Source organism: Chitinophaga barathri (assembly GCF_003807585.1).
GTDB lineage: Bacteria > Bacteroidota > Bacteroidia > Chitinophagales > Chitinophagaceae > Chitinophaga > Chitinophaga barathri.
Map to the genome: position 1 here is coordinate 173,014 of NZ_RMBX01000010.1, position 115,343 is coordinate 288,356.

Below are 115,343 nucleotides of genomic sequence, written 5' to 3' on the forward strand. Positions count from 1 at the left end.
CACATAAATGTGTAGACGAAAAAGGGAAGAATAGCGAAGGGATTTGCCTGGTGGGTATTTCCGCCGCATGGATACCCGTTGTGCGGAGTACCCATGGGGTGTAAAATCCAGGCCTCTGCACTGAAAGTACAGAGGCCTGGAATCCGGACTAAAGCCCTGCTTCTGTGCTGATCCTCCATATGAGTGCCCCAGGCTGGCGCAAAACCCGTCATTGCGAGGAGCAGCAGCGCTAAAGTGGGGGGCGACGAAGCAATCTCCTGCATTGAAGGGATGTACTCCAATACCTGGAGATTGCTTCGTCGCGGCTCCTGCACAAATCCCCGCTGCTCCTCGCAATGACGACCTTTTCACAACGACGCACCAAACAAGGCCGGTTCCGTGGTGGATTTTCCCGCGTTACTAAAGCCCTGCAATAAAGTGCATAGTTTTAACTAACGCCTGGGACGAATAAAAAGGAATTGTAGTTGTCAGCATGATTTGCAATGATCAGAACAACTCGGGCTGCTCCGGGGAAGCCTCTTCGCCGGCCACTTTCCAGCCGCTGTTCTTCTTTTCTGTGATCATCTTTTCTTTTTCCTTTTCGGCATCCTCCGCATCGATGCAGGTCTTTACCTGTATCTGGCCTTTGGTGCCGGTTTTGCCCTGCCTGATAAATAGTTTGGAGCCGCTTACGGCCGCTTCCCAGAACTTAGCGGATTTCCCTTCTCCCTGCAGCAGGCGGGTGGTGCCCGCGGGTACGGCGTCCTGCGGAATAAGGGAATCGAGGGGCGCGGCCTGCTGTGGTTTGCCGAGGCGGCGGAGGATATCTTCTATTACTTTCTGCGGCTGTTGCAGCCAGTCTTTCGCATACACCGTCAGCACCTGCCAGCCGAAACTTTCCAGTACGGCAGGGCGCTGATAATACTGCTCCAGTACGTTTTTATGCTGGTACCAGGCTTCATCATCCACCTGTATGCCGAGGGTGTAGGATTTGTCTTTTGCATCGGCCTTCACGGCCAGTGAACAGCGGAACCCGCTCTGGCCCACCTGTTCGGATACTTCCAGCCCGTGCTGTTCCAGTTGCTCTTTGATCTCTCTTAATATAACGGTATCGCCTGCACGGTAGCGTTGGGACGGTTTGCCGGAAGCAAGCCCGTCCAGGATGTTGCGGGCGGCGGCCATATTGCCGGTGCTTACGTTTTCCGCGTATTGCAGGAAACGGCGCAGATAGTTGGCGCCCGCATTGTATACGTTCGTGATCTGGTGATGGCGGATGCTGCTCACGATGGCCATGTGTTGCCGCGCGCGGCTGAAGATCACATTCAGGCGTTTTTCCCCGCCTTTTTTATTGATGGGGCCAAAGTGCATGCTCATCTTCCCGCGGTGGTCGGGGGCGTAACATACGCTCATGATGATGATGTCACGTTGGTCTCCCTGTACATTTTCGAGGTTTTTGACGAACAGGCCGGTGAACTGGCCTTCGTCAGTACGTTCAGTTGCATCTTCCAGCAGCTCGTCAAAACGTTTATCGTTCACGCAAAGTGCTTCCAGCGCCCGCTCTATGGAGTGCTGTTGCTCCTGGCTGAAGGCTACGATGCCGATGCTTTCTTTGGTGTTCCTGAACAGCAGCTCGCGCACGAGATGTGCGATGTAAGCGGCCTCCGCGCTGTTGCCGCGTTTGGCGTAGGTGCCATTCGGGATGTGATGATAACTGATGCTGCGGTCGAACAGGGCGTTGATGTTGAACAGGGCGTCTGAAGGCTGCTGTACGCTGATGGCGGTCTTCTCGGCCGTGTGGATGCTCCTGTCCGGTATCGTGAGCAGGTTTGCGCCGTAAAACGCGTGGTTGCTGTAACTGATCAGTGTTTCGGAATGGCTGCGATAGTGCCAGCCGAGCATCACGCTGTTCATCTTGCGTGCGCCCTGGGTGAGCAGGCTGTCCGCATCGGCGCTGAGTATTTCGTCTTCTTCTTCGTTGCGCTCCAGGTCGTCCGGGTCGCCGGCTTTGGCGGAAAAGAAGTCCGTGGGCGGCATCTGCCGGTCGTCTCCCACGATGATGGTCTGCGGTGCGCGGTAAAGCGCGGGCACGCCTTCTTCAAGGGTGATCTGGCTGGCTTCGTCAAATATCACGGCGTCAAAGAAAGGCTGATCCAGCGGGAAGGAGTCGCTGACGCTGAGGGGGCTCATGAGCCATACGGGCTTCAGGTCTCTCAGCACCAGGCCGCTGCCGCGTGAGCAAAGCTCCCGGATGCTTTTGTAGCGCATGCTTTTGGAAAATTCGTTCTCCAGTATTTTGCGGCCTTCGGCATATTGCCTGGCGAATTCCTGTTGTTCTTCTTCCACCTGTGAAGCGGCGCGGTTGCTGAGCTGCACGTGCTCCTGGAAACGCCGGCCGATATTGGCGCGGATGTAAGCGGCGTTCAGCTTCAGCAGTTCGTGGTAACAATGGCGGATGGCTTCCACGGTTTGCTCCATAGCCTGGCTACCGGTATTGGCAAAAGGTTTATTGAACTGGTAAAGCTGGCGCAGCGTTTTGTGGGCCATGCCTGCTTCCATTTCAGCGGGGGTGAAGGGAAGCGAGCGGAGAGCCTGCTTCAGTACATCCGGCATATCGAGGTAATTGCCAAGAGCAGGCAGTAGCTCTTCCAGCGCGGGTGCGTTTAGCTGGATGCTTTCCAGCAGGTCGCGCAGCTCGCGGAAGTTTTGCGGCGGCGGGTCCTGGAGGGTTTGCTGCAGCTGGAGGTCCAGCCGGTGCAGGGTATCCTGTAAGCCGGCCAGTTGTATCACCAGTTGCTGTGCATTCGGGTGTTGCAGCAGGTATTGCAAAGTGGGTTCCTGCAATTTCAGCCGCAGCCGTTCGATAGACAGCCAGGTAAGCTCTATGTTATCGATGCGGTATTGCTGCTGCACGGCTTTTCTCGCCTGGGAGAGATTACGCGCCGCGTTGTATTCTTCCTGTAATTGTTGCAGTACGGCGCTGAAAGCCGGAGGCACGGCGTGCGCGGCGAGGTTGTAGCTCTCCTGCATCCGTTTCTTCAGCCTGCGCCAGGCGCCGGAAAGGAAACGCCAGAAAGACGGCTCATAGCGGGCCGCAATGGCGATAGCCTGCGCCGTGTCCTGCTCGCTGAATTTATTCAGCCAGTTGGTATTCTGCGCGGCGGCGCGGTCCACTTCCTGTTGCAGCACGCGCAGTTGTGCCAGCTCTTTTTCAAAAGCAATGGCTTCCACGTTGCGCCCGTCCACCAGCTGGAGATTGTTGCCTTCAGCCAGGGGCAGCAGGAGCGTGGATTGCAGTACGAGTTGTTTCAGTTCGTCCAGCGTTTCGGCAAAGCCGGTTGCTTTCTCCAGCATGGCCAGGCTTTGTTCCGTTTGCTGCTGCAGCTGCGTGATGGGCTGCTCCGCCGCGAATATCTTTTCATTTACACGGCTCAGCGGATGCTCCGCAAAGACGGGTTCCGCGCCGCTCTCTTCCAGGGCTTCACCCAGTTGCTCCACCATGGCGCCGGATTGCAGCCATTGTTTGTAATGCGGCACGGCTTCTTCTTCCGCCGGGCTGAGCTGTTTCACCAGGTCTTTCAGCGCCAGCAGCCTTTCTATCAAAGCGCGCACGGCAATGCCGGCCTGCTCTTCTTCGCGGGCATGTGTATCATGAAATTCCTGTAGGCGGTCCAGCTGCGTGCGGAGCGTATGCAGCAGCGCATTCCTTTTTACGTTGATAGTATGCTCGTCCGCGCCGGGGCGCAGATTGGATTCGTAAGTGAGTTTCAGGTCGCGGATAAAGGAACGTTTGTCCCCCTGGCTATCGTGGATGTAGGAGCAGAGCTCGTCCAGCCCTTGTTGTTTCAGGCGGTGATATACCACGTCCAGCGCAGCGCGTTTTTCGCAGACGAACAATACCTGTTTGCCGCGCGCCACAAAGTCCGCGATCAGGTTCGTGATCGTCTGGCTTTTACCGGTGCCGGGAGGGCCCTGAATAATATAACTTTCGCCGTTGCGTGCCTGCAGGATGGCGCGTGCCTGCGTAGGGTCCGCCTGTATCACGTGATACCATTCCTCCGGCAGGGCAGGAGCGGGCGTTTCGTTGTTGACGGGCCTGGGCTGCGCACTGAACAGCTGGTCGAATACGCCATGCTGCTGCGGCTGATCGATGGCGGAATTGTAGTCCCGCACCAGGCTCATTTTTTTATAATTAAAATTGCCCAGCACCACATGGCAGCTGTCAAACTCCCAACGGTAGGGATTGTTCTCCGCTTCGGCAAGCTGGAACAGTTCATGGTCTTCGGCTACGGAGGTGGATGCGCGCTGTTTTCCCGCGGCGGGTGCGGATGTTGTTCCGGTTGGCAGCTCATCCGCAGTGGTGGCGGCTTCCGGAGTTTGTTCCTCAGTGGTAATTTCAGGAGGCGCTTCCTCTGTCGTTATTATGTCTCCGGGCGATTGTTCAAACTCTGATGTAATGGCTTCCTGCTCTTGTCCGCCCGTATGTTCTTCGAAGGGTTGTTCCTCCCCGTCAATAATGGTTTCAGGTTCCTGCGTGTCTATCCCTTCATCAGGTGATCCTTCGCTGGCAGGTATCGGCGTTTCATTTTCCTGCGTGCCGGTGAGGGCATTATCAAAAGGCGGAACATCATCTCCTTCAATGAACAGTTTGGCAGTGTTTGTTTGTTCTTCATTCGCGGGTATCCCTTTTTGTTCAGGCACCGGTACGGGTGCGCCCGCCTGTTTTCTTGCAACAGGCGCGGGTGTTTCCGCTTTTTTATCAGCGTTGTCGGGTTGTTTTTTCTGGTATTGCTGAAGGGTATCTTTTGCTTCCTTATAGATCAGTTTGATGCGCGGCTTCTGCATGTGTTGCAATACAATGCCGCGGTTGGCGCCTTCCACCTGCATTTGCAGCAACTGGTAAAATTGCTCCAGGCTCATCTCTTCAAGGTCCACGAGGTCAGGCAGTTCTATGCCGTAGAGCTCGCGCAGCTGGTTCGCCAATACTGGATTGACTTCCGCATTGTTATCCGTAATGCTCAGCACGTACTGGTCTCCGCCTACCTGTTTTTTCTTTTTCAGCTCCACGGGTATGAGCAGCAGCGGGCTGAGGATATCTTCTTCCGGCTCTTCCGGGAGATTGTACCATTTGAGGAAAGCGATGACCAGCCTCAGCTGGCTGAAACCGTATTCCTGTACGTCTTTCCGCGCTTCCAGCCGGATCTTGTTCAGGATGCCGGGCAGGTAAGGATGGTCTTCAAAACGCAGGTACCTGTTCAGCGACAGGTCTTTCATTCCTGTGATCTTTTCCGCTATTTCGGGGTTCCAGGTGAAGAGCAGTTCCGGCCGGATGCTTTGATGATGCAGCACCATGGGCACGCTGCTGATGGTCAGGTTCGCGAAGCGGGTGTTCGGTTTATAATAGAGCAGGCGGTTCCGGCGGCTGATGTCGAAAAGGCGGTTGCGGAGTTTATTGAGGATGAAGTTTTGTCTTTCCGAACGGTCGTGTGTAACCCAGCCGGCCACCTGTGCGAGATCCAGTTGTTTTTCCGGGTCAAAGTCGCGGTAATGTTCCAGGCGGTGAATAGCTTCCTGGAGGTCGCGGGTGCGGTGCGCGCGGTTCAGTTCCGTCATTTCGGTAATGAGGGTACCGATGGCGGGATGCAATTGTTTGAAGCGGAGCGGGTGCTGCCGTTGTGCCACGAGTTTATCCAGGCCTTCAGGCTCATACAGATCGATGCCGAGGGCAATGCTGGTGAGTACGAGGCCCAGGCAGAAGATGTCCGTTTGTTGGTCGTGATGGCCCAGCAGCATTTCATAGCTCTGGTAGCCGGGTACATAGGCGGCATGATGCAGTGGCTGATGGGTATCCCGGTGAATGCGGAGGTTCAGGGTCTCCGGCTGGTCTGCCAGCAGTTTTACTTTATCCACTACTTCAAAATGCGGGTTGTAACCGTTGAAGAGGGTTGTTATGCGGTCCGCGGCATCCAGTTCGGGATGGGCGGCGGCGGTATCGATGGTGATAGTGCGGGTTTGGACCTGCAGGGCGTTTTCATCGCCGAAGGGGGCTACGAGTGCTGCGTCGTGCAGGGCCTGCACGGTGCGGAACAGCGGCAGCACGGCTGCAATTACATCGTCTGTTGAATAGGCGCCATGCTGAAAAGCGGTTTGCAGGAACTGCCGGAAAGAGATTGTCGTCAAGATATTCGTTTATGCTGAACAGTGATTCGGGTAAACCCGTCAAAAGTACCGATTTTCGCCGCCCGGGTCAACGGGAAGAAATCCACATTTCCCGCGATGGGGAAGGCGGATTTCCATCTGCCTGAGTTTCAATGTATCCGGCGGCTTTAATAAAACGTTAAGCTGCAACCGTCCCGCAAGGATTGCTCCGGCGGCGCGATTGCAGCTCTTTATAACGGAATTTCAGGGGGAAATATTGGGGATGGTGGTGGGCCTTTTTATCAAGTGGAGGATATCTGCGAAGGCAAGCAACGGGGTTTTATAATTTTTCTTGTTGCTAATGGCAGGCAGCCGGTTTTAAAGTGAGTGGGTTGATGCAGGAAGTATAAACTAACCTCTTGAAGTGAGAAACTCGAGGTAAATAAGGAGAACTTTCTCGTTCCAAGCGAGAAACTCGAGGTAAAAAGGGAGAACTTTCTCGTTCCGAGTGAGAAACTCGAGGTAAAAAGGGAGAACTTTCTCGTTCCGAGTGAGAAACTCGAGGTAAAAAGGGAGAACTTTCTCGTTCGAAGTGAGAAACTCGAGGTAAAAAGGGAGAACTTTCTCGTTCGAAGTGAGAAACTCGAGGTAAAAAGGGAGAACTTTCTCCCTTTGGGTCTTAAATAACGGCTTCAATTTGAGAAATTTCTCACTTCGAAGCCGTTACTTAGGTAAAATAGTATTAAATATTCCTGGTGTAACGATGATCTCCCCGGATGGAGGCCTTAAATTGATTTTTTGTTGAGCGCCGTGGTTCTAATCAGATAAATTCTCATTGAGAATATTTACTCATTAGTCGCTCATTTTCCTGCTGGAATGAATTTTTCTATCCAGTTTGGGAAGGTTCGATGAAGAGAAGCCATAAGCCTGATAAATGAGATAAGTTGCCTGGCGTAATCGTTCGGCGTAAGAAACGTCCTTGCCAAATAAATTGGCTTCTTCAGCTTCCTTGAGCGTCATTTTTGTGAAGGTGGTTTTATCAAACCTGTAATATCCCATATTCCGTCTGATTTAACCTTCTGTCTACACCGTAAACTGCAACTCACTCAACCCCTTATACAACCCCTCAGCCCTTTCCATCAGCTCTTCATGCGTGCCTTCTTCCACGATCCGGCCTTTGTCCATCACAAGTATAAGGTCTGCACGGCGCACCGTGCTCAGCCTGTGTGCGATCACGATGGAAGTTCTCCCCAGCATCAGTTTATCCAGCGCATCCTGTACCAGGCGCTCGGATTCGGAATCGAGGGCGGAGGTGGCTTCGTCCAGGATCAGGATGCGCGGGTTACGAAGCACGGCGCGGGCAATAGCAATACGCTGGCGCTGGCCGCCGGAAAGCTGCACGCCCCTTTCACCCACGATCGTGTTCATCCCTTCAGGGAAACGGCTGATGAACTCCCAGGCGTTGGCCTGCTTCGCCGCCGCTGCAATGGCCTCGTCAGAGGCGGCAGGATCGCCGTAGGCAATATTTTCCCGGATGGTGCCGCCAAACAGGAATACATCCTGCGGCACTACCGCCATCTGGCTGCGGAGTTCTGAAAGTGAATAGGATGCGGCGTCCCGGCCGTCAAAGGATATCTTGCCGGAAGCGGGGTCGTAAAAGCGCAGCAGGAGGCTCACCACGGTGGATTTGCCAGCCCCGCTGGGGCCAACCAGGGCCACCTGCCAGCCGGGCTGCACGTCAAAACTCACGTCGCGCAGTACGGGAATGTCTTTGCGGGAAGGGTAGTGGAAACTCACATTCCTGAAACTGATCTCGCCCGAAATAGGAACCGCGGGATGAGTAACGGCCTGCAGCCGGATATCTTCCACCGGCTCGTCGTGTATCTCCAGGAGGTTTTCCGAGGCGCCCAGCGCACGCTGGATGCGGGTGTATATTTCCGCCAGCCCGCTGATGGAGCCGCCGATAAATGCAGTGTAAAGGATGAACGAGAAAAGCGCGCCCACTTCAATCGCGCCTGTTTCCATCAGCATCACGCCTTTCCAGATCACGGCCACCATGGCGCCAAAAAGACCGAGGATCAGGAACGATACAAACGCCGCCTGGTAACTGCCGGCTTTCACGCCCGTCCTGGCGGCTTCGTCGGTTTTGGTCTTGTAACGGCCTATTTCGAAATATTCGTTGGCAAAAGCTTTTACATTAAAGATCCCTTGCAGTGTTTCTTCCACGATGGTATTCGAATCTGCGATCTGCCCCTGCACCTGTTTGCTGTATTTGCGGATAAATTTCCCGAATACCACGGCCAGCACACAGATACCCGGCACAATGGCCAGCATGAACAGCGTCAGTTTCCAGGAAGTGATCCACAGCAGCACGATGCCGCCCATAATGGTGATCACCTGGCGCAGGAACTCGGCCAGGGTGGTGGTGAACAGGTCCTGCAACTGGCTGATGTCCGACGAAATGCGGCTGTTCAGCTCTCCCACGCGCCTTTCCGCGAAAAATTTCATGGGCAGGCGTACCAGGTGGCTGTAAGTGGCCTGGCGAAGGGAAGCCAGCGTTTTTTCGGTCACGCTCACAAATATCCGGACGCGCAGGTAGGAGAAAACGGATTGTAATACCAGCACGGCGGCCAGCATCAGGCCTACGCGGTCTATCTCGGCCAGCAGCCGCCCTTTATTGCCAAGGTCTATCAGGTCGCCCAGCAGCTTCGGGAAAGCCAGGCTGGCGCTGCTGGACAGCAGCAGCATGACGAGGCCGATGGCAAACTGCCAGCGGTAAGGTTTGGCGTATTCATATAATCTTAAGGCCTTGCGGATACCGGTAAAGGTGATCTTTGCGCGCTTCTTCTCTTTCTCCATAGGTTGAAATTAATGTATTCCTGATGGAGAAGACGAATGGCGCGGGGAAATATTGTATCACTTCACTTTTTGCAGGAGCCATACCGCCAGCGCGGTTTCGGCCAGGAGGGCCATGGCATACGGCACTGTGGCCTGTTCGAAGTCCCCGGTCATCCAGAAGTAAAATGCTACGGGCAGCGTGACGCCCAGGCCGGCGTAACAGAGTATGAACTTAGTATAAACAAAAAAACTATACGTGCCGAATTGTTTGCCAGGCTCCGGTTTGCGGAGTTTGCGCAGCAGGTAGATATTTTCAAGGATGTCGCAGCCCCAGGCCACGCCCTGCAAAGCGGCCATCATCGAATAAAAATAAGCGCCGATCCCGGTTTTGTACCCGATTATCAGGCAGAGCATGGCGGTAAAAGGATAAAAACCCAGCATAAACAGGAAATCCACCCACAGGTGCAGCCGCACCGCCTTCCTCACGCCGGGCAGCATGTTTTGTATCATGCCCGCCAGCTCCGCGTCGGACACGGGGAATTCCAGGTCCAGGATATTAAAGATGCGGCGCAGGCCGTCCCTGTCACGGAAAAAGAACCGCCGGGCGATCTTCGTCATCCAGATGGCCGTGATTAGCAGGATAGTGTATGTGATCAGTAAATAAAGCATGGTTAAATATTTCTTGCCCGGGTATTGAGCTGCTCCCTCGCATCTTTGTCCGAAGTGTTCACCGCTTCATGTACAATGATGCGCGCCTGTTTGTATTCTTCCCATTTGAATTGCAGCAGGAAGTCCCGCGCGGCTTCCGCGCCGCGGATGAAGAGTTCTTTTTGTTTATCGTCTGAAATGTTGAAGTCCAGCCAGTTGAAATCCGCCACTTTGATCACACCGATGCCTTTACGGAAAAGGTTGTTTTTGAGCAGGAAATCCTTGTCGTAATAATACCGCACGGTATTAAAAAGTTTACCGAGATAACTGCCCAGGCTCAGCTGATCCGCCCGGTTCTGCGAAATGTCTTCCGGCGTGGCATCGTCCAGTTCAATGCCGAAGGTGGGCAGGCGCGGCACGATGATCTCCGGGTTGTACAGGATATTGATGGGGAAGTTCGACAATACGCCGCCGTCCACAAAACGTACGGAACTGGGAATGTCCTTTGGTTCCATCAGCAGGTGTTTGGCCCAGCTGGCTTTGATGTCCGGGTGGTCGCGCGGTATGTCGCGGATGATGTGCGATTCAAAAAAGATGGGGATGCTCATGGATGCGCGCACGAACTCCGCCGGGTGCAGGGAATCTTTGGTGACCCTGAACAGGTCCCACATGCGCGGGAATTCTATTTTGTTCTGCGTGATGATGTCCGAAGTGATGAGCGTAATATCAGGGAGTAAACCTTTGGTAGGGTCGTGGCGGATATTCGGATCGGTGAACGTGCTGCGGATGTGCAGCCCGTCCGGCACCTGGCCGGAAACGCGCTCCAGGTCTCCGATACTTTTTACGCCATTTTCTTCCAGTATCATGCTGATCCAGTCGGTAAAGTTTTTACCCGGGTTGATGCCAAACCCCCGGTTCTTCAGCCGCAGGAACAGGTATGCGCCATACCCGCCTGCCAGGCCCAGGGCCATCAGCATGATGCCGGTAAGGATGTAGGAAGTAATGGCAATGCCATGGAACACGGGATATTTTGTGCGCAGGCCCGTAGCCACAATATCCAGCAGGAGCAGTATGCCCAGTGTGATACCGATGCCGGTGAGGGCCTTGCGCAGGCGCGCGCCGAAATTGGTGGTTTTGATGATCGTTTTGATCAGCCATTTGGCAAACGGGTGCCCGTCCACAAAATCGAAGAAAGGTTTGTCGCAGAGGTATTGAAGGATACGTTCGGAGCTGGTGATATGGTTGGTTTTGTCTTCTTTTACGACAGACATCAGCATGGTATTGATCGCGCCCGCGCTGGTGCCGGCCAGGCGCATGAAGCGGATGCCCGCTTTTTCCAGGATGTACGTATAACCCACCAGCGCCACGCCCAGCACGCCGCCGCCTTCCTGCACGAGGTTCACGTACTGGCGCCCTTCGGCATCAAACGTATCGGAAACAATAAGGTCTTTGAAATTATAACGGGGCTCGCCGGGCCGGTCTTTTTCGTTGGCCAGCTGCTCCAGCACGGCAGTTACGCGTGGATGGCCGGTGAAGTCTCCCGGCGTAAGGGTTTTTCGTACAGGCATTGCAGTTGATTTGGGAGGTAGCAGTGCCTGAAAATACTCAATTTTTTATTCAAATGCACGAAATCCCTTATGCTGTGCCAGCGCCAGCATTTCTTTGTCGCCGCTGCTGTCTCCGTATGCGTAGATGGTTTCGTAAGTGGTGAGGTGCATGGCTTCGCGGATGCGGCATACTTTTTCATTGCCGTTGCAGTTGGGGCCGGTGAGAAAACCGGTGACCCTACCATTTTTTATTTCCAGGCGCGAGCCCAGGCAGGGGATGCCGAGCGTTTCGCTCCAGGGGGCCACCCAGTTTTCCGCCGAGGCGGTCACGATGTATACTTTATGCCCTTCCGCCTGGTGCCATGCGATGGCGTTGATGGCTTTGGGCCGCAGCAACCCGGGGAGGCGCAGCCTGCAGAAGTCGTTGCATTGCTGCTGGAACACATCCAGCGGGGTATTGCGGAAGAAAAAACGCAATACGATCTCTTTCATCCGGTGATTGCTGATCAGCTTCATTTTGAACATCACCAGCAGGGGAGAGAGCACCGCCATGCCTGCGTATAAAACAACGGCGCCCTTTTGAAACCGGATGATCTCAAAAAGTGTGTCTTTGCGGGTAATGGTGCCGTCGAAGTCAAAAAAGGCAATAACGTTCTTCAAAGCTTCAGCTTTTTAAACATGAATTCAGGGATGCTTTTGATGATGAGCATGATATACCGCCAGAACCATTTGGTGTAGATCGCGTTCTTCTTTTTGCCGGCAGCTTTGAAAATATCGTTGGCAACTTCCGCCGGTTTTGCCGTGAGCAAGGGAGGAAGGGTAAGGTGCTGTGTCATTTGCGTGTCCACAAAACCGGGCTGTACCGTCATGACGTGCACGCCGGCGTGGAACAGGCGGTTGCGCAGGCCGGAGAGGTAAGCGGTGAAGCCTGCTTTGGCGCTGCCGTACAGGTAATTGCTCATCCTGCCGCGATCGCCCGCCACGGAGCTGATGCCGATGATCATGCCGTTCTTACGGGCTGCCATAGCCTCGGCGGCTACGTTCAGGATGGATACCGCACCGGTATAGTTCGTGTGCAGGATGCGGGATGCTTCCTGCCAGTCGGACTGGCCTTTCTCCTGGTCTCCAAGATACCCGAACACGCAGATTACTAGGTCTGGCTGCGCGGGGAGGGATTGGTAAAAGGAAAGATGTGAATCAAAATTGAGCGCGTCAAAGGCATGGGAGGTAGCCGCTACCTGGTGGCGGATCCTGAGATCCTGCTCCAGTGCGTGCAATTGCGCGGGGTTGCGGGCCGCCAGCTGGAGCGTATAACCAGCGGAGGCGTACCTGCGGGCAATGGCCACAGCCATGTCTGAACCTGCGCCTAAAATCAGTACAGTAGGCATATAAGGAATAACGTATTTATGTGGTGGTTAAGAATTGGAGTTATTGGAGCCATAATTAAACTGCAGGCGGTCGCTCTGGATGGAACGGAACTTCCCGCCGGGATTGTAAGCCTGCACAATGCGCTCGAATTTACGGGCATTGGGATAACTGTTCCAGAACACTTCCTGCTGCATCCGGGCGTCTTTGCTCAGGTACAGACGGCCGCCGTATTCCAGCACCAGCGCGTCCAGCTCGTCCAGGAAGGGGAACAGCCCTTTGCGCACCGGGAAGTCCAGCGCGAGGGTATAACCTTCCATGGGGAAAGAGATCAGGTCGTCCTGGTGGCCGAACACTTTCAGTACCGCCAGGAAAGAGCCCCAGCCTTTTTCGCCGATGCGGTGCAGGATGGCGGCGAGGCCGTCCTTATGCTCCAGCGGCAGCACGAACTGGTACTGTACAAAGCCGTCTTTGCCATAGCCGCGGTTCCAGTGGTGGATAGCGTCCAGCGGGTAAAAGAAAGGTTCGTAAGGCACCACGTTTTCAATCACTCTTTTATAGTTCTTCGCGTAATACAACGCGTTGAATGTTTTAACGGTAAAGTTGTTCAGCACAAACCCCGGGAGATTGAACGGTACCGTGAGTTTGCCTTTGGCGGGCAGCGTAAGCGGCGCCTGGCGCTGTTTATCGTTCAGTTCGTTTTCTTTCGCATGCTCACCCACGATCAGGATGCTGCGGCCGAAGCTGTCGCCTTTCTGGAGACAGTCGATCCAGGCCATGCTGTAGGTGTAGTGTTTATGTTCGTCAAAAAGGCGGATAACCTCGTCCAGGTTTTTGGCTTTGATCTGTTTTTGTTTGATGTAGGCGGTTTCGATCTTTTTCAGCCTGAACTTCACCGTGGTGATCACGCCGGTGAGGCCCATACCGCCGCAGGTAGCCCAGAAGAGGTCTGTTTCCTGCGTGGGGGAGCAGGTGAGGAGGCCTTTGCCCGTGAGCACCTGCATGCTGATGATATGATTGGAAAAACTGCCTTCGGCGTGGTGGTTTTTGCCGTGCACGTCAGACGCTACGGCGCCGCCTATGGTAATGAACTTGGTGCCGGGGGTAACGGGAAGGAACCAGCCTTTGGGCACGGTGATGTCCAGCACCTGGTCCAGCGTGATGCCGCTCTGGCATTCAAACTCACCGGTGGCCTCGTCAAATGCAAGTACTTTATCGTAACGGAGGGTGGAAATACTGTGTTCGCCAAGAGAGGCATCGCCGTAACAACGGCCGTTGCCCCGGGCAATGATATGCTCGTGGGAGTCAACATACTGCTGCAGCTGCTCATCTACGGAGAAGGCGGCTTCCTCGCAGTCCAATGCGGGGTAGTTACCCCAGTTTGATAGTTGTTTTCGCATTATTCAAAAAAACTTTTATTCGTCGGTAAATAAATGATCACATAAAAGCTGAGGATCCACAGGAGGATGGTTATTTGAATAAAGCGGTCTTTGTATAGGATTTTTGTGGGAGAACCTGTATCGTTGTCCACGTAGGTTATTTGCAAATATCGCATTAATCCGGCAATTACAAAAATACTTGTATAGTACAGCCGGTAGGTTTTGAAGTGCAGCATGGTCACCGGCGCCATGGTATACATGATGTAAGCGACGATGATCACGGCGGATACCAGTGCGAGGGAAACGTTGAGGAAGTCCATGTTATACCCCTTCGAGGCTTTGCGCATATCCTTGCCCGTTGTGCCTTTTAACACGATATCGTCCCTGCGTTTGGCAATGGCCATAAACAGCGCGAGGAGGAACACCATCAGCATCAGCCATTCCGATACGGCCACGTTCGTGAGCACCCCGCCGGACTTTACGCGCAGTACAAAACCGCTGGCCACGATGAAGATATCCAGGATGGAAATGTTTTTCAGGCCGAAGGAGTAGGCCATATTTAACACAAAATAAATACTGAGTACAAAAGCGAACTTGTCATTCAGCAGCATGGCGCTTGTAAAGCCTGCAATGACCAGGGAAAAAAAGATCGCCAGGCCGGCGGTGCGCGATACTGCCCCGGAGGCAAGCGGGCGTTTGCTTTTGGTAGGATGGACGCGGTCTGCCTCAATGTCCCGGTAATCATTAATAATGTAAATGCTGCTCGCAATCATGCTGAAACAAATGAATCCAAGACCGGTTGTAAATATCTTGTGGATATTCCATATCTCACCTGCGAAAAAGAGCGGGATAAACAAGAAGAGGTTCTTAGCCCAATGTTTCGGCCGTAATAATTTTATATATTGCACGGGGATTACACATTAATGCGCCGCAAAATACTACGAATCTGAGGATTTGTCACTATTTTTAACCCCTTAATTATTAAAGTATTGTTATTTAGTAAATTATCCCCAGCATGAAATTGCCAGCTTTAACGCCTCGGAACGCGCTGATCATTGAAAGTTTGCTGATCATAGTTCTTGCGATCGTTCCATTGTTTGTCACGTTTCCCTATCGTGTGAATATCTTCCTCTCCTGGGAAGGCGCATACCGCCTCTCCGAAGGCCAGTTGCCTTACAAAGATTTCGGCTTGCCGCTTGGTTATGGCTACTGGCTGGTGCCGGCGCTGTTTATGAAACTTTTCGGGCCGCAGCTTATTTCACTGGTCAAAGCACAGGTATTCCTGAACATTGCAGGAGGCTTTGCCTTCCGCGGCATCCTGAAAAATGTGGGCGTAGCCCCCGGCGTAAGGGTATTGTCCGTGTTGTTATTTGTCATTTCCTATTCCTTTTTTAATTTCTGGCCCTGGTACAACAATACCGTCATCATTTACCAGTTCATCGGTCTCGCCTTTTTGCTCTGTGCCGTGAACAAGCCCCGTGGCCGCTGGAAGTGGCCGGCACTGTTCGTTGCCGCCCTGTTCACTTTCCTGAGCTTTTTTACGAAACAGGACGGTGGCGGTCTTGCTTTGCTGCTGGCGCTCGCACTGCTGGGATATCACAGCCTGGCGGAGAAACGCTGGCAGGAACTGGCCGGGTTTATCGGCCTGTATATCCTGGTGGCCTGCGCTTTTATACTGCCGTTTGTTCCTTACCATTTCGGTTACTGGTTCAACCACGGTCAGCCGCCTCACAGCTCCAGGCTCGCGCTGAAGGACTTTGTGGATGAATTCCTGTATGGCTCCCAATGGCTGAAATTTTATTTCGTCATGACGCTGCTGGTAACCATCCCCGCCTTGCGCAACTGGAAAGGGCTCTGGCAGGATAAACAAAAAATGCTCTTCCTGCTGCTGACGCTCGGCATCCTGGTGGAAGCCACCCTGTTCCAGGTGACCAGCTACACCCCGCCGGATAACAATATTTTCTTTCACAGTTTTGCCTTTGCATACATTTTCAGCAATCTCGCCCAGCTGCTGCAGCTGCGTACCGAACAGTGGAAAACCTTTCTGCTCAGCGCCGTCATGGTGCTGTTATGGTGGTCAGGCGCGTATTACCGGTACGTAAGCCGCATCCTGGACAGGCTGATAGCGCCCGCGCCGGTGGCCGTAGTGTCGGGAGGCGAAAATGTGATCAACCGGAACAATTACCAGTTCACCGAGACGCCGGGGGATGTACCGGTATCCGAATGGACGTTCTCTTCGCTGCCTGAATTTGATAAGATATACATGCCGCCTTCCACCGTACAGGGTATAGACCGCGTGATGGCGCTGCCCGAGGCGAAAAAAGGCAAAGCCGCCAAAGTGCTGAACCTCACCGAGCTTACCCCGCTGGATCATGCCCTCGGCTACCAGCTGGAGACCGGGAACAATATACCCCTCTGGCATCACCTGGGCGTAGGGATGTTCAACAGCCAGCTGCACGATTACGTGGAGAAGGTCAGGAATAAACATTACGACCTGGTGCTGTACGAGCACGCCCCCATGCTGAACAACTTCTTCCCCTGGGCCCTGCGGGAGGAGCTGAAGCAACACTACCGGCAGGTGGACAGCTTCCTGGCGCCACGGAGGCCTACGAACGCTATCATTGAGGTGTTTGTAAAATAAACCCGTAAGTTTGCGCCCATTATCCCCGGCGGTAACATCCGCCGGGGAACTATGGAAATCATGAACACCAGCTCCAATAAACCTAAACTCATCCTGGCCCTTGGCCTGGTATACGTACTCTGGGGTTCCACCTACCTTGGCGTGAAGATCGTAACGGAAGTATTACCCCCGTTTTTCCTTTCCGTGGTCCGTTTCATTTTTGCCGGCAGCATTATGCTGGCGATAGGTTTTGCCGTGGAAAAAGAAAATCCCACCCGTAAACAGTGGAAAAATGCGGGGCTGATCGGCATATTGCTGATCGGGATGGGGAACAGCAGCGTGGCCCTTTCGCTGGCGCATATGCCTTCGGGGCTGGTGGCGCTGTTCATCGCCGCATTGCCGGCATGGTTCATCGGGCTGGACTGGCTGTTCTTTTCCAAAGAACGCCCCAAAGCGCTCACCCTCTGGGGGCTGGTGCTGGGTTTTGTCGGCCTCTTTTTCATCTTCGACCCTTTTTATATCATTCATCCCTATAATGCAGCGCGTACCTATCCGCTGTGGCCCATCCTCGTGCTCACGGCGGGCTCCATTGCCTGGGCCTTCGGCTCTTTACTGTCGCCGCGCCTGGACACACCGAAGCAGCTGACGTCTTCGGGCATCCAGATGTTGTCCGGGGTGATCTGTTCCATTATCCTGAGCGCCTGCCTTGAAAGCAACCAGTGGGAAGCACTCAACGCCATGACCACCCGCACCTGGCTGGCCGTGGGTTACCTGGTGATATTCGGTTCGCTGGTGGGGTATACAGCCTTCAGCTGGCTGGTGAACAATGCGCCCACGCAGGTATCCGCCACGTATGCGTACGTGAACCCCGTGGTGGCGCTTATCCTGGGCTGGATATTTTTAGGGGAAACCTTAAGCACACATGCTTTCATCGGCTCCGTGATCGTGATCGCGGGTGTGGTACTGATGACGCTTAAAAAGAAGTGAGGATTATTTTGCCAGTTCTACATCAAACTGCACCACCTCCGGGTGCTGGAGCAGGCGGTCGTTCATTTCGCTGATGAGCCTGTTCGGCCCGCGCATCTCGTATTTACCTTCAAAGATAATATCACCGGTTTTTTCTTCCGTGTATTTGCTGGTGGTAAGCCGGGTATATTTCAGGCCGTGGTCGCGGAAGATGGCTTCCAGGGTTTCCTGCGTGAGGGTTTTGTGCCGGTACCGGATGGCGTAATATTTCCGTTCCCGCCTGTTCACGATCATATTTTCCGCATAAGAGAACATCCAGAGGGCCAGCAGCGTGATAACCACGGCCGCGCCCGCGGTGATGTATTGCCCGGTGCCGATAGCCATGCCGATGGCGGCGGATATCCAGATCACGGCGGCGGTAGTGATGCCGTCTATCGTAAAACCACCCCTGAAGATCACCCCCGCGCCGATAAAACCTACGCCGGTGAGGATGTTGGAGGCAATGCGGTCCGAGGACTGCCCGGCGCCGATCTGCTGGCTGAGCATGGTGAACAGGGCGGAACTGACGCAGATGAGCGCAATCGTGCGCACCCCGGCGGCCTTACGGTGTATTTCCCTTTCCAGGCCCAACAGGAAGCCGGCCAGCGTGGCAACGGCCAGGCGGATGATCATTTCAACAGCAATGTCGTGGGATATTTCCATCATCATAATTAACAGCTTTGGGGGACCGGGATATTGTTGACGGCTATCAGCCTGTCCAGCCTGATCACCAGCCCGTTATCCGCCAGCAAATACTCTGCCTTATTCAGCGCGTAGAGGTCTTTGATGCGGGTAGACACCTCATGTTCCCCGCCTTCCTCGTCGTAAAACCGCAGCAGGCAGATGGTATGCATGGTGGCCCAGGCTTCCAGGCGGTCGTAATAGTCGCAATTGATGGGCGTATAAACGGGTTCCTGGGTGGTCATAAAATTTGCTTTGTAAAATTAAACCGGACTGGAGTATTTTTGCAGCACTGAAAAAGGTAATCTATTAAAAAAAACCGGCATGTTAGAGTCTACATTTAAATTTCCTGACCAGACGGCCTTTTATAAAGGTAAGGTAAGGGACGTATACACCATTGAAGATAAATGGATGGTGATGTTTGTAAGCGACCGTATTTCCGCTTTTGATGTGGTGCTGCCACGCCCTATCCCTTACAAGGGCCAGGTGCTGAACCAGATCGCGGCCATTATGCTGGACGCCACGAAGGACATTGTACCCAACTGGGTGAAGTCCGTACCCCTGCCCAACGCTACCGTGGGCCTGAAGTGCGAAACCTTCCCCGTTGAAATGGTGGTGCGCGGCAACCTCACCGGTCACGCCTGGCGTACGTACAAAAGCGGCAAACGCGAGCTGTGCGGCGTTACCATGCCAGACGGCCTGAAGGAAAACGATTATTTCGCTTCTCCCATCATTACCCCCACCACCAAGGCGCACGAGGGGCACGACGAGGATATCTCCCGTGAAGAGATCATTTCCAGCGGTCTTGTAAACAAAGAAGATTACGAGCAACTGGAAAAATACACCCTCGCCCTGTTCCAGCGCGGCCGCGAACTGGCTGCCAAACGCGGACTGATACTCGTGGATACGAAATACGAGTTCGGTAAGATCGGCGATACCATCTACCTGATCGACGAGATCCATACGCCTGATTCTTCCCGTTTCTTTTATGCTGAAGGCTACGAGGAAAAACAGAAAGCCGGTGAGGCGCAGAAGCAGCTGAGCAAGGAGTTTGTACGTGAGTGGCTGATGGAAAACGGTTTCCAGGGCAAAGAAGGCCAGCAGGTACCGGAAATGACGGATGCGTTCGTGGAAAGCGTGACCAACCGCTACATCGAGCTGTTCGAGAACATCACCGGCCAGCCTTTCAAAAAGGAAGACGTGAGCAAAGAAGACTCCGAGAAAAAGATCATCGAAGTACTGAAAGGCCTGTAATGACCTTTTAAACATAACAGGAAAGGGGCGGGAGACCGCCCCTTTTTTATTGGTCCCAAAGGCGCTAATACTTTTTTAACCCGGATCATCTGCGCATCAAGTCCGCCTCAACTCCACGTCATCTTCGCTGATCCTATAGTAACCATATAGGTTTCCTTCGAATACGCCGTATTGATACTGCAATGTTAAAATAGTGTAAGTGGAAATATAAGTGCCTCGTTATTATAGTTTTACGAACGGTGCCGTATACACTTTCTGATCATCTTCATACACCAGGCACCAGTAATTCCCGGCGGGCAATCCGTCCAAAGCCACGGCCTGCAATAACCCCGTAATTTTCGCTTGTCTTACGATCCGGCCCTGTGTGTTCAGGATGTAAAGGTCCCGGCCCCGGATGTCGCGGCTGAGCAGTTGCAGCGTGTGGGCGGCGGGGTTCGGGAAAAGCAGGAAGTTGTTTTTCCGCAGCACATGCACCGGTACGGGATCGGTGTAAATGACGCTGTTGTTGAGGGTTTCAAGGGCGGCCCGGTACCAGACGATACCTTCGGGCGGCTGTTCGTCCAGGGCGTTGTAGAAAGTGAGGGCGGAAACGGTCTGCCGGCCGATGTTTTGCCAGTCCTGCTTTTGAAGGCGTTCCCAACTGATCGTTTCCAGGTTCCAGGTAGTGCCGGTTTGTAATTGCAGCATCACCTGGCCGTTTTCCAGCAGGTCCGCGGTGAATTGCCGGGTGTAACAGTCCAGGCCCTGCTCCGCATATCGGAGCGTATTGCTGGTAAGGCCCGCTGACGCCGCTACCGGCTGCACGGCAAAATAAGCGGGTAACGCGGCGTTTTTCTGCAAAACAAGGAAAGTGTCCGCCGTCTGTGCGAAAGCCGTTAATTCAGCTCCCAGGAGGCCATAAACGATATAATACGAAGCGCCATTGAGTTGATTCCAGAAGATCATTGCGGAATCCGCGCAATCGAAACCGGTTTGCAGGCGCAGCAGCGGGGAGATCGTAAAAGGAGGGCTGATAAAAGTATGGCCCGGTGTTTCCATTTTCAGCAAAGCAGGGGAGAAGCGGTTGGGCACCGGCCAGGAGAGGCCGTCCTGCTCCAGGCTCACACTGTCCCCGATCACCTGCCAGCTGGCGCCATTGTCCAGGCTGTAGGAGGCAAGGCCTTTCCCTGCGAGGGTGCTTTTCCAGCGCAGGGCCGTCTCTTCGCCGCCGGGGATCGTTTCATTTCCGACGGGCCGCTGCCATTCAAAGTGATCCTGCGGCGCCAGCTGCCAGCTTACCGCAAATCGTTGTTCGCCTGTGTGAATGCGGGTGCCGTTCACATGGATCGTATAGGTGCCCGCCGCGGGAAATCGGATCATTACCTGCTCGGTGTTATTGATACTGTCCCGCCCGCGCTGTGCCGGCGCCTGTAATGCAGCGGCATCCGGTGTGGAAAGTAATACCCAGGGTTGATATACATTTCCCGAGGCATCGGTCAGGTAAAGATCAAGGTCGTTGATCAGCGCCTGCGGACTGTTCACTGTCGCGGGCGGATCGGTATAACAAAGCGTCACTTTACAGGAAGCAGAGCCTGCCGGTATTTCCAGGGATTGTGTGTATGCCGCGCCTTGCTGTACCCTGTTCAAAAAGAAACGCCTGGAACGGACGGTCTGCACTGCTTCCCAGGCGTTCATTGCGCCGAACCCGCTACTGTGGTCCGGCCCAGGCTGCGCGATATCGTCCGCGCTGTTGACCAGGATTGCTTTCAGCAATGCGGCAGGCGGGAGAGAGGCGGCCTGCGCCCGGTAGCTCTGCTGTAACAGCAGGCTGACGCCGGAAACAAGCGCCGCCGCGCCGGAGGTGCCGTCTTTGCCATAGGCAACGATTTCCGGCTTGATGCGCCCGTCGTACGCGGGGCCTTTGGAACTGGGCGCGGGCACCGTGTTGTTGTTTTCCGTGCCGCCCACTACCAGCACATTTTTCGCCTGTTTAAATGTGCCGCTCAGGTTCGCCCAGCCGGCGATACCGCTGTAAAGACCGTCCGTGGAGGTTTCCCGGCCGCTGTTGCCGGATGAAAATACATGCAGCAGCGTATCGGTTTCATATACCTGTTCATCATACGCCACGGCTTCCAGCCCGTAATAGTTTTCAATACCGGTGCCGTATGAATGATTTTGCAGGGCGATGCGATGGGTTGTAAAATATGCCGTTTCATCGGCGGACAAACGCGTAAAAGAAGAGGAAGCAATTTTCACCTTTGGCGCCACACCTTTGCCTGCCATGCCGGAGTTGCCCGCGCCGGCGATAAATGTTGCCATGATGGTGGCATGGGGTTCTGTTTGTTCAGGCGCCAGGGGAGTGGGGAGGTAACGTTGCAGCAGATCGATATCCGTGGTGTCAAACAATGTTTCTTTCAGGGAGATGATCAGGCCATCGCCCTGTAAGTCCGGGAGCTGCTGCCATACCGCCGTGATCCTGTTCAGCCCCGGGTCGGCGGAGCTGATTAGTATTTCAGCCTTTGGTGTACGGAGTATGTCCGCGAACTGTATGGCGGTGTCGCCGATGAATTGTTCCCAATCCTGTCGTGCCACTTTCATTAGCGCGGTGCGGTCTTTTGTTTCCCATCGCACAAAACGCGCGTGAGCGGAAATATTTGCAAGCACTTGTATGCTGTCTTTCTCTTTTGTTTTTTCCACCACGCGGAGCAATGCATCGGAAGCCTTCCAGTTGCCGTTGGCCGGCCACCAGGCCGTGGTACTGTCTTCCGGTAGTTTTTGTACGATATGGTAAAGTGGTGAGAGTGAACGTTTCAGTTGTAATTGCTGCAATTCTTTCAGGCTCACCGGCTGCTGAAACTGAACGAGGTAATACCGCGTTGTACTGCGGGCTTCTTTACCGCGGCGCATGGTATCTTGTGGGGGAATTGTATACCGGCGGAGGATATCCTGTTGTTGTGCGTATAACTGCAAAGGCAGTATGGTGGCCCAGGCGCAGAGGGTCAGGAACAAACAGGGCCGGGTTAAGAATTTGCGCATACATTAAAACTATCATTTTTTTTTATCATGAAAAAAAATAGTATTATTGAATCCGAAAGACCTTAAGAGAGCACTGAATCTAAACCAAAGAATCTAAACCGCGTTCTATCCGAGTAATCAGAAAAACTATATGTATTAACCCGTAACGCCCTGCAGGAGAGCATTCCAGCAAGCCGTACTTTATTTTTATGCTGTTTACCAAACCGCCGTGATCGCCGTCACGGAGACGGATCTAATTTTCATTGTAATAACCTTGACCGCCGTGATCATTATCACGGATACGGCTATACTTTTTCTTTTTTTTCCTTAACCCAAAATCTGAGTGCTATGAAAAAGCAAACCAGTTCTATCCTTTCCATCCTGTTCCTGGCGGTGTTCGTTACCCTCGCGGCCTGCCAGAAAGAATCCAAACCCGAAGCACCCGCGCAAGGCGAAGTATCGCAGCAGGTGCTGGACCAGATCAAAGCCAAAGGTTTCAGCACGGCCGGCGTGCGCGCTTACAACGGCGGCTACATCGTGGAGAACGACATTTTCCTGGACCAGGAAAACCTCTCCGCGGAATCCACCACACCCAATGTACGCATCGCGGAAGTGGAACAGTACCGCACGAACAATCTCGTGCGCAACCTGCCCCGCGTGATCCGCGTGAAAGTGGTGAATCTCGGCACCGCCTTTGTGCAGGGCACGGACCTGGCCATCCAGCGTTACAATGCACTGGGCCTGTCCATCACCTTTCAGCGCGTTACCAGCGGTACTGCAAACATCACCATCCAGGGCTTTTACGAAGGCCCCAGCGGCGGTTTTATCACACTCGGTTATGCCGGGTTCCCCACCAGCAGCGGCAATCCTTACAACAGCATCAGTATGAACACCCACCCGCAGGCGTATGGTTCCAATCCTAACGTGAACTATGTAGGCTCCGTGATCCAGCATGAGATCGGGCATTGCATCGGTTTCCGTCATACGGATTATATGAATCGCGCGTACAGCTGCGGCAGCGGTGGAAACGAAGGTAGCGCAGGGGTAGGCGCAGTACGCATACCCGGCACGCCCAGCGGCCCCGATGCAGCGTCCTGGATGCTTGCCTGCTCTAATGGCGGCAACAGGACATTTAATGCCAATGACAGGATTGCATTGAATTACCTGTATTGATCCGGTTGATATAAAACAAAAGAGGCTGCCATGACAGGATGGAGCAGCCTCTTTTTTGTTTATGTATATGCCTCAGGCCAGGTCCGGCAGGGATGGCGTGCTGCGTTTGAAAGGTTGTTTTTTCCAGTAGGTAAGGCTGCGCCACACCCATTCGAAAGGCCCGAAGCGGTAGTATTTCAGCCAGATGTTGCTGAAGATGACCTGGAAGATCCATACGCAGCCGGTGACGATGTACAACTCGTATCGCTCCATGGCTCCGTACCAGCGCAGGCCTGCACCGTAGAAAATAAAACCGCAGATGATGCTCTGCATCAGGTAATTGGTAAAAGCCATCTGGCCTACGGACGCCATCAGCTTCAGGAACCCTTTGGCCACGCCGTATTTGTACAACAGCATCAGCAATCCCAGGTGCCCCAGCAGTACCAGTATGCGCCTGATCTCGTACCAGCTGATCAGGTTCTGGTCTGCCATCCGGGTGATATCAAAATCCTTTTGAAAGATGGAGTCCAGCAGCCAGTAGTTGAGCGGCAGGCCCAGGAGGTAACCGGCCAGCATCAGTTTCCAGTAGAACGAGACGGGCTTCAGGCCGGTGAGCACACCCGTCTTGTAGAAGTACATGCCTAAAAAGAAACACACCATCAGGTCCCAGAAAAAGAACCCGTATACACTGAAGCTCTGGTATTCCTCGTTCCTCGGGTAGACATGTTTCAGCGTTTGCACGTAACTGCCCTGGTAGGCTTCTACTTCTTCTTTCGCTTCTTTCAGCTGGCTTTCCCGGCTGTGTTCCTTCTGGAATTTTTCCCAGGCTTCTTTATCGTTTTTCTGTTTTTCCGTCAGTTTTACTTTCTGTTTCTCCAGTTGCAGGGCATATTCGCCTTTCGTCCGTTTGGCTTTTTGTTCGTACAGGCGGGTGGTGCCTTTGAAGGTGCCTATGGCCAGGGCAATGATCGCCACGATCAGCAGCAGCCTGGGTTTCGCATGACGGAAAGGGTAGAGCAGCAGGCCTCCGGCGGCATAAACGTAGAGTACGTCCCCGTTCCAGAGCAGTACGTTTGCGTCCACAAAACCGAAGAGCAGCAGCCACAGCAGGCGGCGGTAATAGATATCGGCGGGGGAGATGTCGCCGGGCGGTCTTTTCTCCAGTCTTTCCAGCAGCAGGATGCAGCCGGCGCCGAACAACATGCTGAAAAATCCGCGCATGGTACCTTCGAAGAAGAGGCGTACGATCCACCAGAGGTAATAGTTAGCACCGGTTTCGTTGCGCAGCCGCAGGTCGAAGTCCATCATATGCGGCATGCCGAAATACGGGATGTTCATGAGTAAAATGCCGCAAAGGGCGATGCCGCGGAGGCTGTCTATGATCTGGAGCCGTTCCGATTGTTGCAGGGGAAGGGCGTACTGGGGAGTTGGCATACGGGGTGGGTTTCTGGGTTCGCAGGTTTTATTAAATATAAGTAAATTCTCCCATGCTGTCTTAAAATGCTGTCGAAATGGGTGGCAATCGCTACATTTGTAAAGCATTATTACGGCCATTGAAAAGACTGATAAGAGATGACACCGAGCATTTTGCGAGGTGCCATTTGGCCAATAAAAAAGACTGACAAGAACAAATGACACCGGGCATTGCCGGTGCCATTCGGTAAATGAAAAGACTAATAAGTACGGATGAAACACCTTTCTGCGCTCAATAAATACTTCGTCAAATATAAATGGCACTTCCTGCTGGGAATGCTTTTCACGTCCGTCTCCATCGTATTCAGCGTGTTCCAGCCCATCCTGGTCCGGCAGATATTCGATCTCCTGGAGCAGAACCTGAAAAACTACGGGATGATCAGCGACTCTTCCCTGAAAGAGCCTTTCCGTGCCGTGTTTTCCGGAACGCTTGCGTTTTACGGCCTCTCCATCCTCGGCATGGCCCTGCTGAGCGGGTTCTTTATGTTCCTGCAAAGGCAGACGCTGATCGTGATGAGCCGCCACATCGAATACGACCTGAAAAACGAGATCTTCCAGCAATACCAGCGGCTGGACCTCAACTTTTTCAAAATGAACCGTACGGGCGATATGATGAGCCGCATCACGGAGGATGTGTCCCGCGTGCGCATGTACGTGGGCCCGGCGCTGATGTATGCCACCCGCACCATCATCATGATGGTGATCATCATCTGGCTGATGTGGTCCGTGAACCCGGTCCTGACCCTGTATACCCTCAGCCCGCTGCCTTTGCTGGCGCTAACCATTTATTTCGTCAACCGCATCATACATACCAAAAGCGAACGCATCCAGTCGCAGCTGAGCAATATCACGTCCGTGGCGCAGGAAAACTATTCCGGCATCCGCGTGATCAAATCCTATGTACAGGAAGAGCCCAGCGCCCTGCATTTCGAAGAAGCCAGCGAAGCCTATAAAAACAGCTCCATCAGCCTGGCCAAAACCGATGCGCTGTACCAGCCGGCCATGATGCTGATGATAGGGCTGAGCGTGATATTCACCATTTTCATCGGTGGTATGCAGGTGATCAGCGGGAATATCACCATCGGTAATCTTGCGGAGTTTGTGTTGTATGTGAACATGCTCACATTCCCGTTCTTTTCCATCGGCTGGGTGGCTTCCATGATCCAGCGCGCGGCCGCTTCCCAGCAGCGCATCAACGAGTTCCTGGACGAAAAGCCCCAGATACACGACAAACCGGACGCCCGCACGGTGACGCTGGAAGGGGAGATCCGTTTTCAGAATGTCTCTTTCACCTACCCGCATACCGGCATACAGGCGCTGAAGAACTTTGACCTGACCATCCAGCGGGGGCAGAAAGTGGCTGTCATCGGCCGTACCGGCTCCGGCAAATCCACCCTGGCGCAGCTCCTGATCCGTATGTACGACCCACAGGAAGGGAAGATACAGATAGACGGGAACGATATCCGGAGCCTGAAACTCTCCGTACTGCGCAACCAGATCAGCTACGTACCGCAGGACGTATTCCTGTTTTCCGATACGATCACGAACAACATCCGTTTCGGCGAGCCCACCGCCGGGGAGGAATCCATACACCTGGCGGCCCGCCAGGCCTCGGTGGAGAAGGACATTCTCAACCTGCCCGAAGGCTTCAGCACGGTGGTGGGAGAGCGGGGCGTAACCCTCAGCGGCGGCCAGAAACAACGCGTGTCCATCGCCCGCGGCCTGATCCGCAACCCGAACATCATGGTGTTCGATGACTGTCTTTCCGCCGTGGACGCCAGGACGGAGAAGGAGATAATAGGCAACCTGTATGCCTATCTGAAGCATAAAACAGCTATTATCATCACCCACCGGATCTTCTCACTTTTCACTTTCGACAAGATCATTGTGCTGGATGAAGGGAGGGTGATCGAGAGCGGAACACATGAAGAATTATTGTCAAGGAATGGGTATTATGCGGAGCTGTATGCCCGTCAGCAATCGGGGGAGGAAGAACGCGTAAACGAGTAACTGTCACTGGGTTGTAAACCGCTACCATCAAGCTTTGCGCGAAATATAAGATGATTTTTCAAAATCATTTAAAATTATTTTGATATTTGTAAAACAATAGTATATTTGTTGATTATTGATCATTCAAACAGGATTTGATTCGTTAACACTTAAATCTATCAACTGTGGCGTACGAAAACAACAATCAACAGGAAAGAAACAACGACAGCATCTTTTCCAAGCGATTGAAAGCGGGCAAAAGAAGAACTTATTTCTTTGATGTAAAAACTACTCGGGGCAACGACTACTTTCTCACTATCACCGAAAGTAAAAAACGTTTCAACGACAACGGTTACGACAGGCATAAAGTATTCCTGTACAAAGAAGACTTTAACAAGTTTCTCAATGCTTTAACCGAAACCATCAATTATGTAAAAACAGAATTGATGCCCGATTTCGACTTTGATGCTTACAACCATGACTATTCCGAATCCCGCGAAGACGAACAGGATGGCGAAGGCGTAGTAGCAGAAGTTTCTGCCCCCGTTCATGTACAACAGCACACCGAAGTGGCCGCCGAAGCAGCAGAAGCTCAGGCTCCCTCCGGAGAGGATGTGGACAAATGGTAATTATTTCTTTCTCCCTGTCAACTAAGATACTTAACCTCCGGAAGCCCGGAGGTTTTTTTATGTAAAGCCGTCATTGCGAGAAGCAGCAGCGCCAAAAGCGGGAGGGGCGACGAAGCAATCTCCCAATACTGGGTGGTCCCGGTTCAATCCAGGAGACTGCTTCGTCGCCCCCGCACAAAAACCTCTGCTGCTCCTCGCAATGACGGCTTATATTCACAATGCCGCTTTTTTAGATCAACCTTGAAATTCTCCCACTCTAAGACCGCCAGTGTTTGTAAGCGTTGATCAACCCGTTGGTGGATGAATCGTGGCTGGTCACCTCTTCATTTCCTTTTAGTTCGGGCAGTATTTTGTTCGCCAGCTGTTTGCCCAATTCCACGCCCCACTGGTCAAAACTGTAAATGTTCCATATCACGCCCTGCACGAATATCTTATGCTCATACATCGCGATGAGCGCGCCCAGGCTGTATGGCGTAATCTCCTGCAAAAGGAATGAATTGGTGGGCCGGTTGCCGCTGAACACCTTGAATGGCACCAGTTCTTCCGGTGTGCCTTCCGCGCGTACTTCTTCCGCCGTTTTCCCGTTCATCAGTGCTTCCGTCTGCGCGAAGAAATTGCTCAGCAGTTTCTGGTGATGGTCGCCGATAGGGTTGTGGCTGATAGCCGGAGCGATGAAGTCGCAGGGGATCATTTTGGTGCCCTGGTGAATGAGCTGGTAAAAAGCGTGCTGGCCGTTGGTACCGGGCTCGCCCCATACCACGGGGCCGGTTTGCCAGTCCACAGGCTTGCCGTTGCGGTCCGTGCTTTTGCCGTTGCTTTCCATATTGCCCTGCTGGAAATAGGCCGCGAAGCGATGCATATACTGGTCGTAAGGAAGGATCGCCTCAGACTCCGCGCCGAAGAAATTGCCATACCAGGTACCCAGCAAAGCCATGATCACGGGGATGTTCCTTTCAAAGGGGGTATCGCGGAAATGAACGTCTGCATGATGCGCGCCTTGTAACAGGGCCGCGAAATACTCATATCCCACGGTGAGCGCAATGGACAGCCCGATGGCGCTCCACAGGCTGTAACGGCCGCCTACCCAGTCCCAGAACGCGAACATGTTCTTTACATCGATGCCGAATGCGGTCACTGCTTTTTCGTTCGTAGACAGTGCCGCGAAGTGTAGTGCAATGTCTTTTTCAGAACCGCCGTTCTCCAGGAACCAGCTGCGCGCGGTATGCGCGTTGGTCATGGTTTCCTGCGTGGTGAAAGTTTTGGAAGCGATGAGGAAAAGCGTTTCATCCGCGTTTACTTTTTTCAGCGTTTCGGCAATATGCGTACCGTCCACATTGGACACGAAATAAGGCTGGATACCTTCCAGCCAGTAGGGTTTCAGTGCCTCGGTCACCATCACCGGTCCCAGGTCGGATCCACCGATGCCGATGTTCACGATATAACGGATACGCTTACCCGAAAATCCTTTCCATTCGCCCGAACGTACACGGCCGCAGAAGTTCTCCATTTGTTTCAGCACGGCCTTTACGTCCGGCATTACATCTTTGCCGTCCAGCACTACCGGGCGGCCGGATTCGTTGCGGAGGGCGGTATGCAGCACGGCGCGGCCTTCGGTGGCGTTGATCTTTTCCGCGGCAAACATGGCTTTTACGGCTTCGTCCACTTTACATTCACGCGCCAGCGCCAGCAGGTGCTGCATGGTTTCGGCGGTGATGATGTTTTTGGAATAATCGAACAGGATATTGCCGAACTGGAGTGAAAAAGCTTTGAAGCGGCCGGGATCGGCGGCGAAAAGGGCTTTCATCTGCGTCTGGGCCATGGTGCCGGCGTGCGTCTGTAATTGCTGCCAGGCTTTGGTGGCAGTAGGTTGTACGGATGGAAACATATAATGTCTGTTAAATAAGATGCAATAAGATTCACTCAAAAATACGCAGGGGAACCGAAAGAAGGAAGATATGATTTACAGAAGCGGGCGTTTCCGCAACAATTGCATGAGAACGGACAAGGCCAGCACGGCAATGATCACGGTGCCGGCAGCGATAATAGGAGGGGAGTCCCTGGTAAGCGTGGCTTCCTGCTTCAGGATGATGCCGTAAAAAGCCCAGATGCACACCAGCACGTACGAGGTATTGTTGTGCCGGAAGATCATGAACAATGCGGCCAGCGTGCCGATGATCATGCCCGTGACCGCCCAGGTCACCTGGCTGAGCCCCCAGCCGGTCCAGCCCACGGACACCAGGAATGCAAAAATATTGGCGATGGTGGCAATGCTGATCCAGCCGAGGTATATGCCGAAAGGGAAATGGATGAATATTTTTTCCCGGAGCGGCGCCCCGGGGTGGGCTATACGGAAATTGGAATGGATCTTCCCGAGGGTGAACAGGATCATGAACATAAACAGCAGCGAAAGCCATATCTGGTCGTAATGCCAGGCGAACAGCCAGCAGGCGTTGCCCAGGCAGTTCAGCAGGAACCAGTATTTCATCCGGACGATAAAGGCGCTCAGCTCCGCTTCGTGGCCTTTGGTAAAGGAAAGCCATAACTGGTAGCCGGCAAAGCCCAGCAATCCGAGATAAATGATGCTCCAGATAGAAAAAGTAATGTCCGCCGGGGTAAACAGATTTGGATATTGTTTCGAAATTTCCCCGGTGGTGCGGCCGTTCAACGTGGCGGTATTGGCCATCACATTGACGCCGATCACGACCAATAGGGCGATCAGGTTAAATGAGGTCTGCTGCCTGTAGTGGGGGATGCTCATGCGGGTTTCCATGGATTCCGGGTTTGACGTTAATTCCAGCAAAAATCCTTCCAGTTCTAATTTACGTATTAAAAATGAACTGCTTATGCGGTTTCATAATTCATTAATAAAGATTTATCTTTGCGGACTTATGACAGCAGAGCAACTTAAAGCTATGAGGGACCGCTTGTACGTCCTGGGAGGTTTTCTTTAACGTACAGGACCGCATAGACAAAATAGAAAATGATAAGCAGATGACCCTCGCCCCCGGGTTCTGGGACGACAATGAAAGGGCTACTGCAATTTTGAAAGAGATCAAGGTGCACAAATTCTGGGTAGACCTGTATGACAATGTGCGCACTGCCATAGACGACAGTGCCACCTTGCAGGAATTCCAGAAAGAAGGCGACGCGTCTGAAGAAGAAGTGAACGCAGCATACGACGCCGCCCTCAGGGCGCTGGACGAGCTGGAGTTCAAGAGCACGCTGAACCAGCCCGAGGACGAAATGCCGGCCGTACTGACCATCAACTCAGGCGCGGGCGGCACGGAGAGCCAGGACTGGGCGGAAATGCTTTTGCGCATGTACCGCATGTACGGCGAAAAGCAAGGCTGGAAAGTAAGCGAGATAGACGTGCAGTACGGGGATGGCGCCGGTATCAAATCCGCCACCCTGGAATTTGACGGGGACTTTGCCTACGGCCTTCTCAAGGCCGAAAGCGGCGTTCACCGCCTCGTGCGCATTTCGCCCTTCGACTCCAACGCCCGCAGGCATACTTCCTTCGCTTCCGTTTTCGTGTACCCGCTGGTGGACGACACCATCGAAGTGACCGTGAACCCCGCAGACCTGGAATGGGAATTTTACCGTTCCGGCGGTAAAGGCGGGCAGAACGTGAACAAGGTGGAAACAGCGGTACGTTTGAAGCACATTCCGTCCGGCATCATCATCGAATGCCAGCAGAGCCGTACCCAGGGTGAGAACCGGGAAAAGGCGCTGACCATGCTGAAATCCCGCCTTTACGAGGAGGAGATCCGCAGGAGGGAAGAGCTGAAAAACGCCACCAACGCAAACAAACGCAAAATCGAATGGGGCTCGCAGATCCGCTCCTATGTTTTCCATCCGTACAAGATGATCAAGGACCACCGTACCGACCATGAAGTTGGAAACGTAGGCCCTGTCATGGACGGAGAGCTGGACGGGTTTATCAAGGCATACCTGATGATGCAGAAAGAAGATGAGAAAGGCTGAGCATAGCCGGACCACCATTATTATTCTAAACCGAAACAACAAAATCAAAGCCATGCACAATGCTTATTTTGACTTTGCAGCACCAGGCAATGAACCGGTAATGAGCTTTGCACCGGGCTCCCCGGAAAGAGCAGCACTCAAGCAGCAGCTGGCCGCTTTTAAGGCCGTTGAGCTGGACATCCCCATGTACATCGGCGGCAAAGAAGTACGCACCGGCAAAACGGTGGACATCCGCCCCCCGCATGAGATCAAACACAAGCTGGGCCACTTCCATATGGGAGACGCCAGCCACGTAAAAGACGCCATCGGCGCAGCCCTGGCGGCACGCCAGCAATGGGCGGACACGCCCTGGGAACAACGCGCCGCCGTATTCCTGAAAGCAGCCGAACTGCTCGCCACCAAATACCGCGCGCATACCAATGCCGCCACCATGCTGGGCCAGAGCAAAAATGCCTACCAGGCTGAGATAGACGCCGCCTGTGAACTGATCGACTTCCTGCGCTTCAACGTACACTACCTCACCGAAATCTACCGTCAGCAACCCGTAAGCTCCCCCGGCGTGCACAACCGCCTGGAGTACCGCCCGCTGGAAGGTTTCGTACTGGCGGTAACACCCTTCAACTTTTCCGCTATCGGGGGCAACCTACCCACCTCCGCCGCCATGTGCGGCAACGTGGTGATCTGGAAACCCGCCAATACACAGGTATACCACGCATCTTTTTTTATGAAGGTGCTCATCGAAGCCGGTCTGCCGGACGGGGTAATCAACCTCGTGTATGCGGACGGCCCCACCATCGGGGACGTATGTTTTGCGCACCCTGATTTCGCGGGTATCCACTTCACCGGCTCCACCGGCGTATTCCAGACCATGTGGAAGACCATCGGCAACAATATCGCGAAGTACAAAACGTACCCGCGCATTGTAGGCGAAACCGGCGGTAAAGACTTCGTGATCGCGCACAAATCCGCGAACCCGGACGCAGTGGTGACCGCACTGGCACGTGGTGCTTTCGAGTACCAGGGCCAGAAATGCTCCGCCGCTTCCCGCGCTTACCTCCCCAGCAACATTGCTGACGAGATCAAAACAAAACTCGCCGCTGAGCTGAAGACCATGAAAATGGGCACTACCGAGGATTTCAGCAACTTCATCAACGCAGTGATCGACGAACGTTCTTTCGACAAGATCGCCGCTTATATTGAAGACGCTAAGAAGGATCCCAAAGCGAAGATCATCGCGGGTGGCAACTACAGCAAAACGGAAGGTTACTTCATTGAGCCTACCGTGATAGAAACCACCGATCCCAAATACAGGACCATGTGCGAGGAAATATTCGGCCCCGTGCTCACCGTATATGTTTACGACGCTGAGAAATGGGAAGAAACCCTCGAACTGGTGGACGGTACCAGCGAATACGCCCTCACCGGCGCCGTGCTGGCACAGGACCGTTACGCGCTGGACCAGGCTACGAAGAAACTGGTGAACGCCGCCGGCAACTTCTACCTGAACGACAAACCCACCGGCGCCGTGGTAGGCCAGCAGCCTTTCGGCGGTGCAAGGGCATCCGGTACGAACGACAAGGCCGGCTCCCAGCTGAACCTTTACCGCTGGCTGAGCGCCAGGACCGTGAAGGAAACACTGGTACCGCCTACGGATTACCGTTATCCTTTCCTGAAAGAAGCATAAAAGATCATTCATATAAAAAAGCCGCCTGGTCATCCCGGGCGGCTTTTTTTATGCGTATGTTTTTTTTGCAAAAGCCTGTTTAAAGGCATTTACAGGCACCTTTTCCCCAACCTTGAAGGAATGTTGAATCAATCCTGATGCGTTCAGGGCGGGGCGGTCCTGCCCCTTCAGCGCCGGAACAGGCGCTTTGATACCTGTAAGAAGAGCGGTTTAAGCTTTCAGCTTCTTGATTGCCTCCATGGCTTCTTCCACGTGTTGCGTAGCCTGGTTCATGGAGTTGAACTGGTGCACCACTTTGCCTTTGCTGTCCAGCACATAAGTAACGCGGCCGGGGATCATCATGGTTTTGGGCACACCGAACAGTTTGCGTACATCGCCTTTGGTGTCGCTCAGGAGGGTGAAAGGCAGTTTGTATTTCTCGGCGAATTTCTTGTGGGAAGCCACATCGTCCGAGCTGATGCCTACCACCTGTACGCCCGCGTCCTGGAATTCGGAGAAGGAATCACGGAAAGAGCAGGCTTCCTTGGTGCAGCCCGGGGTATCGTCCTTCGGGTAGAAATACACTACTACGGGGCCTTTGGCCAGGGCGGAAGACAGTTTGAAGGTCTGCCCGTTCTGGTCCTGCAGGGAAAAGTCCGGTACGGTGGCGCCGGTGGCGATCTGCGATTTGGCGTCTGAGCCGAATAAGCCGAAAAGGCCCAAAGTTATCAGCATGGTTTGAAGGAATTTCATGATCAGAATGATTATACGCTCAAAATTACATTAATCCTTATTTTTGACCTTTATTAAATACCCTTTGTTTTGAAATCTATTCTTACAGACCGGCAATTAGCAATAACAATTGAAAGATTAAGCCACCAGCTGATTGAAAATCACCTGGATTTCAGTAATACCGTGATCATCGGGCTACAGCCCCGGGGTATTTACCTGTCGGACAGGATCTATCACAACCTTCAGCAGCTGCTGCCCGGTACGGACATCCCTTATGGTAAAATGGACATTACCTTTTACCGGGACGATTACAAGTCCGGCAAGGGCCTGCAGGTACCCAATGAAACCGATATCGATTTTTCCATAGATAACAAGCGTGTGATACTGATAGACGATGTGCTGTACACGGGAAGGACGATCCGCTCCGCCATGGACGCATTGGTGGATTTCGGCCGCCCCGCCGCCGTGGAGCTGCTGGTGCTGATAGACCGGCGTTTCAGCCGTGAGCTGCCCATACAGCCCGATTACACCGGCCGCACGATAGACGCTATCATTACCGAGCGCGTAAAAGTGCTGTGGAAAGACCGGGATGGTAAAGATGAAGTTGTGTTGATTGCTTAAACCTCTTATATTTGCACCTTAGAATGTCACTGTCTGTTAAACATCTGCTGGGTATACGCGAACTGACGCGTCAGGATATAGAGCTCATCTTTACAACCGCCGATCAATTCAAGGAAGTTTTACAACGTCCGATCAAGAAGGTGCCCACCCTCCGGGATACTACCATCGTCAATGTATTTTTCGAGAACTCCACGCGCACGCGCATCTCCTTTGAGCTGGCTGAAAAGCGGCTGGGGGCCGATGTGGTGAACTTTTCCGCGTCCGGCAGCTCGGTATCCAAAGGCGAAACCCTGATCGATACGGTGAACAACATCCTGTCCATGAAAGTGGATATGGTCGTGATGCGCCACTCCGCCACCGGCGCCCCGCACTTCCTCAGCAAACACATCAATGTGCCCATCGTGAACGCGGGGGATGGTATCAACGAACATCCCACCCAGGCCCTGCTGGATGCCTTTTCTATCCGCGAGCGGCTGGGAAGCGTGGAAGGCAAAAAGATCGCGATTTGCGGGGACATCATGCACTCCCGCGTAGCCCTCTCCAATATTTACTGTCTCAAAAAACTGGGTGCGGAAGTGACCGTGGTAGGCCCCCCGACGCTCATTCCCAAACATATCGCACAGGCGCTGGACGTAAACGTGAGCTACAACATCCGCGAAGCCCTGGAATGGGCGGACGTGGCCAACGTGCTGCGCATACAGCTGGAAAGGCAGAACATGCCGCTGTTTTCCTCCCTGCGCGAATATTCCCTTGCCTACGGCGTGAACCGCAAGCTGCTGGACAGCCTGAAAAAAGACATCGTGATCATGCACCCCGGCCCCATCAACAGGGGCGTGGAGCTGAGCTCCGATGTAGCGGACTCCGGCCAGAGCATCATCCTGGACCAGGTGGAGAACGGCGTAGCCACAAGGATGGCGGTGCTGTACCTGCTGGGCAGGAACGAAAAGGAACCGGCCACTGCCAAATAAACACGAACCAACTCTTCGAGATAAAACAAAAACTCCCGGCGTCAATGCCGGGAGTTTTTTTATGTACACAATTGAAGAAGTTTCTGATCAGTCATTCCGCAAACTATCCGTAGGATCGGCGCTTGCCGCCCGCCAGGTTTGCGAAGCGATCGCCAGCAGGCATATCGCCAGCACCGCCAGGAAACAGGCCATCACGCTACCCCAGCCAAAATTGATCCGGTAAGGGAAGCTGTTCAGGAAAAAGTTGCTTGCCAGCCAGCCCAACGGCAAAGCGATGCAGCCTGCTATCAGGATCATTTTCAGGAACCCGCGTGAAAGCAGCAGCACGAGGCTTTTGACGTCCGCACCCATCACTTTCCGTACACCGATCTCTTTTTTGCGCAGGGCGGTGGAATAGATCACCATCGCCAGCAGGCCCATCACGGCAATGAGCACCGTCATGATGGAGATATAACCGAGGAAAGAAATACTGTCACCCTGCTTCTGGTTGCGGTACAGTTCTTCCGCCAGCCACTCTGCCTGTACGGGTTCACCGGGATAGAGTTTCGCCCATATGGCCGTTACTTTCCGCTGAAACTGGTCATGATCCGCCGTTTTTACTTTCACCTGCAGCAGGCTGTAATCCCCGCCATTGGCCACGATGGCCATAGGGCGGATGGGTTGGCCGAGGTGCTGGTAATTAAAATCCTTCAGCACGCCGGCTACTGTAGCGGATACGGTGTCGTTCACCTGCACCGGTTGCCCGGCCGCGCTGGCAGCGTCTTTGAAGCCGAGGCTGATGGCCGCTTTTTCGTTGATCAGCAACTGGCCGGTTTGGCCCGCGCGAAAGTTTTGCCCGGCAGCGAGCCGCAATCCCATTACATCCAGGAAGTTTTCATCGGCTGAATAATAATCCATGGCAGCAGGCTCTTTGGAGACGCTGCTTTTGACGGACAAACGGCTGCCCAGATACTTTTTGAAGTCGTAAGACGCACCGGATACGGCTTCCACACCGCTCAGTGCGGCTACTTCCTGGCGTACCAGGTGATCCGGGTTGCCCTGCAGTTTTATCGTGAGCACGCCTTCGGGCTGATATCCTTTGTTCGCATCGGCCATATAGGAGAACTGGCGGTAAAACGCAAAGAGGAATACGGTAATAATGAGCGACAACGCCAGTTGAAACACCAGCAGGCTCCGGCGCAGCCCCATCTTCCCGAACACGCGGTGGGAGGGCAGGCGTTTCAGTACTTCCGCCGGGTTGAAGGCGGAGAGTATCCAGGCGGGCAAAGTGCCGGCCAGCAGCCCGGTGAGCACGCTGAAGGTTACAAATGCCAGCAGCATTTTCCATTGCAGCAGTTCGTTTACCACGCCGGTATTGGCGTTGAAGAGGTTCCTATGCTGCGCGGCCGTAAGCATGATGTATCCCAGCCCCAGTGCTAAAAACGTGATGATCACGGCTTCCATGATATACTGCCCGAACACCTGGAACCTGGAAGCTCCGGCTACCTTGCGGATGCCTACTTCTTTGGCCCTTGAAAGGGAACGGGCGATGGAGAGGTTGGTATAATTAAAACAGGCGGATATCAGAATGATCAGCCCCAGCCCGATTTCGGCGAACACTTTGCCCCAGCTCTGGCCGCTGCCGATGTTGTTGTACGTTTCTTCCCAGCTGGGCGTAATGTGGCTGAGCGGCTGTACGGGGAATGATATACTGCCCTGTTTGGGATCGTTAAAAAGCGTTTTGGCGAGCCGGTCCAGCGAGGATTGCAGTTGCGCCTTGCCGGCGGCGGGTTGCAGCAGTACGTATGTATAAGCTTCGGAAACAGTATTCCAGGAGTTTGTTTTTTCCGGCAGCAGTTTGTTTTTCTCCAGCTGCGGCACGGCTATGGCCGGTGCATACGCTTCAAATTCGATATGCGATTTATCTGTCCGCTGCTCCAGCACACCCGTTACCTGGAAAGCGCCCAGCGGGTCTATCTCCAGCGTTTTGCCCATCGCGTCCGCATTACCAAAATAACGCTGCGCCGCTTCATGGGAAAGGATGATGCCGTTGGGCTGCAGCAACGCCGTCGTTTCGTTGCCTTTTGCCAGCCTGAACCCGAATACCTTAAAAAACGAAGGCGTCGTGAATGCGCCATACAAGGGCAGGGAACGGTCGCCTATACGGGCTGTGCCTTTCAGGGCAGGGTAGAGGTTTACTGCGTCCTCCACCAGCGTACTGTCTCCGCGTATGGCGTCTTTCAGCGGTAGCGGCGAACTGGCCAGCAGGAATTCTTTGCCTTCGGGATTGCGCATCTCCGTCAGCAGGCGGTAGATACGGCCGCCATGGGGGTGAAAGCGGTCGTACGAAAGAAAGTCCGCCACATGCAATATCACCATCATACAAAGGCTCATGCTCATCGCCAGGCCAATGAGGTTGATGGCGGTGAACAGTTTGTGCCTGACAATATTCCGGTAGGCAAGCAGAAGGTAATTACGGATCATGCGGTTAATTTAATGATTTCCTGTTCCCAAAGGGAATGCCAGCCGCCGGCTATTTAGGAAAGAGAGGGATACGTATTCTAAAATATTATTGTATGTTCGTTTATGTACATTCGTTGTCCGGGGAAGAACATAGCACAAAAAATATTAGTTTAGTGTATGCGTACGATAATTTTGCTGCTGATCTCCAATGTATTCATGACTTACGCCTGGTATGGCCACCTGAAGAATACGAATATCCCCCTGTGGAAAGTGGTGCTCGTAAGCTGGGGCATCGCTTTTTTTGAATACTGTTTTATGGTGCCGGCCAACCGCCTCGGTTACCTGGAAGGGTTCAACGGCTTTCAGCTTAAAATGATCCAGGAAGTGATCACGCTGACCGTATTTTGTGTGTTTGCCGTGATGTTCCTCAAAGAACCGCTGCGCTGGAATTATCTTATTTCTTTTTCGCTCCTGCTGGGCGCGGTTTACTTTATGTTTAAAAAATGAAAAGACATATCCTGGTTACCCTACTGGCCTTTACGGCCACCTATGCCGCTGCGCATAAATCCACCAACGGTAAACACTTGCCGGGATAAATGACTATTTTTGACAACTTGATATAATTGGTAACTATTCCCATGTTTAAAATACGATCCGTTATCGGGTTGGCCGTTGCTGTATTGGCGGGCCTTTCAGGCCTTCATGCACAAACGGCGCCCGCTATGAATGCCGCAGACATACAGGTTCAGCTCAAGAAACTCAATACGCTGGGAAGCGTGCTTTATGTAGCCGCCCATCCTGACGATGAAAATACGCGCCTGCTGGCATTCCTGGCCCGCGAAAGCTGCTACCGCACCGGTTATCTCTCGCTTACACGCGGCGATGGCGGGCAAAACCTTATCGGCAATGAACAGGCCGAACTACTGGGCCTTATCCGCACACAGGAACTGCTGGCTGCCCGCAGGATAGACGGGGCGGAACAGTTCTTCACCCGCGCGAACGATTTCGGCTTCTCCAAAAATCCTGAAGAGACCTTCACCATCTGGGACCGCAAAAAGATCCTCGGAGACGTGGTATGGGTGATCCGCAAATTCCAGCCCGATGTGATCATCTGCCGCTTCCCGGCGGATAGCCGCGCCGGCCACGGTCACCACACCGCATCCGCCATTCTTGCCGCGGAAGCATTCACCGCCGCCGCCGACCCTGCCCAATACCCGGAGCAGCTCAGCAGCGTAAAACCCTGGCAGGCCAAACGGCTGTTGTGGAATAATTACAACTTCGGGGGCAACAACAACACTTCGGAAGATCAGTTCAAAATAGACGCCGGCTCATACAACCCGCTGCTGGGTAAAGGCTACGGCGAAATAGCCGCGGAAAGCCGTTCCCAGCACAAAAGCCAGGGCTTCGGCGTGCCTTCGTCAAGAGGTACGGCCATCGAGTATTTCAGTACCATCAAAGGCGATGCGCCGCGCAAAGACCTGATGGACGGCGTACAGACCGGCTGGAACCGTGTGAATGGCGGAGCGGCCATCAGCGAACAGATCGTGGCAGCCACGAAAAAATATGACATGCACAATCCCGCCGCCAGCGTACCAACGCTGCTGGCTATACGTTCTTCCATCCTGGCGTTGCCGGATGGGTACTGGAAAACCGTGAAACTTAAAGAAACGGACCAACTGATCCTGGCGTGTTCCGGCATTTGGGCGGAAGCATTTTCCACCGTGGCGGAAGTGGTGCCCGGCGGCCCGATGGGCGGCAATCTCCAGCTTATCAACCGCGGCAATGTACCCGTGACGCTGCAAAAGATCAGCATCAACGGCGTGGAAGACGGTACTGTAAAGCAGGACCTGGTGTTCAATAAATTTGTTTCCCTGCAAAAAGAAGTGACCATACCGGCGCAAACGTCCATCTCGCAACCTTACTGGCTACAGGACCCGCACCCGCTGGGCACTTACAGCATCCGCAACGAAGCGCTGATCGGCAACCCGGAAAATATCCCTTCGCTTACCACCACGTTTTACCTGCAATTCGGTGACCAGACGCTGGCAGTAACAAGGCCTTTTATCTTCAAATTCACCGATCCTGTAAAAGGAGAAGTATTCCGCCCGCTCGTGATCGCCCCGCCGGTGGTGGCGCAGCTGGACAACCAGGTGTTTATCTACACCCAGGCCGCCCCGCAGACCGTACCGGTAAAGATCAGGGCGATGAAAGAAAAAGTGAGCGGCTCCGTGAAACTTCAGCTGCCAGCTGGTTTTAAGGCGGACAAAACTTCCATTCCCTTCAGCCTGAACCGTAAAGGCGATGAAACCGAAGTAAGCTTCCAGGTGACGCCGCTGAAAGTGAACGGCCAGAATATTACGGACACGATGACCGTAGCCATGGAGGTTAACGGACAGGAATACACGAACAGTATCACTACTATCGAATATGACCATATTCCCGCCATCAATATTTTCCCAACCGCCGGCGCAAGGCTGGTGACCGTGAACCTGAAGTACAACGGCCGCAGGCTGGGGTATATTCCGGGCGCGGGGGACAAGGTGGCTGAATCGCTCCGCCAGGTAGGGTACAGCGTTACCCTGCTGTCCGAAAAAGACATCATGAGCGGCAGCCTCAAAGAGTATGACGCCATCATCACCGGCGTACGCGCTTACAATACGCAGGACAGGCTCCGCTACTGGCAGCCGCGCCTGATGGAGTATGTGAAGAACGGCGGCACGCTGGTGGTGCAGTACAACACAAACGGCGGACTGGTAACGGACCAGCTGGGGCCTTATCCTTTCAGGCTTTCGCGGGACAGGGTGACGAACGAGCAGGCGCCCGTGAAGTTCCTTCGCCCGCAGGACCGCCTTTTCACCTACCCGAATACGATCTCCGAAAAAGACTTCGAAGGATGGGTGCAGGAGCGTGGCCTTTATTTCCCCTCGGACCTGAGCGGGGAATACCAGCAGCCCTTTGAAATGAACGATCCCGGCGAAAAGCCGATGGATGGTTCTACCATCGTGGCCGCCTACGGCGAGGGCAGGTACATTTACACCGGCCTGGCGTTTTTCCGCCAGCTGCCGGCGGGTGTGCCCGGCGCTTACCGGTTATTTGTAAACATGCTTTCAAAATAAAAGGACCATGAGAAACGAAAGAGTGACGATATCCGCAGCCATGTGCATCATCATAGGCCTTGTCATCGGTTTTGCGATCAAACGCGTGCATATCGGCCTGATGATAGGGCTGGCATTGGGTTTGCTGGGCGGCGGTTTATTATCAAAAAGAGGTAAATAATGCAGGAAACACCAGAAGAAAAGCCGCCGGTATTTTCCAGCTGGTCAGTATGGTACTGGCTGGTAGCGGGTGTGCTCGCCGCATTGATCGTCTTTTTCTATTTCTTCACTAAAAACTATTCATGAGCTTTTTAGACTGGATAGTTCTATCCTGCACCCTCATCTTTATCATCCTCTATGGCGTCTGGAAGAGCCGCGGTCAGAAAGACCTGGACAGTTACTTCCTGGGCAACCGCTCTATGCCATGGTATATCATCCTGCTATCTATCATCGGTACACAGGCCAGCGCCATTACATTCCTGAGCGCGCCGGGCCAGGCGTACACGGACGGGATGCGTTTCGTGCAATATTATTTCGGGCTGCCGCTGGCCATGATCGTGATCTGTATCTTTTTTGTGCCCATTTTTCACCGGCTGAAGGTGATCACGGCATATGAGTACCTGGAGCAGCGCTTCGACCTGAAAACAAGAACGCTCACCAGTTTCCTGTTCCTGCTGCAGCGTGCGCTCAGCACGGGTATCAGCATTTACGCGCCCAGTATCATCCTCTCGTCTTTACTGGGCTGGAATATTTATTATACAAACCTGTTCATGGGCGGCCTGCTCATCATTTACACGATGTACGGCGGCACCAAGGCAGTGTCTTATACACAAAGCCTGCAACTGGCCATTATCTTCATCGGGATGTTCCTGGCGGGATGGGTGGTGGTGCACCTGCTGCCGGAGGACATCGGGTTTTCAGAAGCCCTGCACGTATCCGGCAAAATGGGCAAGCTGAATGTGATCGTCACGGATTTTGACTGGAATGACCGGTACAATATCTGGAGCGGGGTCATCGGCGGGTTTTTCCTGGCGCTTTCTTACTTCGGTACGGACCAGAGCCAGGTAGGCCGTTATCTCACCGCCAAAACCCTCACAGAAAGCCGTATGGGGCTGCTGATGAACGGGCTGGTGAAAGTGCCTATGCAGTTCCTGATCATGCTGATAGGTGCGCTGGTATTTGTGTTTTACCTGTATTTCCGCGCGCCGATCAACTTCAACCAGGGTTTGCTGAACAAAGTGCACAATTCCGCCTACGCCCCTGAAATGCAGGTGCTGGAGCAACGGTATGATTCCCTTTCCCTGCAGAAGGCCGGGTATGTAAAAGCCATGGCCGCTGCTATGAAATCGGAAGATCAAAACGCCGTGGAATCCACGAAGCTGGCGCTGAAAGACGCAGAAACAGCATCGGACACGGTGCGCGCACACGCGGGAAGGCTCATCCAAAAAGTGGACCCGGCCGCGGAGACCAATGATACCAATTACATCTTCCTGCATTTTGTGGTGGACAACCTGCCGAAAGGCATGGTGGGCCTGCTGATAGCTATTATTTTCCTGGCCTCCTGGGGCAGCATCGCAGCCGCGCTCAATTCGCTGGCCAGCACTACAATGGTGGACATTTACCAGCGCATGATCCGCCCCAACGGCACAGATGCCGAAAACCTCCGCGCTTCCAAAATATGGACGCTCATCTGGGGCATCTTCAGCATCGCCGTGGCCCAGTTTGCCAGCGGCCTGGGCAGTCTCATAGAAGCGGTGAATATCCTCGGGTCCTTGTTTTACGGCACTATTCTTGGGATATTTGTAACAGCGTTTTCTATGAAGTTTGTAAAGGGCAGCGCCATCTTCTGGGGCGCTTTGATTGCGGAAGGGCTGGTGATCTTTATTTACCTGAACGATTATGTTTCTTTCCTCTGGCTGAACCCGATCGGCTGCGGCCTGGTGATGATCTTTGCCGGTCTGTGCCAGCTGCTGATGAATATCCGGGGCGGCAAACCGGGGCTGAAAGGGGCATAAATCACCTGATTTGCCTATTCTAAGTCCAGGGTAAGTCCAGGTAAAGTCCAGGTAAAGTCCAAGTAAAGTCCAAGTATGCCTCGATGGTACCCCGATGATGCAGTTATCTTACTTGCTTCATACTCCGGTGTAACCTGCTTCATACTTCCCTCATACCGGCCTCATACGGCCTCTAATCCCATTATCATCATACTACATACTTCATAAAAATACAGCAGGCTGTCCCGCAAGAGACAGCCTGCTGTATTAAATATACCGGAGTGCTTACAGGGAAGCGATCAGCTTCTCGTTCAGCGCCACGTAATCGGCATTGTTGGCTTCTTTAGCCAGCGCGATGGATTTCTCGGCAGTTGTTTTGGCTGCTGCTTTATCACCTGATTTAGCCTGGATCTTTGCTTTCCAGTGGAGTATCCAGAATGCTTTCGCGTTCTCTGGCTGCTCGCTTGCTTTGGTGATGTAATCCAGGGCGGTCTTCATGTCGCGGTTGGTTTCGTAGTAATACACAGCGGCAGAGAAGTAAGGTTTTTTCTCTGTTTTCATGGCTTCGTCTATAGAAGCCATTACTTTACCGTCAATGTCGGCGGTGATCTCAACGGGGATCAGGATGCGGTCCCAGCTGATCATCATGGTCATGGCGTCAGGGCGCACGTTTTCGAACAGGATCATGAATGACTGGATAGGGAAGGGCAGCTCCTGGGTTTCGGTTTTGAAACGGGCTACGTCTTCCTCTTTTTTGTAACCGTCAATGCCCCAGTTTTTCAGGCCTTTGTTGATCACGATTTCCCAGCCTTCAGGGGAAGGAACGCCATACATTACGTATTCGCCCGCGGGCACGGGTGTACCGTTCAGCTTCACGTCCTCGCCAAATTTGATCTTGGTAGCGGCATTCGCGCCCATACGCCAGAGTTTGCCGTAAGGCACCAGGTCGCCCATGATCACGCGGCCTTTGGCCAGCGGGCGGGAGTAGGTTACTTCAACAGAAGACAGGGCAAAATCCTGCTTGATAGTCTGGGTGGGGCTTGGAGCCGGCATCTTAATGCCCTGCGCCTGCGCAGCGGCGGCCGTCATAACACACAGTGCTACGCCGGAAAGAAACGCGGATAGTTGCTTCATAGTTCGCATATTAATTGGTGGTAGTAAAGAATTTGCACTGCAATTTATGCCGGTTTTGCGGAAGAAAACGGGTTACCGGACATTAAATCTGGATGAAACGTCAGAAATCCAGGCTGACTACTCGATGAGGCCGTTCCGGAAGGCGTATAACACCAGCCCGACGGTATTCTTTACGTTCAGCTTTTCCAGCAGTTTCTGGCGAAGGCCTTCCACGGTGCGGGAGCTGAGGAAGATCTGTTCGGCTATTTCCTGGGTGGTGTATTCGTTGCAGATGAGCTTCAGTACTTCCAGCTCGCGGTCGCTGAGCTGTACTTCGTTTTTGAAGGTGGGCTTGAACTGCTGCTTGTTTTTGTGCAGTACTTTTTTGAGCAGGGCCAGGTTTACGTTTTCGTTAAAATAAAAGCCCTTGTCGTAAGTGGTGCAGATGGCCTCGTATATTTCTTCGGGTTCGCTGTTTTTCAGAAGGTAGGCATTGGCGCCGTTTTCCACGAGATGGACAATGAAGTTGTCGTCTTCATACATGGTGAGGATGATCACCTTCACCTGCGGGTATTTTTCTTTTACCTTGATAGTAGCCTGTATGCCGTCCATTTTGGGCATTTTCAGGTCCATGAGTATCACGTCCGGTTGCTGGTCCTGCATGATCTGCAACAGGTGTTCGCCGTCTTCAGCTTCAAAAACGACATTAATGTTTTCATAAGGGGTCAATGTATTGATCACCCCGCTCCGGAAAATCTTATGGTCGTCCGCAATCGCAACTTTGATGGGCGGCAGCATAAATGGTTATTTATATGGCTTAAATAAGAGGCTGATAGTTCTCCACCGTGATTTCGGCTACTGTACCGGCTGGAGAATTCTTCACAAAGGTGATGTTTCCCCCGATAATATTCAAACGGCTTTCGATATTTTTTAAACCCAGGTGGCCTGTCTTTTTCCGCTGTTCCTCGAATTTGTCGATGAGTTTGCCGTTCCCGTCGTCTTCCACGCGGATGGTGAGCAGGGAAGGGGTGCTCTGGTAAGTGATCTGCACATGGCGTGCTTCGGCGTGTTTCAGGATGTTGTTCATCAGCTCCTGTACTACGCGGTAGATGTTCAATGCCTTCTCCCGGTCCACGTTGTAGCTGGTGCCGTCCGTCCGGAAGGAGATGAGGATCTCGCGGTTTTTGTTCATCAGGCTGGAAAAGGAATCCAGCGCATGGCTGAGCCCGAGATTTTCCAGGGTGGTGGGATGCAGGCTTTGGGAGATGAACCGGAGCTGCTGGATAATGGAATCTGCAAACTCCTTGGTTTCTTTGATCTTTTCCTTTTCCCCGTTCCCGGCCAGCTGCTGGAGGTGGTTGAGCGAAAGTTTCAGCACAGACAGTTGGGCGCCCACTTCGTCGTGCAGGTCTTCCGCGATCCTTTTGCGCTCGGTTTCCTGCCCCTGCAATACCGCCACGAGGCGTTCCTTCTGCAGCTGCAGGTCCTTGTCCTTCAGGATGAGTTTGTACTGGACTACCTGTTTCTGTTGCAACACGACCATGATCACCACAAAAATCCCGAGGCTGAGCATCACGATGGTACCTATCAATATTAACTGCAACGTTCCGTTCATGCCTTGGCCTTTTTTATCTTTTGAAGCCCAATATAAAAAAGAAAGACCTGAATTATGCCTGCAATCCATGTTAAGGCAGCTGTAATGCGGTACATATTTACCAGTACCTCCTGCGGACCGGCCTGCTGGATCATGTTATAGGAGAGGTTGAGCATGAAGGAACAGCACATTTCCACGAATAAACCGGCGTTGAACCAGAAGACGGGGAGGGAGTTGATAAAAATGGACTGTTCTATCAGATTTTCATCCCGCGTCAGCTGGAGGAAAAAGAGGATCGCATACACGATCAGTACAAAGGTGCGTATAGAGATAAATATGGAGTTGAATTTCAGGTACCCCTCCAGTACGGTAATGTCTGCCAGGAATATGACGGTACATGCCACCAGCAATATCCGGATGGCTTTGTGAATTTTTTCGCTTTTAAGGACCCTTAAATAAAAAAAGGAGAGAATGTAGAACTGGATCAACATCATACAGGAAATGAACGCCATGTTGTTGCCATACAGCCGTGCAAACACTTCACACCCTAAACCGTAGAATACGGCGGAGATCAGGTAGATGTATATAAGTCGTTGTTCTTTGTTGAACAGTTTGGAGCTTATTGCAAAGGGGATCAGAAGCAGGGCTTCGATCCCCAACATGCAATACCAAAAAATGTGATGAAGCAGCACTTAGTAGTCTTTATCCGTTATCTGAATTCAATGGATTGGCCTTGGGGCAATCATAAGGGCAATAAGTGTCTGTTCCCAGGATGTCCGAGGCTGGTTCACCATCTTTTTCCAGGTGCGCGGTGGCGGAAGGGATGATGTCATTGCCTTCAGCGTCGCAGGCTACCAGGAGGAATTTTTTGTCGCGCTTGCCGTCACCGTCAATATCCAATCCATAATAAATGCGGATGCCGGAAGCGGTAGGTTTGTTGGCCAGCAGTTCGTGGATCTTGTCGATACCGAAGAAGCCGGACAATAAGGGATCTTTGTGTTTTTTACGATCGATCTGGTCGATCCGGTAGGCTTGCGTTTGTTTGGAGCCTTTTAGCAGGGAGAGAAATTTCCCTGCTTCTTTGGAGAACTTTGACATGTGTTGCTTTTTTTAGAGTTAGTTAGAAAATGTCGGTGGTAAAATTATTACAAAATCCCACTTTTCAAAGAGGAGGCAAACCCTCCGCCCAGCCTGTATTCAGGCCTTGAATGCCAATTACAATCGCGCCCACTGCGGATTCTGAAGGGCTTATACCCAACCTTGGGGATGCCCTTTTGCGTGGTTCTCCCTATAAAATGCGTATAAGTACGCATTCCCATTTTTCGGGTATCAACGCTTGATTCGGTCCTCATTCTTACCAACCTTTGTAATAGTGAACATGAGGACGTAAGGAGGGTTGTAGACCGTGTTAATTCCAATATTTTTTACACGCACTCGGGCCTTTCTACCATCGTTTGTTTCGTTAGTATGCAGAGGGCAGCCGGTGGCCCGGATACCGGCAGATAAAGAAAAAGATCGTTACCCCCAATTTTGTAGAACCAAAAGTGATCGCTATGAGTTACCTGTTAATCGGAAACATCTCTGCGCTGATTTGTGAAGAGTGTATTGAACCTCTCGCCAACGCCCGCATCCGGATCTATCTTCCGGGTACGCCTTACGAGGCGGACGAGCTGGCGCGCGGTATTTTTAAAGACTTAAGGCTGCTGTCCGAAAGAGATGTGCAGTCCAAGGAAGAACGCCTGTTGGCCGAATCCCGGCTGGACGAACGGGGGAATTTCAGCATCAGCTGGGAAGACCTGCACCTGTTCACCGAACCGCTGGAAATGGATATCTGCCTGAACAACGTACCCGGCAGAGATCAAGGCCAACAGGAATGGATCCAGTATCATCTCAGCACCTTCGTGCCGCATTGGAAACGTTCGCGGGACAAGTACCTGGCCGCTTTTGCCTACGTGGTACCGTCGGACAAATGGTCCGCCATCCGCAGGGAATTCGGCGCCTGGGCTATTGCCGGCACCGTCAGGCATTTCGAAACGCATGAAGTGCTGAAAGGAGTGAGGGTGGAAGTGTATAACGCCCTTACGCGGAAGCCCCTGGCTATCGCCTTCACCGGCGAAACAGGCCGCTACAAACTGTATTTTAACCGCCCCGGTGGCAAACCAGGCCCTGATGTTTATTTTAAAGTATTCGGCAACCACGGGCTTATCTGGAGCGAAGACCCGGACAATGCCCTGCAGCCCGAACGGCAGCAGGTGGCCAACTGTACGAAAATTAACCTCGCCGTAGTGCCTGCCGCCGCGGAAAAAAAAGCCGCAAGGCTCACGGGCTGGATCAGTGACTTTATCAGTAACAAAAACACAAAAAGTAATTATAAAGACCGGTACGTAATGTACTAGTCCTCCAATGTTGGAAAGCCCCAATTCTACGAACAGCTGCCTACCCTCAGCCAAGCCTCCCACAGGCAGCTGTTTTTTCTTTCCTTCCGCCCCAGGGCGCTGGAGGTTCTTCAAAATCGTTTTGCTTATAAAATTTACACCCGTATGTCCCGGCTCCCGAAAGGGGGCTGCCCGGCAACGGGCATTTTTGTGACTGGTGCGCATGCACCGGCTGCCCTCCGGAGTGGGTTCCGGCTATGATGGCCACTGCCCGTCAGAACCCGGGGTGATATTGCTGAAGCATGTCCCGCAGGTATTCGCGGTTCAGATGGGTGTATATTTCCGTGGTGGTGATGCTTTCGTGCCCCAGCATTTCCTGCACGGCCACCAGGTCTGCCCCGCCCTCCACGAGATGGGTGGCAAAGGAATGCCGGAAAGTATGCGGTGAAATGGTTTTGTTGATCTGCGCCTTTCCCGCCAGCTCCTTGATCATCAGGAAGATCATGACCCGGCTGAGCGCCGCGCCCCGGCGGTTGAGAAAAAGGATGTCCTCATGCCCCTTTTTTACGGCCATATGCCGGCGGGTGCCTTCGTAATAAAGTTCTATATGTTTTACGGCGGAGCTGCCGATTGGGATCAACCGTTCTTTATTACCCTTGCCGATCACGCGGATAAACCCTTCGTCGAAATACAGGTGCGAGATCTGGAGGCTGACCGCCTCGCTTACCCGCAGGCCGCAGCTGTACATGGTTTCAAGGATAGCCTTGTTCCGGTGGCCTTCCGGTTTGCTGAGGTCTATCTGGCCGATGAGCAGCTCTATCTCTTCAAAACTGAGGAAGTCCGGCAGCTTGCGGCGTACCTTGGGCGCTTCCAGCAGCTGGGTAGGGTCCGCCTTGATCATATCCTGCAGCAGCAGGAACCGGAAGAAGGTTTTGATCCCGGAAATGATCCTGCTCTGCGAGGTGGCCGTCATGCCCAGGGAAGCCACCCACCGCACGCAGCCCTGTAGCTCCTCCAGCGTCACGTCTTCGGGGGCCAGGGGTTTGTTTTCCATCACCAGGTAACGTGTGAGCGCCAGCACATCCCGTTCGTATGCCTCAATGGTATTGGCAGACAGGGAACGTTCCAGCCTGAGGTGTATCTTAAATCCGTTGATCGCTGCTTCCCACATGACCGCAAGATAATACGTTATCTTTTTACAGGGCCACGTTAACCCGTATATCCCAATCGTCACATTAAACAAATCAATCATTCCCCGTACTGCTGTCAACCCCATCTCATAGTGTATCCCAGACACATCTTTCCTTCGTATTAAATAATATTTCTATTAATAGCCGTATTTTTGGACAAATAGCCTCATATCACAGGCATGTTTGAATATATTTTACGAATTGCCTGTAATTTTTAGAAATAAACAAAGAAAAAACCTGATTCTTTTACTACTTTTATGCCCGCTGATTTTTAGCATTAATGTTATATTGACTGCCAAACCACTGTTATGTCGGATTCGCTAAAAAGGATACACAAGCTGTTAGTAGCTAATCGCGGCGAGATCGCCGTGCGGATTTTAAGAGCGGCCTCGGAATTAAGGATCAGGACCGTGGCGATCTTCACATATGAAGACCGTTACTCCCTCCATCGTTACAAGGCGGACGAAGCTTACCAGATAGGAAAAGATGAAGAGCCCCTGAAGCCGTACCTGGACATTGAAGCGATCATTCACCTCGCTAAGACCCAGCAGGTGGACGCTATTCATCCCGGTTACGGTTTCCTCAGCGAAAACGTGCAGTTCGCACGCCGGTGCAAGGAAGAAGGTATCATTTTCATTGGCCCGGACCCCGAGGTAATGGCCCAGCTGGGTGACAAAGTAGCCGCCAAAACGCTGGCGCGCCGCGTGAATGTGCCCCTGATCGAAGACAGCCAGGTGAAACTGGATGATGTGGAGACCGTGAAAAAAGAAGCCAGGCGCATCGGCCTGCCTATTATGCTCAAAGCGGCATCCGGCGGCGGCGGCCGCGGCATGCGCGTGGTGCGTGATGAAAGCCAGCTGGAGAGATCCTTCCTGGAAGCCCGCAGCGAAGCCGGCAAAGCATTCGGCGACGATACCATCTTCATCGAAAAGTTCATCGAAGAGCCCAAACACATCGAAGTGCAGCTCATGGGCGACAACCACGGGAACATCGTGCACCTGTACGAGCGCGACTGCTCCGTGCAGCGCCGTTTCCAGAAAGTGGTGGAGATCGCGCCTTCCCCGAACCTGCCCGTTGAAACACGCAATGAAATTTACGGGTATGCGCTGGCGTTAGCCCGCGAAGTAAGATATAATAACGTTGGTACCGTGGAGTTCCTGGTAGACCGTCAGAACAAGGTCTACTTTATTGAAGTGAACCCGCGCATCCAGGTGGAACATACCGTGACGGAAGAAGTGACCGGCATAGACATCGTGCGTTCACAGATCCTGATCGCCAAAGGCCACCATCTTTCCGATCCCGAGATCTTCCTCAAAAACCAGGACGACGTGCGCCTGAATGGCTTTGCCATCCAGTGCCGCGTAACCACCGAAGACCCGGAAAACAACTTCACCCCGGATTACGGTACCGTCATTGCCTACCGCAACGCGGGCGGCTTCGGGATCAGGCTGGATGAGGGCAGCGCCTATTCCGGCGTAAAGATCTCGCCCTTCTTCGATTCCATGCTGGTGAAAGTGACCGCTTCGGGCCGTACGCTCAGCGGCGCGGCCAGCCGCCTGCTCCGTACCCTGAAAGAGTTTCGGATCAGGGGCGTGAAAACGAACATCCGCTTCCTGGAGAACGTGATCACCCACGATACTTTCCGTAAAGGCAACTGTACCGTAGGCTTTATAGATCAGCATCCCGAACTGTTCAAACTCTCCCAGATACGCGACCGCGCTACCAAAACGCTGATGTACATCGCGGATGTGACCGTGAACGGCCATCCCGACGTAAAAGGCAAACACGACGGCCGCAAGTTCCGTGTCCCGCACGTGCCTTCCTTTGATCCGCTGGCCCCCGTGCCGGAAGGCAGCCGCAACAGGCTGCTCACTATGGGCCGCGAGGACTTCAGCCAGTGGCTGCGCAACGAAAAGCCTGTTTACTTTACAGATACCACTTACCGTGATGCACACCAGAGCCTGCTGGCCACCCGTGTGCGCACCAAGGATATACTGGCCGTAGCGGAAGGATATACGCGGAACAACCCGCAGATATTCTCTATGGAAGTATGGGGCGGCGCCACCTTCGACGTGGCGATGCGTTTCCTGCACGAGTGCCCCTGGCGAAGGCTGCAGCTCATGCGTGAGCATATGCCGAACGTATTGCTCCAGATGCTGTTCCGTGGCTCCAACGCCGTAGGGTATTCCGCTTATCCTGAAAACCTGATCGCGAAGTTCATCGAGAAGGCGTCGGAGAACGGCATAGACATCTTCCGCATCTTCGATTCCCTCAACGATATCGGGGCCATGACGCCCAGCATCGGTTTCGTACGGAACAACACCACGTCGCTGGCGCAGGCTGCCATCAGCTACACGGGAGACATCCTCAGCAAAGACAACAGCAAATACACCCTCAATTATTACCTGGACCTCGCCAAACGCCTTGAAGACGCGGGCGCGCACATGCTCTGCATCAAAGACATGGCGGGCCTCCTCAAGCCGCAGGCCGCCACCGTGCTGATAGGTTCCCTCCGCGAAGCCGTGAAGCTGCCCATCGTGCTGCATACGCACGATACAGCGTCCGTACAGGCGGCCACCTACCTGAAAGCCATCGAGGCCGGTATAAACGTAGTGGACTGCGCGATCGCATCGCTCAGCGGGCTCACCTCGCAGCCGAACCTGAACTCTATGGCCTCCATCCTGGAAGGCCACGAGCGTAGCCAGCCCATGAATCTTGCGTCGCTCAACGAATACAGCAATTATTGGGAAGATGTACGCGAGTACTATTATCCCTTTGAATCGGATATGAAAGCGGGCACCGCACAGGTGTACGAAAACGAGATCCCCGGCGGCCAGTACTCTAACCTGCGCCAGCAGGCTGAATCCCTCGGCCTCGGCGACAAGCTGGAGACCATCAAACACAATTACGCTGTGGTGAACCAACTCTTTGGTGACATCGTGAAAGTAACACCCAGCTCGAAAGTAGTAGGGGACATGGCCCTGTTCATGACCTCGAACAACCTGACTGCTGCCGACGTGATGGACGAATCCCGCAACCTGGCTTTCCCCGCCTCTGTGCAGGGTTTCTTCAAAGGAGAAATAGGCCAGCCTTATGGAGGGTTCCCCGCCAGACTGCAAAAGATCGTACTGAAAGGGCAGGAGCCGCTGAACGGCAAACCGAACGCACACCTCGCGCCGGTGGACTTCGACAGCGACTTTGCGGCCTTCCAGCTGAAGTACCCGCTGGCCGAGTTCCTGGACTATCTCAGCTTCCATATGTTCCCGAAAGTGTTCGAGGAATATTACCAGCACGCGCAGGTATACGGCAACGTGGAAGCCATCCCGACGCCGGCGTTTTTCTACGGCCTGAGACTGGGAGAGGAGATACTGATCACGCTCAGCAAAGGCAAGACCATCATCGTCAAACTCCTGTACGTACTGCCCGCGGACGAAAGCGGCATGCGCACGGTCGTGTTTGAGCTGAACGGTTATACCCGCCGCGTGCAGGTACGCGACCGTTCCGTAAAGAGCGAAGTACCGGTGAATAAAAAGGTGAGCAACCCGGAACTGGAAGTGGGCGCGCCTTTACAGGGCAAGCTGTCCAAGCTGCTGGTGAAATCCGGCGACAGCATCAGCGCAAATACGCCGCTGTTCATCATCGAGGCTATGAAAATGGAAACCACGGTAACGGCCACACGCGATTCAAAAGTAAAAACCATTCACCTGCGCGAAGGCACCATGGTGCAGCAGGACGACCTGGTGGTGGAGCTGGAATAGAAGTAAAACGATGAAAGTATATAAAAATGAAAGCCCGTGCGATTTGCACGGGCTTTCTGCTTTCACAGATTATTATGCTTCCAGCAGTACATAATCGCCATTATCATCTATATCGCTTTCAAGGTAACATTGATAAGTCTCCATCGGAGAGAAACTTGTGATAATGTTACGCTCAATAAAAATGTCGAATTCTTCCACAGTTTTTCTGTTGCAAAGTGGACATTCGTCCAGTTCATTGCTGCCGTAGACCTTGACTTTCTTCAGAGCAGCACTGCCGGCATCGTATCTTCCGTTCCATCTGGAAGTGTCCCATTGAATGGTGTCTCCGGGTTGGTATTCTATCAACCACAACAGACCGTACTTGAACTGGATACGGGTATCGTATTTTACCCCGCAGTGCGCGCATGTTACTTCCGCGATCAACAGATTGTAGGTACCCATATCATCTAAGTTTTTTTTGAAAGCATAAAACTATACAACTTTTGATGCCCATAGAAAAGATATTTCCAAAATACATTGAACCGTTTACCAACTCCCTTCAGCATCTCATCTTGCTTATTCCGCATTTCGCCCTCTCAAATTTCCGTGTGATATGCGCTGCGCCTACTTTTATGTCTGATAACCCCTAAGGTAACTGCCGGAAATCATTACTTAAATAAACCTTTATGAAACGAATTACACTGTTAATAGCGCTGTTCGGTATTTTACTGACTGCCTGCGATAAAAACGACGCCGCGCCTGAAAAGCCGGCACTGCCCGAAGGTAAAGTAACCCAGCCTGGTGTAGCGGACGGCAGCCCCGTAGCGCAAAAAGTGATCGGCGCGGCCGGTGGAGACCTTACCAGCAACGATGGTACCGTAAAAGTGACCATCCCCGCGGGCGCACTCAGCGGCGACCAGACCATGAGCATCCAGCGCATCAGCAACACCAATCCGCTCGGAACGGCCAGCGGATACCGGATAATGCCGCACGGCGTCACCTTTTCCAAACCGGTGAGCATTACATTTAATTACACGGACCATCACCTGCGCGGCACCGTACCGGAAGCGCTGGGCATCGCTTACCAGGACGGCAAAGGCGTGTGGATGTCCATCAGTGCGCGCACGCTGAACAAAACGGGTAAAACGGTGACCGTCAACACAACGCATTTCAGCGACTGGAGTTTCTTTAAATGTTTCGAGTTGGTAGCCAGCGCCACGAGCCTGCCGGTATCCAGGACCTCGGAGCTTACCGTATATGCGGACCTCTTCCTGATCAATGCGGAACATGATGAGATACCTATCGGCGAACGGTCCGGTAATGTAAACAGCTATATCAAGGAATGGAGCCTCGTGGGAGCGGGCCGGCTCGTTGCTGCCGGGCCGGAAGGGACCTATACCGCGCCCGCCACTGTGCCGGCCGCGCCCAACCCGGTAGCGGTAGAAGTAAGGCTGGACTGGGGCGCTAAAGGGGTTTACCTGCTGGTGGCGCATATCGAGATCTACGACCTGTCGATAGAGGTAAGGGTGAACGGCGGGGCCTGGATAAAATTCGCGGCTTCGCCTTCTGTGAGGATGGGGGACCAGTACATGATCTCGAACAGCGACGGCGACGAGAGGGGGCAGTACGTGGCCCTGTCATGGGTGGGAGGCTTAGGCAACCATGGGTATAATATTTTCGATGGCGGGCACAACAATGCGCAATACCTGATCGACGGAGGGAATTCTTACGGATGTTTTTACGTGGATGAAAACGACAACCTGATCATGAGCCCCGGGGGTATAACCGTTACCAGTCTGGGTGAGCAGGATGGCCTGGTGAAAGGCACTTTTATGATGGATCCTTCGGGGTACGGGGTAGGGCATAAGGCCACGGCGAAGATCGAAGGCCGGTTTGTGGTCGCTAAAAGCTGGTGAGCTTACAGATGGGGAACAAAGACAAAAAGCGGTCCGCAGGGACCGCTTTTATTATTTTAACCTCAGCCGGAACTAGAATTTTTCCAGGCCGCTGAAGAAGAAGTTGCCTTCGATAGCAGCGTTCTCGTCGGAGTCGGAACCGTGCACGGCGTTACGGCCGATGGACTCGGCGTAGATCTTGCGGATGGTGCCTTCCTCTGCCTGTGCGGGGTTGGTAGCGCCTATCAGCTTGCGGAAATCTTCCACGGCGTTGTCTTTTTCCAGGATAGCGGCTACAATGTGGCCGCTGCTCATGAACTCAACCAGTTCACCGTAAAAAGGCCTTTCCTTGTGCACTGCATAAAATTCGCCGGCTTTTTCAGCGCTGAGGCGGGTCTGTTTCATCGCTACGATCCGGAAACCTGCTGCGCAGATCTTGTCCAGGATGCCGCCGATATGCCCGTTCTGCACTGCATCGGGCTTGATCATGGTAAATGTTCTGTTGCTCATATTGTGAATTAGTCGTTATCTGGGTGAAAGCGTATTGCGCCGCAAAAGTAAACAGTTTTTGTTTAGCAGTAAAAAATTTTGAAATTCTGGCTCAAATGAAGAACTTCGCACTTCATTTGCGTGACCGGAGGCAGGTGGCTGCACAACACCTTGTACATTAAAATATTACAGTTTAGGAATGAAGCCGATCGAGGAAATTAAGCCGCTGCTGGACAGCCCCAAGAAAGTAGTGGTAACTATGCATCAGAAACCCGATGCCGATGCTATGGGCTCTTCGCTCGCTATGTATCATTACCTGCGCCGTAAAGGGCATGACGTGATCGTCATTTCTCCCACCAATTTCCCGGATTTCCTGAAATGGATGCCGGGCAGTGACAATGTACTGGACTTTGAATCGGCCCAGGAGAAGGCCATAAAGGCCCTGGACGGCGTGGAAATGCTGTTTTGCCTGGACTTCAACACCATGAGCCGCACCAAGAACCTGGAGCCTTACCTGGATAAACTCCAGTGCGTGAAAGTGCTGGTGGACCATCACCTGGAGCCTTCCCCGGAATTCGACTACGGCATTTCTGACACCAGCGCCGCATCCACAGCCCTGCTGGTCTACGAATTCATCTACCGCCTCGGAGACGAACATTACATAGATAACGATATTTCCCAGTGTATATATGCCGGTACCATGACGGATACCGGGTCTTTCCGCTTCGCTTCCACTTCGGCCCGCGTACACCGTATGGTGGCCGATCTGCTGGAAAGAGGGCTGGAGCATGAATATATCCACCAGGCGATCTACGATAATTTCCTCGAAAACCGCCTGCGTTTCATCGGCCACAGCCTGTTGAACCGTATGGAAGTGTTTTATGAGACCAATACCGCCATTATGGCCATCCCTTACAGCGACCTGAAACGGTTCGACCTGCAAACGGGGGATACCGAGGGGCTGGTAAATTTCCTTTTGTCCATACAAGGCATTAAATTAGCAGCGCTGATTATTGACCGGAACAGCGAGGTGAAACTTTCTTTCCGTTCCAAAGGCAACTTTGATGTGAATACCTTTGCCCGCAAATATTTTGAGGGCGGCGGCCACTTCAACGCTTCCGGAGGCCGCAGCACAGACCCGCTGGACAAAACAGTACAGCGTTTCCTGAAAGCAATGCATGAAAATGAGGATTTATTGCAGTAAATCTGTAATATTATATCCGGACACTATTTAAATCACGATACAGTCAGATGGGGCGTAAAGCCCCGTTTACCGTAAAGCCGGAACGAAAATCAAATCAAAAATGCTGAAATGAGACCGTAAGGTCCCATCTGGCCCGTAAATAAAATCAAAAATTACAGATGAGACGCAAGTCCCATCTAGCCAATAAAAATCAAAAAATACAGATGAGACGAAGGTCTCATTTTACTTGAAAATCAAATCAAAAATGCTAAAATGAGACCGTGAGGTCCCATCTGGCCCGTAAATAAAATCAAAAATTACAGATGAAAAAGAACAACCTGTTACTTGCTGCATCACTGGGAGCCCTGGCCCTGGCTAGCTGTGGTAAAAGCGGCCCGAAAAAGACCCCGGGCGGCATTGCCTTTACTATCGAGAAAGCCGGTAAAGGAGAAAAGCTGAAGAAAGGTGACACCGTACTGGTGCATTTTGCTTCCTACCTGAACGATTCCCTGCTGATGAGTTCCCGCCAGCAAGGCAGCGCACTGCCGCTGGTGATCGCCGAATCCCGCGACAAATACGACCTGATGGACGGTTTTGCCATGCTCACCGAAGGTGACAGCGCCGTATTCGTATTGCCCGTGGATTCCATGCCCCAGATGCCTCCCATGGCTAAAAAAGGCGACGTGATGAAAGTGGCTTTCGTAATTGAAAGCAAATATGCAGCCGCTACACAGAACGCAAAAGAAGACAAAGAAATCGCTGAATACATCACCAAAAACAACCTGAAAACCACCAAATCCCCCAAGGGCGTACACATTGCTGTAACCCAGGAAGGTAACGGCGAACAGGCGAAAGCTGGCGATGAAGTGACGGTGAACTATACCGGCAAACTGCTGGACGGCACCAAGTTCGATTCCAACGTGGATTCAACTATCCGCCCCGGTATGCCGCTGGAACCCCTGAAATTCAACGTAGGCGAAGGCCGCGTTATTCCAGGATGGGACGACGCCCTGGCTCAGCTGAAAAAAGGTGCCAAAGCTACTTTGGTGATCCCTTCTTCTCTGGCTTACGGCCTGCAAGGCTCCGGCCCGATCATCAAACCGAACAGCATCCTCGTATTTGACGTGGAACTGCTGGACGTGAAACCCGGCGCCGCTCCCGCTGCTCCCCCGGTTGCACCGCCGCCCCCCACAAAGTAATCTGTGAATGAATCATTATATACAGGCCGGTCCGTCATTGGACCGGCCTTTTTTTGTTAATATTCCATCATAATCCTTCAGTTTCCAACCGGTAATACTTCGACAATCCTTCGGTGATCCTTCGGTCATCCTTCGGTTAAACACCCTCAAACCCGTACTGCGACCGAACACCACCGAAGGATCACCGAAGGATGTCAGTAGCATGATAAGATGGGAAGGGTCAGGGAAAGGGTATTAAGTCGCTTTAAATCAATTGATTAGTATGTTTCCGGTATGGTGCGGGCCGGGTGGCGGCACAGGATATCCAGGTAATGCGGGCTTTATTTGTACCATTTGCCGGGAACCAGGATTGATTGTTTTTTAACCTTGCATAAAAAGGGCCGGCAGATATGCCAGCCCTTTCTTCATTTATAAAAACTTCCGCCGGACGCGTTCGTCCGGCACCATACAAGTTTCTTTTTTACCGAACCACCTATATCGATTCCTGGCGATCAAATCATACGCCGCATCGCGGAGGAAGCGGGGGATGATGATAAATGCATACAGCATATTCACCGGGAAACCCAGTTGTTTTGCCACCCTCAGCGCCGCCGCGCTTTTCGTGTACGCTTTCCCGTTATCGATCAGTACAAATGAACTGAGTGCCGTAGGGTCGAGCTGGTACTGCGCCTGCAAATCCTGTCCTGTGGCGGATTGCAGGGGAGCGAAACGGAAGCGGTCCCGCCGGTCGCGCCTGATCACGAAGTTCACGCTGGCATTGCAGAAGTTGCACACCCCGTCGAACAATATGATGGCGGGCTCCATTAATGGATACCGGTATAGTTATGCGGGCTGATGGCTTTCAGCTCTTTTTTCAGCGCCGCGCTGATCTTCAGCCCGTCAATAAATTTGTGCATGGTTTTTTGCGTGATCTGGTCGCCGCCACGGGTGAGCTCTTTCAGCGCCTCGTAAGGCTGCGGGTAGTTCTCACGGCGCAGTACGGTCTGGATCGCTTCGGCCACCACGGCCCAGTTATTCTCCAGGTCCGCATGCAGTTTTGCGGCGTTGAGGATGAGTTTGTTCAGGCCTTTATCGAGTGATTTAAAAGCAAGCAGGGTATGCGCAAAAGGCACGCCCACATTGCGCAGCACGGTGGAATCCGTGAGGTCGCGCTGGAGGCGGCTGATGGGCAGCTTGGCGCTCAGGTGCTCAAACAGGGCGTTTGCCAGGCCCAGGTTGCCTTCCGCGTTCTCAAAATCGATAGGGTTCACCTTATGCGGCATCGCGGAGGAGCCTACTTCGTTCTTTTTGATCTTCTGTTTGAAATAATCCATGGAAATGTACGTCCACACATCACGCGCAAAGTCCACCAGGATATTGTTCACTCTTTTCAGCGTGTCGAACTGTGCGGCGATGTTGTCGTAATGTTCGATCTGCGTGGTATACTGCATACGTTGCAGGCCCAGCACGTTGTTGACGAACTTGTTGCCAAACTTTTCCCAGTTGACAGCGGGGAAAGCCACATGATGCGCGTTAAAATTGCCCGTAGCGCCGCCGAATTTGGCCGCAAAGGGGATATCGGCCAGCAGCTTCACCTGTCCTTCCAGTCTTTCCACAAACACCTGGATCTCTTTGCCGAGGCGGGTAGGGGAAGCGGGCTGGCCATGTGTGCGGGCCAGCATCGGCACCTCTTTCCACTCTTTGGCGAGCTTTTTCAGGTGCAGCGTAAGGTTGGAAATGGCGGGGAGATATACATGCTCCACGGCTTCTTTCCAGAGCAGGGGCGTGGCGGTATTGTTCACATCCTGGGAAGTGAGGCCGAAGTGGACCCATTCCAGTTTGTCTTCCAGACCGAGGTTCTTCAGTTCGTTTTTGAGGAAATACTCCACGGCTTTTACGTCGTGGTTGGTCACTTTTTCGGTGTCCTTCACCAGTTGCGCGTTTTCCACGGTAAATTCCTGGTAAATTTTACGCAGGGCGGGAATTTTGGCTTTGGAAAGGGTAAAAAGCTTCTGTTCAGACAGGGCAATGAAATATTCCACCTCCACCTGTACACGGTATCGGATCAACGCGAACTCGGAAAAATAGGGCGCCAGTTCTTCCAGTTGACCCCTGTAACGCCCGTCTACCGGGGAAATAGCAGTTAAAGCTTGTAATTGCATCATGTATTGATTATCCTGTCAAATAAAATTCCTGTATTTTAGCAGGCTCAAAATTACAGAAATTGGAACGGAAAGTAAAAGTAGCGGCAGTCAGTTATCTGAATACAAAGCCTTTGTTGTACGGATTTAAGGATCATAAGGTGCTCCGGTCCATGGAACTCACGATGGATTACCCGGCCAGGATCGCGCGGCAGCTGATAGATGGCGAGGTGGACGTGGCGCTGGTGCCGGTTGCCATTATCCCCAAATTAAAAGAATATCATATTATAGCGGATTTCTGCATTGGCGCCGAAGGCCCGGTGGCATCCGTATGTCTTTTCAGTGAAGTGCCCCTCCAGGAGATCAAACGCATTTATCTCGATTACCAGAGCCGCACTTCCGTGGCGCTGCTGAAAGTGCTGGTGCGCGATTACTGGAAGCTGGACGTGGAGCTGGTGGAAACCACCGGCGGGTACGAACACCTCATCAAAGGCACCGATGCGGGCCTGGTGATAGGTGACAGGGCTTTGGCGCAGCGGCATATATCTCCTTATATCTACGACCTGGCGGAAGCCTGGATGCGGTTCACCAGCCTGCCCTTTGTATTTGCGGCATGGATCAGCAACAAACCTTTGCCGGTGGAATTTATCCAGTTGTTCAACGACGCGAACAGTATCGGGCTGAACAGCCTGCCGGCGGTAGTGGCGGAGAACAGCAGCCCGGATTACGACCTTACGGCCTATTATACACAAAATATCAGCTACCGCTTAACCCCCGCCAAACGGCAGGGTATGCAGCGCTTCCTCTCTTACCTGCAATAAATACCGGGGCTTTTGTGTAACTTACCATACTAAATCCTGGTAGTATGAAAATCGCTATCCTTGGATCGGGCGAAGCCGGCCTCACGCTTGCGGCGGGGCTTACGCGCCTGGGGCATTCTGTCATGATAGGCACACGCCACACCGGCAAACCATCGCTGGAAGAGTGGCAAAAGGAAAACGACAAAATAAAGACCGGGCCCTATTCAGAAGCCGCGGCCTTTGGCGACGTGATCTTCCTCTGCACCAGCTGGCAGGGTACCAAAGAAGCCGTGGAAATGGCCGGTATCTGGAACTTCAAGAAAAAAGTCCTCATAGACATTACCAATCCTCTTAATGGTAAAGGCCCTGACAAATCGGGCCGCCTGGAGCTTACCCCGGGCGGGCATGCCGCATCCGGCGGTGAACAGGTGCAGGCCTGGCTGCAGGACACGATGGTGGTAAAGGCGCTGAACAGCATGGGCAGCCAGCTCATGATCGATCCTTCCTTTACACAAGGCGCTCCCGCGATGCTGATAGCCGGAAACGACGATCTGGCCAAGCTGGCCGTGTCCGACCTGCTCAGCCAGATCGGCTGGAAAGATATTGTAGATACAGGCAGCATTGAAATGAGCCGCCACCTGGAATCCTTATACGTGCTGTGGTTCGCCTACGGCTTCAGGAACGGCAGCTGGAACCACGCTTTCGGTCTTTTGCGGAAGTGATTGCCGGAAACTGCGGATCGCCAGTGCGGCGGCCGTCAGCGTCATCAATGCGCTCATATAGAACGGCGCCGCCGGGAAATGGAAAGGCCGGTCCTCTTTGGTGAAATAATGGAACAGGCCTGTCATCAGCAGCGGGCCTACGATATTGGTGAGGCTGATCAGGCTGGTGAGCGCGCCCTGCAATTCCCCCTGTTCATTCGGCGGCACCTGGTTACTGATCACACCCTGCAAACTGGGGCCAAAAATGCCGCCCATGCTGTAAATGAGCAATACCGGGAACATCATCCAGCCTGCTGTGGCCATTCCGAACAAAGTAAAACTTACCCCGTAGATCAGCAGCCCGATATACACCGCACGGTGATACCCCAGCCTGGGCAACACCGCCCTGATAAGCCCGCCCTGTACGATAGCCAGCATCAGGCCGGTAAAGGAAAGGGAATAACCGACCATTGCTTCCGTCCAGCCGAACCGGTACATCGTGAAATACGTCCAGTTGCTCTGGATAGCGTGTGCGGCGGTGAAAATGAGCGCAATAGCGCCCAGGAGGGAATATACCTTTTTGTATTTACGGATCTGGACGAGTGCGCCTACCGGGTTGGCCCGTTTCCATTCAAACGCCCGGCGGTTCTCCTTTTTAAGGGATTCAGGCAGGATAAAATAACCGTACAGCCAGTTGACCAGTGACAAACCCGCGGCCAGCAGGAAAGGCGCGTGTACGCCCCAGGCGCCGGCAACGAGACCGCCGATGGTGGGCCCGAGGATAAAACCGAGGCCCAGCGCCATCCCGATAAGCCCGAAGTTCTGGGCGCGTTTCTCAGGCGTGCTGATATCCGCGATATAGGCCGAAGCAGCCGTCATGCTGGCGCCCGTGACGCCGAGTATAATACGGCCGATGAACAGCCAGAATATAGAGGGTGCAAAGGCCAGGAACAGGTAATCTACCCCCATGCCGAACATGGACATGAGCAGCACCGGCCTGCGGCCATATTTATCGCTGAGGCCGCCAAGGATGGGGGCGAAGAAAAACTGGATAAACGCATAGGCAAATGTGAGCCAGCCGCCATATTGGGAAGCGTCGCTCACGTTTCCGCCGATCAGCTGTTCGATCAGTTTGGGGATGACCGGGCTGATAATGCCGAAGCCAATAAAATCGATGAGTAAGGTGAAGAAAATAAAAGTCAATGGCCCCGCCTGCCTGCGTATCATAAAAATAATTTGGGCAAAATTAACCGTATTTCCCGCCGGCGAAGGGAATAAATGTCCAACTGCATTCGTGGAATGATAATTGCAAAAGGAAGTATATAGCGATATTGTTTAACCTTAAAACCCTTGATTATGTTACGTTGGGCAGTTATTTTCCTGATCATCGCCATCGTTGCGGCTATCTTTGGATTTGGCGGGATCGCCGCCGGCGCTGTGGATATAGCGAGAATTCTCTTCTTTATTTTTGTGGTGCTGTTCCTGATCTCTTTGATAGCAGGCATGTTGCGGAGATAACCCGGTTTATTCTTCCTGCATGGATATCAGCTGGATCACTTCGGGATTGTCTGCAAACGCGGCGCGGAGCCTGTCTCCATGCGTGTCTGTGATGAACACCTGCCCGTAATCCGGCCCCTGCACGAGCGTGATAAGCCTCGAAACCCTTTCCTGGTCCAGCTTTTCGAACACATCGTCCAGCAGCAGGATGGGAGGGAAGTGCTTATGTGCGCGGATCGCCTCGTATTGTGCCAGCTTGAGCGCGAATAAAAAGCTCTTGCGCTGGCCCTGCGAGGCGCTCGTCTTCATGGGATGCTCGTCCAGGAGGAACAGCAGATCGTCCCGGTGAATGCCCTGCGTGGTGCGCTGCATTTGTTTGTCGCGCAGGCGGTTGGCCGCCAGCAGCGCGGCGAATGGCTGCTCCAGCAGCTGGCTCTGGTAGCGGAAGGCCACCGTTTCATGTTTCCCGGCGAGGTAATCGTACCGGTCCTGTACTTTCCCGATAAAGGTTTCCAGGAATTGTTTCCGGGCTTCAAACACGGGCACCCCATGTTGTACCAGTTGTTCATCAAATACGTCCAGCAATGGGTCCGGCGAGTGGGTCATGGTGATCATGGCCTTAAGCAGGCTGTTTCGCTGCTGTAATATCTTATGATAGGCGATGAGATGGTCCAGGTAGCCGGGGATGAGCTGGGCGAGGAGCGCGTCCAGCCATTTGCGGCGGTCTTCGCTGCCCCCGAGGATGATCTCCGCGTCGTCCGGCGCGATCATGACGGCGGGAAACTGCCCGATGTGGCGGGAGAATTTCTCGTACGACTCGTCGTTCAGCGCCACGTCCTTTTTGCCGTCCTTCACGGTACACACGATCTTTTCTTCCTTCTGATGCCTTTGCAGGCTGGCTTCCAGTCTGAACCCGTTCATGGTGTACTGTACGTTCTGGTTCTCGGCGGTGCTGAAGTAACTTTTGGTGAAACAGAGATAATAGATCGCATCCAGCAGGTTGGTCTTGCCGGAGCCGTTGCGCCCGGTGATGCCAACGATCCGGGAAGTGAACCGGAAGCTGCGGTGGGAATAATTCTTGAACTGGGTGAGTGATATTTTAGAGACGGAAAGCAATCTTAGCCGAATAATTAATATAATGAAGTAATATTTTTAATAGATGGAGGAGCAATATCTTGCATCTCCGGAAGCGGGTTTGCGCTTCTCTCTGCAAAATTGCTTGAATTTGCAGATTTTCCTGTTATATTTGCGAACAAATTTAGAAATAGTGCAAACTTTAACAGACGTGAAAACGAAATTCACCAAAGAGACTTATCTATACTGGTACGAATTGATGCTGTTACTGCGCCGCTTTGAAGAAAAAGCAGGGCAACTGTACGGTATGCAAAAAATACGTGGGTTCTGCCATCTTTATATTGGTCAGGAAGCGATTGCGGCGGCTGCTATGACAGCTACCAAACCGGGCGATAAATTTATCACTGCTTACCGCGATCACGCGCTGGCTATCGCAAAGGGCATTTCAGCGAAGGAATGTATGGCGGAACTGTATGGTAAGGCTACTGGTTGTTCAAAAGGCAAGGGTGGTTCCATGCACTTTTTCTCTAAAGAACACGGTTTCTTCGGCGGCCACGGTATCGTGGGCGCGCAGATAGGCACCGGCGCGGGCCTGGCATTTGCCGAGCAATACCTGGGCACGCAGAACGCCGTGCTGTGTTTCTTTGGTGACGGCGCTGCCCGCCAGGGTATGCTGCACGAAACCTTCAACATGGCCATGCTGTGGAAACTTCCCGTAGTATTTATCTGCGAGAACAACCATTATGCAATGGGCACCTCCGTTGAACGTACCTCGAACGTACTCGATATCTACAAACTGGCCGACGCATATGAAATGCCTGCCGACTCCATCGACGGTATGAGCTGCGAAGCCGTACACGAAGGCATCGAAAGGGCTATCAACCGCGCCCGTGAAAACGGCGGCCCGACCCTGCTGGAGATCAAAACTTACCGCTACCGCGGTCACTCCATGAGTGATCCTGCCAAATACCGCACGAAAGAAGAGGTGGAAGAATATAAAGAAAGGGACCCGATCACCCTGGTATTGAATACCCTGGTGAAAAACAAATGGATCAACGACGCTGAGATCGAAGCGATCAATGAAAGAGTAAAAGTGGAAGTGGAAGAATCAGTGAAGTTCGCCGAAGAAAGCCCCTGGCCGTCTGACGATGAACTGCTGAAAGACGTGTACATGCAGCAGGATTATCCTTTTATCGTTGACTAACAGCATCCCTGTCCACCTATCAAATATTAACAACAACAATGGCAGAAAATAAACCACACACCAAACACCCGGCAGCATCTGCCAAAAATGAGGACTTCGACCTGCAGGCCACGGCGGACCGTGCGCAGGATTTTTATACGAGGAACAAAAACGTGATCAACATCGCCGTACTGGCGGTAGTGGTGATCGTAGGCGGATACTTCGGTTACACCCGTTTTGTGAAAGCGCCCAATGAAAAGAAAGCGCAGGAAGCGATCTTCACCGCGCAGAACCTTTTCGCGGTGGATTCGTTTAAGCTCGCACTGAACGGTGACGGCAACAACTACGGATTCCTCCAGGTGATCGACAAATACGGCGGCACTAAAGCAGGCAACCTCGCTAAATACAGCGCGGGCGTTTGTTACGTGAAGCTGGGCGAATACCAGAAAGGCATCGACCTGCTGAAGGAATTTTCTTCCGGCGACCTGGTAGTGAAATCCATGGCAAACGGCCTCATCGGCGACGCTTACATGGAGCTGAACAAAGCTGACGACGCGATATCCTATTACAAAAAGGCCGGCGCGGACGACAACGAACTGCTGAGCCCGATGTACCTGTTCCGTGCAGGCCTGGCACTTGAAAAAAGCAACAAGCCTAAAGATGCGATCGCGATCTACGAACAGATCAAACAAAAATATCCCCTGTCCACCGAAGGCGGCCAGATGGATAAATACCTCGCAAGGCTTGGAGTGGTGAAATAAATAAGAAATGTCGATACATAATCAGACCTTACTCAACAACGCTGGCATTCTCCAACTGGAGGGTGCCAGTGTTGTTATTGTTTATACGGAATGGAATGACTTTATAGTCAACGAACTGGTGGCAGGCGCGGAACGCACGCTGGATGAATACAAGATCAGCCACAAAAAGGTGATCGTGCCCGGCTCTTTCGAACTGCCGTTTGCCTGCAAACAGATATGGGAGCAGTCAAAAGGCACGGGCAGCCAGCCCAGCGCCATCATCGCCTTCGGATGTGTGATCCGCGGCGAAACTCCGCATTTCGACTACGTATGTAAAGCAGCTACAGACGGTATATTGCAGCTGAACCTGGAGCTTCCGGTGCCCGTTATCTTCGGCGTGCTCACTGTGAACACCACCGAGCAGGCTACGGACCGCCTGGGAGGCGCACATGGCCACAAAGGAGAAGAAGGAGCACTTACCGCCCTTAAAATGATCAGCTTCCAGCGGCAACTTTCAAAAAGCTATCTGTAATTAGCAACAAACTATCTGCGTGGTATGTATTAACACGTTATTTTTGATGCTTATTGACCCAAACTGATACTGACTGATGAACGTACACCTTTTCATACCGTGCTTCGTGGACCAGCTTTTCCCGGAAACTGCTTTTAATATGGTAAAAGTACTGGAGAAACTGGGGTGCACCGTAAGTTACAATACGGACCAGACCTGTTGCGGCCAGCCCGCCTTCAACGCCGGTTACCAGGACGAGTGCCGTTCCGTGGCCACGAAATTTCTGAAAGACTTCCATACATACGATTATATTGTTGCGCCCAGCGGTTCCTGCACCGGCTTCGTGCGCAACTACTACGGCAAACTGTTCGACAACTCTGCCGCTCACAACGACGTAAAACTCCTCCGCAAAAATCTCTACGAATTCACCGAGTTCCTGGTAGACGTGCTGCATGTAACGGACATCGGCGCCACGCTGGAAGGCGTAGGCACTTACCACGACGCCTGCGGCGCATTGCGCGAATGCGGCATCAAGGAAGGGCCGCGTAAGCTGCTGGAGAACGTGAAAGGACTGGAGTTGCGCGAGATGAACGACAGCGAAGTGTGCTGCGGTTTTGGCGGAACCTTTGCGGTGAAATACAAACCTATCTCACTGGGCATGGGAGAGCAGAAAGTACACAACGCCAGCGACAGCGGGGCGGATTACCTGATCTCCACGGACCTCAGCTGCCTGATGCACCTGGATGGTTACATCCGCAAACACGGGCAGACGATTAAGATCATGCACATCGCGGACGTGCTGGCCAGCGGCTGGTAATACCGTACGGCAGTGCTGTGTCCCGGGCGGCTCCCGCCGGCTACACGGTATCATGACGTGCGCCGCCGGATGGGCTTTAATACAGCGTGAAAAATACCTCAAGAACAAAAACTTCGGGCAATGCAATACTGGTTAGTGAAATCGGAACCGTTTAAATATTCCTGGGATCAATTTGTGGCGGACGGCAAGACCGTTTGGGATGGCGTGCGCAATTACGCGGCGCGGAACAACCTGCGCTCCATGAAAAAAGGGGACCAGGTGCTCTGGTATCACAGCAATGAAGGGCTGGAGATCGTAGGCATCGCCAAAGTGGTGAAAGAATCCTACCAGGACCCTACCACGCCCGATCCGGCATGGCTGGTGGTGGAGCTTTCGCCGGTAAAAAAACTGAAGAAACCGGTGACGCTCGCGCAGATGAAGGCGGAGAAGAGCCTGGCGAATATGGATCTCATCAGGCTGGGCAGATTGTCTGTAGGCACAGTGAAAGAAGATGAGTTTAAAAAAATAATGGAAATGGCGAACGCCAAATAAATAATTCCTTCAAACCCCGTTCAGCACGGGGTTTTGTTTTTCCCGGGAGAGCCTGTCCCTTGCAGCATGAAAATGACGATCCCGCATCCTGCGCACTTCCTTCTCACGCGTTTTTAAGTCCTCTCTTTTTGCCTTAATATTGTAGAAAGCCAACAACCAATGAAACCAAAGCTTATTGTGCTCACGGGCGCCGGCATCAGCGCCGAAAGCGGCCTCCGCACTTTCAGGGATAGTGACGGGCTGTGGGAGGGATATGATATTTACGAAGTGGCAAGCCCGATGGGATGGGAGAAAAACCCGACCCTTGTCCAGGACTTTTACAACATGCGCCGCAAAGACGTGATGGCGGCCAGTCCCAACAGCGCGCACACGCTGCTGGCCAAACTGGAAGAATGGTACGATGTGCGCATCATTACACAGAACATAGACGATCTGCACGAGCGCGGGGGAAGTACACGCGTGCTGCACCTGCATGGCGAGATACTGAAAAAACGCAGCGTGTTGAACGACACCGAGCTGTACCCTGTACTGGAAGACATACAGATGGGAGAGCTGGCGCCGGATGGCGGGCAGTTCCGCCCGCATGTGGTGTGGTTCGGCGAAGCGGTGACCATGATAGAGCCGGCCGTGCTGGAGATTGTACAGGCGGACATCTTTGTGCTTATCGGCACTTCGCTGAATGTCTATCCCGCCGCCGGCCTGGTGGATTACCTGCGCCCGGGCGTGCCCAGATACATTATCGATAAAAAGATACCGCCGGTGAAGGGAAGTGATTATCACCTGATCGAGAAGCCCGCCACGGAAGGGATGGCGGAGCTGATGGAGTTGTTGAAGAAATAAAAAAAGCCGTCCCGGCGTACTACTGCCGGGACGGCCCGTTCATTCACATGTTCAATCTCATTTCAAGACGGAGTTTACCATAGGAAAAATCTCTTTACTCGAAACTCTCTTCGAACCTGATATCGTATTCTTCCAGTTCCCGCAATACAGGGTTGTATACTTCGGGCATTACCGGAATCTGTAAACCTGTTAATTCTAAAGTACCTGATAAGACAAGTTTGGCCATAATACCCAGCGGTAGCCCGACTGTTTTAGCCATCGCGGTGCGGAGATTATCTTCTCCCTGAACGATCATGTAGCTGTGAAGCTTAGTGCCCATATTCCGGCGTTCGAATTCTATTTCATGCAGCATGACGATCATGTCTTTGTCGGAAGGTTCCATTTTGAGTTTGGTATCCAGTACATGCTGCAGTACGCCCGCGTTGGTTTGTTCTTCTAAGTTAATCAATTCCCCATTCAAAATGCCGAGAAATTTCAGCTGGCGGAGTAATTTGCTTTTGCTGCTCACGCCCAGGAAAGCGGCTACATTTTCTTCATGGCTCAGGTTCGGGTCCACCGGGATGTTCTGGGAGGCCCAGGCAAAGTATTCCATGTGGTTCGTCTGTTGTTTACGGGTATCGTCTGTAAGGCCCAGTTTGATGAGGGCGTTCCAGCCTTCGCAGAAGTCCGGGTACCGGAGGGTGGCGCGCATGAAGGTGGGGATATTGGCGAGGTTGTATACGTCCACATAACTGAGGGAATCCCGGTTCGGATAATAGGCCAGTTTGCCGAGGCCGGGTATCTGCACGGTTTTGTTCTGGTCGAACAGCTGGTGGTATTCCACTTCCTTCACCTTGCCCTTTTCCTTGTAAACGGCGCCGGAGAGGCCTGCCAGCACGATGTTCCGGGAGTTCCAGGAGATCTTGTACTGCCAGGGGTTATCGTTGCTTTCGGGGGATACGAGGCCGCCGCAATAGGATTTAAAACAATAGATCTGCCCGCCTTTTTTCTCGATGGAGTGGATGAGTTTCATGGCGGACATATGATCGATGCCGGGGTCCAGGCCCATTTCGTACATGAAGAGGAGGCCGGCCTTTTTGATGTCTTTTTCGAGTTTGCGTATTTCCGGGTCTATGTAAGACGCGGTGAGGAGGTTTTTGTTGAACTGCAGGCAGTCCCTGGCGATGACGATGTGCAAAGCGGGGGGCAGCAGGGAGATGACGAGGTCGGTTTCCTGGATCAGCTGCTGGCGGACGGCCGGGTCTTTGATGTCAAAAGCGGCGGGGGTGGCGTAGTAAGATTTTCCGATCTTGGATTTGATCAGCATGAGGTCATTGTCAGCCACTGTAATATGCCACTTCTGCCGAGGGGCATTGGCCAGCAAATAGTCGATCAGGACGGTCGCAGACTTACCGGCGCCAAACAATAGAATATTCTTCATAATCACTAGAAAATGGTTAAAAACTACAGGGAGTAAACAATAAAAACCCAGGGAATGTTCAGAAAAAGCTGCTTTCCGTGTGTGTTTTCTTTATTGTGTTCCTCCTACAATAAGGTATGATTTTCATAGGGTTATAAACAAATTGCTTGCCAATTTGTGATCGGCTGGTATATATCATTTTTTAGATATATAGAACATTTACCGGAGATGACGCGAAGGTATGGCAAATAGTTTTAAGCATCAAACCGCGGCAGGGCTGTTTTTTATTCACAAATAGCCCCCAAACCCTCTGAATCCGGGCTGAAAACGTTATATTTGCTCTTCATTTAAAAGGGCTGAAAAACCTGTAAACCAATAACATAATGACAGAAAATACGGACAATCAAGACAATCAAAAGGAAGGTAGAATTGTTCAGATCAACATTGAGGAGCAGATGAAGACCGCGTACATCGACTATTCCATGTCGGTGATCGTGGGAAGGGCATTGCCGGATGTGCGTGACGGCTTCAAACCGGTGCATCGCCGGGTGTTGTTCGGGATGAATGAACTGGGTAATACCCACAACAAACCCTATAAAAAATCAGCCCGTGTGGTGGGGGACGTAATGGGTAAGTACCACCCCCACGGAGACGCTTCTGTATACGACACCATGGTGCGTATGGCCCAGCCCTGGAGCCTCCGCTACATGCTGATAGACGGTCAGGGTAACTTCGGGTCCATAGACGGGGACATGCCGGCGGCCATGCGTTATACCGAGGTGCGCCTCCAGAAGATCGCGGAAGCTATGCTGGAAGACCTGGACAAAGACACTGTAGATTTCACACTCAACTTTGATGATACGCTGGAAGAGCCTGTGGTATTGCCTACGCGCATACCCAACCTGCTGGCGAACGGTGCCTCCGGTATTGCCGTAGGCATGGCCACGAACATCATGCCCCACAACCTTACGGAACTGGTGGATGGCTGCGTGGCGCTGATCGATAACCGCGAGATCACCATCGAGGAAATGATCAAACACGTAAAAGCGCCGGATTTCCCGACGGGCGGCACTATTTACGGTTTTGAAGGCGTGAAGGCCGGTTTTGAAACAGGCCGCGGCAGGGTAGTGGTACGGGGCAAGATCACTTCCGAAACCACCAAATCAGGCAAGGAAAAACTGATCATATACGAACTGCCTTACCAGGTGAACAAAGCGGTGCTTCACCAGAAGATCGCCCAGCTGGTAAACGATAAAGTGATCGAAGGCATCAGCGATGTGCGCGACGAAAGCGACCGCGACGGTATGCGCCTAGTGATCGACCTGAAACGCGAAGCGATCCCGAACGTGATCATCAACCAGCTGTACAAATACTCCGAGCTGCAAACCTCTTACGGTATCAACAACGTGGTGCTCGTAAAAGGCCGCCCGAAAGTGATGAACCTGAAGGAACTGCTCGTGGAATTCATTGAGTTCAGGCACGAGGTGGTGACCCGCCGTACGCAGTACGAACTGCGCGAAGCGGAAAAGAAAGCCCACATCCTGGCCGGTTACCTCATTGCGCTGGATCACCTGGACGAAGTGATCGCCCTGATCCGTAGCTCCACCACACCGGAAGTAGCGCGCGAAGGCCTGATGAGCAACTTCGGGCTGAGCGAGATACAGGCGAAAGCTATCCTGGAATTGCGCCTGCAACGCCTCACCGGCATGGAGCGCGACAAGATCCGCGAAGAATACGAAGAGATCATGAAACTGATCTCCCGCCTGAAAGAGATCCTCGGAGACGAAGGCCTGCGTATGCAGATCATCAAGGATGAACTGGAAGAAGTAAAGAAAAAGTTCGGTGACGAAAGGAAAACCGAGATCCAGTACCTGGCAGCCGAAATGAGGATCGAAGATATCATTGCAGAAGAAGATGTGGTGATCACCATTTCTCACCTGGGTTATATCAAACGTACTTCCGCATTCGACTACCGCCAGCAGAAACGCGGCGGCCGCGGCGCCATCGGCGGCAAAACGAGGGACGAGGATTATATCGAGCACCTGTTCGTAGCCTCCACCCACCACACAATGCTGTTCTTCACCGAAAAAGGCCGCTGTTACTGGCTGAAGGTATACGAGATACCGGAAGGGGAAAAACAAAGCAAGGGCCGCGCGATCCAGAACCTGATCACCCTGCCGTCCGACGACAAGATCCGTGCGATCATTGATATCAAGGACCTGAACGACAAAGATTTCATCAACAACCATTATATTGTGCTCTGCACCCGCAACGGGATCATTAAAAAGACCCTGCTGGAAGAATTCAGCCGCCCGCGTGCAAACGGGGTGAACGCTATCACCGTAAACGACGGGGACCAGCTGCTGGAAGCCAAGCTCACCAACGGAAACAGCGAGATCATGATGGCCATCCGCAGCGGGCGCGCCATCCGTTTCCCTGAAAATACCGTTCGCGACACCGGTCGCGGCGCCATCGGTGTAAGAGGTATTGAGGTGGATAATGAGAATGATGAAGTGGTTGGTATGATTTGTGTTGATAAGGAAGATAAATCCAGGACGGTACTGGTAGTATCCGAAAAAGGGTTCGGCAAACGGACCGAGATCGAGGAGTACAGGATTACCAACCGCGGGGGAAAAGGGGTGAAAACCATCAGCGTTACGGACAAAACCGGTCCGCTGATCGCCATCCTGGACGTTACCGAAACCAATGACCTGATGATCACCTGTAAATCCGGCATCACCATCCGCATGGCGGTGGTCGATATCCGCGAAGCAGGCCGTGCCACACAGGGCGTGAGACTGATCAGGATGGACGAAAGCGATGAAATAGCCGCCGTAGCCCGCCTGGATGAAGAAGAGGAAGTACTGGAAATAGTGGAAGGCGTTGAAGGAGCCGAAGATGGCGCCGAAGGAGAAGAAGGACAGGAAGGGAACGATGCGGAAAACGTTGGCGGGGAAGAAAATGCTGACGCTTAATTTGTCAACCTTAAACAATAACGATAATAAAAAACCTGAGCCACATGAAAAAACTATTTGTATCTCTGCTGTTTTGCGGCGCAAGCTTCGCAGTGGTGGCGCAAAAGGCAAAGATTAACAGTGCAGATGAGGCATTGAAGGCCGACAAGATCGACCAGGCAAAGACAGATATCGAGGCTGCACTTGCGAACGAAAAAACAAAAGACGACGCACGTGCATGGTATGTGAAAGGAAAGATCTACGAAACTGTTGCCCTGAAGAACAAAAGCGCTGCCGATGCAGAAACCGCTTATGACGCCTTCAAAAAAGCGCTTGAGATCAATCCCAAACTGCCTGAAGCCCTGCTGGAGATGAACAACCGCATGTTCAACGTGTATGCAACGATCGGCAACGCCGGTTATGGCAACCTGAACGAACAGAAGTGGGACTCATCTTACCTCTACTTCAAAAAAGCCGGCGAAGTGCGCGACTTCTATAATGGTAAGAACCTGGGCGGAAGTATCCCCACAGATACTGCCATGGTATTTTACGCTGGTTATGCCGCACAGCAGGCCGGTAAAAAAGAAGAAGCCTTCGATATGCTGAAAAAAGCAGCCGCGCTGAAATTCAAAACTGAGCCCGCCCTGTACGTAGTACTGGCGCAACAGTATGAAGAAAGAGGCGACAACGCAAACTGGCTGGCCACGATCGATTCCGCCAAAGCGATGTTCCCCGCGGACAAACGTTTTGCCGATATGGAAATGCTGTATTACAGCAAAACCGGTAAAACCAACGAACTGCTGGGCATGATGGAGAAGAAAGTGAACGACAACCCGAGCGATTTCGCACTGGTGCTGGACTACGCTATCCGCCTGGATAATGTGGCCAACCCCCGCGACGAAAAAGGTGCGGATATGCCCAAGCCGGCTAACTACGACGAGCTGATGAATAAAGCTGAAGAAGTATATAAAAAAGCACTCACCATCAAACCGGAAGATGCTACGGCAAACTTCCAGCTGGGCGCACTGTATTTCAACCGCGCGGTTGCTTTCAATAAAGAACTGAACGCGTTCGACAGCAAACAGCAAAGCTCTCCGAAAGCCAAAGAACTGCAAACGAAAGTACAGGCGCTGATGGACCAGAGCCTGCCTTATTTCGAGAAAGCCGACGCGGGTTTCTCCGGAATGGGTAAACTGGAACCCAGCGACAAACGCACTTATGAAAGCGCGCTGTACGCCCTGCAAAAGATCTACGCGATCAAAAACATGAACGACAAGGTGGAAGTAGTGAAAAAGAAACTCGAGAGCCTGTAATTCATTACCGCATAAAATTAAAAGGCAAGGGGCAACCCTTGCCTTTTTTGTTGCCCCATGCTGTTTGCATTATTCCACAACGCTGTTGAGCAAACCCATTTGTACCCCTCTCGCTGTTTCCCGTAAATAACTTTTTGTCAGTCAGTTAGATATAGCCTTCAATTCTATGCGAAAGGCATACAGCCATTGGCATAATAATTACCGTATATCCTTGAGAAACATGCAATTATTCATTTAACCATATCAAATCCTTAATTTATGGTCACACAAGCTAAAACTACCGGAACACAGGAAGCAACCAGGCATCATGGTACGTATCAGGATGACCAGGCTACAAGGCATGGACGTATGCGTAAAAACGAAGACGAATCAGAAGAATTTAACGACGACAAAAATCAGAAGCTGGAAGGCTATGACGAAAACGAGTATGACGCAGACGACCGCCGTAACCGAAGGGAAAATGCCCTGGCCGATGGGGATGCCGCCGCACACGAGCAGCCACAGAAACGCACTCCCAGCCGGCGCGGCTTTGCTGCCATGGATAAAGAAAAACAAAGAGCTATTGCCAGTAAAGGCGGCAAGGCTTCACATGGCGGTGGACGGAAACCGAGTAAAAACCGCTAGTGTAAAATGCACTTAAAAAAGCGTGTATCAATCAAGGTTGGTACGCGCTTTTTTTGTACACCATAAGTATGAATTAGTGCACGTTTGCGCAACCAAAATCGCCGTACCTTGTTGCCTTATAAATAAAAGATCATGAAAGCAGTTGCTGTAAAAGAATTTAAAGCTATACCTCAGTTGCTGGACCTTCCGGAGCCCGCCGTGAAAGAAGGTACGCTCAAAATAAAGATCGCCGCCGCCGGCCTCAATCCTTTCGACTGGAAAACGATAGACGGTATCCTGAAAGATCATATGCCGCATGTGTTCCCGCTGATCATCGGCGCGGATATGGCCGGTGTAGTGGTGGAAACGGGCGCCGGAGTGACGCGTTTCAAAGCCGGGGATAAAGTATATGGCCAGGTACTGCATGCACCTGTAGGAGAAGGTTCTTATGCCGAATATGTGACCGTGCCGGACACCGTCCCCATTACAACAGCCCCTCGGAAAATACCGCTTGCAGACGCCGCGGCCGCGCCCACTGCGGGCATGACCGCCTTGCAGCTGCTTGATAAATCAGGCTTGCAGGAAGGGCAGACGCTGCTGCTGATAGGCGCCACTGGCGGTGTGGGTTCTTTTACCACACAGGTCGCCAGGTCCAGGGGGATTAAGGTCGTTGCCACCATATCCGGAACAGCTGCCGCCGAACGTATCCTATCCCTTGGCGCAACGGAAACCATCGACTATACCAAAGCACCGGTGGAAGATCAGTTTCCCGGCGGCGCGGACGCATTGATAGACCTGGTGAGCGACAAAGCTGGTTTCGAGCGGATGAGCGCATTGGTCAAACGCGGCGGCGCGGCGCTTACCACGTTGTTTGTAGCGGACAAAACGAAACTCCAGGAACATGGGCTGCATGGGGGCAACTTTGAGACAAAAAGCACCCCGGAGTCCCTGGACGAGCTGCGGGAACTGATTGACAGCGGGAAGATCATTGTGCCAATAGACCGGAGGATCACTCCGGAACTGGCATCCGCCGCTATTGCGGAAAGCCGCGGCAGGAAGAGCCGTGGGAAGACCGTGATCGTGATGAATGAAGGGCTGTAGCAAAAATTTATGGCTCCGGATCAAGGAGTCTGAAGATCAAAAGGTGTTAACGTGTATGTTTGAAAAACAGCGTGTTAACACCTTTTGTGTAAATACGGATATTAACCCTTTAATTCCTCCCGGAGCTTCTTAGGTAAACCGGCCACCACGAGATCGTAGGATTTGCGGGTCCATTCCAGGAGCAGTTTGTCCGGGATGGAGCCGTCGAAAGTGACGGTGTTCCAGTGTTTTTTATTCATGTGGTAACCGGGTGTTACCCCTTCGTACCTTTCCCGCAGCTCCACGGCTTCGTCCGGGTCACATTTCAGGTTTACGCTTTCAAAAGCATCCACGTCCAGCAAAGCGAACAATTTCCCTTTTACATAAAAAACGAGCGTCTGCTCCCCGAACGGGAAACCTTCCTCCGTACCGGGCAGGGAAAGGCAGTATTGCATGTATTTATCCAGGTTCATAATGAGTTATTGAAGTTTAGATACTACAAAGCGGAAACCATCAGGATCCGCAAAGGTCGTTCCGTTATTGTTCCAGTAGGGATTTTTGGCCGGAAGTTCCGGAGCGCCGGTTTTCCGTACTTTTTCAACCAAAGCCGGGTATTGCTCCTCCGGTACGTAAAATACCAGCAGATCATCTTCGTCCGGGTGATGCTGTGGTGCCCCGGGGGACATGGTAAATTCCAGGTGCCAGTTTTCCCCGGGGATGCCGAGGAACACGCCATCGTATTCCTGGTGGTTTTCGAAGGAACCGAGTACTTCCAGGCCCAGGCTGTCCTGGTAAAAGGCGGTGATCTTTTGTAAGTTGGTTGTATGTCGGGCTACACGTAATCTCATATCAATATATTTTCTCTAAATTATTGAATTTCAAAAGGAGGGGAGCTATTACCCGGAAATTTATCAAAGGAACATTAACAGATTGATTGATAAACGGGATGACTGACTATCTGACATTTGATATTTAATTGTAGATAGCGCCTCGAGAGGCCCTGTTTATCTCAAGTTTTAATCCGAGTATTTCTTATAAAATGACTTATAACCAAATAGATACGCAATTGGCGCAACCAGTGAAAAAATGAGTTTTTGGACGGGAAATGAAGGTTTGGACATACGAAATACGTTGGAAAAGTAGTTGGCCGTCAATGCTGTTTGCAGGAAGGGTGGCCGGCCTGCACTGTTGGTTTTTCCGTCTGCGGCGAGGCCGGTGATCTGCTCGAAGAACTGTTCCATGTTCAGGGCGGGCCGTACTTTCCAGTTGATCTGTGCGGGCTGGGGCCCGGCATTCCACATGGCGTGGGGTGTATTGGTGGGAATATGGAGGGTGTCGCCGGCTTTGCAGATCTTTACCTGGCCGTTGATCTTCACGTGCATTTCGCCTGATTCTATGATAAAATCCTCATCCTGGCCGGGATGGTAATGAAGCGGCGGTTCTTTGGAGCCGGCTTTGTAACGTGATTGCATTTCAAGGAGTTGGCCATCGGTATCAGCGGCTGTTTGCAGGAAAGTGATGGTTTGGCCGTTTACCGGGTTCGTGATGGTTTTGTTTGCGTATGCCATGGCTTGATGGGGAATTTTATAATAAAGTTGTCGATTATTTTCTGTTTTGGGGAATGAAAATCAGTTTAATAATCTATACCGGGGAGTTACTACAGGAAGCGAGTTGAACTGTAGACTGGATTCACGCAGGGCAATCCTGGAAGACAATATGAGACAACGGGCAGCTGAGTCTTGGGAGGTTAGATAAGTATCGTCGCAAAGGGGATTCCGCTGTTACAGAAGCAATATTTGAGTTTAATAGGATTTACAGTAGGTCTATAAGCAGGGTAGCTTACCAATAATTTTATTTAACATAATGTAAATTATGAATTGATATTGTAGCGATAAAATAGAGAGGAAACCCTTGCCAGATCAGACTTTTTGATGATTTATGATGATGGATAATTCTACGCATATTCCGGGTTTATGAAGCGTTGACCAGATTCTATACGGGATGTTTAGGATGTGAAGGTTGCGGGCTCAGTATAGCTGAAGCATATCAAAAGCATATCAAGAGCATACCAAAAGCATATCAAAAGCATACTTACCCCGACCCGCTGCCATTATGATCTTCTTTTTAAGTAAAAATGTCAGGCTTTTCTTGGCGTATTCCACCCTTATTGCCCCTTACTCAATCCCTCGGCCTTCCCCGAATTCAGCTCCGTCAACATCAGATCCGTCATGTCAAACCGTGGAAAATCACCTGTATTATTCAGCAAAATGATCAGGCTCCCGTTGTCCGGCTGCCTGGCGAACATGGTGTAAAATCCTAAATCTGTGCCAGGATGATACACGATCCGGTGTGCCGCCCCGGTCACTTTGAACAGGCGCCGGTCGATCATCCAGCCATAGCCATATGACGCGTCCCAATCCGTGTATTCCGCGCGCGGTTTGGTTAATTCGGTCATTTGGGCTTCGGGAAGCAATACGTTGCCGGCCAGGGCATTATCCCACTTCAAAAGATCGGCGGCTGTTGAGGTAATACCGCCGGCGCCCAGCGTATTACCGGTATTATAGGCCGGTTCCGGGCCTTCGTAGAGATAACCAATGGCTTTCGTATTAACGGCCGGCGTATCTGTGCCTGCATAGGTATCTTTCATGCCCACGGGCATAAAAATGCGCTCTTTCAGCAATGCCGGGAAGGTTTTCCCGGTAACCGTTTCCGCAATAAGCGCCAGCAGCAAATAGCCTGAATTGCTATACCGGAATTGCGTCCCCGGGGGAAATTCGGTGGAGTCGCTGCAGAACCTGGTAACCAGCTCTTTCAGTGAAAACGACCGGTGCATGATCTGTGAAAGATATTCATTGTTCGCTGTGTAATTGGGAATGCCGGACTGGTGGCTCAACAATTGTTCAATTGTCACCTGTCCGTTGATATAACCCGACAGGAACTTGCCAATGGAATCCTTCAACGATAGTTTCCCTTCCTGCGCCAGCTGCAGGATCACCATGGCTGTAAAGGGCTTGGACAGCGAACCGATCCTGTACCGGGTGTTGCTGTCTGCCGTAATGTGCCGGTCTTTATCCGCATACCCGTAACTTTTGCTAAGGATGACGTTATTCCCGGTTTTAATCAGGGCGGTGCCGTTGAACTGCCCGTTCCGGTGATAAAAACTGAGCATCGAATCAATCCGGACAGATACATCCGGTGGCAATTGCCGGAGCTGTTCCGCAGCGCGTTTTTTCAGGTTATTGCTTTCATTCCTGGTTTTCAGCATAGCTGCTACGGCCTCGGCGTCAAAATCCGGGACAATGATCGTGTTGCGGCGCCAGAATTCGGCTTCCTGCGGTGTGTTCTGAAATTCGATCAGTTTATTCCTGCCCAGGTGTTTCCCTTCGGACGAAGGTTCCGCCCGGGTGGTATCCACCGAAGTGATGATATAATCCACCCGGCTGTTGGTTGTGAAGTCGTATTGTTTCTTTTTGCTCCTGAAATTCATGGAAGTAAGGCTTACCACGTGCGACAACACCCAGCGGTCCCCTACTTTCTGGTATTCCACTTTTGCCCCGTCCCGGAGCGTCTGAATATGGATGCTCAAAACACTCATCATGGCTTTGGTAGCCCCATCACCATAACTGTTGTAGGTTATTCCGGCAGGGCTCAGCGCATAGTCGAAGTCCAGGAAAACGAGATCATCTGTGCTGATGTACAGCCTGCCGCGGTATAAAGATTTTTTCAGGCCTTCCCGCTGATCAAACCGGATCTCGTAGGCGGGGATACCTTTGTAATCCACCACACCACGGATCGTAAAACGGTGGTTGCGAAGGCCTTCTTCGCTGAATACCGGATTGTCGGCAATACCTTTTACAATATCGTAATCAAACAGGTTGGAAGGTTTCATCCCCAGGTCAAACCCATGTGATGCCTTTTCGTCCCGGATGTGTCTCATCTGTATGAGATATAGTTCATTCTCTTTTTTATCGGCGTAGCCGCGGTTATAGATATCAAAAACGGCTTCGGACAATTGCATGTAATCCTGGTCGCGGGTAGAGGTATTGCGGTAAAAGCCCCGTAGCTGGTGCGGTTTTGTAATATAATTATCGGGTATCTTCCGGATGGCTGCCTGTATGAGTTTTACCGGGTCCCGGGCGGTGATCACGACTTCCTTCAGCGCCATGCTCGCGGGTTCCAGTGTGATGTTCAGGGGCGTACCGGCATCCAGGCCCGCCAGCGGCAGGTATTTTACGGCATACCCCAGGCTGGATATCCGCAGCGTATCATTGACGGATATCCGGGATATGACCAGCTGGAAATCGCCCAGGCCGTTGCTGATGGTGCCTGTTCCTGTTCTGTTGATGGTAATGCCGGCGCCTGAGACCGGCGTTTGGCCGTTGCCGCTGGTGATGCGGCCCCTGATCTCCACGGGAGATTGTGCATAAAGCGACGGTGCGAGCAAACAAAACAATACAAATACAAGAATAAAGGAATAGTACTTTAAAAGCATGGTATAGATCTAAAGGGTCAAAAAACGGTGATAGTATCCGCCGCTAAAATATAGATACGCCTCCTAACCTGCTCACGGCCTGCTGTTAAAAATTATATAATAAAAAAAGCCACCCGGCAGGATGACTATCATAAAAAAAACAGCCACCCGAATCCGGATGGCTGTTCTAATTCCTTTATAAAACCTGCCTTAAGCAGCCTGTTTCACTTTCTTCGGCGCCTTGATCTTGGCGGTTGCGGACTCGCGGAGTTTGATGATCCCCACCCAGTGCATGGCTTTCATTACCGGGTAAGTCGGGTCGAATTCGTACCATTTTTTGGCAAAGTTCGCGCTGTCTTTATGCTTGTGGTGATTGTTCTGGAACAGTTCACCCAGCAAAAAGATACCCCAGGGCTCCGAGTTACGGGAATGATCGCCGTTGTCGAAGTTGCTGTAGCCGTATTTGTGACCGCACCAGTTCACTACCGCGCCCTGTACGGGGCCTACCAGGAAATGGATCGGCAGCAGCAGCCACCACCATAAGCTGGGCGCAAATACCGCGTAAAACGCCACATAAATACCGATCCATGTAAAACGCGTCCAGCGGGAATCACCGAATTTGTCCATCGCGTCCCAGGTGGGCAGCGGGTCTTTGGTGAATTGCGCGTCGGGTACACGGGTGCCGGTTACAAAACCTGCGTAGATCTCGCGGGTATGCGTCATCATATGCCACACGTCTTTGAAGAAATGCGGTGAATGCGGGTCGTGTTCAGTATCGCTGTACTCATGGTGCATGCGGTGCATAACGCCATAAGCTCTGGGAATCAGATAAGAGGAACCCTGGAAAAACCAGGTGCAGAAATAAAACACACGCTCCCATCCTTTGCTTGTGTCATACATTTGGTGAGATGCATATCTATGCAGGAAAAATGTATGAAAGAACAAAGAGAGGAACCAGTGTGAAAAGAAGAATATCAGGATCGCTACCATGTTATACCACTCGTTAAATAGATGAGAAAATGAACCGCAAAGGTAACTTAAAAATTTTCTTTCCCGCAGAATTTAACGCCATGTTAATGAATATATTAATATCTGATATGATACATAACAGCCCCTACTCTATTCTCACCCGCCTTAATTCCAGCAAATTCAGGCCATTGCTGGTCAGGCCCGTCACATTCGGCTGCCGGAAACGTACGGAAATATCGTAAAACAACGGTACCACGGGCGCATCTTTTATCACCATCTGGTCCATTTCCTGGTACAGCCGGTACCGGGTGGAATCATTCGTTTCCAGCAGGGCTTTTTCGTAAAGCCTGTCGAAAGCGGGGTTATTGTAACGGGTATAGTTGGGCGGAGCCGGGTTTTTGCTGTAAAACATCGCCAGGTAACTCTCGGCATCGGGATAATCGGCTATCCAGCTGGCGCGGAAAAACGGTACGGCGGACTTGGCCACCTGGTCCATCAGGGTGCCTTTCTGGATCACCTCCACCTCTACCTGTATGCCCACGTCCTGCAACTGGTGAGCCACGTAATTGGCCAGGTCCGCATAAATAGGAATGGACACGAGCCTGATCGGCGGCAGCCCTTTCCCGTTCGGGTAACCGGCTTCTTTCAGCAATTGTCTTGCTAAAGGGATATTGTAATGATATCCTTTAACGACTGCTGTATCAAAGGAAGGCAAACCCGCGGGCACAAAGCCCGATGTGGCGGGAATGCCGATGCTGTTGCGCAGGTAGGTCATCATTTTCGTACGGTCGAAGCCGTAGTTGATCGCCTGGCGTATACGGATATCCTGTAAGGGTGAGCCTTTCACGCCAGGTTTGTCCGGGTCCATCACGATCCCGAAATACTCGGTGTTCAGGTAAGGCGCTGTCACCAGCGCTATCTTTCCTTCCCATTCTTTTTTCAGTTGCCCTTGTTTGGTAAGCACTTCGTCTTTGAAAGACGTTTCGATATCGTTCACAAAATCCAGCTGGCCCTGGCGAAACAGCAGGAACTCCGTGCCCTTGCTGTCCACAAAACTCACTTTCACCGCATCCAGGTAAGGAAGCGGCCGGCCCTGTCCGTCTTTTTCAAAGTAATGCGGGTTTTTATGCAGTATCAGCGCCTGGCCTTCGTCCCAGTAATGGAAAATAAAAGGCCCGGTGCCCACCGGGTGTTTGCGGAAATCTTTCCCGTATTTTTCCACTACCTCATGCGGCACTACGGAGCAGTACTGCATGCTCAGGATGCCCATGATGGGATGGAACGGTTGCAGCAGCCTGAGCTGGAAAGTAGTATCGTCCAGTGCCGTGAAACCTTTTTCAGGGTCCAGCTTGTCGTTGAATATCCAGGCGCCGGGCGAAGCGGTGGCCGGTTCCATCACGCGGCGGAAACTATACACCACATCGGCGGCGGTCATCTTGCGGCCTTTACCACCGGGGAACGCCTCATGGTCATGAAAAAACACATCGTTCCTTAAATGAAAAGTATAAGTAAGCCTGTCCGCGGATACCTCCCAGCTTGTTGCAAGCGAAGGCCGGATATTCAGCAGGCTGTCCGGCTCCACCAGCGTGTTGTAGAGCTGGCGCACCGCCCACATAATCGCCTGGTTCTTGGCAAATGCGGGATCCAGCGAAGGAATGCCTTCCTGCTGGTTGTAGCGGAACACCATCTTTTGCCGGGTGCTGCGCTGGCCGCAGGCAAGCAGGAGAATTGAAAATAAAACGGCTAAGTATCTCATAAAGCGGCTTTAAGGTAACATGAAATTGCTGGAAAGTCAAATCCGCCACCGGTCAAAAAAGCCGCCGCGTTTTGCCACAATTAAAATATATTGCTTCACAAATCTGAACCTTTAATGAGACGCATATTCCCCGCACTATTGTTTATCCTTTTCGGCATTACCACCTATGGCCAGCAATTCACCCGGCAGGACACGCTGCGGGGAACACTCACGGCAGACCGCGCCTGGTGGGACGTAACGTTTTACGACCTTAACGTGCGCATCAACCCCACGGAAAAATCCATCGAAGGCACCAATGTGATCTCTTACCGCGTGATAAAACCATCCCGGCGTATGCAGATAGACCTGCAATCGCCGCTCATCCTGGACAAAGCCGTGCAGAACGGGCAGGAACTGGCGGTGACCAAAGACGGCAACGCCTGGTTTATCACGCTCAAGGCCACCCAGGCGGCAAACTCCATCCAGCAGCTTACGCTCACTTATCACGGCGTACCCCGTGAAGCCAAACGCGCTCCCTGGGATGGCGGCATCGTCTGGGGCAAGGATTCCCTCGGCCGCCCCTGGATCGCTACGGCCTGCCAGGGCCTCGGGGCCAGCGTATGGTGGCCGAACAAAGATCACCAGACGGAAGAGCCGGACAGCATGCGCATCCGCGTGACCGTGCCGGCCGGGCTCAACAATGTGTCCAACGGCAGGCTGAAACACGAAGAAACCAATTCGGACAATACCGTGACCACTACCTGGTACGTGAGCAACCCGATCAATAACTACGATGTGGCGCTGAACATCGGGCATTATAAACACTTCTCGGACAAATACCAGGGCGAAAAAGGCCCGCTGGACCTGGATTACTGGGTGCTGGATTACAACCTCGACCGCGCGCGTACGCACTTTGAAGTGGTGAAGCCCATGATGAAATGTTTTGAGCATTGGTTCGGGCCGTATCCTTTTTATGAGGACAGCTACAAGCTGGTGGAAACGCCGCACCTGGGCATGGAACACCAGAGCGCCGTGGCCTATGGCAATCAGTATAAAATGGGATACCGCGGTACGGACCTCTCCGGCACCGGCTGGGGCCTGAAGTGGGATTTTATCATCATCCACGAAAGCGGCCACGAGTGGTTCGGGAACAATATCACGACCAAAGACATCGGCGATATGTGGGTGCATGAATCCTTCACGAACTATTCCGAAACCATTTTCCTCGGATGCGAATACGGCAAAGACGCGGCCAACGCCTACGTACAAGGCATCCGCAGCAAGATCGCGAACGATAAACCGATCATTGGCCAGTATGGCGTGAACGAAGAAGGCTCCGGCGATATGTACCCCAAAGGTTCAAATATGCTGCATACCATCCGCCAGATCATCGACAACGATGAAACTTTCCGGAAGATCCTGCGCGGGCTGAACAAAACTTTCTACCACAAAACTGTGACCACTGCCGAGGTAGAACAATACATCAACAAAAACAGCGGCAAAAACTTCGATAAGGTGTTTGACCAGTACCTGCGGAGAAAAGACCCGCCCGTATTTGAATACTCGCTGGAGGGCAACCAGCTGCGTTACCGCTGGGTGGCGGAAGTAAAAGGATTTGACATGCCGTTAAAAGTAGACCTTGGAGACGGTAAAGAACAATTCATCCAGCCGGGCACGGAATGGAAAACAATTGCGGTAAAGGATGCCGCGAAATTTGCGGTGGATAAGAATTTTTATGTGAAGATCAGGAAGGTATAAACAACAAGCCGCTTCAAGTTAAAATAACAATAATGCCGCCGTGGGTTACTCTCCGGCGGCATTATTATGTCTCAAAAAACCGTTAAAATTTAATACAGTAACTTCAATCAGATCAAAATAGCAAGAAACAGGTTGTACAGGGTATGAAAACGAGTGAGATTTGTAATAAAAAAACAATGCACCATTACGAGAAAATAGCTGCCGCCATCGCATACATTTACGCGAATCATACGGAACAGCCCTCGCTGGATGATATTGCCGCAGCTGTACACCTGAGCCCGTATCATTTTCAACGCCTCTTTACGGAATGGGCCGGCGTAAGCCCGAAGAAGTTCCTCCAATATATCAGCCTGCAACATGCAAAGGGTTTGCTGGCAAAAGATTATACCGTGGAACAGGCTACTTTTGAAACCGGCCTTTCCGGCACCAGCCGCCTGCACGATATGTTCGTGAACCTGGAAGCGATGACGCCCGGTGAATACCGCAACGGCGGTGAAGCCCTCTCCATCCGCTACACATTTATAGACACCGTATTTGGTCCTATGCTGGCCGCCGCCACAGACAAAGGCATCTGCTCTATCGCGTTTGCGGACAACCGTACTGCCGCGCTTGAAGACCTCCGCCTTCAATGGCCCAATGCTTCATTCAAAGAAGAAGATTCTCCCTTTACAGATGATGTAAAGGAATATTTCGGGGAGATAAAAACGGACATACAGGAAGACCAGGTCCGTGGCGCAAAACAAGCGACTAAAGCAAAAAATGAAAAAGCCATCCGCCTGCATGTGAAAGCCACGCCTTTCCAGCTGAAGGTTTGGGAAGCGCTGCTGAAAGTACCCGCCGGCGAAGTGGCTACCTATTCCCGCATCGCACAGCAGATAGATCATCCCAAGGCGGCCCGTGCTGTAGGTACTGCCGTAGGTGACAATCCGGTGGCCTATCTTATCCCCTGCCATCGTGTAATAAAATCTACAGGTATATTTGGCGGTTACCACTGGGGGCCTGTACGGAAAACCGCCATTCTTGGCTGGGAATCCGCTAAAAACCAGGCCGTTGCCCTTTCTACTGCTGAAGAATAACCGCCGGCTGGCCTCCCGTTTGCAGGGTTATACAAAACCCGTGTTATGAACAAGAAAAAGATCAGGTCTTTTTTTGCCGAATACGAAAGACGTTTTAATGACTCGCTTGCCGGTAATCCCCTTGATGTGGATGCGATGGTGGCCGATTTTGCGGAATATGTAGTCGGCTCTGGTCCCACCGGCGTTATGGGAGGGAAAAATGATGAATCCTACCGGGAAATGATCGCGAAAAATGAAGACCACTATCGGAGCATTGGCGCGAAATACATGAAAGTGAAGGATGTTGAGGTAACGGAACTGGATGATCTTCACGCTGCTGCAAAGGTGTATTGGGATTCTGGTTATGAGAAAGACGGTAAAAAGATCACCATTGATTTTTCCGTGATCTATATCCTCACATTCCTGCATAACGAGATCAAAATATTTGCGTTCATTTCCGGCGACGAAGAAAAAGTATTGAAGGAACACGGCCTGATGCCGGAAGAAAAATCGTAGTTCCTGTCCCGCATTCCCTTACCTTTGCAAGATGCGAAACAGAGTAGTCAGCATGGGAGATGCGTTGAAGGAATACCTGAACAAAAGCCGGTTCAAACCCAGGCTGATGGAGGTGCGCATCCAGGAGAACTGGGAACAGGTAGTGGGCAAAACCATTGCCCGTTACACGGAGAGCGTTCAGCTGTTCGACGGTAAGCTGGTGATCACCACCACGGTGGCGCCGCTGAAACAGGAGCTTAACTATTCCAAAGAAAGGATCATCAAGCTGGTGAACGATATGCTGGGAGAAGAGATCGTAAAGGAAGTGATGATCCGTTAGAGCGACGTTTTGGGTTCGGTGGCTGCCACGTCTTTGTCTTTCGCCACCGGTTTTTCTTCATCTTTTACCCTTTGATTTATTTTATTGGCAATGCGGGACAGATCGTCCATGGTCAGTTTCGTTTTCAGGTGCACCATCACCATTTCCCCTTCTTCCTGGATCAATACCACGAGATTGTCGATGCGGTCGTCCGTTTTGGCATTGCTCAGCAGTTGCACATGGCCGTCCTCATGGCGGATCTCCATCAGGGATTCGAATTTGCCTTCGGTATACAGGTCCTGTTTCAGTTTGGCGACAGACTCGCGGGACACGGCTTCCCCATTATCCATTTCGATCGTCCAGAGTTTCACGCTTTTCACTTTTTTTACCAGTAGTTTCAGTTCACGCGCATCCCCTTCCCAGGCGCTGCCGGGTATGAACCAGCTTACGATGCGCAGGGGCAGGAAGCTGAGGCCGATGCGGTGGGTTTCGGCCACGCTGCAATGTTCGTTGGTGAACTGGCGCAGCTGTTTGCGTTGGGCGGAGGCGCTGATGGCCATCATGCAGGCAAGGGCGGAAAGTACAAGTACGCGTTTCATACAGGAGTATTTTGAAGGGTAATAATGGATTGATTGAATGATATCGGAAATACGCCGTGGATGGATACGGCGTGTTTCTTTTGTTATTTTTTCCCTTTGCCGCCTTTGTCCCTGAGCTGGCCCAGGTTCTGGAAGCCGTCTATGTTCATGCCCCCGGCGATTTCGCTGATCTCGGCGATGCTGAAATCCCCGAAAATGGTGAGCGCGACAAATTCATCGGAGCTGCCCACGAGCATCACCAGTTCCTGGATATTGCCTTTGGCGTTTTCGCGCACCATAAATTTAAGGTCAGTGTCCTTGTCGCGGACAGACATCAGCTCTTCCATGCCCCCGGTGAGGAATTGTGCGGCTTCGCGGTACAGTTTCTGGCCGTCTTTGGTATCTTCCTTGATCAGGATGCGCAGGCCTTTGAGTTTGCTGGCGAGTGCGGTCACCTTTTTGGCATCAGGATCGTCTATCGAGAATTTCGAGAACATGTTGAACATTTTCGGCGTGATATTGATCACGGTAAAAGATTCATCATCCTGGTATTTCTGGAAGAATTTGTCGATCGAGCTTTGCGCCAGCGCAAGTTCGCTGCTGCACAAAACACATATGATCATGAGAATCCTTTTCATTGTTTAAAAGTTTGGTTCCTGTAAATTGTTGATATGCAGTTCTAGAATAGCCATTAATTACGATTGCCCTGTACCATCTCCTGCGCTTCATTGAAGTAGCTCAGTTTTTCCATTTCTTTTTTCCCTTTGTTCAGGTTGCGGCTGAGGATCTGGAGGGCGCGTTGTGTCTGTTCGTAAGCCAGTTTCGGATCGCTGTAGGTATCCTTGAAGGCTACGGTGCTGTCGTTGGATTGGTTCAGTTTTACGGTGAACCTGTCCACGGAGTATACGATACCCGCTGCGGCGAGCAGTACGGCCGCGTATTTCATCCATCCCTGCCAGAACGGGCGGATGATCTTTGTTTCTGTTTCCCATGGCGCCGGGCGGTCTGTGAACAGCTCGGGCATGTTGATCACCTCTTCTATCTCCCCTCCTTCTGCCGCATGGAAGTACCGGAACAAGGGGGCTGCCTCCTGCAGGTCCGCAGGCAAAGGTCCTTCGTGAGCGGCGTAAAATACGCGCAGCTCAGATTCCTCGGCTTCGGTGGTCTCGCAGGCCCAGTACTTTTCCAGTAAGGCCCTGATGTTATTGTATTCCATATACATGCAGATTTTGTAATTGTTCCCGCACCTGTTTTCTCGCACGGTGCAGGTTCACTTTTACTTCACTCAGTTCTATTTCAAGTACCTCGCCTATCTCCTGGTAGCTCAGGCCGTCTATGTCCCGCAGCTGGAGAATGGTCCGGTATTTCTCCGGTAATTTATGGATGGCGCCGTGCACCCTCCGCATCAGATCACTTTTTTCAGTGCTCTGATGCGGGCTGTTGTGGGTGGCGGGCACTTCGCCGGCACGGTCCAGGTCGTCAGTTACCCTGTACTTCCGGCTTTTGATCTTGTCCAGCGCCAGGTTCCGCGTGATGCGCATGCACCAGGCTTCCAGGTTCTGAAGCTCGCCCATTTTATCTTTATTGTTCCACACCTTCACGAAGGCATCCTGGATAATATCCTTCGCATCCTCCTCATTGCCCAACAGGCGCAGCGCGAAGCGGTACAGCTTCTCCCTGAAAGGCATAATTAAAGAGATAAATACTTCGGACGACATATCACAGTTTTAGTTTGGCGGAAGGAAGCACTCCTTTCAAATGTGTTACATAAAGAAGACGACTGCCAAAATGCTTTGTTACAAAATAATAGAAAATATTTCCGTTAGATTGATTATCAGCTATTTAGGATTTAACATCTGTTAAATTAAACCTATAATACCTGTTTTATATTCTTCTTAACAGCTTTACGGGTAGTTTGGATGTACATACACTGGTAAGGTAAACCGGATTGTAAAGCAACGGCGCGGAAAACAATACAAAGCAAGCTGTGTGGCGGGGATGTTTAAAGTAAAGTGAATTCACAAAAGATCTTGCAGATGTAATGCAAAGCGGAAACCTGCTTCTTTTGTACAGCTGTCGGTGTGGCCTGGCCCACCGGCAGTTTCATTTTAAAACATGTCAGCTGCTCAGCCTGATGCGCGGGTCCACGATGCTATATAGCAGGTCAGCCACCAGGTTGATGATCACAAATATCCCGGCCGTCACCAGTACGGCGCCCATTACTACAGGGAAGTCGAATTTTTCCAGCGCGTCCACCGTCACCTTGCCTATCCCCTTCCAGCCGAAAATGTATTCTACAAAAAACGCACCCGCCAGCAACTCCGCAAACCAGCCGGTAATAGCCGTGATCACAGGATTGAGCGCATTGCGCAGCGCATGTTTGTAAAGTATCACGGGGCTGCTCAATCCTTTGGCATAAGCCGTGCGGATATAATCCTGGTTCAGCACGTCCAGCATGGCGCTGCGGGTAAGCTGCACGATGATGGCCAGCGGCCGGATGCCCAGCGTAATGGCGGGCAGTATAAGATTACGGATGTTGAGGATGCGCCCTTCGAACGGATCGATGTCGAACAGGCTGCCGGTCATGTGGAGGCCCGTGTAATCTGTGAGCACAAACCCAAAGACATACGCCAGCACGATGCCGGTGAAAAACGATGGCGCGGAAATACCGATCACACTGGCGAATACGGCCCCGGTATCCATCCAGGTGTTTTGTTTGACCGCTGATAAGATCCCCAGCGCAATACCCGCGACAGTGGCGAAAATCATCGCCGCCAACGCCAGTACCAGCGTACCCGGCAGGGCTTCCATCAATATCTCCCACACGTCTTTTTTGCCCTGGTAACTCCTCCGGAGGTAAGGCGTTTTCAGCACCAGCGCCTTATCGCCGCCCGTGCTGAAAAGCGCCACACCATTCAGCGATTCTTTCAGGTCCTGCCGGGTATGGATACCCAGCGGGCTCAGATCGTTGAGATACAGGAGGAACTGTATGCCTTTCGGCTGATCGAGATGAAGCTCCTTCCGCACATTTTCCAGGGACGTGAGGTCCGTGCGCTGCCCCAGCGTAAGCCGCGCGGGGTCCGCCGGCAGTACATTAAACAGCAGGAAAATAACGATCACCACCCCCAGGAGTACCAGGATGCCGTAACCGAGTTTGCGGAGGAAGAAGCGGAACATTATTTAAAATCAGGTATGTCGTTATAATGCCATTTGCCTTTGATCACGGATTTTTCCAGCAGCAGCAGGCAGGGTGTGCTGCGCCCGGCCGTTTTGATAGCGGTGCCGTCCATCTGCAGGAACTGGAAATCGATGCCGCGTTCTTTCTGGAACTGTTCCACCTGTGCTTTGGTGGAGCTGGTTACGCCAAACAGCATGATCTTTCCTTCTTTGAACTGCTGCTGCAGGGCCTGCATCTTTTTCTCCCACCCTTTCCCGGCACTGCTTACGTCGCGTACAAGGAACAGGTACACAGGCAGGGATTCCATCAGCACGCCGCGGTTCATATTATTGCCGTCAAAGTCGGTGAGCACAAAGTCTTTGATAGCGGGCTCGGCATTGCCTTTTTTGATCAGTTTGTCTTTACGGTCTACAAATTTCCAGGTACTGTCCTGCCAGGGATAGTTCTCATCGGTGAACTCCTGCTGTTTGCCGTCTTTTTCGTAGATCAGCACCATCTTAAACACGTCCGGCGTGGAGCCGGGGGGCACTTTCATTTTCTCCATGATGTTGTTGCCTACTTTGTAAGGCAGGCAGTCCACGATGGGGAGGTGCGCCAGCGTATACCATTGCAGCGCCACGGGGAACAGGATGGCCAGCGCCATGACGATGTTCGTAACGCGGGGGCCGAATACGGGCTTGATGCGTTTGTGATAGATAAAGATCACGAGGATCATCACCAGCAGGATGAGATCTTTGTAAAAAGACTGGTCCGCCGTGAGTTTGATGCAGTCACCAAAACAGCCGCACTCGCGTATCTCCCCGCTGAACAGGGCGAAGCCGGTGAGGAAGGTGAAAAATATGATGAGGATCAGTAGCAGGAAGGAGAAGAACCGCATGCGGTAACCCAGCAGCACGGCAAATCCCGCGATGATCTCAAATGCGTTCATAACCAGGGAAAAGGTCAGGGAGGCCGGTATCAGGAAGTGCAGGTGCAGCACTTCAAAAAACTCGTCCATTTTATAACTGAGGCCCAGCGGGTCGTTGGCTTTGATCAGCCCGGAAAAAATAAACAGTACGCCTACAAGGATGCGGAATAGGATCAGGATCAGTTTCATCCGTTATTATTTGTCTTTTTTAAAGGTCGGATGGAACCTCGCTCGCGCTCGGTTTCATCTATTAGTTCTTTTTAAAGGTTGGATAGAACCCCGCGGTTCATATCAGGCTCAAAATATTAATTATTCTGCTTTTCTTCTATCAGTATCAGGGCAAACACCGCATAATTCACGATGTCCACATAGTTGGCGTCCACCCCTTCGGAGATGATGGTTTTTCCGTCGTTGCGCAGTATCTGTTTGATGCGCAGCAGTTTGGTGAGTATCAGGTCTACAAACGATTCCTGGCTCATGCTGCGCCAGGCTTCCCCGTAGTCGTGGTTTTTGGCTTCTTTTACCTCGCTGATGAAGGTGATTTTTTCATCGTACAGCGCCGCCACTTTTTCAACAGGGAGGTCGGTATAAGGGTCTTCCGAGCCAAGGTCCATCTGCATCAACGCGATCACCCCGTAATTGATGATGCCCCTGAATTCGTTGCTGATGTCGTCCGCCACTTTCTGCACCCCCAGCTCCTGGATAGTGCGGATGCGCTGGGCTTTGATAAAGATCTGGTCCACGATGGACACCGGGCGCAAAACACGCCAGCTGGTGCCGTAATCTTTTGTTTTTTTGATAAAGATTTCCTTACTGCTGTCAATCACCTGCTGATAAGTCATTCAATGCGAATTTATAATACGAATTACGGCAAGGCTAATATTTTTACGATACCTTTGAAAGTATTCCTTCATTGTTAATACGTTATTAGCGCTTGGGTTCCAAAAATACACTATTACGCAAAGATTTTACCATCCGCTGCCGCGGAAAGTTAATCCCCCTGTCCCACCCCGTGGTGATGGGGATCATTAATATTACCGACGATTCTTTTTATGCCAATAGCCGCAGCCGTAGCCTGCAGCACATCATCACCCGCGCGGGCGAAATGCTGGAAGCCGGCGCCGGTATGCTGGACCTGGGCGCCCAAAGCACCCGCCCCGGCGCGGAGGAAGTAGGCCCCGCCGAAGAGCTGGAGCGCCTGCTGCCCGTTATCCATGGCCTGGTGAACCATTTCCCGGAAGCCGTACTGTCCGTGGACACCTACCACGCCGCCGTTGCGGAAAAAGCCATCCTCGCGGGCGCCGCCATTATCAACGATGTCAGCGCCGGGGAAATGGACCCGGAGATGATCCCCACGGCCGCCGCCCTCAAAGTGCCGTACATTGCCATGCACATGAAGGGCACGCCTTTAAACATGCAGAAAGACCCGCTGTATGAAGACGTGGTGCGCGAAGTACTCGATTATTTTATTTATAAAACAGACGCCTGCCGCCAGGCCGGCATCGCGGATGTGATCATAGACCCGGGTTTTGGTTTCGGGAAAACCCTCGCCCACAATTACCAGCTGCTCGATAAGCTGGAATTGCTGCTGCTGGCAGGAGCGCCTATCCTGGCAGGCGTATCCCGTAAAAGCATGATCTACCGCCTCCTGGGCAGCACCCCGGCGGAAGCCCTGAACGGTACTACCGTCATAAATACCCTTGCCTTGCAGAAAGGGGCCTCCATTTTGAGGGTGCACGACGTCAAAGAGGCCATGGAAGCGGTGCGTATCGTTTCTTTTATGCAAAACGTTTAGCTAAGACAAATATTTTTATTTTTACGACATGAAGGATGTATACCAATTTTGGGGTTTTGAGTTTCGCTGGCTGCATGTGCTTGACCTGCTGATCGTTTTTTTCCTGATCATCCAGTTGTACCGGCTGCTCAAAGGCAGTCTCGCCTTTAATATATTCATCGGGCTGCTGATGGTGTATGCCGCCTTTTTCCTGGTGCGCTCCCTCCAGATGCCGATCCTGACCAATATCCTGCAAAACTTTATCAATGTCGGGCTGATCGCCATTATAATCATTTTCCAGCCGGAGATCCGCAAGTTCCTGCTGGTGCTCGGGAAAAAGACACCGTTGAGCAAAGACAGCTTCCTCACCAAATTATTCCTGCCGGACCGTTTTAAGAGTTATAAAGAAGAAGAACACATCATCAACGAGGTGATCACCGCTGTGGGGCATATGGTGGCCAGCCAGACCGGCGCGCTCATTGTCATCGCCACCACTTACCGCGTAAAGTTCGATTCCGCTTCCAGCATCGCGATAGACGGGAATGTGAGCGCAAAACTGATTGAAAGCATTTTTGAAAAGAACAGCCCGCTGCACGATGGCGCACTGATCATTGTAGGCAATAAAATACTGGCCGCCAAGTGCATACTCCCTATGTCCGAAAACACGAACCTTCCCACCCGCATCGGTATGCGGCACCGCTCGGCGGTAGGCATTACCGAGCATAGCGACAACCTGGCCATCGCCGTGTCCGAAGAACGCGCGACCATTTCCTTTGCTCAGGATGGCCAGCTCACGCAGAACGTATCGCTGGAAGAACTGAAAGTGAAACTCTATGAAGTGCTCGTGGACGGGTATTGATCTTCATTCAGCCTCCTGGTAAAGTCCAGCACCGTATTCCGGTAAAAATTAAAATACAGATAGATCACTTCGGTGGCAAACCGGCTTTGGGTATCCCCCTTAAAATACAAAGTCCCCCGAAATGCTTCGGGGGATCTATGTTTGGGGGGATGACTCTATAATAAATAACCTAATGTTCAAGTTTGACGGCCAGCTGCTGTCCCTTCACCTGCACGGTATATTCTCCTGACGGAAGGGAGGCTAACTGTAAGGTATATACGCCGCGCACATGCCCTGCTTCGAGCGGTATCATTCTCACCGGCATCTGTTGAGCGTCGTAAATGGTGCATTGCACTGTTCCCTGTTCAAAAGCAAGGGAGGGTACCTGAATGCGGACACGCCCTTTGTTGGCAGGCAGTTGTTGCATGTCAGTCACATTTATATGGATGAAAAAGAGTAAACTCCAGCAATACATAAAGAACCTTTTTATAGGTAGACTTCGGCTCTTTACAGGAGGTGGTTAAAAGATTGGATGGTCAAATATACAACTATTTAAATCCTATTATATGTGGATTTTGTTAACTCGGTGTTAACCAACTGGTAAGCGTTCAGAAAACATCTTCAAAATGTATGATTTCCATGGGATTATTAACGGTTATGGTGATGGCCAGGATGTCGAACCGGATGTCTGAACTACCCGGCGCGAACTGTTCAAGATAACATTCCGCCACCCGTCGCAGGTGTTCCTCCTTCAGCCCGTTCACCGCTTCTTCCGGCATACCGAAGGCCTGGCCGCTTCTTGTTTTTACTTCCACGAACACCAGCGTATCTCCCTGCTTCGCAATGATGTCTATTTCTTTTCTGCCGTATTTCCAGTTCGTATGCAGGATGGAGTATTGTTTGCCGCGCAGGTATGCCGCCGCGATCTCCTCTCCCTTTTTGCCCAGCGTATGATGAGAAGCCATCCTATTTATATATTTTTACAGCTCAACAATGGAAAAAATGCCTGACCCGAAATTATTCTATCTCAAAGGAAAAGTACAACATTATGCCTGGGGCGGATTTAAATACATCCCGGAATTGCTGGGCCTGCCGGTAACGGACAAACCCAGCGCCGAATACTGGATGGGCGCCCACCAGAGCGCTCCCGCGCAGCTGGAAGCTGCCACTCCCCTCCCGCTGAACGAATACATCGCCGCAAGCCCCGCTGCCATCCTTGGGCAGAAGGCGGCGGACCGTTTTGGCGAACTACCGTACCTGTTTAAAATACTGGATGTGAAAGACATGCTCTCCATCCAGGTGCACCCCACCAAAGCCGAAGCCGAAAAAGGATTTGCCCGCGAAAACGCTGAGGGTATCCCGCTGAACGCTCCCCACCGTAATTATAAAGATGACAATCATAAACCGGAGATCATGGTGGCGCTCAGCGAGTTCTGGCTGCTGCATGGTTTTCTGCCGGAAGATAAACTGAAAAAAGTATTGCAGGACGTGCCCGAGCTGCGCTCACTCGCCGGCATATACGAAAAGGAAGGGTATTTCGGCCTGTACAGGACCGTGATGGAAATGCCGCAGGAAGAAGTGAACACCATGCTGCGCCCCCTGGCGGAGCGTGTATTGCCGCCCTACCAGGCCGGCACCCTGCAAAAGAGCGACCCCGCCTTCTGGACGGCCCGCGCGATCGCAAACGACCCGGAAGGCATGAACCGGCTGGACCGCGGCATCTTCTCCATCTATTTTTTTAATATCGTACATACTTCACCGGGAGACGCCGTATTCCAGGACGCGGGCATCCCCCACGCCTACCTCGAAGGACAGAATGCCGAGCTGATGGCCAATTCGGACAATGTACTCCGTGGCGGCCTCACACCCAAACATATCGATGTGGCGGAGCTGCTGAAACACACGCGTTTTGAGCCGGTACATCCAAACATCCTGAAAGGTGAGCCCCTGCAGGAAGGGAAAGAAAGGATCTATCCCACGCCCGCGCCGGATTTTGTGATCAGCAGCATTAGCCTGAAGACCGGTGAAAGTTACGCACACACTGCGGCCGCTCCTGAAATATGGATCGTGCTCAGCGGGCAGGGCGTTGCCAAAGGCTCCGCGGAACTCAGCCTCGCCAAAGGCACCACCGTTTTCGCCGCTTTCGGTGAATCTTACAACATTACCGCTGATACGGACCTCGTGGTCTTTAAGGCATCTATCCCTTAATTGTTTATATTTGTACTGTTAAAGCAAATGTTTGCGTATGAAGAAAGAAACTTTATCCAGGATTTTACTGATAGGCGGGCTGATATTCCTGACCGTTCTGGGCCGCCTGATCACGAACCATCTTCTGATCTATAATTTTACAGCCATGGGCGCCGGCGCACTGTTTGCCGGTGTGGTGCTGAAAGACAAGAAATACGCTTACGTGGTGCCTGTACTGGCCCTGTTCCTCAGCGATCTTTTCTTCCATTTCTTTACCTCCATCCAGGGTTTCTACGGCGGTGAAATGTTCTTCGTTTACGGGGCATTCATCCTGATCACGTTTATGGGCACACAGATCCGTAAAGTGACCATGGGTCGCATCTTCCTGGCTTCCATCGCTTCAGGGCTGGTGTTTTACCTGTTGTCCAACTTCGGCACCTGGCTCTTCCGCGATATGTACCCGCACACTTTCAGCGGCCTCATGAGCTGCTACTGGGCGGCTGTACCGTTCTTCCGCAACGACCTGTTCGGCAGCTTTTTCCTGAACACCATCATGGGCAATGTGTTTTACAGCGGTGTGCTCTTCGGGGCTTACGCCCTGCTGAAACCCGTGTTCATCAAAGAACAGGAAACAAAAGAACAATACGCAGCGTAATATACCTTCGATCGTATATATAAAAAAGGATGACGTCACAGTCATCCTTTTTTATTTCATGTCAGTTCCCGATACGCTCATTCCCAATCCAGGAACCAATACTTTTCATGTTTTATCTTCCGGTAAGCGGGCAGCTGCACCGACAGGCTGAATAACGGGCAGTCCGTCACCACGGTATGAAACTCCCCGTTTTCCCCGCATACATCCACCCCGGCGGCTTCCAGGTCCGCTACCAGTACATCGTCCAGCAGGCGCCCGAGGAAATGCTCTCCCAGGTGTTCATTGCAGGATACGATCCGGCATTTGATGCCCTGCTCCAGCATACGGTACACCAGCATCTTACGGTCCAGCTGCCAGAGCGGAAGCACGGCACGAAGACCCGCGGCGGCGCATACTTTTTCTTCCCAGTCGCGGTGCGGCTGGAGGTCTATATCCCCGAACACGGCGGCGGTAGCCCCGTATTGTTCCCGGATTGTTGTAAGTGTGGCGGTGAAATGCTGCTCGTAATCCGCCCAGGTGGAGGGTTGCAGGTGAATGGGCAGGCCCAGCGCGGCTGCCTGCTGTTGCAGGATGGCCGGCGGAAGACCGTGTGAGCGGGATATACGGCCGTTCTCATTCAGGATGTTCAGCAGTGCAACAGGCTGGTGGCCTTGCTGAACGGCCTGCATAAAGGCAAAACAGCTGTCTTTCCCGCCGCTCCAGGAGCAGATGATATTTTCGGGGGTGTTGGTCATATGGTTTATAAAAATGCCGCGGAAAGGGTTTCCCGCGGCATATATGTTAATTTAAAACTCGTCATTGCGGCCTAATCATCCAGCTTCAGCACCGCCAGGAAGGCTTCCTGCGGCACCTCTACGTTCCCGATCTGGCGCATACGTTTTTTACCTTCTTTCTGTTTCTCCAGCAGTTTACGTTTACGGGAGATGTCACCGCCATAACATTTAGCGGTTACGTCCTTACGCATCGCGCTGATGTTTTCCCTCGCCACGATCTTCGCACCGATGGCGGCCTGAATCGCGATCAGGAATTGCTGGCGGGGCAGCAGTTCTTTCAGTTTTTCGCAGAGCTTGCGGCCGAAGTCCTGCGCGCGGCTGCGGTGGATCAGGGCGCTAAGGGCGTCCACTTTCTCCGCGTTCAGCAGGATGTCCATCTTTACGATATCGCTTTCACGGAAGCCGATGGGTGAATAATCGAAGGAAGCATACCCGCGCGTCTGACTTTTCAGTTTGTCATAGAAGTCAAACACGATCTCGGTGAGCGGCAGTTCGAACATCAGTTCCACGCGGGTGGTGGTGAGGTAGCTCTGGTTCAGCAGCAGGCCCCTTTTGCCAAGGCAAAGGGTCATGATATTGCCGATATATTCAGGTTTGGTGATGATCTGTGCACGGATCCAGGGTTCCTCGATGCGCTCCAGCTTGGTGGGGTCGGGCATTTCGGAAGGATTGTTTACGATGATCAGTTTTTCCTGCGTGTTGTATGCTTTAAAACCTACGTTGGGTACGGTGGTGATCACGGTCTGGTTGAACTCACGTTCCAGCCTTTCCTGGATGATCTCCATATGCAGCATCCCGAGGAATCCGCAACGGAAGCCGAAACCAAGCGCCTGCGAGGTTTCCAGTTCGTAGGTGAGCGATGCATCGTTCAGCTGGAGTTTGTCCATACAGTCGCGCAGCTCTTCAAAATCTTCGGTCACCACGGGGAAGATGCCGGCAAATACCATCGGCTTCACCTCTTCAAAGCCCTGGATGGCTTCTTTGCAGGGATTGTTCGCCAGGGTGATGGTATCCCCTACTTTTACTTCCTTCGCGTTTTTGATACCGGTAATGATGTATCCCACATCCCCTACGTTCACCTGGCTTTTGGGTTCCAGGCCGAGTTTGAGGATGCCTACTTCGGCGGCTTCATATTCTTCCCCGGTGTTCACAAAACGGATGATGTCCCCTTTGCGGATAGAACCGTTGAAGATGCGGAAATAAGCGATAATGCCGCGGAATGAGTTAAATACGCTGTCGAATATCAAAGCCTGCAGCGGCGCTTCCTGTTCGCCTTTAGGGGCGGGGATGCGCGTCACGATAGACTCCAGTATTTCTTCGATGCCGATGCCGGATTTGCCGGACGCCAGCAGGATGTCTTCTTTTTTAACGCCGATCAGTTCAATGATCTGGTCGGTCACTTCTTCGATCATGGCGCCTGCCATGTCGATCTTATTGATAACGGGGATGATTTCAAGGTCGTTTTCCAGCGCCAGGTACAGGTTCGAGATGGTCTGGGCCTGTATGCCCTGGGCGGCGTCCACCAGCAGCAGGGCGCCTTCGCAGGCGGCCAGCGCGCGGGATACTTCATAGGAGAAGTCCACGTGGCCGGGGGTGTCAATCAGGTTAAAGATATATTGTTCGCCATTTTTCGCTTTATAGCTCATCTGGATGGCGTGGCTCTTGATCGTGATCCCTTTTTCCCTTTCCAGGTCCATATCGTCCAGCACCTGGGCCTGCATGTCCCGGTCGGAAATGGTATGGGTAAATTCCAGTAGTCGGTCCGCCAGGGTGCTTTTACCATGGTCGATGTGGGCGATAATGCAGAAATTCCTGATATTCTTCATATATAAAAAACAATTACGAACCGTCAGTCACGGATAACGAATGATGAAAAAATGGCGTTCAGCAAAGACTACCGGCAGCCCCCGGGCCCTAAAGGCCTCCATTCGTGATCCGCAGCTGTCAATTCGTAACTCATTATTTGCGCAAAGGTATTAAATTTTGTTCTTCTTTTATGTGTGGATAAGGGCTTTTGGGGGTATTTCTTTACTTTTAACAGCAAAAACAGAACATGGCACTGCAACAATCATTTGAAGAGGCCGTGGCGGCCAGCAAAACACTGGATTCCAAACCAGATAATGACATCCTCCTGCAACTCTACTCCCTTTACAAGCAGGCCACCGAGGGTGACATCAATATAGAACCGCCCGCCAATATGTTCGATTTCGTAGGCAAAGCCAAATACGACGCCTGGAACAATCTCAAAGGCAAAACCAAAGAACAGGCCATGGAGCAATACATCGCGCTGGTGAATCAACTGAAGAATAAGTAACTTTACGGAATGGTACCCAATTATACGATTAGTGAACGGACGCAGTATTATTTAGGACTGGAAGAAGAATTCGGCGCGCACAATTATCACCCCCTGCCTGTGGTGCTCAACCGGGGCGAAGGGGTATTTGTATGGGATGTGGACGGAAAACGGTATTTCGATTTCCTTTCGGGTTATTCCGCCGTAAACCAGGGGCATTGCCACCCGAAGATCGTGGCCGCCCTGGTGGAACAGGCAGGGCAGCTCACCCTCACTTCCCGCGCTTTTCACAGCCAGCTTTTAGCGGAATTTGCTGCGTACATCACCCGGTATTTCGGGTACGACAAGGTATTGCCCATGAACACCGGCGTGGAAGCCGTGGAAACCGCCCTGAAACTCTGCCGCCGCTGGGGGTATGTGGTGAAGGGTATTCCTGAAAACAAAGCGAAGATCATCGTCTGCGCCGAAAACTTCCACGGCCGTACGCTGAACGTGGTGTCTTTCAGTACAGACCCTGTAGCCCGCCGGGACTTTGGCCCCTATATGCCGGGTTACGAGGTGATCCCCTTCAACAACCTGCCCGCGCTGGAAATGGCGCTGCAGGACCCGAACGTGGCCGGTTTTATGGTGGAGCCCATCCAGGGCGAAGCCGGGGTAAAAGTGCCGGACGAAGGGTATCTTTCAAAGGTCCGTCAATACTGCACGGACGCTAATGTGTTATTTATCGCGGACGAAATCCAGACCGGCCTTGCCCGTACCGGCATGATGCTGGCCTGCGATCACGAACAGGTCCGCCCGGATATCGTGATCCTCGGCAAAGCCCTCTCCGGTGGCATGCTGCCCGTATCCGCCGTACTGGCGGACGATGAGATCATGCTTACCATCCACCCGGGAGAACATGGCTCTACTTACGGCGGCAACCCGCTGGCCTGCAAAGTGGCCATGGCCGCGCTGGAAGTATTGCGCAACGAACGGATGGCGGAAAACGCCGTGAAAATGGGCGAGCTGCTGCGCAAAGGCATCAGCGCCCTCAATTCGCCGTTTGTGAGCGTGGTACGAGGCAAAGGCCTGCTGAATGCGATCGAGATCAGGCATTCCGATGAAGATGCCGCCTGGGAACTATGCCTGGCGCTGAAAGAAAACGGCCTGCTGGCCAAACCCACCCATGGGGACAAGATCCGGTTTGCGCCGCCCCTCGTTATCACTGCCGCACAGATCGACGAATGTGTGGGGATTATTCAAAAAAGCCTGGAAACATTATAAATGAGTACAAACAGTAAAGCCATCCGGAGCTCCGGGTGGAAAACGGATTTAATGATCGGCTTCCCGGACGGGGTATTGCTCCTGCTGTTCACCACGCAGGTGCTGTATTCCAAAAGTCTTACCGTGCAGGCCTTTTATGTGATCCACTTCCTCGTGCTGGGTATCGCTACCCTGCTCATGATGATCGCCGTATTCCGCGCAAACCGCGGGGACGAAGACGAAGGCCTCATGAGCCCGGAAGAAAAAGAAAAACTCGAAAAACTGGATATCTCACCTTCTATGATCGCCCATATTGCGGACGAAATGGAAAAAGACCAGCAGGTCTGGGAAAAGACCCTGGAAACGGAAGAGGTGAACCTCCAGTCCTACGGCACGCTCCACGCCGTGCGCAGCATGATCGCCACCGGGGTGTTTTTTTTCCTGGGGGGCTGTGTGGCTTTCCTGCCTTACCTGTTTCAGGAGGATTTTCCGGCAGCATCACGTATTAGCTTGAGTATCAGCCTGGTATTCCTGCTGCTGTTTGCCCTGCTGAAAGCCCGTATCACGGGCGAAGGCACCGTGCGTATCACGATGCGTTACCTGCTCACGGGCGGCGCAGTGGTGCTGGTGTCTTATTTGTTGTCTTCGTTTATTTAAGGAGATGACCGCTTTTTTGCAACAATGCCTGGATTTTAGTTTTCCGCTCTTAATGACCAATATTTGCTGATTATTTGTTAAATTGGTGAATGTCCATACTGATTTCAAATAATAAGAGAGTGATTTTGATATTTTGGAAAAATCAAGCAGAGCGTCCTTTTGAAATTTTTTCGAATTTAAAGAACTTCTGTCTGAGCTATCCTGAATACAACTACAATACTCTTAATAATTACTTAAGCAAAAGGAAAATTCCTTTTGAAAATATGGAGGTACGCGTGGAACGAAAAAATATAATTACCCGACCGAAAGAGAAAACCACATCTGCCGGTAATGATCGTAAAATAATGCCGGTAGTCCGCAAGATTGCGATGAAAGAAGCAAATGATTCTGACAGGGACTGGGAATATTGGCTTGGCCAATCTTCCAGTAGAAGATTAGAAGCCTTAACCTTTATTATCACGCAGTCCCTAGCGAAGGGCGCCCGACTGGACAAAACAGTCATAAATAAGAAAACATTAGGAGCATGATCTTGGCGAGAGATTTTGAAGATTTTGTAAAGCTGCTTAATAAACACCAGGTGCATTATATGGTAGTTGGCGGCTATGCCTTGGCATTTCATGGAAAACCCCGTCATACGGGTGACTTGGATATTTGGATCAATATTTCTGAAGACAATGCAGAGCGAATGTTGAAGGTCCTGCATGATTTTGGCATGGGGGCGTTGGGCTTTGAAAAAGTAGATTTTCTACAGCAAGGGTTTATTACGCAAATTGGGTATCCCCCACTTAGGATTGATATTTTAAACAGTATTGATGGTGTTGAGTTCGGGGAAGCCATGGAAAATCGTCAGCAGATAACGCTTGATGATGGCCTTGAGATATCCTTTATTGGGTTGCAGGATCTGCTTAAAAACAAAAAAGCTGCTGGCCGTAGTCAGGATCTGACAGATATTAAAGAGATCAAAAAGATTATGCCCCAAAAAGAACCCGATAAGGGCAAGCGGCCAAGACGGTGATTGGTTATACAGGCCCTCTTTTCTGTGTTCTTGACCTGGATTCTACTTCTTCCCCCCAAAGTATTAAACAGCCCCGCATTTTACGCTAAAAGGCCTTCTAACGGCCTTGTAACCTTTGTCTAACTCACTGTAACCTTTATAAAAGCCGGTGTAACCTTTGTCTAACCTTTATGTAACCTTTATGTTTTTGAGGTAATTTTTTACTTCACCAGCGTCTTCCAGTTCCATAATACGCAGCCAAATACCGCCAGCGCGGCAGCGAGGCTCAGCCAAAGGGCGATCTTCTGATCCGGGCAGATACCCATTTCGCAGCGGGAAAACAGCAGCATGTTCCTGAAAGCCCAGGCTGACAGGAAAGCGCTCACAAACAGGTTCACCCTCGGGCTCCAGGCCTTTTGGAAGAGGAAGAACAGGATGGCCAGTACAGACACCGCAATGCTCAGCTTACCCGGCTCGCCAAAACTGGAACCTTCGGTCTGCATACCGGAAAATACCTTCAGTTCCCCGTTCACATGAACGCTGATCCAGGGAAGAAAAGCGCAGATAATCACGATCACAGCGGCCAGTATGCCGTAAATAGAGGATTTTGACATGATTCGGTATTGTTGGGAACGCAAAGTAAGGGCGAATTTATGAGAAATGGAAAAGTCCGGGCGGGTAATATTATTTTCACTTTCTTCAGGTGCACCTCATCTGCACCTCAACTCCACCTCCCCTGCACCTCTCCTATAGCATCCATATAGCTTTCCCGGTACTTCCAGGCAGTTGTGCGGTAAAAATGAAGTTTGGGTGAATATAGTATGCATCTAAAAAGGGCCGGCCAGATTTTTATCCCGGTCAGCCCTTTTTGTGTATGTTTTCCCTCTGGGAAACCTATTTCGCGCCCGGGGGACAGTTCATCATCAGGAACTGCGTATACAATGCGCTCAGGTGCTCCGTAGTACCTTCTCCTTCATAAATACCATGCGTACGGTTCGGGTACGCCATCATCTGGAAGATCTTTTTATGTTTGATCAGTTCGTTGATCAGCATTTCCGCATTCTGGTAATGCACATTATCGTCTCCCGTGCCATGGATATACAACAGCTTGCCCTGGAGGTTCTTGGCATGAGTGAGCGGCGAACCGGCTACAAAATCCTCCCTGTTTTCGGAAGGCAGGCCCATATAACGTTCCTGGTAAATATTGTCGTAGGTTAGCTCATTCGCCACGGCGGCAATGGCAATCCCGGTTTTATAGATCTCCGGGTATTGGAACAGCAGGTTGAGCGTCATGGAACCGCCGCCGCTCCAGCCCCATACTGCAATGCGGTTTTTGTCCACATAAGGCAGTTTCAGTATTTCCTTCGCACCCATGGCCTGGTCACGCGCGTTGATGAGGCCTACCTTGCGGTAGATGCTTTTGCGCCATTCCCGGCCTTTGGGGGCCGGCGTGCCGCGGTTGTCTATAGACATGTAAATATACCCGTCCCTGCTCATGTCGCCATCATACAGGAAGTTGTTCGTGGCGCCCCAGCTGTCCGTGATCTTGAATGACGCGGGCTCGCCGTATACGTAGAATACAACGGGGTATTTTTTAGTGGAATCGAAGTCCCGCGGTTTGGTCATCCAGGCATCAAGCGTGACGCCATCCGCGGTGGTCACCTGGAAATACGTGGTGTTATCTTTCCGCTTGGCTGCTTTGGCGGCTTCTCCTGAAAAATCTTTCCCGGAAATGCTGTTATGCTCCGGCAGCGATACGAACTCCGCCGTTGGGCTCAACAGGTGGCTTTCGTAGGAATGGCCCGCTACTTTGCCGTTGGGCGATATCTCGTATTTGTGGGTGCCGCGCTGGGCCTGCGGCGTTACGCGGGTGGCGGCCGTACCGGAAAAGTCCGTTTTATAAAGATACTGGCCGGTAGCGTCACCGGGCGAAGCCAGGAAATATAGCTGACGGCCCGCTTCGTTGTAACGGCAGAGATTGATCACATCATAATCGCCGGGCGTGAGCAGTTTTTCCTGCCCGCCTGTGGTATTGATCTCGTAGATATGCCTCCAGCCGTCTTTTTCGCTGAGCCAGAGGAAAGACTTCCCGCTGTTCAGCCAGTCCCAGCCGGTGATGTCCCCATCGTCCCAGGAAGATTTTACATCCACCCAGGCTTTATCCGTTTCGGTAAAGATGGTGTTTGCCTGGCCGTTGGCGGCTTGTAATATCATCAGTTTAGAGCTGTTCTGCTTGCGGTTCAGCTGCTGGATAATGAGGCGGTTGCTGCTGCCCGGTATCCATTCCATGCGCGGGATGTAATGCTGCACGGCATCGCCGGGCACCTGCATCCAGGTGGTCTTTTTGCTGAGCAGGTTCACCACGCCCACTTTGCAGGCGGATGGGTTTTCCCCGGCCTTGGGATACTCCACGGGCACGGTGAATGAATAAATGGAGTCTGTATTATTGATCATCAGGAAGTCGCGGATGTTTTTGGCGTCTATCTGCCAGTACGCGATGCTTTTGCTATCGGGGCTCCAGCGGAACCCGTCGCGGCAGCCAAACTCCTCTTCATACGCCCAGTCGAAAGTGCCGTTGATCAGCTTGCGGGTGCCGTCTTTGGTGAGCTGGTCGATCTTGCCGGTGGCCAGGTCTTCCACGTACAGGTTATGTTTGCTCACATAAGCGGCTTTGGCGCCGTCAGGCGAGATCTTGGCGAACATAAGGGAAGATTCCGGGAGGCCTTTGCCAAGCTGGCGGAGCTTTTTGCCGGGAAGGTTGTAATACCAGTAATCGCCCCGGGTTTCGTAGCGCCATACTCTTTTTGTGTTGGTGAACAGCAGCAGGCCCTTTTCGTCCGGGGTGAAGGTAAAGTGGCGGGTAGACAATGGTTTGGCGGCTCCGGCGGGCGTCAGCGCCCCGGCGGATACCAGTTCGGTTTGCTGGCCATTGGTGGCCGATACGGAATAAACGGCGCCGTTTTGCCCCTGGTAGAACGCGTCCCCGGCGGTGTTCCACTTTAGTTCCTGGGCATGGGCGGCCGTGCCGGCGATCACCAGGCAGAGCAGCAGGAATAGCTTGTTAAATGATTGCATAAAGGATATTATGAAATTGATATGAGGATAAAAATAAGGTTTTCAAGGGCAAACAGGCCCCCGGAATGTTATAAATGGTAAGTGGTAACATTTCTTCTCAAAAATTGATTTAATAGCGTAAAGTTAATACCCGAGCGGGTTTCAAACCTTTTAACTTATGTATTCACATGAATTTACAAGAATTATCCATAATAAATTTTGACAATTTAATAAATTCAGTATTTTTATGGGGTCAAGCGATATCCTATCCGAAAAAACCAAACAGATGGTACAAGTATCCTATTCTTACAAAAACCGGGAGTTTTTCCAACTCGAAGACTCCATCATGAACCAGATCGCGGAAAGCGGCAAACGGATGCTTTTCGCCCTTTTGGAACCCATTCACGATGTTTTAATCACTGAGAACGGCAAAATAAAAATTTGCTTAGACGAACGTCCGAACATTGAACTGGAGGGCTTCAGCGCGCCTGTTAAGCACCAGATCGAATGTACGCTGCGCGGGGAGGAATATGAAAACTAGTTCCCGACCGTTTCCCTGCTAATCGAATACACACAGATAATACTACCTACTGATGCTGCGGTGCATACTTTGTGCACCGCAGTTTTTATAAACGGGCATGCCCATGGCCAATATTACCCGGACTATCCGGATCAGGGCCGGCCGCAGGCTGATGGGTCAGCTGCTGCGCCTGCTCTTCTGTATCATTAACCTGGCACTTCTTTTTACCGGCTTTATACTGAGGAAACCAACCTATGTAGTCACCGGCGCGCTGCTGCTCACCGTTATGATCGTGATCCGTATCGGCCGCAGCTCCATCACCGTCACCCTGCACGCCGGCGGTATCGTTTTCTCCTGCCCTTTCTGGAAAAGACATTTCCCCTGGAACGACATCCGTTCCGCCGGGGTATACTGTATCAAAAACGGCGAAGTAGTGCTCCGCGACCCGCGGCATGCACGCTCCGGCGAACGCCTTCTCATTTTTGTGTCCGTACATCATGGCTACAGGCCCCGGCGATACGACCGGTTCAACAGCCGGCATTCCATGCACTTCCGCTGGAACCGCGACGCCTGGACGGCCATTGCCGCGCGCATCTCTCCCCAGGCCGCGGTGGCCTATGGCAGATGAACATTTTAAAGCCGGTATGTGTAATAGATAAAACCTGTTACCATCCGTCGTCCCCTACATATCATCGCATGCATTCTCTTATTCTTTTCACTGCCCGCAACGGCCCAGAAGAAAGATACCCTCTGGCTGCTGAACGGCACATTGGTGATCGGGGAACTGAAAAGCATACAGGTAGGCATCATACAGTTCAAAGCCACAAACGCCGGCACGCTTAATATCAAACGGCACAACATCCGGACCATGGTGGCCACTTATCATGACTTTAAAGTGGAGACGCTGGATGGTGAGATGTTTTACGGCAATGTTTTCCCCTCTCCCGTGAAAGGTTATATCAGGATGATGGGAAAGGAAATAAAACTGTCCGAGATATTTACATTGTTCAATTTTAAAGAAGGCCTTTTCCGGCAGGTGCAGGGGGACGTGAGCGCAGGTTATTCGTTTACCCGTTCCAGTGGCACCGGCCGCCTGAACATGGATGGTAACTTTACCATGCAGAACCGCAAGTATGAAGTTAAACCTTCCTTTACCAGCATCACCAGCTTCAACCCGAACGATTCCGTAAGCCGCGAAAGGGAGAACATCACACTACAGGGGATTTATGACATTACGCCTTTTATTTTTCCCATCGTTATCCTTACCTACGACCGCAACCTCCAGCTGGGGCTGAACCGGCGTTTTTCAGAAGGTGCGGGCCTCGGCACAAAGTTCCTTATCAGCCCTTCCATGCAGGCCCGCGTGATCACCGCCGTCGTGATGAACCAGGAAAGATATTCCGATGGAACCAGCAGCGGCAACCTCGTGGAAATACCCGTGGTACTGTATTATAATTTCTTCCGGTATACCTCGCCGAACATCAGCCTGGCTACCACGCAAAGCGTGTATTTCGGCATCAACCAGGATGGCCGTATCAGGGAGGAAGGAGAAACAAAATTATCCTGGGAGATCGTGTCGGACTTCACATTGAGCCTCACATTTTATAACAGTTATGATAGCCGGCCTTCTGTGAGCGACAACGGTAATTTTGACCTGAGCACCGTCATAGGCGTGGGTTATACGTTCTGATTATACCTGGATATTACCGGCATAAAAAAGCCCCGGCTGTGGCCGGGGCTGTAAATTTCCAATTGTAGTATACCTTGAATAAAAGCCAATTTATATAATAATATCAGAATAACAAAATATTGCATTTATTTCACTCGTCCTTCGCACCTTTTTCACCAGTGAACCAATGTTCCTTATCCCTGAATAAAACGTTGAAAGTAGTGAGTGATCCGTATATGCGGGTGATGTATTGCTGGAGGTTCACTTTGTCTTCATCGCTCAGCTGTTTATGCCCGTTGATCTGCTGCTCCAGCACTCTCAGCCTGTCGCGCACCATCACGATCTTGTGAAAAAATGCTTCCAGCGGTACATCCTTTCCCTTGAGGGACGGGTCTTTCGGCTGAAGTGTCATGGTGCCGCCGGCCCAGCGTTCGCCGATGGGCACTACTTCGCCGAAGCCGTTCCAGAGGCGGAGTATTTTCAGCAGGGAAGTTTCCACCTGGGAGGTGGTTTCCAATTCCACCGTCTGGTTTTCGCTGTAGAGTATTTCAAAAAGCGGGTCCGTTTTATCGATCTCTTCCACGCCGCTGTTCATGAAAGTAACGATGTACTGGGCATATTTCACGCCTATTATAACGCCTGGCCCATAACGCGCATGCTGCACCCGGGAGCCGACGCCTGCTGTTAGTTCTTCCATTTCCTTTTTTTGTGCGGTAATATACGAATAAGTTACAGGGAATTTTCAGGCCCGTGCCTTGTTTTAAAGTACAATAACGCCGGCATCAAAGGCCGTCTTCCTGCGCGTTCACTTCCCTGCCGGAGAAGGACAGGATGGTGTTGATCAGCAGCCGGCGCATCTTCCGCTCGGTTTCTTTGTCCGGCCGGGGAATGAGGAACTGTACCTTGTAATGCACGAGGTCCTTTTTGATCTCGAGTATCTTCAGTGAAAAACTGTTTTCGGTGATATTGGTGGCGAAGGGCCGCAGTACGGTCTTCAGCTCTTTTTCCAGTTCATCCGGCGAGGACTGGTGTTTGAGGTCCAGCTCGAATTCTATCGTCAGTTTTTTGATGTTCTGTTTGCTCTGGTTCAGTACCATGGTGGAAAAGATCACGCTGTTCGGGATCAGCACGATGTCATCGTCGTCATTCTGCAACACCACGTTGATGAGCGTAATATCCAGCACCTTGCCGCGGAACTCCCCTACCCTGATCTGGTCGCCCAGGCTCAGCTGGTCGGAGAACATGATGATGAGCCCGTTGATCATATTGGTCACGTAGTCTTTGGACAGCAGGGCGAATGCCGCCGCCGCGATACTCACGCTCACGAACATATTAACAGGGTTCACGTCGAAGAGCACCATGAGGGAGATCAGCGCGACGATGGTATTAAGCACGGAGGAAATGCGGTTGAGGCCCAGCACAAAGTTGTCCCGCGTGAGCCGCTGCATACGGTTCTTTCGGAGATACCAGGATATCATCACGATCCAGCCGATGGAAATAAGCAGGTTCGCACCGAGGAAGATGGACAGTGCGTTGGATATGCGCGCCGCCAGGGCGTGGGTTTCAAACCATTTATGCTGGGTTAGGTTCACGTACATGACAGTGAGATATACCGCCAGCTTGATGATAAAAATGAGTATCTGGTTTCTGAATTTTTTCCTGTTGTAAGTTGCCTGATCTGTAACCATGATAGGCGCAAAATTAAGCATTTACCGCCAAAACTGCCGGCCGTTGGCACCCGGATTTATGCTAATATCCTCGAGGTAAATGTTAAATAACCGTCTGTTTAATCATCGGAATTCGTTTAATTTGGCGTCACGTCTACTCTTTAAACCAACGTATGAAAAGATTCCTGCTGCCGATGATGGCGCTCGTTGCCGCCATGCCGGCATTCGCGCAATTAAAACCCTCGCACAATTTCGTGTTCCCCGCTCTCGCCAAACGCTGGGACGAAGCGATGCCCCTTGGAAACGGCATGCTGGGCGCACTGGTATGGGAAAAGGCCGGTAAGCTGCGGCTTTCGCTGGACCGGGTGGATCTCTGGGACGAGCGCCCCGCGCTGGACCTGAAACAATATTCCTACAAATGGGTGGAGCAGCAGGTGCTCGCCAAACAGTACGATACCGTGCAGCGCGCCATGGACGTGCCGTATGAGGCATATCCCTGGCCCACCAAACTGCCGGGCGCCGCGCTGGAATTCAGCCTGGAAAATCTCGGCAGCGTCACCTCCAATGAACTGGATCTTGCCACCGCGCTCAATACCGTTCGTTTCGGCAATGGCGTAACAGCGCATTTTTATATTCATGCCAGCAGGCAGACGGGTTATTTTTCATTTGAAAACCTTAGCGCCGCCGCTCCCCTGCCCGAATTGATCATCCCCGGTTATAATACCGGCCGCCGGCAGGGCAATGCAAACAGTGTGGAAGGCCTTGGGCTGGAAAAACTGGGTTATCCCGCGGGCAAGGTCACCCAAACGGCCAACAGCATTCATTATCGCCAGCCTACCGGGCAGGGAAAATATTACGAAGTAAAAGTGAGCTGGAAACAGTTCCCCGGAAATAAAGTGATCGGCGAATGGACCATCAGCAACAACCAGCCCGCGCAGTTGCCGGAGCTGAACACCGCGCTGAAAGAGCCCACCGGCTGGGAAAGTCATGCCGCCTGGTGGAAAAATTTCTGGTCAAAATCTTCTGTGTCCCTGCCGGATACCCTGCTGGAAAAACAATATTACCGCGAGATGTACAAACTGGGCGCCGTGGCCCGCAAAGGCGCGCCCGCTATCAGCCTCCAGGCCGTATGGACAGCGGATAACGGCAACCTGCCTCCCTGGAAGGGCGACTTTCACAGCGACCTGAACACACAGCTCAGTTATTGGCCCGCATATACCGGCAACCATTTGCAGGAAGCGGAAACCTTTACAGATTGGCTTTGGGCCATTCGCCCGGCCAGCCGGCAAATGACAAAGGACTATTTTAAAACCGAAGGCCTCAACGTGCCCGGCGTAGCCACCATCACCGGCCAGCCCATGGGCGGCTGGATACAATATTCCCTCTCTCCTTCCACCGGCGCCTGGGTGAGCCAGCACATGTACTGGCAGTGGAAATATTCCATGGACAAAAAACTGCTGCAAACACGCGTTTATCCCTGGATACATGAATCCGCCACCTTCCTGGAGAACATTACCCGCCTGGAAAACGGTCAGCGTAAACTGCCGCTCAGCTCCAGCCCCGAGTACCACGATAACAGCATCAAAGCATGGTTTACCAGCTGGACCAATTACGATCTTTCCCTCGCGCACTTCCTGTTCGGCGCGGCCGCGGAAGTAAGCGCCGCCATGGGCAAACCCGCGGAGGCAGCACATTGGAATACTGTCCGCGGGCAGCTTCCCGCGCTGGATGCAGGCGAATATGGGCTGAACGTGGCGCCCGGAGAACCTTTAGGCGGTTCGCACCGGCATTTCTCCCAATATATGGGCATCTACCCGCTTGCGCTGCTGCACATCGGCAAAGCGAAAGATTCAGCGATCATCAAACGCAGCCTGCGCCGCATCGAAGAAAAAGGCACGCGTGCCTGGGTAGGGTATTCCTTTGCCTGGATGGCCTGCATTTACGCACGCGCCAATGAGGCGGACAGCGCGGTGAAACACCTCGGCATCTTTGCTTCCAACTTTGTATCTCAGAATAGTTTTCACCTCAATGGCGATCAGAAAGGCGGCCAATACTCCGGTTTCACCTACCGGCCCTTCACCCTGGAAGGCAACTTCGCATTTGCACAGGGCATACACGAGCTGCTTTTGCAACAGCGGGACGGTGTGCTGGAAATATTCCCGGCCGTACCGGGAAGCTGGAAAGATGTTAGTTTTACAGACCTCCGCGCGGAAGGCGCCTACCTCGTGAGCGCGGCTATGGTAAATGGTAAAGCGGTGAGCGTAAAGATACGTTCCGAAAAAGGCGGCGTGCTGCGGCTGAAGCTGCCCTTTGCCTCCGCCGCCTGGAAGGAGCAGCTGGTCATGAAGCCGGGACAGACTTTAGTATTCACCAACGAGGACAACTAAAATTCTCTGCCCTTTCAGTGCAGAGGTTTGGAATCCGGACTAAAGTCCTGCTTCGGTGCTGATCCTCAACATGAGCACCCCCAGGCTGGCGCAAAGCCGTCATTGGAGCAGCAGCGCTAAAGCGGGTGGGGCGACGAAGCAATCTCCTCCATCGAATGGATGTACTCCAATAGCTGGAGATTGCTTCGTCGCGGCTCCTGCACAACTCCCCATTGCTCCTCGCAATGACGACTTTTTCACAACGATACCCCAAACAAGGCCAGTTCTATGTTAGATTTCCCCTGCTTTCCACATTCTGTATTCCTCCCGCATACAATGTCCGCAGGGCCGGTAGCCGTTGTCTTTTGCCGATTGCTCACTGCCGAAGAACAACCTGTTTTCCCGTTTCATCTTTTTACCCGAACCGCATTGGAGCCTGCCGTAGATCTTCAGCCTGCGGTTGCCGCCAAACCTGAGCTTCCCGCTGCGTATGAGCGAGCGGAGCTCTTTGGCGGAGATATCACTGTGCGGGATCATTTGCATAAAAGGAAAAACGTCATTGTGCGTCATGAAATATAATACCCAGCGTATGCCGGTGCCCGTCTATTATTTCGCTCACCCCGTGTTTCATATTCACCCGGTAATATCCTTTGCTGCCCTGCACCGGTCTGAAGTTCGTGGTAAAGATCAGCATATCTCCCCTGCCCGGTTGCAGCACGATGGCTTTGGACTGCGCGCGCGGCCGCTGCTCCACCAGTACGAACTCCCCGCCCGTATGATCCTGCCCGGGCTGTGAAAGGAACAGCACCAGCTGGAAGGGGAAAAACACATCGCCGTAAAGGTCCTGGTGTAGGGTATTGTGCCCGCCCTGCCCGTATTGCAGGATGAGCACGGTAGGTTTATCCTGCCCGGCCGCCTTGCATTCCGCCAGCAGTTCCCCATGGGTAAGCGGGTATACGCGCGGGATGTTCAGCGCCTTCATCCAGCTGTTGGCCACCGGTGCCAGGCGCGGGTATACCTCTTCGCGGACCTGTTGTATCAGCGGGGGAAGCGGGTAACGGAAATATTTGTATTCGCCCGCGCCGAAGCGGTAACGTTCCATGGAGATCGTTTTGCGGTAAAGCGCGGCATCGCTGTAGGAAACCGTGAGCGCGGTACATTCCTGCGGTGTCAGCACGCCGGGGATGATCGCGTAACCTTTGTCGTGCAGCTCCCTGGTCACAGCTTCCCAGTCTGCCTTGCCTATATGTTCTTTCATACCTGCAAATTACCCCGCATGGCAGGCCTGCGCCACCCGGAACTTGCGGAATTATCCCGCCTGCCTCAGCCTTTGAACCGCGTATGATATGCCTTCTCCAGCGCCTCCCTGTGATCCGGGTGCGCCAGGCCGATGAGCGCCTTTGCTCTTTGTTTGAGGCTTTTGCCAAACAGGTCCGCCACGCCGTATTCCGTCACCACCCAGTGCATATGCCCGCGCGTGGTCACTACGCCCGCGCCTTCTTTGAGGAAGGGCGTAATCCGCGAAATGCCTTTGTTCGTCACGGAAGGCAGGGCGATAATTGGTTTGCCGCCCACGGAAAGTGACGCGCCGCGTATAAAGTCCATCTGCCCGCCGATGCCGGAGTATTGATAAGTGCCGATGGAGTCCGCGCACACCTGCCCGGTGAGGTCTATTTCAATGGCGCTGTTGATAGCCGCCACTTTCGGGTTTTGCCGGATCACGGAAGTATCGTTCACATAACTGATGTCCATTACGCGGATGGCGGGGTTATCGTTCACAAAATCATAGAGTTTTTGGGTGCCGGTCATAAAAGCGGTCACGGATTTGCCCTGGTTCAGTTTCTTACGGCTGTTATTGATCACGCCGCTTTCCAGCAGGGGTATTACACCGTCGCTCAGCATTTCCGTATGCAGACCAAGATCTTTGTGCCCCGTGAGGTTGCGCAGTACCTGGTCCGGGATGGTGCCGATGCCCAGTTGCAGGGTGGCCCCGTCTTCCACCAGCGAAGCCACATTCCGGCCGATCTTTTCCACGGCGGGTGATGCGCCGGATGAATAATCAACAATGGGTAGGGAGGTTTCATGCCATACCAGTGCGTGTATCCTGCTGATGTGAATGAACCCGTCTCCATGGGTGCGTGGCATCCGGGGTTTACCTGCGCCACGATGTACCGTGCGGTTTCCACCGCCGCCCGGGCAATGTCCACCGAAGTGCCGAGGGATACATATCCGTGCGCATCCGGCGGGGACACCTGGATCAATGCCACATCCAGCGGCAGGATGTTCCGGTAAAACAACTGTGGGATCTCGCTGAGGAATATGGGCACATAATCCCCTGCTTCACTGTTCACCACGCTGCGGGTAGCGGCGGATACAAAGAGGGAGTTAAAGTAAAAAGCGGAACGAAGCTCAGGCCTGTCAAAATTCACCTCGCCAAGCGAAGTAATACTCACCAGTTCCACGCCTTTCAGCGCAGCATGCCTGGCCTGCAAAGCTTCCAGGAGGTGTACGGGGGTGGCGGCGCTGCCATGGATAAATACGCGCTGGCCGGACTGGACGGGTTGTAATGCGGTGGCCGCATCGGTATAATGAACGGTACTCATGCCGGTGATTTTTTGCAAATGTACATCCCCGTTCGTTGGGCCGTACAGGTTATATTTTTAACAGCAGTGTCATTGCCTTGAAGGACAATCTTTTATCACAAAAAGACACTTTTATTCTGTTAAACAAACTTTCTTCAATATTTAAACAAACTAAACGAACAATTTTATTGAAGCCTTGTTGATTGTACGTAGAATCGATTGATTAATAGGATAGTCATACATTAACATAGACATAAGTACATATACATCCTTTTTAACACTAGACAAAAATTATCCTATGGCTGAAGTGACATTTGAGTACAAGCTAATGTTCGACAATACCTGGGTGTACAATTACGCATCGTTTATTGAAAAACATTGCTGGCAGCAACAGACCCCGGAACAGAAACACCTTGTTCTCCCTAACCTTTTCTCCGAAGGTTTTTTGAAACACTGGACGCTGGAAGAAGGATTTTCCGCTA

106 protein-coding genes (1 of these 106 running past the window's edge) are annotated in these 115,343 nt (G+C 52.3%); 51 read left to right on the plus strand and 55 right to left on the minus strand.

Annotation, left to right across the window (positions count from 1 at the left end; translation table 11 throughout):
- Positions 1-486: 486 nt before the first annotated feature.
- The 9 genes from EG028_RS18405 to EG028_RS18445 all read right to left on the minus strand — a co-directional run bounded on the left by EG028_RS18405 (position 487) and on the right by EG028_RS18445 (position 14,799).
- Positions 487-6,156 carry an AAA domain-containing protein gene (locus EG028_RS18405; protein WP_120515801.1) on the minus strand — a complete coding sequence of 1,890 codons (5,670 nt, stop codon included), beginning with the start codon at positions 6,154-6,156 and terminating at the stop codon, positions 487-489.
- An 810-nt stretch (positions 6,157-6,966) separates the two neighbouring features.
- On the minus strand, positions 6,967-7,173 hold the full coding sequence (locus tag EG028_RS18410) for a hypothetical protein (RefSeq protein WP_120515803.1): 207 nt from the start codon (positions 7,171-7,173) through the stop codon (positions 6,967-6,969).
- 24 nt (positions 7,174-7,197) lie between these two features.
- A complete protein-coding gene (locus EG028_RS18415; RefSeq protein ID WP_120515804.1) occupies positions 7,198-8,973 on the minus strand; it encodes an ABC transporter ATP-binding protein in 1,776 nt (591 codons plus the stop codon).
- Between the two features lie 57 nt (positions 8,974-9,030).
- Positions 9,031-9,621, minus strand: a complete 591-nt coding sequence (locus EG028_RS18420) for a hypothetical protein (RefSeq protein ID WP_120515805.1) — start codon at positions 9,619-9,621, stop codon at positions 9,031-9,033.
- A gap of 2 nt (positions 9,622-9,623) precedes the next feature.
- Entirely contained in the window at positions 9,624-11,168 is a 1,545-nt protein-coding gene (locus EG028_RS18425) for a patatin-like phospholipase family protein (RefSeq protein ID WP_120515806.1), read from the minus strand.
- 45 nt (positions 11,169-11,213) lie between these two features.
- Positions 11,214-11,807 carry an HAD family hydrolase gene (locus tag EG028_RS18430; RefSeq protein ID WP_120515807.1) on the minus strand — a complete coding sequence of 198 codons (594 nt, stop codon included), beginning with the start codon at positions 11,805-11,807 and terminating at the stop codon, positions 11,214-11,216.
- Positions 11,804-12,535 (minus strand): SDR family oxidoreductase, encoded by a 732-nt coding sequence (locus EG028_RS18435; RefSeq protein WP_120515808.1) that lies wholly within the window; start codon positions 12,533-12,535, stop codon positions 11,804-11,806. The genes EG028_RS18430 and EG028_RS18435 overlap by 4 nt, the downstream gene beginning before the upstream one ends.
- 27 nt (positions 12,536-12,562) lie before the next feature.
- Positions 12,563-13,912, minus strand: coding sequence for an FAD-binding oxidoreductase (locus EG028_RS18440; RefSeq protein ID WP_120515809.1), 1,350 nt, complete (start codon positions 13,910-13,912; stop codon positions 12,563-12,565).
- Entirely contained in the window at positions 13,912-14,799 is an 888-nt protein-coding gene (locus tag EG028_RS18445) for a decaprenyl-phosphate phosphoribosyltransferase (RefSeq protein ID WP_120515810.1), read from the minus strand. Before EG028_RS18445 ends, EG028_RS18440 begins: the two co-directional genes overlap by 1 nt.
- A 107-nt stretch (positions 14,800-14,906) precedes the next feature.
- On the opposite strand from EG028_RS18445, the gene EG028_RS18450 reads away from it, so the two are divergent.
- Positions 14,907-16,532 (plus strand): hypothetical protein, encoded by a 1,626-nt coding sequence (locus EG028_RS18450; protein WP_123864713.1) that lies wholly within the window; start codon positions 14,907-14,909, stop codon positions 16,530-16,532.
- A 51-nt stretch (positions 16,533-16,583) separates the two neighbouring features.
- Positions 16,584-17,498 carry an EamA family transporter gene (locus EG028_RS18455; RefSeq protein ID WP_206614408.1) on the plus strand — a complete coding sequence of 305 codons (915 nt, stop codon included), beginning with the start codon at positions 16,584-16,586 and terminating at the stop codon, positions 17,496-17,498.
- 3 nt (positions 17,499-17,501) lie between these two features.
- On the opposite strand, the gene EG028_RS18460 is transcribed toward EG028_RS18455, so the two are convergent.
- Positions 17,502-18,185: an MgtC/SapB family protein gene (locus tag EG028_RS18460; RefSeq protein WP_206614409.1), complete on the minus strand. Its 684-nt coding sequence runs from the start codon at positions 18,183-18,185 to the stop codon at positions 17,502-17,504.
- 2 nt (positions 18,186-18,187) lie between these two features.
- Entirely contained in the window at positions 18,188-18,442 is a 255-nt protein-coding gene (locus EG028_RS18465; RefSeq protein ID WP_120515812.1) for a hypothetical protein, read from the minus strand.
- Between the two features lie 79 nt (positions 18,443-18,521).
- Between EG028_RS18465 and EG028_RS18470 the strand changes: the two genes are divergently transcribed.
- Entirely contained in the window at positions 18,522-19,451 is a 930-nt protein-coding gene (locus EG028_RS18470; RefSeq protein WP_120515813.1) for a phosphoribosylaminoimidazolesuccinocarboxamide synthase, read from the plus strand.
- Between the two features lie 222 nt (positions 19,452-19,673).
- Here EG028_RS18470 and EG028_RS18475 read toward each other — a convergent pair whose 3' ends face one another.
- Positions 19,674-22,466, minus strand: a complete 2,793-nt coding sequence (locus EG028_RS18475) for a S8 family serine peptidase (RefSeq protein ID WP_120515814.1) — start codon at positions 22,464-22,466, stop codon at positions 19,674-19,676.
- Between the two features lie 327 nt (positions 22,467-22,793).
- Between EG028_RS18475 and EG028_RS18480 the strand changes: the two genes are divergently transcribed.
- A complete protein-coding gene (locus EG028_RS18480; RefSeq protein ID WP_120515815.1) occupies positions 22,794-23,618 on the plus strand; it encodes a M57 family metalloprotease in 825 nt (274 codons plus the stop codon).
- Between the two features lie 72 nt (positions 23,619-23,690).
- On the opposite strand, the gene EG028_RS18485 is transcribed toward EG028_RS18480, so the two are convergent.
- Positions 23,691-25,031 carry a DUF418 domain-containing protein gene (locus EG028_RS18485; RefSeq protein ID WP_162946360.1) on the minus strand — a complete coding sequence of 447 codons (1,341 nt, stop codon included), beginning with the start codon at positions 25,029-25,031 and terminating at the stop codon, positions 23,691-23,693.
- Positions 25,032-25,283: 252 nt separating this feature from the next.
- Here EG028_RS18485 and EG028_RS18490 point away from each other — a divergent pair, with 252 nt between their 5' ends.
- Both EG028_RS18490 and EG028_RS18495 read left to right on the plus strand, forming a co-directional pair.
- Positions 25,284-27,080 (plus strand): ABC transporter ATP-binding protein, encoded by a 1,797-nt coding sequence (locus EG028_RS18490; protein ID WP_120515817.1) that lies wholly within the window; start codon positions 25,284-25,286, stop codon positions 27,078-27,080.
- A 164-nt stretch (positions 27,081-27,244) separates the two neighbouring features.
- Positions 27,245-27,688 carry a DUF3276 family protein gene (locus EG028_RS18495; RefSeq protein WP_120515818.1) on the plus strand — a complete coding sequence of 148 codons (444 nt, stop codon included), beginning with the start codon at positions 27,245-27,247 and terminating at the stop codon, positions 27,686-27,688.
- A gap of 256 nt (positions 27,689-27,944) precedes the next feature.
- On the opposite strand, the gene pgi is transcribed toward EG028_RS18495, so the two are convergent.
- Together pgi and EG028_RS18505 are read right to left on the minus strand one after the other, a co-directional pair.
- Positions 27,945-29,573, minus strand: coding sequence for a glucose-6-phosphate isomerase (gene pgi, locus EG028_RS18500; protein ID WP_120515819.1), 1,629 nt, complete (start codon positions 29,571-29,573; stop codon positions 27,945-27,947).
- Between the two features lie 75 nt (positions 29,574-29,648).
- The gene (locus EG028_RS18505) at positions 29,649-30,458 is read right to left on the minus strand and encodes a tryptophan-rich sensory protein (RefSeq protein WP_120515820.1); all 810 of its coding nucleotides are present in this window, start codon (positions 30,456-30,458) and stop codon (positions 29,649-29,651) included.
- Between the two features lie 118 nt (positions 30,459-30,576).
- Here EG028_RS18505 and prfB point away from each other — a divergent pair.
- Both prfB and pruA read left to right on the plus strand, forming a co-directional pair.
- A protein-coding gene (gene prfB, locus EG028_RS18510) for a peptide chain release factor 2 (protein WP_120515821.1) occupies positions 30,577-31,672 on the plus strand; the annotation gives its coding sequence in 2 pieces (ribosomal slippage) (positions 30,577-30,636 and positions 30,638-31,672; 1,095 coding nt in all).
- A gap of 52 nt (positions 31,673-31,724) precedes the next feature.
- Complete coding sequence (gene pruA, locus EG028_RS18515) at positions 31,725-33,356, plus strand: L-glutamate gamma-semialdehyde dehydrogenase (protein ID WP_120515822.1); 1,632 nt, start codon at positions 31,725-31,727, stop codon at positions 33,354-33,356.
- 210 nt (positions 33,357-33,566) lie between these two features.
- Here pruA and EG028_RS18520 read toward each other — a convergent pair whose 3' ends face one another.
- Entirely contained in the window at positions 33,567-34,088 is a 522-nt protein-coding gene (locus EG028_RS18520; protein WP_241559076.1) for a peroxiredoxin, read from the minus strand.
- Positions 34,089-34,157: 69 nt separating this feature from the next.
- Between EG028_RS18520 and pyrR the strand changes: the two genes are divergently transcribed.
- Together pyrR and EG028_RS18530 are read left to right on the plus strand one after the other, a co-directional pair.
- Positions 34,158-34,688 (plus strand): bifunctional pyr operon transcriptional regulator/uracil phosphoribosyltransferase PyrR, encoded by a 531-nt coding sequence (gene pyrR / locus EG028_RS18525; protein WP_120515823.1) that lies wholly within the window; start codon positions 34,158-34,160, stop codon positions 34,686-34,688.
- Between the two features lie 23 nt (positions 34,689-34,711).
- Positions 34,712-35,656, plus strand: a complete 945-nt coding sequence (locus tag EG028_RS18530; protein WP_120515824.1) for an aspartate carbamoyltransferase catalytic subunit — start codon at positions 34,712-34,714, stop codon at positions 35,654-35,656.
- An 87-nt stretch (positions 35,657-35,743) separates the two neighbouring features.
- On the opposite strand, the gene EG028_RS18535 is transcribed toward EG028_RS18530, so the two are convergent.
- Positions 35,744-38,119, minus strand: a complete 2,376-nt coding sequence (locus EG028_RS18535; RefSeq protein WP_120515825.1) for an ABC transporter permease — start codon at positions 38,117-38,119, stop codon at positions 35,744-35,746.
- 156 nt (positions 38,120-38,275) lie between these two features.
- Between EG028_RS18535 and EG028_RS18540 the strand changes: the two genes are divergently transcribed.
- The 5 genes from EG028_RS18540 to EG028_RS18555 all read left to right on the plus strand — a co-directional run bounded on the left by EG028_RS18540 (position 38,276) and on the right by EG028_RS18555 (position 43,208).
- On the plus strand, positions 38,276-38,605 hold the full coding sequence (locus EG028_RS18540) for a DMT family protein (protein WP_120515826.1): 330 nt from the start codon (positions 38,276-38,278) through the stop codon (positions 38,603-38,605).
- Between the two features lie 131 nt (positions 38,606-38,736).
- On the plus strand, positions 38,737-41,214 hold the full coding sequence (locus EG028_RS18545; protein WP_120515827.1) for a PIG-L family deacetylase: 2,478 nt from the start codon (positions 38,737-38,739) through the stop codon (positions 41,212-41,214).
- 7 nt (positions 41,215-41,221) lie between these two features.
- Positions 41,222-41,374 (plus strand): septum formation initiator, encoded by a 153-nt coding sequence (locus tag EG028_RS18550; protein ID WP_120515828.1) that lies wholly within the window; start codon positions 41,222-41,224, stop codon positions 41,372-41,374.
- Complete coding sequence (locus EG028_RS28015; RefSeq protein ID WP_262707119.1) at positions 41,374-41,499, plus strand: hypothetical protein; 126 nt, start codon at positions 41,374-41,376, stop codon at positions 41,497-41,499. The genes EG028_RS18550 and EG028_RS28015 overlap by 1 nt, the downstream gene beginning before the upstream one ends.
- Positions 41,496-43,208 carry a sodium:solute symporter gene (locus EG028_RS18555; RefSeq protein ID WP_120515829.1) on the plus strand — a complete coding sequence of 571 codons (1,713 nt, stop codon included), beginning with the start codon at positions 41,496-41,498 and terminating at the stop codon, positions 43,206-43,208. Before EG028_RS28015 ends, EG028_RS18555 begins: the two co-directional genes overlap by 4 nt.
- 264 nt (positions 43,209-43,472) lie before the next feature.
- Here the strand turns inward: EG028_RS18555 and EG028_RS18560 are convergent, their stop codons facing one another.
- The 5 genes from EG028_RS18560 to EG028_RS18580 form a co-directional block, all read right to left on the minus strand.
- Positions 43,473-44,321 (minus strand): DUF2911 domain-containing protein, encoded by an 849-nt coding sequence (locus EG028_RS18560; protein ID WP_120515830.1) that lies wholly within the window; start codon positions 44,319-44,321, stop codon positions 43,473-43,475.
- A gap of 117 nt (positions 44,322-44,438) precedes the next feature.
- On the minus strand, positions 44,439-45,098 hold the full coding sequence (locus EG028_RS18565; protein WP_120515831.1) for a response regulator transcription factor: 660 nt from the start codon (positions 45,096-45,098) through the stop codon (positions 44,439-44,441).
- 19 nt (positions 45,099-45,117) lie between these two features.
- The gene (locus EG028_RS18570) at positions 45,118-45,915 is read right to left on the minus strand and encodes a sensor histidine kinase (protein WP_162946362.1); all 798 of its coding nucleotides are present in this window, start codon (positions 45,913-45,915) and stop codon (positions 45,118-45,120) included.
- Positions 45,912-46,556 (minus strand): hypothetical protein, encoded by a 645-nt coding sequence (locus EG028_RS18575; protein WP_120515833.1) that lies wholly within the window; start codon positions 46,554-46,556, stop codon positions 45,912-45,914. Before EG028_RS18575 ends, EG028_RS18570 begins: the two co-directional genes overlap by 4 nt.
- Before the next feature lie 40 nt (positions 46,557-46,596).
- A complete protein-coding gene (locus tag EG028_RS18580) occupies positions 46,597-46,992 on the minus strand; it encodes a hypothetical protein (RefSeq protein ID WP_120515834.1) in 396 nt (131 codons plus the stop codon).
- A 455-nt stretch (positions 46,993-47,447) separates the two neighbouring features.
- Here EG028_RS18580 and EG028_RS27755 point away from each other — a divergent pair, with 455 nt between their 5' ends.
- Positions 47,448-48,290 carry a hypothetical protein gene (locus tag EG028_RS27755; protein WP_162946364.1) on the plus strand — a complete coding sequence of 281 codons (843 nt, stop codon included), beginning with the start codon at positions 47,448-47,450 and terminating at the stop codon, positions 48,288-48,290.
- Positions 48,291-48,543: 253 nt separating this feature from the next.
- Here EG028_RS27755 and xerD read toward each other — a convergent pair whose 3' ends face one another.
- Entirely contained in the window at positions 48,544-49,440 is an 897-nt protein-coding gene (xerD, locus tag EG028_RS18590; protein WP_120515835.1) for a site-specific tyrosine recombinase XerD, read from the minus strand.
- Positions 49,441-49,767: 327 nt separating this feature from the next.
- On the opposite strand from xerD, the gene EG028_RS18595 reads away from it, so the two are divergent.
- On the plus strand, positions 49,768-53,217 hold the full coding sequence (locus tag EG028_RS18595; protein ID WP_120515836.1) for a pyruvate carboxylase: 3,450 nt from the start codon (positions 49,768-49,770) through the stop codon (positions 53,215-53,217).
- A gap of 72 nt (positions 53,218-53,289) precedes the next feature.
- Here the strand turns inward: EG028_RS18595 and EG028_RS18600 are convergent, their stop codons facing one another.
- Positions 53,290-53,658 (minus strand): hypothetical protein, encoded by a 369-nt coding sequence (locus tag EG028_RS18600; RefSeq protein WP_120515837.1) that lies wholly within the window; start codon positions 53,656-53,658, stop codon positions 53,290-53,292.
- 224 nt (positions 53,659-53,882) lie between these two features.
- Here EG028_RS18600 and EG028_RS18605 point away from each other — a divergent pair, with 224 nt between their 5' ends.
- Positions 53,883-55,112: a hypothetical protein gene (locus tag EG028_RS18605; RefSeq protein WP_120515838.1), complete on the plus strand. Its 1,230-nt coding sequence runs from the start codon at positions 53,883-53,885 to the stop codon at positions 55,110-55,112.
- A gap of 72 nt (positions 55,113-55,184) precedes the next feature.
- On the opposite strand, the gene EG028_RS18610 is transcribed toward EG028_RS18605, so the two are convergent.
- Positions 55,185-55,601 (minus strand): nucleoside-diphosphate kinase, encoded by a 417-nt coding sequence (locus EG028_RS18610; protein WP_120515839.1) that lies wholly within the window; start codon positions 55,599-55,601, stop codon positions 55,185-55,187.
- A 178-nt stretch (positions 55,602-55,779) separates the two neighbouring features.
- Here EG028_RS18610 and EG028_RS18615 point away from each other — a divergent pair, with 178 nt between their 5' ends.
- Positions 55,780-56,784 carry a DHH family phosphoesterase gene (locus EG028_RS18615; RefSeq protein WP_120515840.1) on the plus strand — a complete coding sequence of 335 codons (1,005 nt, stop codon included), beginning with the start codon at positions 55,780-55,782 and terminating at the stop codon, positions 56,782-56,784.
- Positions 56,785-57,086: 302 nt separating this feature from the next.
- Positions 57,087-57,962, plus strand: a complete 876-nt coding sequence (locus tag EG028_RS18620; protein ID WP_120515841.1) for an FKBP-type peptidyl-prolyl cis-trans isomerase — start codon at positions 57,087-57,089, stop codon at positions 57,960-57,962.
- 408 nt (positions 57,963-58,370) lie between these two features.
- Here the strand turns inward: EG028_RS18620 and EG028_RS18625 are convergent, their stop codons facing one another.
- Both EG028_RS18625 and purB read right to left on the minus strand, forming a co-directional pair.
- Positions 58,371-58,766 (minus strand): thiol-disulfide oxidoreductase DCC family protein, encoded by a 396-nt coding sequence (locus EG028_RS18625; protein ID WP_120515842.1) that lies wholly within the window; start codon positions 58,764-58,766, stop codon positions 58,371-58,373.
- The gene (gene purB, locus EG028_RS18630; protein ID WP_241559077.1) at positions 58,766-60,106 is read right to left on the minus strand and encodes an adenylosuccinate lyase; all 1,341 of its coding nucleotides are present in this window, start codon (positions 60,104-60,106) and stop codon (positions 58,766-58,768) included. The genes EG028_RS18625 and purB overlap by 1 nt, the downstream gene beginning before the upstream one ends.
- 59 nt (positions 60,107-60,165) lie before the next feature.
- Here purB and EG028_RS18635 point away from each other — a divergent pair, with 59 nt between their 5' ends.
- Together EG028_RS18635 and EG028_RS18640 are read left to right on the plus strand one after the other, a co-directional pair.
- Positions 60,166-60,903: a menaquinone biosynthetic enzyme MqnA/MqnD family protein gene (locus EG028_RS18635; protein ID WP_120515843.1), complete on the plus strand. Its 738-nt coding sequence runs from the start codon at positions 60,166-60,168 to the stop codon at positions 60,901-60,903.
- A 44-nt stretch (positions 60,904-60,947) separates the two neighbouring features.
- The gene (locus EG028_RS18640; protein WP_120515844.1) at positions 60,948-61,604 is read left to right on the plus strand and encodes an NADPH-dependent F420 reductase; all 657 of its coding nucleotides are present in this window, start codon (positions 60,948-60,950) and stop codon (positions 61,602-61,604) included.
- On the opposite strand, the gene EG028_RS18645 is transcribed toward EG028_RS18640, so the two are convergent.
- Positions 61,530-62,810 carry a TCR/Tet family MFS transporter gene (locus tag EG028_RS18645; RefSeq protein WP_120515845.1) on the minus strand — a complete coding sequence of 427 codons (1,281 nt, stop codon included), beginning with the start codon at positions 62,808-62,810 and terminating at the stop codon, positions 61,530-61,532. The genes EG028_RS18640 and EG028_RS18645 overlap by 75 nt on opposite strands.
- 129 nt (positions 62,811-62,939) lie before the next feature.
- Between EG028_RS18645 and EG028_RS18650 the strand changes: the two genes are divergently transcribed.
- Positions 62,940-63,101, plus strand: coding sequence for a DUF1328 domain-containing protein (locus tag EG028_RS18650; protein ID WP_120515846.1), 162 nt, complete (start codon positions 62,940-62,942; stop codon positions 63,099-63,101).
- 6 nt (positions 63,102-63,107) lie between these two features.
- Here the strand turns inward: EG028_RS18650 and recF are convergent, their stop codons facing one another.
- On the minus strand, positions 63,108-64,196 hold the full coding sequence (recF, locus tag EG028_RS18655) for a DNA replication/repair protein RecF (RefSeq protein ID WP_120515847.1): 1,089 nt from the start codon (positions 64,194-64,196) through the stop codon (positions 63,108-63,110).
- 169 nt (positions 64,197-64,365) lie between these two features.
- Here recF and pdhA point away from each other — a divergent pair, with 169 nt between their 5' ends.
- From pdhA to EG028_RS18685, 6 genes are all read left to right on the plus strand, one after another.
- Positions 64,366-65,358, plus strand: coding sequence for a pyruvate dehydrogenase (acetyl-transferring) E1 component subunit alpha (gene pdhA / locus EG028_RS18660; protein ID WP_206614415.1), 993 nt, complete (start codon positions 64,366-64,368; stop codon positions 65,356-65,358).
- Positions 65,359-65,396: 38 nt separating this feature from the next.
- A complete protein-coding gene (locus tag EG028_RS18665; RefSeq protein ID WP_120515849.1) occupies positions 65,397-66,098 on the plus strand; it encodes a tetratricopeptide repeat protein in 702 nt (233 codons plus the stop codon).
- Positions 66,099-66,105: 7 nt separating this feature from the next.
- On the plus strand, positions 66,106-66,609 hold the full coding sequence (gene ribH / locus EG028_RS18670) for a 6,7-dimethyl-8-ribityllumazine synthase (RefSeq protein ID WP_120515850.1): 504 nt from the start codon (positions 66,106-66,108) through the stop codon (positions 66,607-66,609).
- A 76-nt stretch (positions 66,610-66,685) separates the two neighbouring features.
- Complete coding sequence (locus EG028_RS18675; RefSeq protein WP_120515851.1) at positions 66,686-67,405, plus strand: (Fe-S)-binding protein; 720 nt, start codon at positions 66,686-66,688, stop codon at positions 67,403-67,405.
- 120 nt (positions 67,406-67,525) lie between these two features.
- On the plus strand, positions 67,526-67,936 hold the full coding sequence (locus tag EG028_RS18680; protein ID WP_120515852.1) for an EVE domain-containing protein: 411 nt from the start codon (positions 67,526-67,528) through the stop codon (positions 67,934-67,936).
- 159 nt (positions 67,937-68,095) lie between these two features.
- Positions 68,096-68,776: a Sir2 family NAD-dependent protein deacetylase gene (locus EG028_RS18685; protein WP_120515853.1), complete on the plus strand. Its 681-nt coding sequence runs from the start codon at positions 68,096-68,098 to the stop codon at positions 68,774-68,776.
- Positions 68,777-68,870: 94 nt separating this feature from the next.
- On the opposite strand, the gene EG028_RS18690 is transcribed toward EG028_RS18685, so the two are convergent.
- Positions 68,871-70,196 (minus strand): saccharopine dehydrogenase C-terminal domain-containing protein, encoded by a 1,326-nt coding sequence (locus EG028_RS18690; protein WP_120515854.1) that lies wholly within the window; start codon positions 70,194-70,196, stop codon positions 68,871-68,873.
- 362 nt (positions 70,197-70,558) lie between these two features.
- Between EG028_RS18690 and gyrA the strand changes: the two genes are divergently transcribed.
- The 4 genes from gyrA to EG028_RS18710 all read left to right on the plus strand — a co-directional run bounded on the left by gyrA (position 70,559) and on the right by EG028_RS18710 (position 76,146).
- Positions 70,559-73,150 carry a DNA gyrase subunit A gene (gyrA, locus tag EG028_RS18695; RefSeq protein ID WP_120515855.1) on the plus strand — a complete coding sequence of 864 codons (2,592 nt, stop codon included), beginning with the start codon at positions 70,559-70,561 and terminating at the stop codon, positions 73,148-73,150.
- 44 nt (positions 73,151-73,194) lie between these two features.
- The gene (locus EG028_RS18700) at positions 73,195-74,442 is read left to right on the plus strand and encodes a tetratricopeptide repeat protein (RefSeq protein WP_120515856.1); all 1,248 of its coding nucleotides are present in this window, start codon (positions 73,195-73,197) and stop codon (positions 74,440-74,442) included.
- Between the two features lie 258 nt (positions 74,443-74,700).
- Complete coding sequence (locus EG028_RS18705; RefSeq protein ID WP_206614410.1) at positions 74,701-75,066, plus strand: KGG domain-containing protein; 366 nt, start codon at positions 74,701-74,703, stop codon at positions 75,064-75,066.
- 132 nt (positions 75,067-75,198) lie between these two features.
- The gene (locus EG028_RS18710; protein WP_120515857.1) at positions 75,199-76,146 is read left to right on the plus strand and encodes an NADP-dependent oxidoreductase; all 948 of its coding nucleotides are present in this window, start codon (positions 75,199-75,201) and stop codon (positions 76,144-76,146) included.
- 101 nt (positions 76,147-76,247) lie between these two features.
- On the opposite strand, the gene EG028_RS18715 is transcribed toward EG028_RS18710, so the two are convergent.
- The 6 genes from EG028_RS18715 to EG028_RS18740 form a co-directional block, all read right to left on the minus strand.
- Complete coding sequence (locus EG028_RS18715) at positions 76,248-76,598, minus strand: MmcQ/YjbR family DNA-binding protein (protein ID WP_120515858.1); 351 nt, start codon at positions 76,596-76,598, stop codon at positions 76,248-76,250.
- A 6-nt stretch (positions 76,599-76,604) separates the two neighbouring features.
- Positions 76,605-76,973: a VOC family protein gene (locus EG028_RS18720; protein WP_120515859.1), complete on the minus strand. Its 369-nt coding sequence runs from the start codon at positions 76,971-76,973 to the stop codon at positions 76,605-76,607.
- A gap of 168 nt (positions 76,974-77,141) precedes the next feature.
- Complete coding sequence (locus EG028_RS18725; RefSeq protein WP_120515860.1) at positions 77,142-77,693, minus strand: cupin domain-containing protein; 552 nt, start codon at positions 77,691-77,693, stop codon at positions 77,142-77,144.
- 596 nt (positions 77,694-78,289) lie between these two features.
- On the minus strand, positions 78,290-80,617 hold the full coding sequence (locus EG028_RS18730) for a serine hydrolase (protein ID WP_120515861.1): 2,328 nt from the start codon (positions 80,615-80,617) through the stop codon (positions 78,290-78,292).
- Between the two features lie 189 nt (positions 80,618-80,806).
- On the minus strand, positions 80,807-81,496 hold the full coding sequence (locus EG028_RS18735) for a fatty acid desaturase (RefSeq protein ID WP_241559079.1): 690 nt from the start codon (positions 81,494-81,496) through the stop codon (positions 80,807-80,809).
- A gap of 214 nt (positions 81,497-81,710) precedes the next feature.
- On the minus strand, positions 81,711-83,321 hold the full coding sequence (locus tag EG028_RS18740) for an ABC transporter substrate-binding protein (protein WP_120515863.1): 1,611 nt from the start codon (positions 83,319-83,321) through the stop codon (positions 81,711-81,713).
- A gap of 114 nt (positions 83,322-83,435) precedes the next feature.
- Between EG028_RS18740 and EG028_RS18745 the strand changes: the two genes are divergently transcribed.
- The 4 genes from EG028_RS18745 (at position 83,436) to EG028_RS18760 (ending at position 86,948) form a co-directional block, all read left to right on the plus strand.
- Complete coding sequence (locus tag EG028_RS18745; RefSeq protein ID WP_120515864.1) at positions 83,436-85,058, plus strand: M1 family metallopeptidase; 1,623 nt, start codon at positions 83,436-83,438, stop codon at positions 85,056-85,058.
- Positions 85,059-85,234: 176 nt separating this feature from the next.
- Positions 85,235-86,134: a methylated-DNA--[protein]-cysteine S-methyltransferase gene (locus EG028_RS18750; RefSeq protein WP_120515865.1), complete on the plus strand. Its 900-nt coding sequence runs from the start codon at positions 85,235-85,237 to the stop codon at positions 86,132-86,134.
- Between the two features lie 45 nt (positions 86,135-86,179).
- Complete coding sequence (locus tag EG028_RS18755; protein ID WP_120515866.1) at positions 86,180-86,629, plus strand: hypothetical protein; 450 nt, start codon at positions 86,180-86,182, stop codon at positions 86,627-86,629.
- Between the two features lie 31 nt (positions 86,630-86,660).
- Positions 86,661-86,948: a DUF721 domain-containing protein gene (locus EG028_RS18760; RefSeq protein WP_120515867.1), complete on the plus strand. Its 288-nt coding sequence runs from the start codon at positions 86,661-86,663 to the stop codon at positions 86,946-86,948.
- Here EG028_RS18760 and EG028_RS18765 read toward each other — a convergent pair.
- The 7 genes from EG028_RS18765 to EG028_RS18795 all read right to left on the minus strand — a co-directional run bounded on the left by EG028_RS18765 (position 86,945) and on the right by EG028_RS18795 (position 92,432).
- The gene (locus EG028_RS18765) at positions 86,945-87,526 is read right to left on the minus strand and encodes a DUF4252 domain-containing protein (RefSeq protein WP_120515868.1); all 582 of its coding nucleotides are present in this window, start codon (positions 87,524-87,526) and stop codon (positions 86,945-86,947) included. The genes EG028_RS18760 and EG028_RS18765 overlap by 4 nt on opposite strands.
- 83 nt (positions 87,527-87,609) lie before the next feature.
- The gene (locus EG028_RS18770) at positions 87,610-88,143 is read right to left on the minus strand and encodes a DUF4252 domain-containing protein (RefSeq protein WP_120515869.1); all 534 of its coding nucleotides are present in this window, start codon (positions 88,141-88,143) and stop codon (positions 87,610-87,612) included.
- A gap of 53 nt (positions 88,144-88,196) precedes the next feature.
- Positions 88,197-88,721, minus strand: coding sequence for a hypothetical protein (locus EG028_RS18775; RefSeq protein ID WP_120515870.1), 525 nt, complete (start codon positions 88,719-88,721; stop codon positions 88,197-88,199).
- A complete protein-coding gene (locus EG028_RS18780; RefSeq protein ID WP_120515871.1) occupies positions 88,708-89,223 on the minus strand; it encodes an RNA polymerase sigma factor in 516 nt (171 codons plus the stop codon). The genes EG028_RS18775 and EG028_RS18780 overlap by 14 nt, the downstream gene beginning before the upstream one ends.
- A gap of 400 nt (positions 89,224-89,623) precedes the next feature.
- Entirely contained in the window at positions 89,624-90,682 is a 1,059-nt protein-coding gene (locus EG028_RS18785; RefSeq protein WP_120515872.1) for an ABC transporter permease, read from the minus strand.
- Positions 90,682-91,779, minus strand: a complete 1,098-nt coding sequence (locus tag EG028_RS18790; protein ID WP_120515873.1) for a BT_3928 family protein — start codon at positions 91,777-91,779, stop codon at positions 90,682-90,684. Before EG028_RS18790 ends, EG028_RS18785 begins: the two co-directional genes overlap by 1 nt.
- A gap of 116 nt (positions 91,780-91,895) precedes the next feature.
- A complete protein-coding gene (locus tag EG028_RS18795; RefSeq protein ID WP_120515874.1) occupies positions 91,896-92,432 on the minus strand; it encodes a DUF1599 domain-containing protein in 537 nt (178 codons plus the stop codon).
- Positions 92,433-92,524: 92 nt separating this feature from the next.
- Between EG028_RS18795 and folP the strand changes: the two genes are divergently transcribed.
- Both folP and EG028_RS18805 read left to right on the plus strand, forming a co-directional pair.
- Positions 92,525-93,385: a dihydropteroate synthase gene (folP, locus tag EG028_RS18800; protein ID WP_241559080.1), complete on the plus strand. Its 861-nt coding sequence runs from the start codon at positions 92,525-92,527 to the stop codon at positions 93,383-93,385.
- Between the two features lie 28 nt (positions 93,386-93,413).
- Complete coding sequence (locus EG028_RS18805; protein ID WP_120515875.1) at positions 93,414-94,223, plus strand: diadenylate cyclase; 810 nt, start codon at positions 93,414-93,416, stop codon at positions 94,221-94,223.
- Positions 94,224-94,392: 169 nt separating this feature from the next.
- On the opposite strand, the gene EG028_RS18810 is transcribed toward EG028_RS18805, so the two are convergent.
- Together EG028_RS18810 and EG028_RS18815 are read right to left on the minus strand one after the other, a co-directional pair.
- Complete coding sequence (locus EG028_RS18810; RefSeq protein ID WP_120515876.1) at positions 94,393-94,629, minus strand: hypothetical protein; 237 nt, start codon at positions 94,627-94,629, stop codon at positions 94,393-94,395.
- A gap of 181 nt (positions 94,630-94,810) precedes the next feature.
- The gene (locus EG028_RS18815; protein WP_120515877.1) at positions 94,811-95,167 is read right to left on the minus strand and encodes a YraN family protein; all 357 of its coding nucleotides are present in this window, start codon (positions 95,165-95,167) and stop codon (positions 94,811-94,813) included.
- 28 nt (positions 95,168-95,195) lie between these two features.
- On the opposite strand from EG028_RS18815, the gene manA reads away from it, so the two are divergent.
- Positions 95,196-96,410: a mannose-6-phosphate isomerase, class I gene (gene manA, locus EG028_RS18820; RefSeq protein ID WP_241559081.1), complete on the plus strand. Its 1,215-nt coding sequence runs from the start codon at positions 95,196-95,198 to the stop codon at positions 96,408-96,410.
- Between the two features lie 37 nt (positions 96,411-96,447).
- Entirely contained in the window at positions 96,448-97,044 is a 597-nt protein-coding gene (locus EG028_RS18825; protein WP_120515878.1) for a DUF6580 family putative transport protein, read from the plus strand.
- A gap of 77 nt (positions 97,045-97,121) precedes the next feature.
- Here EG028_RS18825 and EG028_RS18830 read toward each other — a convergent pair whose 3' ends face one another.
- Positions 97,122-97,778 carry a Dph6-related ATP pyrophosphatase gene (locus EG028_RS18830; RefSeq protein ID WP_120515879.1) on the minus strand — a complete coding sequence of 219 codons (657 nt, stop codon included), beginning with the start codon at positions 97,776-97,778 and terminating at the stop codon, positions 97,122-97,124.
- A 71-nt stretch (positions 97,779-97,849) separates the two neighbouring features.
- A complete protein-coding gene (lepA, locus tag EG028_RS18835; RefSeq protein WP_120515880.1) occupies positions 97,850-99,643 on the minus strand; it encodes a translation elongation factor 4 in 1,794 nt (597 codons plus the stop codon).
- Between the two features lie 227 nt (positions 99,644-99,870).
- Here lepA and EG028_RS18840 point away from each other — a divergent pair, with 227 nt between their 5' ends.
- The 5 genes from EG028_RS18840 (at position 99,871) to EG028_RS18860 (ending at position 103,024) form a co-directional block, all read left to right on the plus strand.
- On the plus strand, positions 99,871-100,131 hold the full coding sequence (locus tag EG028_RS18840) for an acyl-CoA-binding protein (RefSeq protein WP_120515881.1): 261 nt from the start codon (positions 99,871-99,873) through the stop codon (positions 100,129-100,131).
- Positions 100,132-100,140: 9 nt separating this feature from the next.
- Positions 100,141-101,373: an ornithine--oxo-acid transaminase gene (gene rocD, locus EG028_RS18845; RefSeq protein WP_120515882.1), complete on the plus strand. Its 1,233-nt coding sequence runs from the start codon at positions 100,141-100,143 to the stop codon at positions 101,371-101,373.
- Positions 101,374-102,009, plus strand: a complete 636-nt coding sequence (locus tag EG028_RS18850) for a VIT1/CCC1 transporter family protein (RefSeq protein WP_120515883.1) — start codon at positions 101,374-101,376, stop codon at positions 102,007-102,009.
- An 89-nt stretch (positions 102,010-102,098) separates the two neighbouring features.
- On the plus strand, positions 102,099-102,536 hold the full coding sequence (locus EG028_RS18855; protein ID WP_120515884.1) for a hypothetical protein: 438 nt from the start codon (positions 102,099-102,101) through the stop codon (positions 102,534-102,536).
- Positions 102,533-103,024 carry a nucleotidyltransferase gene (locus EG028_RS18860; RefSeq protein WP_120515885.1) on the plus strand — a complete coding sequence of 164 codons (492 nt, stop codon included), beginning with the start codon at positions 102,533-102,535 and terminating at the stop codon, positions 103,022-103,024. Before EG028_RS18855 ends, EG028_RS18860 begins: the two co-directional genes overlap by 4 nt.
- Positions 103,025-103,224: 200 nt before the next feature.
- Here EG028_RS18860 and EG028_RS18865 read toward each other — a convergent pair whose 3' ends face one another.
- Both EG028_RS18865 and EG028_RS18870 read right to left on the minus strand, forming a co-directional pair.
- A complete protein-coding gene (locus EG028_RS18865; protein ID WP_120515886.1) occupies positions 103,225-103,617 on the minus strand; it encodes a hypothetical protein in 393 nt (130 codons plus the stop codon).
- Between the two features lie 280 nt (positions 103,618-103,897).
- Positions 103,898-106,078, minus strand: a complete 2,181-nt coding sequence (locus tag EG028_RS18870) for a S9 family peptidase (RefSeq protein WP_120515887.1) — start codon at positions 106,076-106,078, stop codon at positions 103,898-103,900.
- Positions 106,079-106,343: 265 nt separating this feature from the next.
- On the opposite strand from EG028_RS18870, the gene EG028_RS18875 reads away from it, so the two are divergent.
- The 3 genes from EG028_RS18875 (at position 106,344) to EG028_RS18885 (ending at position 108,267) form a co-directional block, all read left to right on the plus strand.
- Positions 106,344-106,598: a hypothetical protein gene (locus EG028_RS18875; protein ID WP_123864714.1), complete on the plus strand. Its 255-nt coding sequence runs from the start codon at positions 106,344-106,346 to the stop codon at positions 106,596-106,598.
- A gap of 103 nt (positions 106,599-106,701) precedes the next feature.
- On the plus strand, positions 106,702-107,205 hold the full coding sequence (locus tag EG028_RS18880) for a hypothetical protein (protein WP_123864715.1): 504 nt from the start codon (positions 106,702-106,704) through the stop codon (positions 107,203-107,205).
- 144 nt (positions 107,206-107,349) lie between these two features.
- Entirely contained in the window at positions 107,350-108,267 is a 918-nt protein-coding gene (locus tag EG028_RS18885) for a DUF481 domain-containing protein (RefSeq protein ID WP_123864716.1), read from the plus strand.
- Positions 108,268-108,397: 130 nt separating this feature from the next.
- Here EG028_RS18885 and EG028_RS18890 read toward each other — a convergent pair whose 3' ends face one another.
- A complete protein-coding gene (locus EG028_RS18890) occupies positions 108,398-108,943 on the minus strand; it encodes a hypothetical protein (RefSeq protein ID WP_120515891.1) in 546 nt (181 codons plus the stop codon).
- A gap of 85 nt (positions 108,944-109,028) precedes the next feature.
- Positions 109,029-109,934, minus strand: coding sequence for a mechanosensitive ion channel family protein (locus tag EG028_RS18895; protein WP_162946366.1), 906 nt, complete (start codon positions 109,932-109,934; stop codon positions 109,029-109,031).
- 152 nt (positions 109,935-110,086) lie between these two features.
- Here EG028_RS18895 and EG028_RS18900 point away from each other — a divergent pair, with 152 nt between their 5' ends.
- A complete protein-coding gene (locus tag EG028_RS18900) occupies positions 110,087-112,300 on the plus strand; it encodes a glycosyl hydrolase family 95 catalytic domain-containing protein (RefSeq protein ID WP_120515893.1) in 2,214 nt (737 codons plus the stop codon).
- A 270-nt stretch (positions 112,301-112,570) separates the two neighbouring features.
- Here the strand turns inward: EG028_RS18900 and EG028_RS18905 are convergent, their stop codons facing one another.
- From EG028_RS18905 to EG028_RS27940, 4 genes are all read right to left on the minus strand, one after another.
- On the minus strand, positions 112,571-112,816 hold the full coding sequence (locus tag EG028_RS18905; protein WP_120516025.1) for an Ada metal-binding domain-containing protein: 246 nt from the start codon (positions 112,814-112,816) through the stop codon (positions 112,571-112,573).
- A gap of 19 nt (positions 112,817-112,835) precedes the next feature.
- On the minus strand, positions 112,836-113,537 hold the full coding sequence (locus EG028_RS18910; protein WP_120515894.1) for a 2OG-Fe(II) oxygenase: 702 nt from the start codon (positions 113,535-113,537) through the stop codon (positions 112,836-112,838).
- Between the two features lie 65 nt (positions 113,538-113,602).
- Positions 113,603-114,181: an acetyl-CoA hydrolase/transferase family protein gene (locus tag EG028_RS27935; RefSeq protein WP_317127241.1), complete on the minus strand. Its 579-nt coding sequence runs from the start codon at positions 114,179-114,181 to the stop codon at positions 113,603-113,605.
- Complete coding sequence (locus EG028_RS27940) at positions 114,175-114,882, minus strand: hypothetical protein (protein WP_241559082.1); 708 nt, start codon at positions 114,880-114,882, stop codon at positions 114,175-114,177. The genes EG028_RS27935 and EG028_RS27940 overlap by 7 nt, the downstream gene beginning before the upstream one ends.
- A gap of 277 nt (positions 114,883-115,159) precedes the next feature.
- Between EG028_RS27940 and EG028_RS18920 the strand changes: the two genes are divergently transcribed.
- Positions 115,160-115,343 carry the start of a helix-turn-helix domain-containing protein gene (locus EG028_RS18920; protein WP_120515895.1) on the plus strand. 836 nt of this gene lie beyond the right edge of the window, so the window shows 184 of its 1,020 coding nt (coding positions 1-184); its start codon is at positions 115,160-115,162; its stop codon lies off the right edge, out of view.

Coding starts and splice junctions, on each gene's coding strand:
- EG028_RS18410 (WP_120515803.1), bottom strand. CDS start 7,173: ATGGGATATTACAGGTTTGATAAAACCACCTTCACAAAAATGACGCTC.
- EG028_RS18415 (WP_120515804.1), bottom strand. CDS start 8,973: ATGGAGAAAGAGAAGAAGCGCGCAAAGATCACCTTTACCGGTATCCGC.
- EG028_RS18420 (WP_120515805.1), bottom strand. CDS start 9,621: ATGCTTTATTTACTGATCACATACACTATCCTGCTAATCACGGCCATC.
- EG028_RS18425 (WP_120515806.1), bottom strand. CDS start 11,168: ATGCCTGTACGAAAAACCCTTACGCCGGGAGACTTCACCGGCCATCCA.
- EG028_RS18435 (WP_120515808.1), bottom strand. CDS start 12,535: ATGCCTACTGTACTGATTTTAGGCGCAGGTTCAGACATGGCTGTGGCC.
- EG028_RS18440 (WP_120515809.1), bottom strand. CDS start 13,912: ATGCGAAAACAACTATCAAACTGGGGTAACTACCCCGCATTGGACTGC.
- EG028_RS18450 (WP_123864713.1), top strand. CDS start 14,907: ATGAAATTGCCAGCTTTAACGCCTCGGAACGCGCTGATCATTGAAAGT.
- EG028_RS18455 (WP_206614408.1), top strand. CDS start 16,584: ATGGAAATCATGAACACCAGCTCCAATAAACCTAAACTCATCCTGGCC.
- EG028_RS18460 (WP_206614409.1), bottom strand. CDS start 18,185: ATGATGATGGAAATATCCCACGACATTGCTGTTGAAATGATCATCCGC.
- EG028_RS18465 (WP_120515812.1), bottom strand. CDS start 18,442: ATGACCACCCAGGAACCCGTTTATACGCCCATCAATTGCGACTATTAC.
- EG028_RS18470 (WP_120515813.1), top strand. CDS start 18,522: ATGTTAGAGTCTACATTTAAATTTCCTGACCAGACGGCCTTTTATAAA.
- EG028_RS18475 (WP_120515814.1), bottom strand. CDS start 22,466: ATGCGCAAATTCTTAACCCGGCCCTGTTTGTTCCTGACCCTCTGCGCC.
- EG028_RS18480 (WP_120515815.1), top strand. CDS start 22,794: ATGAAAAAGCAAACCAGTTCTATCCTTTCCATCCTGTTCCTGGCGGTG.
- EG028_RS18485 (WP_162946360.1), bottom strand. CDS start 25,031: ATGCCAACTCCCCAGTACGCCCTTCCCCTGCAACAATCGGAACGGCTC.
- EG028_RS18490 (WP_120515817.1), top strand. CDS start 25,284: ATGAAACACCTTTCTGCGCTCAATAAATACTTCGTCAAATATAAATGG.
- pgi (WP_120515819.1), bottom strand. CDS start 29,573: ATGTTTCCATCCGTACAACCTACTGCCACCAAAGCCTGGCAGCAATTA.
- EG028_RS18505 (WP_120515820.1), bottom strand. CDS start 30,458: ATGGAAACCCGCATGAGCATCCCCCACTACAGGCAGCAGACCTCATTT.
- pruA (WP_120515822.1), top strand. CDS start 31,725: ATGCACAATGCTTATTTTGACTTTGCAGCACCAGGCAATGAACCGGTA.
- EG028_RS18520 (WP_241559076.1), bottom strand. CDS start 34,088: ATGAAATTCCTTCAAACCATGCTGATAACTTTGGGCCTTTTCGGCTTA.
- EG028_RS18530 (WP_120515824.1), top strand. CDS start 34,712: ATGTCACTGTCTGTTAAACATCTGCTGGGTATACGCGAACTGACGCGT.
- EG028_RS18535 (WP_120515825.1), bottom strand. CDS start 38,119: ATGATCCGTAATTACCTTCTGCTTGCCTACCGGAATATTGTCAGGCAC.
- EG028_RS18540 (WP_120515826.1), top strand. CDS start 38,276: ATGCGTACGATAATTTTGCTGCTGATCTCCAATGTATTCATGACTTAC.
- EG028_RS18545 (WP_120515827.1), top strand. CDS start 38,737: ATGTTTAAAATACGATCCGTTATCGGGTTGGCCGTTGCTGTATTGGCG.
- EG028_RS18550 (WP_120515828.1), top strand. CDS start 41,222: ATGAGAAACGAAAGAGTGACGATATCCGCAGCCATGTGCATCATCATA.
- EG028_RS28015 (WP_262707119.1), top strand. CDS start 41,374: ATGCAGGAAACACCAGAAGAAAAGCCGCCGGTATTTTCCAGCTGGTCA.
- EG028_RS18555 (WP_120515829.1), top strand. CDS start 41,496: ATGAGCTTTTTAGACTGGATAGTTCTATCCTGCACCCTCATCTTTATC.
- EG028_RS18560 (WP_120515830.1), bottom strand. CDS start 44,321: ATGAAGCAACTATCCGCGTTTCTTTCCGGCGTAGCACTGTGTGTTATG.
- EG028_RS18565 (WP_120515831.1), bottom strand. CDS start 45,098: ATGCTGCCGCCCATCAAAGTTGCGATTGCGGACGACCATAAGATTTTC.
- EG028_RS18570 (WP_162946362.1), bottom strand. CDS start 45,915: ATGAACGGAACGTTGCAGTTAATATTGATAGGTACCATCGTGATGCTC.
- EG028_RS18575 (WP_120515833.1), bottom strand. CDS start 46,556: ATGTTGGGGATCGAAGCCCTGCTTCTGATCCCCTTTGCAATAAGCTCC.
- EG028_RS18580 (WP_120515834.1), bottom strand. CDS start 46,992: ATGTCAAAGTTCTCCAAAGAAGCAGGGAAATTTCTCTCCCTGCTAAAA.
- EG028_RS27755 (WP_162946364.1), top strand. CDS start 47,448: ATGAGTTACCTGTTAATCGGAAACATCTCTGCGCTGATTTGTGAAGAG.
- xerD (WP_120515835.1), bottom strand. CDS start 49,440: ATGTGGGAAGCAGCGATCAACGGATTTAAGATACACCTCAGGCTGGAA.
- EG028_RS18595 (WP_120515836.1), top strand. CDS start 49,768: ATGTCGGATTCGCTAAAAAGGATACACAAGCTGTTAGTAGCTAATCGC.
- EG028_RS18600 (WP_120515837.1), bottom strand. CDS start 53,658: ATGGGTACCTACAATCTGTTGATCGCGGAAGTAACATGCGCGCACTGC.
- EG028_RS18605 (WP_120515838.1), top strand. CDS start 53,883: ATGAAACGAATTACACTGTTAATAGCGCTGTTCGGTATTTTACTGACT.
- EG028_RS18610 (WP_120515839.1), bottom strand. CDS start 55,601: ATGAGCAACAGAACATTTACCATGATCAAGCCCGATGCAGTGCAGAAC.
- EG028_RS18615 (WP_120515840.1), top strand. CDS start 55,780: ATGAAGCCGATCGAGGAAATTAAGCCGCTGCTGGACAGCCCCAAGAAA.
- EG028_RS18620 (WP_120515841.1), top strand. CDS start 57,087: ATGAAAAAGAACAACCTGTTACTTGCTGCATCACTGGGAGCCCTGGCC.
- EG028_RS18625 (WP_120515842.1), bottom strand. CDS start 58,766: ATGGAGCCCGCCATCATATTGTTCGACGGGGTGTGCAACTTCTGCAAT.
- purB (WP_241559077.1), bottom strand. CDS start 60,106: ATGATGCAATTACAAGCTTTAACTGCTATTTCCCCGGTAGACGGGCGT.
- EG028_RS18640 (WP_120515844.1), top strand. CDS start 60,948: ATGAAAATCGCTATCCTTGGATCGGGCGAAGCCGGCCTCACGCTTGCG.
- EG028_RS18645 (WP_120515845.1), bottom strand. CDS start 62,810: ATGATACGCAGGCAGGCGGGGCCATTGACTTTTATTTTCTTCACCTTA.
- EG028_RS18650 (WP_120515846.1), top strand. CDS start 62,940: ATGTTACGTTGGGCAGTTATTTTCCTGATCATCGCCATCGTTGCGGCT.
- EG028_RS18665 (WP_120515849.1), top strand. CDS start 65,397: ATGGCAGAAAATAAACCACACACCAAACACCCGGCAGCATCTGCCAAA.
- ribH (WP_120515850.1), top strand. CDS start 66,106: ATGTCGATACATAATCAGACCTTACTCAACAACGCTGGCATTCTCCAA.
- EG028_RS18675 (WP_120515851.1), top strand. CDS start 66,686: ATGAACGTACACCTTTTCATACCGTGCTTCGTGGACCAGCTTTTCCCG.
- EG028_RS18680 (WP_120515852.1), top strand. CDS start 67,526: ATGCAATACTGGTTAGTGAAATCGGAACCGTTTAAATATTCCTGGGAT.
- EG028_RS18685 (WP_120515853.1), top strand. CDS start 68,096: ATGAAACCAAAGCTTATTGTGCTCACGGGCGCCGGCATCAGCGCCGAA.
- EG028_RS18690 (WP_120515854.1), bottom strand. CDS start 70,196: ATGAAGAATATTCTATTGTTTGGCGCCGGTAAGTCTGCGACCGTCCTG.
- gyrA (WP_120515855.1), top strand. CDS start 70,559: ATGACAGAAAATACGGACAATCAAGACAATCAAAAGGAAGGTAGAATT.
- EG028_RS18700 (WP_120515856.1), top strand. CDS start 73,195: ATGAAAAAACTATTTGTATCTCTGCTGTTTTGCGGCGCAAGCTTCGCA.
- EG028_RS18705 (WP_206614410.1), top strand. CDS start 74,701: ATGGTCACACAAGCTAAAACTACCGGAACACAGGAAGCAACCAGGCAT.
- EG028_RS18710 (WP_120515857.1), top strand. CDS start 75,199: ATGAAAGCAGTTGCTGTAAAAGAATTTAAAGCTATACCTCAGTTGCTG.
- EG028_RS18715 (WP_120515858.1), bottom strand. CDS start 76,598: ATGAACCTGGATAAATACATGCAATACTGCCTTTCCCTGCCCGGTACG.
- EG028_RS18720 (WP_120515859.1), bottom strand. CDS start 76,973: ATGAGATTACGTGTAGCCCGACATACAACCAACTTACAAAAGATCACC.
- EG028_RS18725 (WP_120515860.1), bottom strand. CDS start 77,693: ATGGCATACGCAAACAAAACCATCACGAACCCGGTAAACGGCCAAACC.
- EG028_RS18730 (WP_120515861.1), bottom strand. CDS start 80,617: ATGCTTTTAAAGTACTATTCCTTTATTCTTGTATTTGTATTGTTTTGT.
- EG028_RS18735 (WP_241559079.1), bottom strand. CDS start 81,496: ATGTATGACACAAGCAAAGGATGGGAGCGTGTGTTTTATTTCTGCACC.
- EG028_RS18740 (WP_120515863.1), bottom strand. CDS start 83,321: ATGAGATACTTAGCCGTTTTATTTTCAATTCTCCTGCTTGCCTGCGGC.
- EG028_RS18745 (WP_120515864.1), top strand. CDS start 83,436: ATGAGACGCATATTCCCCGCACTATTGTTTATCCTTTTCGGCATTACC.
- EG028_RS18750 (WP_120515865.1), top strand. CDS start 85,235: ATGCACCATTACGAGAAAATAGCTGCCGCCATCGCATACATTTACGCG.
- EG028_RS18755 (WP_120515866.1), top strand. CDS start 86,180: ATGAACAAGAAAAAGATCAGGTCTTTTTTTGCCGAATACGAAAGACGT.
- EG028_RS18760 (WP_120515867.1), top strand. CDS start 86,661: ATGCGAAACAGAGTAGTCAGCATGGGAGATGCGTTGAAGGAATACCTG.
- EG028_RS18765 (WP_120515868.1), bottom strand. CDS start 87,526: ATGAAACGCGTACTTGTACTTTCCGCCCTTGCCTGCATGATGGCCATC.
- EG028_RS18770 (WP_120515869.1), bottom strand. CDS start 88,143: ATGAAAAGGATTCTCATGATCATATGTGTTTTGTGCAGCAGCGAACTT.
- EG028_RS18775 (WP_120515870.1), bottom strand. CDS start 88,721: ATGGAATACAATAACATCAGGGCCTTACTGGAAAAGTACTGGGCCTGC.
- EG028_RS18780 (WP_120515871.1), bottom strand. CDS start 89,223: ATGTCGTCCGAAGTATTTATCTCTTTAATTATGCCTTTCAGGGAGAAG.
- EG028_RS18785 (WP_120515872.1), bottom strand. CDS start 90,682: ATGTTCCGCTTCTTCCTCCGCAAACTCGGTTACGGCATCCTGGTACTC.
- EG028_RS18790 (WP_120515873.1), bottom strand. CDS start 91,779: ATGAAACTGATCCTGATCCTATTCCGCATCCTTGTAGGCGTACTGTTT.
- EG028_RS18795 (WP_120515874.1), bottom strand. CDS start 92,432: ATGACTTATCAGCAGGTGATTGACAGCAGTAAGGAAATCTTTATCAAA.
- EG028_RS18805 (WP_120515875.1), top strand. CDS start 93,414: ATGAAGGATGTATACCAATTTTGGGGTTTTGAGTTTCGCTGGCTGCAT.
- EG028_RS18810 (WP_120515876.1), bottom strand. CDS start 94,629: ATGCAACAACTGCCTGCCAACAAAGGGCGTGTCCGCATTCAGGTACCC.
- EG028_RS18815 (WP_120515877.1), bottom strand. CDS start 95,167: ATGGCTTCTCATCATACGCTGGGCAAAAAGGGAGAGGAGATCGCGGCG.
- manA (WP_241559081.1), top strand. CDS start 95,196: ATGGAAAAAATGCCTGACCCGAAATTATTCTATCTCAAAGGAAAAGTA.
- EG028_RS18825 (WP_120515878.1), top strand. CDS start 96,448: ATGAAGAAAGAAACTTTATCCAGGATTTTACTGATAGGCGGGCTGATA.
- EG028_RS18830 (WP_120515879.1), bottom strand. CDS start 97,778: ATGACCAACACCCCCGAAAATATCATCTGCTCCTGGAGCGGCGGGAAA.
- lepA (WP_120515880.1), bottom strand. CDS start 99,643: ATGAAGAATATCAGGAATTTCTGCATTATCGCCCACATCGACCATGGT.
- EG028_RS18840 (WP_120515881.1), top strand. CDS start 99,871: ATGGCACTGCAACAATCATTTGAAGAGGCCGTGGCGGCCAGCAAAACA.
- rocD (WP_120515882.1), top strand. CDS start 100,141: ATGGTACCCAATTATACGATTAGTGAACGGACGCAGTATTATTTAGGA.
- EG028_RS18850 (WP_120515883.1), top strand. CDS start 101,374: ATGAGTACAAACAGTAAAGCCATCCGGAGCTCCGGGTGGAAAACGGAT.
- EG028_RS18855 (WP_120515884.1), top strand. CDS start 102,099: ATGTCCATACTGATTTCAAATAATAAGAGAGTGATTTTGATATTTTGG.
- EG028_RS18860 (WP_120515885.1), top strand. CDS start 102,533: ATGATCTTGGCGAGAGATTTTGAAGATTTTGTAAAGCTGCTTAATAAA.
- EG028_RS18865 (WP_120515886.1), bottom strand. CDS start 103,617: ATGTCAAAATCCTCTATTTACGGCATACTGGCCGCTGTGATCGTGATT.
- EG028_RS18870 (WP_120515887.1), bottom strand. CDS start 106,078: ATGCAATCATTTAACAAGCTATTCCTGCTGCTCTGCCTGGTGATCGCC.
- EG028_RS18875 (WP_123864714.1), top strand. CDS start 106,344: ATGGTACAAGTATCCTATTCTTACAAAAACCGGGAGTTTTTCCAACTC.
- EG028_RS18880 (WP_123864715.1), top strand. CDS start 106,702: ATGGCCAATATTACCCGGACTATCCGGATCAGGGCCGGCCGCAGGCTG.
- EG028_RS18890 (WP_120515891.1), bottom strand. CDS start 108,943: ATGGAAGAACTAACAGCAGGCGTCGGCTCCCGGGTGCAGCATGCGCGT.
- EG028_RS18895 (WP_162946366.1), bottom strand. CDS start 109,934: ATGGTTACAGATCAGGCAACTTACAACAGGAAAAAATTCAGAAACCAG.
- EG028_RS18900 (WP_120515893.1), top strand. CDS start 110,087: ATGAAAAGATTCCTGCTGCCGATGATGGCGCTCGTTGCCGCCATGCCG.
- EG028_RS18905 (WP_120516025.1), bottom strand. CDS start 112,816: ATGATCCCGCACAGTGATATCTCCGCCAAAGAGCTCCGCTCGCTCATA.
- EG028_RS18910 (WP_120515894.1), bottom strand. CDS start 113,537: ATGAAAGAACATATAGGCAAGGCAGACTGGGAAGCTGTGACCAGGGAG.
- EG028_RS27935 (WP_317127241.1), bottom strand. CDS start 114,181: ATGCTGAGCGACGGTGTAATACCCCTGCTGGAAAGCGGCGTGATCAAT.
- EG028_RS27940 (WP_241559082.1), bottom strand. CDS start 114,882: ATGAGTACCGTTCATTATACCGATGCGGCCACCGCATTACAACCCGTC.